The organism is Sphingomonas oligophenolica (assembly GCF_039522915.1).
GTDB classification, from domain to species: domain Bacteria; phylum Pseudomonadota; class Alphaproteobacteria; order Sphingomonadales; family Sphingomonadaceae; genus Sphingomonas; species Sphingomonas oligophenolica.
Genome location: NZ_BAAAEH010000008.1, coordinates 1 through 115,343, shown reverse-complemented (window position 1 = coordinate 115,343; position 115,343 = coordinate 1). Strand labels below are relative to the sequence as shown.

Annotated in this window: 92 protein-coding genes (1 of these 92 running past the window's edge); 35 read left to right on the top strand and 57 right to left on the bottom strand. The window is 64.6% G+C overall.

Features of this window, described 5'->3' with window-relative positions:
- On the top strand, nt 1-549 hold the final stretch of the coding sequence (locus tag ABD050_RS06135; RefSeq protein ID WP_343888350.1) for an ABC-F family ATP-binding cassette domain-containing protein. Its footprint begins 1,047 nt before the window's first position; the window shows 549 of its 1,596 coding nt (coding positions 1,048-1,596); the start codon falls outside the window, past its left edge; it ends in the stop codon at nt 547-549.
- On the opposite strand, the gene galE is transcribed toward ABD050_RS06135, so the two are convergent.
- Together galE and ABD050_RS06125 are read right to left on the bottom strand one after the other, a co-directional pair.
- A complete protein-coding gene (gene galE / locus ABD050_RS06130) occupies nt 546-1,541 on the bottom strand; it encodes a UDP-glucose 4-epimerase GalE (protein ID WP_343888387.1) in 996 nt (331 codons plus the stop codon). The two genes, ABD050_RS06135 and galE, sit on opposite strands and share 4 nt — an antisense overlap.
- A gap of 128 nt (nt 1,542-1,669) precedes the next feature.
- Complete coding sequence (locus ABD050_RS06125) at nt 1,670-2,047, bottom strand: hypothetical protein (protein WP_343888349.1); 378 nt, start codon at nt 2,045-2,047, stop codon at nt 1,670-1,672.
- Between the two features lie 234 nt (nt 2,048-2,281).
- Between ABD050_RS06125 and ABD050_RS06120 the strand changes: the two genes are divergently transcribed.
- A complete protein-coding gene (locus ABD050_RS06120; RefSeq protein ID WP_343888348.1) occupies nt 2,282-3,598 on the top strand; it encodes an NAD(P)/FAD-dependent oxidoreductase in 1,317 nt (438 codons plus the stop codon).
- A 16-nt stretch (nt 3,599-3,614) separates the two neighbouring features.
- On the opposite strand, the gene ABD050_RS06115 is transcribed toward ABD050_RS06120, so the two are convergent.
- The 4 genes from ABD050_RS06115 to ABD050_RS06100 form a co-directional block, all read right to left on the bottom strand.
- The gene (locus ABD050_RS06115) at nt 3,615-4,829 is read right to left on the bottom strand and encodes an acetyl-CoA C-acetyltransferase (RefSeq protein WP_343888347.1); all 1,215 of its coding nucleotides are present in this window, start codon (nt 4,827-4,829) and stop codon (nt 3,615-3,617) included.
- The gene (locus ABD050_RS06110) at nt 4,814-5,665 is read right to left on the bottom strand and encodes an HTD2 family dehydratase (RefSeq protein ID WP_343888346.1); all 852 of its coding nucleotides are present in this window, start codon (nt 5,663-5,665) and stop codon (nt 4,814-4,816) included. Before ABD050_RS06110 ends, ABD050_RS06115 begins: the two co-directional genes overlap by 16 nt.
- A 101-nt stretch (nt 5,666-5,766) precedes the next feature.
- Nucleotides 5,767-6,588 carry an alpha/beta fold hydrolase gene (locus ABD050_RS06105; protein WP_343888344.1) on the bottom strand — a complete coding sequence of 274 codons (822 nt, stop codon included), beginning with the start codon at nt 6,586-6,588 and terminating at the stop codon, nt 5,767-5,769.
- 251 nt (nt 6,589-6,839) lie between these two features.
- The gene (locus ABD050_RS06100) at nt 6,840-8,003 is read right to left on the bottom strand and encodes an acyl-CoA dehydrogenase family protein (RefSeq protein ID WP_343888386.1); all 1,164 of its coding nucleotides are present in this window, start codon (nt 8,001-8,003) and stop codon (nt 6,840-6,842) included.
- A 157-nt stretch (nt 8,004-8,160) separates the two neighbouring features.
- Here ABD050_RS06100 and ABD050_RS06095 point away from each other — a divergent pair, with 157 nt between their 5' ends.
- The 9 genes from ABD050_RS06095 to ABD050_RS06055 all read left to right on the top strand — a co-directional run bounded on the left by ABD050_RS06095 (nt 8,161) and on the right by ABD050_RS06055 (nt 20,688).
- Nucleotides 8,161-8,739, top strand: a complete 579-nt coding sequence (locus ABD050_RS06095; protein WP_343888343.1) for an ANTAR domain-containing response regulator — start codon at nt 8,161-8,163, stop codon at nt 8,737-8,739.
- On the top strand, nt 8,736-9,953 hold the full coding sequence (locus tag ABD050_RS06090) for an ABC transporter substrate-binding protein (RefSeq protein WP_343888342.1): 1,218 nt from the start codon (nt 8,736-8,738) through the stop codon (nt 9,951-9,953). The genes ABD050_RS06095 and ABD050_RS06090 overlap by 4 nt, the downstream gene beginning before the upstream one ends.
- 230 nt (nt 9,954-10,183) lie before the next feature.
- On the top strand, nt 10,184-11,419 hold the full coding sequence (locus tag ABD050_RS06085; protein WP_343888385.1) for an MFS transporter: 1,236 nt from the start codon (nt 10,184-10,186) through the stop codon (nt 11,417-11,419).
- Nucleotides 11,419-12,633, top strand: a complete 1,215-nt coding sequence (locus ABD050_RS06080; RefSeq protein WP_343888341.1) for an alginate export family protein — start codon at nt 11,419-11,421, stop codon at nt 12,631-12,633. The genes ABD050_RS06085 and ABD050_RS06080 overlap by 1 nt, the downstream gene beginning before the upstream one ends.
- A 2-nt stretch (nt 12,634-12,635) precedes the next feature.
- A complete protein-coding gene (gene nirB, locus ABD050_RS06075) occupies nt 12,636-15,119 on the top strand; it encodes a nitrite reductase large subunit NirB (RefSeq protein WP_343888340.1) in 2,484 nt (827 codons plus the stop codon).
- Entirely contained in the window at nt 15,119-15,457 is a 339-nt protein-coding gene (gene nirD / locus ABD050_RS06070) for a nitrite reductase small subunit NirD (protein ID WP_343888339.1), read from the top strand. Before nirB ends, nirD begins: the two co-directional genes overlap by 1 nt.
- Before the next feature lie 146 nt (nt 15,458-15,603).
- The gene (locus tag ABD050_RS06065) at nt 15,604-18,138 is read left to right on the top strand and encodes a molybdopterin-dependent oxidoreductase (RefSeq protein WP_343888384.1); all 2,535 of its coding nucleotides are present in this window, start codon (nt 15,604-15,606) and stop codon (nt 18,136-18,138) included.
- Entirely contained in the window at nt 18,131-18,931 is an 801-nt protein-coding gene (gene cobA / locus ABD050_RS06060; RefSeq protein WP_343888338.1) for a uroporphyrinogen-III C-methyltransferase, read from the top strand. The genes ABD050_RS06065 and cobA overlap by 8 nt, the downstream gene beginning before the upstream one ends.
- A gap of 47 nt (nt 18,932-18,978) precedes the next feature.
- Nucleotides 18,979-20,688, top strand: coding sequence for a tetratricopeptide repeat-containing sulfotransferase family protein (locus tag ABD050_RS06055; protein WP_343888337.1), 1,710 nt, complete (start codon nt 18,979-18,981; stop codon nt 20,686-20,688).
- Here the strand turns inward: ABD050_RS06055 and nagE are convergent.
- From nagE to ABD050_RS06035, 4 genes are read right to left on the bottom strand one after another with little or no spacing between them, the layout of a single operon-like run.
- The gene (gene nagE, locus ABD050_RS06050; RefSeq protein ID WP_343888336.1) at nt 20,676-22,394 is read right to left on the bottom strand and encodes an N-acetylglucosamine-specific PTS transporter subunit IIBC; all 1,719 of its coding nucleotides are present in this window, start codon (nt 22,392-22,394) and stop codon (nt 20,676-20,678) included. The two genes, ABD050_RS06055 and nagE, sit on opposite strands and share 13 nt — an antisense overlap.
- Nucleotides 22,391-24,853: a phosphoenolpyruvate--protein phosphotransferase gene (gene ptsP / locus ABD050_RS06045; RefSeq protein WP_343888335.1), complete on the bottom strand. Its 2,463-nt coding sequence runs from the start codon at nt 24,851-24,853 to the stop codon at nt 22,391-22,393. The genes nagE and ptsP overlap by 4 nt, the downstream gene beginning before the upstream one ends.
- 7 nt (nt 24,854-24,860) lie before the next feature.
- Entirely contained in the window at nt 24,861-27,116 is a 2,256-nt protein-coding gene (locus ABD050_RS06040) for a family 20 glycosylhydrolase (protein WP_343888334.1), read from the bottom strand.
- A gap of 38 nt (nt 27,117-27,154) precedes the next feature.
- Nucleotides 27,155-29,839 (bottom strand): TonB-dependent receptor, encoded by a 2,685-nt coding sequence (locus tag ABD050_RS06035; protein WP_343888333.1) that lies wholly within the window; start codon nt 29,837-29,839, stop codon nt 27,155-27,157.
- A gap of 235 nt (nt 29,840-30,074) precedes the next feature.
- Between ABD050_RS06035 and ABD050_RS06030 the strand changes: the two genes are divergently transcribed.
- Genes ABD050_RS06030 through nagA form a run of 3 tightly spaced genes read left to right on the top strand, consistent with a single transcriptional unit; the run spans nt 30,075 to nt 32,999 of the window.
- On the top strand, nt 30,075-30,809 hold the full coding sequence (locus tag ABD050_RS06030) for a GntR family transcriptional regulator (RefSeq protein ID WP_343888332.1): 735 nt from the start codon (nt 30,075-30,077) through the stop codon (nt 30,807-30,809).
- A 46-nt stretch (nt 30,810-30,855) separates the two neighbouring features.
- Nucleotides 30,856-31,863, top strand: coding sequence for an SIS domain-containing protein (locus ABD050_RS06025; protein ID WP_343888383.1), 1,008 nt, complete (start codon nt 30,856-30,858; stop codon nt 31,861-31,863).
- The gene (gene nagA / locus ABD050_RS06020; RefSeq protein ID WP_343888330.1) at nt 31,860-32,999 is read left to right on the top strand and encodes an N-acetylglucosamine-6-phosphate deacetylase; all 1,140 of its coding nucleotides are present in this window, start codon (nt 31,860-31,862) and stop codon (nt 32,997-32,999) included. Before ABD050_RS06025 ends, nagA begins: the two co-directional genes overlap by 4 nt.
- A gap of 7 nt (nt 33,000-33,006) precedes the next feature.
- On the opposite strand, the gene ABD050_RS06015 is transcribed toward nagA, so the two are convergent.
- The 4 genes from ABD050_RS06015 to ABD050_RS06000 all read right to left on the bottom strand — a co-directional run bounded on the left by ABD050_RS06015 (nt 33,007) and on the right by ABD050_RS06000 (nt 36,239).
- Complete coding sequence (locus tag ABD050_RS06015) at nt 33,007-33,975, bottom strand: cupin-like domain-containing protein (protein ID WP_343888329.1); 969 nt, start codon at nt 33,973-33,975, stop codon at nt 33,007-33,009.
- Complete coding sequence (locus ABD050_RS06010) at nt 33,965-34,306, bottom strand: hypothetical protein (RefSeq protein ID WP_343888328.1); 342 nt, start codon at nt 34,304-34,306, stop codon at nt 33,965-33,967. Before ABD050_RS06010 ends, ABD050_RS06015 begins: the two co-directional genes overlap by 11 nt.
- A gap of 98 nt (nt 34,307-34,404) precedes the next feature.
- The gene (locus tag ABD050_RS06005) at nt 34,405-35,160 is read right to left on the bottom strand and encodes an SDR family NAD(P)-dependent oxidoreductase (RefSeq protein WP_343888327.1); all 756 of its coding nucleotides are present in this window, start codon (nt 35,158-35,160) and stop codon (nt 34,405-34,407) included.
- A gap of 44 nt (nt 35,161-35,204) precedes the next feature.
- Nucleotides 35,205-36,239: an aldo/keto reductase gene (locus ABD050_RS06000; protein ID WP_343888326.1), complete on the bottom strand. Its 1,035-nt coding sequence runs from the start codon at nt 36,237-36,239 to the stop codon at nt 35,205-35,207.
- A gap of 119 nt (nt 36,240-36,358) precedes the next feature.
- Between ABD050_RS06000 and ABD050_RS05995 the strand changes: the two genes are divergently transcribed.
- The 5 genes from ABD050_RS05995 (at nt 36,359) to arsA (ending at nt 43,663) form a co-directional block, all read left to right on the top strand.
- Entirely contained in the window at nt 36,359-36,979 is a 621-nt protein-coding gene (locus ABD050_RS05995) for a TetR/AcrR family transcriptional regulator (protein WP_343888325.1), read from the top strand.
- 274 nt (nt 36,980-37,253) lie between these two features.
- Nucleotides 37,254-39,146, top strand: coding sequence for a gluzincin family metallopeptidase (locus ABD050_RS05990; protein WP_343888324.1), 1,893 nt, complete (start codon nt 37,254-37,256; stop codon nt 39,144-39,146).
- Entirely contained in the window at nt 39,139-40,593 is a 1,455-nt protein-coding gene (locus ABD050_RS05985) for an MBL fold metallo-hydrolase (protein WP_343888323.1), read from the top strand. The genes ABD050_RS05990 and ABD050_RS05985 overlap by 8 nt, the downstream gene beginning before the upstream one ends.
- Nucleotides 40,594-40,605: 12 nt before the next feature.
- Nucleotides 40,606-41,544 (top strand): hypothetical protein, encoded by a 939-nt coding sequence (locus tag ABD050_RS05980; RefSeq protein ID WP_343888322.1) that lies wholly within the window; start codon nt 40,606-40,608, stop codon nt 41,542-41,544.
- A 289-nt stretch (nt 41,545-41,833) separates the two neighbouring features.
- Nucleotides 41,834-43,663, top strand: a complete 1,830-nt coding sequence (gene arsA, locus ABD050_RS05975; protein WP_343888321.1) for an arsenical pump-driving ATPase — start codon at nt 41,834-41,836, stop codon at nt 43,661-43,663.
- Between the two features lie 136 nt (nt 43,664-43,799).
- Here the strand turns inward: arsA and ABD050_RS05970 are convergent, their stop codons facing one another.
- The 7 genes from ABD050_RS05970 to ABD050_RS05940 all read right to left on the bottom strand — a co-directional run bounded on the left by ABD050_RS05970 (nt 43,800) and on the right by ABD050_RS05940 (nt 55,590).
- A complete protein-coding gene (locus tag ABD050_RS05970; RefSeq protein WP_425542413.1) occupies nt 43,800-45,470 on the bottom strand; it encodes a sulfatase family protein in 1,671 nt (556 codons plus the stop codon).
- On the bottom strand, nt 45,467-46,396 hold the full coding sequence (locus tag ABD050_RS05965; RefSeq protein WP_343888381.1) for a formylglycine-generating enzyme family protein: 930 nt from the start codon (nt 46,394-46,396) through the stop codon (nt 45,467-45,469). The genes ABD050_RS05970 and ABD050_RS05965 overlap by 4 nt, the downstream gene beginning before the upstream one ends.
- A 17-nt stretch (nt 46,397-46,413) precedes the next feature.
- On the bottom strand, nt 46,414-48,132 hold the full coding sequence (locus ABD050_RS05960) for a glycoside hydrolase family 3 protein (protein WP_343888320.1): 1,719 nt from the start codon (nt 48,130-48,132) through the stop codon (nt 46,414-46,416).
- The gene (locus ABD050_RS05955) at nt 48,129-49,457 is read right to left on the bottom strand and encodes a spinster family MFS transporter (protein ID WP_343888319.1); all 1,329 of its coding nucleotides are present in this window, start codon (nt 49,455-49,457) and stop codon (nt 48,129-48,131) included. The genes ABD050_RS05960 and ABD050_RS05955 overlap by 4 nt, the downstream gene beginning before the upstream one ends.
- A complete protein-coding gene (locus tag ABD050_RS05950; RefSeq protein ID WP_343888318.1) occupies nt 49,454-51,184 on the bottom strand; it encodes an arylsulfatase in 1,731 nt (576 codons plus the stop codon). Before ABD050_RS05950 ends, ABD050_RS05955 begins: the two co-directional genes overlap by 4 nt.
- Nucleotides 51,185-51,380: 196 nt before the next feature.
- Nucleotides 51,381-52,916, bottom strand: a complete 1,536-nt coding sequence (locus ABD050_RS05945) for a sulfatase family protein (RefSeq protein WP_343888317.1) — start codon at nt 52,914-52,916, stop codon at nt 51,381-51,383.
- 238 nt (nt 52,917-53,154) lie between these two features.
- Entirely contained in the window at nt 53,155-55,590 is a 2,436-nt protein-coding gene (locus ABD050_RS05940; protein ID WP_343888316.1) for a TonB-dependent receptor, read from the bottom strand.
- Between the two features lie 231 nt (nt 55,591-55,821).
- Here ABD050_RS05940 and ABD050_RS05935 point away from each other — a divergent pair, with 231 nt between their 5' ends.
- Nucleotides 55,822-56,829, top strand: a complete 1,008-nt coding sequence (locus ABD050_RS05935) for a LacI family DNA-binding transcriptional regulator (RefSeq protein ID WP_343888380.1) — start codon at nt 55,822-55,824, stop codon at nt 56,827-56,829.
- Nucleotides 56,830-56,989: 160 nt separating this feature from the next.
- Here the strand turns inward: ABD050_RS05935 and ABD050_RS05930 are convergent, their stop codons facing one another.
- The gene (locus ABD050_RS05930; RefSeq protein ID WP_425542412.1) at nt 56,990-59,029 is read right to left on the bottom strand and encodes a tetratricopeptide repeat-containing sulfotransferase family protein; all 2,040 of its coding nucleotides are present in this window, start codon (nt 59,027-59,029) and stop codon (nt 56,990-56,992) included.
- A gap of 432 nt (nt 59,030-59,461) precedes the next feature.
- Between ABD050_RS05930 and ABD050_RS05925 the strand changes: the two genes are divergently transcribed.
- A complete protein-coding gene (locus tag ABD050_RS05925; RefSeq protein ID WP_343888315.1) occupies nt 59,462-62,173 on the top strand; it encodes a TonB-dependent receptor in 2,712 nt (903 codons plus the stop codon).
- Between the two features lie 408 nt (nt 62,174-62,581).
- Here ABD050_RS05925 and qhpE read toward each other — a convergent pair whose 3' ends face one another.
- From qhpE to ABD050_RS05875, 10 genes are all read right to left on the bottom strand, one after another.
- Nucleotides 62,582-63,301 (bottom strand): subtilisin-like serine protease QhpE, encoded by a 720-nt coding sequence (gene qhpE / locus ABD050_RS05920; RefSeq protein ID WP_343888314.1) that lies wholly within the window; start codon nt 63,299-63,301, stop codon nt 62,582-62,584.
- The gene (locus tag ABD050_RS05915; RefSeq protein WP_343888313.1) at nt 63,294-65,009 is read right to left on the bottom strand and encodes an ABC transporter ATP-binding protein; all 1,716 of its coding nucleotides are present in this window, start codon (nt 65,007-65,009) and stop codon (nt 63,294-63,296) included. Before ABD050_RS05915 ends, qhpE begins: the two co-directional genes overlap by 8 nt.
- Entirely contained in the window at nt 65,006-66,028 is a 1,023-nt protein-coding gene (locus tag ABD050_RS05910; RefSeq protein WP_343888312.1) for a hypothetical protein, read from the bottom strand. Before ABD050_RS05910 ends, ABD050_RS05915 begins: the two co-directional genes overlap by 4 nt.
- Nucleotides 66,025-67,149, bottom strand: a complete 1,125-nt coding sequence (locus tag ABD050_RS05905) for a YncE family protein (protein ID WP_343888311.1) — start codon at nt 67,147-67,149, stop codon at nt 66,025-66,027. Before ABD050_RS05905 ends, ABD050_RS05910 begins: the two co-directional genes overlap by 4 nt.
- Before the next feature lie 59 nt (nt 67,150-67,208).
- A complete protein-coding gene (gene qhpC / locus ABD050_RS05900) occupies nt 67,209-67,550 on the bottom strand; it encodes a quinohemoprotein amine dehydrogenase subunit gamma (RefSeq protein WP_343888310.1) in 342 nt (113 codons plus the stop codon).
- Nucleotides 67,547-68,998 (bottom strand): quinohemoprotein amine dehydrogenase maturation protein, encoded by a 1,452-nt coding sequence (peaB, locus tag ABD050_RS05895; protein ID WP_343888309.1) that lies wholly within the window; start codon nt 68,996-68,998, stop codon nt 67,547-67,549. Before peaB ends, qhpC begins: the two co-directional genes overlap by 4 nt.
- Nucleotides 68,995-70,797, bottom strand: coding sequence for a quinohemoprotein amine dehydrogenase subunit alpha (peaA, locus tag ABD050_RS05890; RefSeq protein ID WP_343888308.1), 1,803 nt, complete (start codon nt 70,795-70,797; stop codon nt 68,995-68,997). Before peaA ends, peaB begins: the two co-directional genes overlap by 4 nt.
- A 293-nt stretch (nt 70,798-71,090) precedes the next feature.
- Nucleotides 71,091-73,280, bottom strand: coding sequence for a xanthine dehydrogenase family protein molybdopterin-binding subunit (locus ABD050_RS05885; protein WP_343888307.1), 2,190 nt, complete (start codon nt 73,278-73,280; stop codon nt 71,091-71,093).
- The gene (locus ABD050_RS05880) at nt 73,277-73,753 is read right to left on the bottom strand and encodes a (2Fe-2S)-binding protein (protein WP_343888305.1); all 477 of its coding nucleotides are present in this window, start codon (nt 73,751-73,753) and stop codon (nt 73,277-73,279) included. Before ABD050_RS05880 ends, ABD050_RS05885 begins: the two co-directional genes overlap by 4 nt.
- A gap of 30 nt (nt 73,754-73,783) precedes the next feature.
- The gene (locus tag ABD050_RS05875; RefSeq protein WP_343888304.1) at nt 73,784-74,227 is read right to left on the bottom strand and encodes a c-type cytochrome; all 444 of its coding nucleotides are present in this window, start codon (nt 74,225-74,227) and stop codon (nt 73,784-73,786) included.
- Nucleotides 74,228-74,475: 248 nt separating this feature from the next.
- On the opposite strand from ABD050_RS05875, the gene ABD050_RS05870 reads away from it, so the two are divergent.
- The 12 genes from ABD050_RS05870 to ABD050_RS05815 all read left to right on the top strand — a co-directional run bounded on the left by ABD050_RS05870 (nt 74,476) and on the right by ABD050_RS05815 (nt 85,824).
- Nucleotides 74,476-75,114 carry a TetR/AcrR family transcriptional regulator gene (locus ABD050_RS05870; RefSeq protein WP_343888303.1) on the top strand — a complete coding sequence of 213 codons (639 nt, stop codon included), beginning with the start codon at nt 74,476-74,478 and terminating at the stop codon, nt 75,112-75,114.
- Between the two features lie 87 nt (nt 75,115-75,201).
- Nucleotides 75,202-76,398: an MFS transporter gene (locus ABD050_RS05865; RefSeq protein ID WP_343888302.1), complete on the top strand. Its 1,197-nt coding sequence runs from the start codon at nt 75,202-75,204 to the stop codon at nt 76,396-76,398.
- A gap of 67 nt (nt 76,399-76,465) precedes the next feature.
- The gene (locus ABD050_RS05860; protein WP_343888301.1) at nt 76,466-77,638 is read left to right on the top strand and encodes an amine dehydrogenase large subunit; all 1,173 of its coding nucleotides are present in this window, start codon (nt 76,466-76,468) and stop codon (nt 77,636-77,638) included.
- A complete protein-coding gene (locus tag ABD050_RS05855) occupies nt 77,635-78,195 on the top strand; it encodes a MauE/DoxX family redox-associated membrane protein (protein ID WP_343888300.1) in 561 nt (186 codons plus the stop codon). The genes ABD050_RS05860 and ABD050_RS05855 overlap by 4 nt, the downstream gene beginning before the upstream one ends.
- A gap of 6 nt (nt 78,196-78,201) precedes the next feature.
- Entirely contained in the window at nt 78,202-78,801 is a 600-nt protein-coding gene (locus tag ABD050_RS05850; RefSeq protein ID WP_343888299.1) for a thioredoxin domain-containing protein, read from the top strand.
- Between the two features lie 34 nt (nt 78,802-78,835).
- A complete protein-coding gene (locus ABD050_RS05845) occupies nt 78,836-79,378 on the top strand; it encodes a methylamine dehydrogenase light chain (protein WP_343888298.1) in 543 nt (180 codons plus the stop codon).
- A 43-nt stretch (nt 79,379-79,421) separates the two neighbouring features.
- Entirely contained in the window at nt 79,422-79,937 is a 516-nt protein-coding gene (locus ABD050_RS05840; protein ID WP_343888297.1) for a c-type cytochrome, read from the top strand.
- Between the two features lie 566 nt (nt 79,938-80,503).
- Nucleotides 80,504-80,773, top strand: coding sequence for a flagellar biosynthetic protein FliQ (locus tag ABD050_RS05835; RefSeq protein WP_343888296.1), 270 nt, complete (start codon nt 80,504-80,506; stop codon nt 80,771-80,773).
- A gap of 8 nt (nt 80,774-80,781) precedes the next feature.
- A complete protein-coding gene (locus ABD050_RS05830; protein ID WP_343888295.1) occupies nt 80,782-81,537 on the top strand; it encodes a flagellar biosynthetic protein FliR in 756 nt (251 codons plus the stop codon).
- A gap of 1 nt (nt 81,538) precedes the next feature.
- Complete coding sequence (locus ABD050_RS05825; protein WP_343888294.1) at nt 81,539-82,624, top strand: EscU/YscU/HrcU family type III secretion system export apparatus switch protein; 1,086 nt, start codon at nt 81,539-81,541, stop codon at nt 82,622-82,624.
- Complete coding sequence (locus ABD050_RS05820; protein WP_343888293.1) at nt 82,621-84,648, top strand: flagellar biosynthesis protein FlhA; 2,028 nt, start codon at nt 82,621-82,623, stop codon at nt 84,646-84,648. The genes ABD050_RS05825 and ABD050_RS05820 overlap by 4 nt, the downstream gene beginning before the upstream one ends.
- A gap of 36 nt (nt 84,649-84,684) precedes the next feature.
- Nucleotides 84,685-85,824 (top strand): tetratricopeptide repeat protein, encoded by a 1,140-nt coding sequence (locus ABD050_RS05815; RefSeq protein WP_343888292.1) that lies wholly within the window; start codon nt 84,685-84,687, stop codon nt 85,822-85,824.
- Between the two features lie 30 nt (nt 85,825-85,854).
- Here the strand turns inward: ABD050_RS05815 and ABD050_RS05810 are convergent, their stop codons facing one another.
- From ABD050_RS05810 to ABD050_RS05700, 23 genes are read right to left on the bottom strand one after another with little or no spacing between them, the layout of a single operon-like run.
- The gene (locus ABD050_RS05810) at nt 85,855-86,202 is read right to left on the bottom strand and encodes a hypothetical protein (RefSeq protein WP_343888291.1); all 348 of its coding nucleotides are present in this window, start codon (nt 86,200-86,202) and stop codon (nt 85,855-85,857) included.
- Between the two features lie 5 nt (nt 86,203-86,207).
- The gene (locus ABD050_RS05805) at nt 86,208-86,777 is read right to left on the bottom strand and encodes a hypothetical protein (protein WP_343888290.1); all 570 of its coding nucleotides are present in this window, start codon (nt 86,775-86,777) and stop codon (nt 86,208-86,210) included.
- 2 nt (nt 86,778-86,779) lie between these two features.
- Complete coding sequence (locus ABD050_RS05800; protein WP_343888289.1) at nt 86,780-87,517, bottom strand: sigma-70 family RNA polymerase sigma factor; 738 nt, start codon at nt 87,515-87,517, stop codon at nt 86,780-86,782.
- Nucleotides 87,514-88,233 (bottom strand): flagellar type III secretion system pore protein FliP, encoded by a 720-nt coding sequence (gene fliP, locus ABD050_RS05795; protein WP_343888288.1) that lies wholly within the window; start codon nt 88,231-88,233, stop codon nt 87,514-87,516. The genes ABD050_RS05800 and fliP overlap by 4 nt, the downstream gene beginning before the upstream one ends.
- Entirely contained in the window at nt 88,224-88,601 is a 378-nt protein-coding gene (locus ABD050_RS05790; RefSeq protein ID WP_343888286.1) for a hypothetical protein, read from the bottom strand. Before ABD050_RS05790 ends, fliP begins: the two co-directional genes overlap by 10 nt.
- A gap of 35 nt (nt 88,602-88,636) precedes the next feature.
- Nucleotides 88,637-88,978: a FliM/FliN family flagellar motor switch protein gene (locus tag ABD050_RS05785; protein ID WP_343888285.1), complete on the bottom strand. Its 342-nt coding sequence runs from the start codon at nt 88,976-88,978 to the stop codon at nt 88,637-88,639.
- A gap of 5 nt (nt 88,979-88,983) precedes the next feature.
- Nucleotides 88,984-89,772: a FliM/FliN family flagellar motor C-terminal domain-containing protein gene (locus ABD050_RS05780; RefSeq protein ID WP_343888284.1), complete on the bottom strand. Its 789-nt coding sequence runs from the start codon at nt 89,770-89,772 to the stop codon at nt 88,984-88,986.
- Between the two features lie 23 nt (nt 89,773-89,795).
- Nucleotides 89,796-90,980: a flagellar hook protein FlgE gene (locus tag ABD050_RS05775; protein ID WP_343888283.1), complete on the bottom strand. Its 1,185-nt coding sequence runs from the start codon at nt 90,978-90,980 to the stop codon at nt 89,796-89,798.
- A 3-nt stretch (nt 90,981-90,983) separates the two neighbouring features.
- Nucleotides 90,984-91,421: a flagellar hook assembly protein FlgD gene (locus ABD050_RS05770; RefSeq protein WP_343888282.1), complete on the bottom strand. Its 438-nt coding sequence runs from the start codon at nt 91,419-91,421 to the stop codon at nt 90,984-90,986.
- 1 nt (nt 91,422) lies between these two features.
- Entirely contained in the window at nt 91,423-92,334 is a 912-nt protein-coding gene (locus ABD050_RS05765) for a hypothetical protein (protein WP_343888281.1), read from the bottom strand.
- On the bottom strand, nt 92,331-92,780 hold the full coding sequence (locus ABD050_RS05760) for a hypothetical protein (protein WP_343888280.1): 450 nt from the start codon (nt 92,778-92,780) through the stop codon (nt 92,331-92,333). The genes ABD050_RS05765 and ABD050_RS05760 overlap by 4 nt, the downstream gene beginning before the upstream one ends.
- Nucleotides 92,780-94,093, bottom strand: coding sequence for a FliI/YscN family ATPase (locus ABD050_RS05755; RefSeq protein ID WP_343888279.1), 1,314 nt, complete (start codon nt 94,091-94,093; stop codon nt 92,780-92,782). Before ABD050_RS05755 ends, ABD050_RS05760 begins: the two co-directional genes overlap by 1 nt.
- Complete coding sequence (locus ABD050_RS05750) at nt 94,090-94,761, bottom strand: FliH/SctL family protein (protein ID WP_343888378.1); 672 nt, start codon at nt 94,759-94,761, stop codon at nt 94,090-94,092. Before ABD050_RS05750 ends, ABD050_RS05755 begins: the two co-directional genes overlap by 4 nt.
- Nucleotides 94,762-94,766: 5 nt before the next feature.
- On the bottom strand, nt 94,767-95,156 hold the full coding sequence (locus ABD050_RS05745) for a hypothetical protein (RefSeq protein WP_343888278.1): 390 nt from the start codon (nt 95,154-95,156) through the stop codon (nt 94,767-94,769).
- The gene (gene fliF / locus ABD050_RS05740) at nt 95,143-96,411 is read right to left on the bottom strand and encodes a flagellar basal-body MS-ring/collar protein FliF (RefSeq protein WP_343888277.1); all 1,269 of its coding nucleotides are present in this window, start codon (nt 96,409-96,411) and stop codon (nt 95,143-95,145) included. Before fliF ends, ABD050_RS05745 begins: the two co-directional genes overlap by 14 nt.
- Nucleotides 96,412-96,417: 6 nt before the next feature.
- Nucleotides 96,418-96,726, bottom strand: coding sequence for a flagellar hook-basal body complex protein FliE (gene fliE, locus ABD050_RS05735; protein WP_343888276.1), 309 nt, complete (start codon nt 96,724-96,726; stop codon nt 96,418-96,420).
- Nucleotides 96,723-97,151 carry a flagellar basal body rod protein FlgC gene (flgC, locus tag ABD050_RS05730; RefSeq protein ID WP_343888274.1) on the bottom strand — a complete coding sequence of 143 codons (429 nt, stop codon included), beginning with the start codon at nt 97,149-97,151 and terminating at the stop codon, nt 96,723-96,725. Before flgC ends, fliE begins: the two co-directional genes overlap by 4 nt.
- Before the next feature lie 2 nt (nt 97,152-97,153).
- The gene (locus ABD050_RS05725) at nt 97,154-97,498 is read right to left on the bottom strand and encodes a flagellar basal body rod protein FlgB (protein WP_343888273.1); all 345 of its coding nucleotides are present in this window, start codon (nt 97,496-97,498) and stop codon (nt 97,154-97,156) included.
- A gap of 11 nt (nt 97,499-97,509) precedes the next feature.
- A complete protein-coding gene (gene flgI / locus ABD050_RS05720; RefSeq protein ID WP_343888272.1) occupies nt 97,510-98,604 on the bottom strand; it encodes a flagellar basal body P-ring protein FlgI in 1,095 nt (364 codons plus the stop codon).
- Nucleotides 98,605-98,633: 29 nt separating this feature from the next.
- Nucleotides 98,634-99,185, bottom strand: a complete 552-nt coding sequence (locus tag ABD050_RS05715; protein WP_343888271.1) for a flagellar basal body L-ring protein FlgH — start codon at nt 99,183-99,185, stop codon at nt 98,634-98,636.
- 35 nt (nt 99,186-99,220) lie between these two features.
- Nucleotides 99,221-99,661, bottom strand: a complete 441-nt coding sequence (locus ABD050_RS05710) for a hypothetical protein (protein WP_343888270.1) — start codon at nt 99,659-99,661, stop codon at nt 99,221-99,223.
- A 5-nt stretch (nt 99,662-99,666) separates the two neighbouring features.
- The gene (locus ABD050_RS05705; protein ID WP_343888269.1) at nt 99,667-100,440 is read right to left on the bottom strand and encodes a flagellar hook-basal body protein; all 774 of its coding nucleotides are present in this window, start codon (nt 100,438-100,440) and stop codon (nt 99,667-99,669) included.
- The gene (locus ABD050_RS05700; RefSeq protein ID WP_343888268.1) at nt 100,437-101,147 is read right to left on the bottom strand and encodes a flagellar hook-basal body protein; all 711 of its coding nucleotides are present in this window, start codon (nt 101,145-101,147) and stop codon (nt 100,437-100,439) included. Before ABD050_RS05700 ends, ABD050_RS05705 begins: the two co-directional genes overlap by 4 nt.
- Before the next feature lie 553 nt (nt 101,148-101,700).
- Here ABD050_RS05700 and ABD050_RS05695 point away from each other — a divergent pair.
- Nucleotides 101,701-103,359 (top strand): tetratricopeptide repeat-containing sulfotransferase family protein, encoded by a 1,659-nt coding sequence (locus tag ABD050_RS05695; protein WP_343888267.1) that lies wholly within the window; start codon nt 101,701-101,703, stop codon nt 103,357-103,359.
- 124 nt (nt 103,360-103,483) lie between these two features.
- On the opposite strand, the gene ABD050_RS05690 is transcribed toward ABD050_RS05695, so the two are convergent.
- Together ABD050_RS05690 and ABD050_RS05685 are read right to left on the bottom strand one after the other, a co-directional pair.
- On the bottom strand, nt 103,484-104,293 hold the full coding sequence (locus ABD050_RS05690) for a hypothetical protein (protein ID WP_343888266.1): 810 nt from the start codon (nt 104,291-104,293) through the stop codon (nt 103,484-103,486).
- A gap of 1 nt (nt 104,294) precedes the next feature.
- Nucleotides 104,295-114,803: a LysM peptidoglycan-binding domain-containing protein gene (locus ABD050_RS05685; protein ID WP_343888265.1), complete on the bottom strand. Its 10,509-nt coding sequence runs from the start codon at nt 114,801-114,803 to the stop codon at nt 104,295-104,297.
- Between the two features lie 339 nt (nt 114,804-115,142).
- On the opposite strand from ABD050_RS05685, the gene ABD050_RS05680 reads away from it, so the two are divergent.
- Nucleotides 115,143-115,301, top strand: a complete 159-nt coding sequence (locus ABD050_RS05680) for a hypothetical protein (protein WP_425542415.1) — start codon at nt 115,143-115,145, stop codon at nt 115,299-115,301.
- Nucleotides 115,302-115,343 lie beyond the last annotated feature (42 nt).

Genomic DNA, 115,343 nt, shown 5'->3' with positions numbered 1-115,343 from the left:
CCCATCCTGAGCGACCTGTCGCTGGCGATCAGCGGACCCGAGCGGGTGGCCGTCACCGGGCCGAACGGCTCGGGCAAGACGACATTGCTTGCGCTCGTCACGGGGCAGCTAAAGCCCTGGACCGGAGCCGTCCGGGTTGCCGCCGATATTGCGATGCTCGATCAGCGGGTGAGCCTGCTCGATCCAACGGCCTCGATCCGCGACAATTTCGTGCGGCTCAACGGCGAGCGGGACGAGAATGCATGCCGGGCGGCGCTCGCCCGCTTCATGTTCAGGGCAGATGCAGCGCTCCAGATCGTTTCCACGCTGAGCGGCGGGCAGATACTGCGCGCGGGGCTCGCCTGCGTGCTTGGCGGGCGAAAGCCGCCTTCCCTGCTGATCCTCGACGAACCCACCAATCATCTCGATATCGACTCGATCGAGGCAGTCGAGGCGGGGTTGCGCGCCTATGACGGTGCGCTGCTCGTGGTGAGCCATGACGAGGCGTTCCTGGAGGCGATCGGGATCGCGCGGCGCGTGAGGCTCACCCTGCCTGGCCCGCACTCCTAACTGCGCTGTTGCAGCGCCCTTTCCCAGGCGAGCGCGTCCCTGACGATCATGTCGAGATCGTCGCGCGCGGGCTTCCAGTCGAGCGTGGCCAGGATCGCGCGATTGTCGGCGACCAGCGCGCCAGCGTCGCCCGGGCGGCGACCCTGGACGACCCGCTCGAGCTTCATGTTGGTGACCCGGTCGACCGCATCGAGCACTTCGAGCACCGAGAAGCCGCGGCCATAGCCGGCGTTGAGGACATGGCTGCGCGCCGGCTGGGCGACCAGCAGGTCGAGCGCCGCGACATGTGCCGCCGCCAGATCGCTGACATGGATATAGTCGCGCACCCCGGTGCCGTCGGGCGTGTCATAGTCAGTGCCGAACACCCCGACCGTCTCGCGCTTGCCGGTGGCCGCCTCGACCGCGATCTTGATGAGATGGGTCGCCCCTGCGGTCGACTGGCCGGTGCGACCCTCAGGATCAGCGCCGGCGACATTGAAATAGCGCAGCGCGCAATAGTTGATCGGGTGGGCGGCAGCCACGTCGCGCAGCATTATCTCGGTCATCAGCTTCGAGGTGCCATAGGGGTTGATCGGCACGGTCGGGTCCCCCTCGGAGACCGGTACTTTTTCGGGCGTGCCATAAGTCGCCGCAGTCGAGGAGAAGATGAAGTGCCGCACGCCGCACACCACTGCGCTTTCGAGCAGGGCACGGCTCGCAACGGTATTGTTGCGGTAGTATTTGAGCGGATCGGTGACTGATTCCGGCACGATGATCGAGCCGGCGAAATGCATGATCGCGCGGACGTCGTGATCGCGAAGCGCCGCCCGAACCAGGCCGTCATCCTCGATATTGCCCTGGATCAGCGTCGCACGGCGGTCGACCGCCCAGGCGAAGCCGGTGGTGAGGTTGTCGATCACCACGACCCGATGGCCGGCATCGAGCAGCGCCAGCACCGCGTGGCTGCCGATATAGCCAGCCCCGCCCGTCACCAGCACCGCACCGTCAAGCATCGTCATTCCCCGTCAGGCACCACCGGCCGGTGCCCCCCGGCCTTAGCTGCGCGATCGGTCGGCTGTCGATGCCGCGATAACGCCGATGCGAGGAAAAAGGTCGATGCCGGTCGGCGGGGGCCGTCGTTTCAGCAGCGCGCCAGGAACTCCTCGAGCGCATCCAGCGCTGAATCGGTCAGATGGAGATAGGACCGGCGGCCATCATGCGGATCGGCCTCGCGGATGATCAGGCCGTGCTCGATGAGCAGCTTCACCCAGCGCAGCCCGGTCGACATCGGCTTGCCGGATCCGATCGCAGCGCTCGTCACCGAGACGCGCTTGCCGCTCGCCTGGGCAATGTAGAGATCGAGCATGAGATCCCAGCCGGGATCGCCGAACAATTCCGCGCCGAGGATCTCGTCTCGCAGGCGACGCTGCGCCTGGATGTGGCGCGCCTTTTCCAGCGGAGCGTTATCGAGCAACAGCTCGACACGATTCCGTGGAATCGCAAAATCATGTGCCAGCATTTCCGTCCCCCGAGCCTTAGCGACTGAGAGGCGAACCATAACCAGCGCGGTGGTGATTCACGTGATCCCAAAAGCGGAACACCGTGTTCCACCCCTCTTTGTGCCGTGATCCCGGCCCTGTTCCACCCGAAACTCGGCCTGTTTGGCTGTTTTCCGGGCGATTTCGCTCGCCAAGCCGTGCCCGATCGCTAACAGTGGAACACGATAGCGAAGCGTGGAACACCCGGGGGCAAGGTGACGGAGCGCAAAATCCAGATCGTGATCGTTGGCGGCGGTGCAGGCGGGCTCGAACTCGCCCGGCGGCTCGGCGCGAAATATGGGCGCAAGCGCCACGATATCATCCTGGTCGAACGCAACCGGACGCATATCTGGAAGCCCCTGCTCCATGAGGTCGCCGCCGGTTCGCTCGACGCCAATCTCGACGAAGTCGGCTATCGCAGCCATTGCCACCGCTGGGGCTATCGCTTCTTCCTTGGAACACTCGAAGGGATCGATCGGGAACAGCGCGAGATCGTCATCGCCCCCTTGCTCGACGAGGACGGCAGCGAACTGATCGAACGGCACCGGATCCGCTATGACTGGCTGGTCATCGCGGTCGGCTCAATAACCAATGATTTCGGCACGCCCGGCGCCCGCGAGCACTGCATGGTGCTCGATGACCGGGCGCAGGCCGACCGGTTCCGCAACCGGCTGCTCAACCATTGCCTGCGCGTGTCTCATACGATGAGTGTCGACCCGACGTCCGACGAGCATGTCCGAATCGCGGTGGTCGGCGGCGGCGCGACGGGGGTCGAGCTCACCGCCGAATTGTTCAACTCGGCGGCGGCATTGCGCTATTACGGGCTCGAGACCTTCGACGAGAGCCGCCTGCAGGTGACGCTGATCGAGGCCGGGCCCCGCATCCTGCCCGCGCTGCCGGAAAAGCTCGCCCAGGCGGCGCAGGATGAGCTCGAGGCGCTCGGCGTGCGGGTGCTGACCGGCACCCGCGTCACCGAGGTGACTGCCGACGCCATCATCACCGGTGGGGGCGAGCGGATCGCGAGCGAACTGCGCGTCTGGGCGGCGGGCGTGCGGGGCGCCCCGATCCTCGATCATATCGGCGGGCTCGAAACCAACGCCAATTGCCAGCTTCTCGTCAGGCCGACGCTGCAGACGACTTTGGACGACCGCATCTTCGCGTTGGGCGATTGCTGTTCCTGCATCGACCCGAACACGGAACGCCCTGTTCCACCGCGGGCTCAGGCGGCGCACCAGATGGCAAGCGCGGTGTTCCACAACCTGATCCACGTGATGCACGGGCGGCCGCTGGCGCCCTTCGTGTATCACGACCATGGATCTTTGGTGTCGATCAGCCGCTTCTCGACCGTGGGCAGCCTGATGGGCAATCTGGTCGGCGGACGGATGGCGATCGAGGGGCGGCTGGCGCGCTTCGTCTATGTCTCGCTCTACCGGATGCACCTGATCGCGATCCATGGCTGGCTGCGCGGACTCGGGCTGATCGTGATCGGGCGGGTGAACACGATCATCAGGCCGCGGCTGAAGCTGCACTGAGCCGGAAGGCCGATCGTCAGCCGCTCCGGCGCTCGAACACTGCCGCCAGCCCCTGGCCGCCGCCGATGCACATCGTCTCGATGCCGTAGCGCGCGCCGCGCCGGTCCATCTCGCGCAGCAAGGTGGCCAGGATCCGCCCGCCGGTCGCCCCGACCGGATGGCCGAGCGAGATGCCCGAGCCATGGACGTTCATCCGTTCGAAATCGGCCGCAGCGAACTTCCATTCGCGCGTGCAGGCAAGCACCTGCGCGGCAAAGGCTTCGTTGAGCTCGATCAGGTCGATATCGGCGAGGGTCAGCCCAGCCCGGTCGAGCGCCTTCGCGACCGAGGGTACCGGGCCGATCCCCATCGTTTTCGGCGGAACGCCGGCGACCGCCCAGGACACCAGCCGCGCAAAGGGCCTGAGCCCGAGCGCCGCCGCCCTTTCGGCCGTCGTCACGATCGCGACCGATGCGCCGTCATTCTGGCCGCTGGCATTGCCCGCGGTCACCGTCGCCTCGCTGTCCTTCGCGCCGAGCAGGGGCTTGAGCGACGCAAGCGATTCAGCGGTGACGCCGCGGCGGGGGTGCTCGTCGCTGGAGACAAGGACTTCCTCCTTGCGCATCCTGACGGTGACCGGCACGATTTCCTCGGCGAACACGCCGCTATCCTGCGCCGCGACAGCGCGACGATGCGATTCGGCGGCATAGGCATCCTGCTCGGCACGCGGCACGGCATAGTCGCGGCGCAGATTCTCCGCGGTTTCGATCATGCCCCCGGGCACCGGATACTTCAGGCCACCGGCCGAAATCCGGCCCTTCACCAGCGAATCGTCGAACTTCATCCCGTCGGCGCTCACGCCCCAGCGCAGGCCGGTCGAATAGAAGGGCGCATTGCTCATCGATTCGGCGCCACCGGCGAGCACCAGCTCCGACCCGCCGGTCGCAACCTGCATCACCGCATAGATCACCGCCTGCAGGCCAGAGCCGCAGCGCCGGTCGATCTGGACACCGCCCGTCTCGATCGGCAGCCCGGCGTCGAGCGCCACGACACGCCCCAGGGCAGGTGCGTCCATCGTCGGGTAGCATTGCGCGAACAACACATCTTCGACCGCCTCGGGCGGCAGGCCGGTGCGATCGAGCAGCCCGCGCACCACGATCGCGCCGAGTTGCTGAGCGCTCATCGGCTTGAATACCCCGCCGAAACGCCCGACCGGCGTTCTGAGCGGCTCGCAGATCACGACATCGCGCACGCTTGTTCTCCCTTGAAATCGATCGTGCCGGTCATCGCCAGCCGGCCGGCCGCGTCAGTGGTCCAGACCTCGGCGGCGGCCCCCGCCCGCCTGAGATTGAGCGAGAAGGGTGCTGTGTCAAACAATGGCTGGCGGGCGCGGAAGGAAAAGCGTTTCACGATTGCGCCCGGTGTCTCGCGCAGGAAATGATCGACCAGCAGGGTCGCGGCGTAGGGGCCGTGGACGACGAGGCCGGGATAGCCCTCGGCGTTTCGCGCGTAATCTCGGTCGTAATGGATTCGGTGCCCGTTGAAGGTCAGCGCCGAGTAGCGGAACAGCGCCACGGGATCAGGCGTAACGATGCGGGTGGCATCGGCGACCGGCACCTCGACTGCGCGCGCAGGCGCGTCACCCGGACCGCGATAGACCAGGTCCTGCCGCTCCTCGATGGCAAGCGCGCCGTCGCAGAAGATGTCGTGGCGCAGCGTGACGAACACGAGTGGGCCGCTCGACCCGGTCCTGGCGGTGACGTCGGCAATCCTGGATCGCCGTTCGATCGCTGCGCCGATCGGAACATGCGTGTGGAACACGACTTCCCCCGACGCCCACATGCGCCGCGGCAGCGGCACCGGCGGCAGGAAATCGCCGCGCTTCGGATGGCCGTCGACATCGATCGCGGACTGGCGCGCATGCGGCAGAAAATAAAGCCAATGGCCGAGCGGCGGCACCTCGCCCTCGATCCAGGGGGGCGTTTCATGGTCGAGCAGGGCAGCAAGCCCGGCGAGCGGCACCGGCGAGGCGCAGTCGCCCGCGCGCTCCTCGCGCCCGATCCATTGCTTCAGGTGCTCGATATCCACACACGTCTTATGCAGGGTCGCGTCGCGCCTGTCCTGGTCGCGGTGAAAATTTCCCGTTGCCAAGGGCGCGCGCCAACGGCACGCGCCCTTGGCGGACGGTATCAGGCTTTGAAGAAAGCCAGCAGTTCGGCGTTGACGATATCGGCATGGGTCGACGGCATGCCGTGCGGGAAGTCCTTGTAGACCTTGAGCGTACCGTTCTTCAGCAGCTTGGCGGCCAGCGGGCCTGAATCGGCGAAGGGCACGATCTGGTCGTCCTCGCTGTGCATCACAAGCACCGGCACATCGATTGCCTTGAGGTCCTCGGTAAGATCAGTCTCGGAAAAGACCTTGATGCACTCATAATGCGCCAGCGTGCCGCCCATCATTCCCTGGCGCCACCAATTGTCGATCAGTCCCGGATAGACCTTCGCGCCCGGCCGGTTGAAGCCGTAGAAGGGCCCTTCGGGAACATCGCGGTAGAATTGCGCGCGGTTCGCCATGGCGGCGCGGAAGCCGTCGAACACCTCGATCGGCGTGCCGCCCGGGTTGCTCTCCGACTTGACCATCACCGGCGGGATCGCGCTGATCAGCGCTGCCTTGGCGACCCGGCCATTGCCGTGCTGCGCGACATAGCGGGCCACCTCGCCGCCGCCGGTCGAATGGCCGACATGGATCGCGTCGGTCAGGCCGAGATGCGTGACAAGCTCGGCTGCGTCGGCGGCATAGGTATCCATGTCGTTGCCCTGCCAGGTCTGGGTCGAGCGGCCGTGGCCGCGCCGGTCATGCGCAATCACGCGGTAGCCCTGGGCAAGGAAGAACAGCATCTGGCTGTCCCAGTCGTCGGCGCTCAGCGGCCAGCCATGGTGGAACATGATCGGCTGGCCTTTGCCCCAGTCCTTGTAGAAGATCTCGGTTCCGTCACTGGTCGTGATGAAAGCCATCGCTGTACTCCCTTGGCTGAAATGCGGTTGAGGACCGGTTCAAGCATCCAAATCAGCGGCAGGAGGCCATGACGGCTTCACTGCGGCCGCATCCTGTCGACCTGCCCGCCGAATCTCTCGATGCGCCGGCCACACTATCCGACGTGCATCCACGCGGCCAAGGATGGAAACGACAAATTTCTCGCCCTAGCGGCGAGCGGGTCTTCATACCCGATAGAAATCGTCTTCGCCGTCGACGAGATACAGGGCCGTCAAAACGACTTGGGCAGGCCCAGGACATGGGTGGCGACATGGCTCAGGATCAGATTGGTCGAGATCGGCGCCACCTGGTAGAGCCGTGTCTCGCGAAACTTGCGCTCGATGTCATATTCCTCGGCGAAGCCGAAGCCGCCATGCGTCTGGACGCACATGTCGGCGGCATACCAGCTCGCTTCGGAGGCAAGCAGCTTGGCCATATTGGCTTCGGTGCCGCAGGGCTGGTCGGCATCGAACAGGGCGGCCGCCTTGTCGACCATCAGCGCGGCGGCCGAGAGCTGCGCATAGGCGCGGGCGATGGGGAACTGGACGCCCTGATTCTCCCCGATCGCGCGCCCGAAAACGCTACGCTCCTTCGCATAGGCCGACGCGCGATCGATGAAGAAACGCCCGTCACCGATGCACTCCGACGCGATCAGGATGCGTTCGGCGTTCATCCCCGACAGGATGTAGCGGAACCCCTGCCCTTCCTCGCCGATCAGATTTGCCGCGGGCACCACGAGATCGTCGAAGAACAATTCGGTCGTCGCGTGATTGATCATGGTGCGGATCGGGCGAATAGTCAGCCCGTTGCCGATCGCGGCGCGCATATCGACCAGCAGCACGCTCATCCCGTCCGAGGGCTTGGCGCACTCCTCGCGCGGCGTGGTGCGGCAGAGCAGGACCATCAGGTCGGAATGCTCGGCGCGGCTGATCCAGATCTTCTGGCCGTTGACGACATAGCTGTCGCCCTCGCGGCGCGCGACGGTGCTGATCCGGGTGGTGTCGGTGCCGGCGGTCGGTTCAGTCACGCCGAACGCCTGAAGCCGCAGATCGCCCCGCGCGATCGCGGGCAGATAAGCCAGTTTCTGCTCGGCCGAGCCGTGCTTGAGGATCGTCCCCATCGTGTACATCTGGGCATGGCAGGCGCCGCCATTGCAGCCCGAGCGGTGGATTTCCTCAAGGATGGCCGTCGCGGCGCCGAGCCCGAGGCCCGAGCCCCCATAGTCCTCCGGGATCAGCACCGACAGGAAGCCTTCGCGAGTCAGCGCCGCCACGAAGTCGCTCGGATAGGCGCGCGCGCGGTCGAGCCCCTGCCAATATTCCCCGGGAAAATCAGCGCACAACCGGCGCACTGCTTCCCGAATCTCCGGATGGCTGAGCTGGGCGTCGGTGACCATGATGTTCACTGTCCGATTGGGATTGCTCAGCCGATTAGGGCGCGAACGAGCCATGCGTCAAAGGCCAATGCCGTCAAAGACTGCCCCGTCCGAGAAGCCGGATTGAACGTGGTGCCCGGTTGCGGCTATGCTGCGATGCAGCAAGGGGCTTTGGGTTTTGCGGATCGCGATCGTTGATGAAAGTCCCGCCCGCGCGGCGGTGATCGAGGAAGGCCTGCGGGACGCGGGCCTGCTCGACGTGCTGTTGTTCGTCGATCGCAAGGGAATCGCGGCGCGGCTCGAGGCCTTTTCGCCCGATGTCGTCCTGATCAATCTCGCCAATCCCCATCGCGACGAACTCGAGGAGCTGTTCACCCTCTCGCGGGCGATGGCGCGGCCGGTGGCGATGTTCGTCGATCAGAGCGACAGCGCGGGAATCGAGGCGGCGATCGATGCCGGCGTCTCGGCCTATGTGGTCGACGGACTCAAGAAGGAACGGATCAAGCCGATCCTCGAGCTCGCGATCAGGCGCTTCAATGCCTTTTCCCGGCTCCGCACCGAACTCGACGAAGCGCGGGGCGCACTCGCGGAGCGCAAGACCATCGACCAGGCGAAGATGCTGTTGATGAAGCGTCGCGGCATCGACGAACCTGCCGCCTATGCGGCGCTGCGCAAGGCGGCGATGGATAGCGGCCGCCGGATCGGCGATGTCGCCGACGCGATCGTGACGGCGGACCGACTGATGGGGGAGCTATGAGCAACACGCCGTTCCGGATCGGGTTCCTGCCGCTGGTCGACGCAGCGCTGCCGATCCTCGCGCGCGAGTTTGGTTTCGCCGAGGCCGAGGGGATCGACCTCACGCTGGTCCGCGACATGAGCTGGGCAACCGTCAATGATCGCCTGCTCTACGGCCATAGCGATGCGGCGCATTTGCTGGCACCGCTGGCGATCGCGACCACGCTCGGGCTGGGCCGCCCGGCAATGTCGCTGTCGGTGCCGTTCGTGCTTGGGCTGAACGGCAATGCCATCACGCTCCGCCCCGATCTGGCGGCGGAGGTGACCGTGCTCGGCGGCCCCGGCGACGTGACGGTGATCGGCGCCCGGCTGGCTGAGGCCGCCGAGCGCGCGCGTGCCGCCGGAAAGTCGCTGCGATTCGGCGTGGTCCATCGCTATTCGAGCCATGATTATATGCTGCGCTACTGGCTGATGGGCAGCGGCATCGACCCGGACCACGATGTCGAGATCGTGACGGTCGCGCCGCCCTTCGCCGCCGATGCGCTGGCCGAAGGCGAGGTCGACGGCATCTGTGTCGGCGAGCCGTGGAACAGCGTCGCGGTCGATCGCGGCGTCGGCGCGATCGTCGCCGTCACGTCGCAGATCTGGCTGCGCGGCGTCGAGAAGGTACTCGCGATGCGGACCGAACGGATGGAGGATGATCGCGACACCACCCATGGCCTGATCCGCGCCCTCTACAATGCCGGCAAGGCGTTCGTCGATCCGGGGCGGATCGACGAGATCGCCACGATCCTGGCGCGGCCTGAGTATCTCGACGGATCGGCCGAGCTGATCCGCCACGCCATCTCCGACCGGATCGTGTTCGCGCGCGGGGCGGAACCGGTCCACGTCCCCGATTTCATGTTCCAGCACCGCGAGGCGGCGAACTTCCCCTGGGTCAGCCAGGCGGCATGGCTCTACGCGCAGATGTGCCTGGCGGGCCATGTCCGCCGCGACGAGGCAAGCTACCAGGCGGCGCAAAGGGTGTTCAGGCCGGACGTCTATCGCGCCGCGCTGCGGCCGCTCGGCGTGCCGTTGCCGGGTGCCAGCTCAAAGCTGGAAGGCGGTATCAGCGACGGGCTCGGCGTCGGCACGACGCAGGGCCGGCTGATCCTGGGCGCTGACCGTTTTTTCGATGCCCGCAGCTTCGATCCCGATGCGCTCGACGCCTATCTGGCGGGGTTCGCGCGGGACTGATTTTTTCGCTGCACTGCAAAAAAGAACTTGCGCGGCCGGCGAATCGCAGGCATTTTCACTGCACCGCTGATTGGCTGCAACGACGTAGCCACCGGTACCACCGAAATTTGGCAAAGTCGCCGCCGCGCTCCGCTTCATAGCGGGCGTCGCGGCGGCTTTTTTGCGTTTGCTCGAAGGGGATCGAGACGATGACGCAGGTTCAAATGACGCTCGATGCGACGGCGCCGGGAATGCGCCCCGCCACCACCAGAATCGCTTCAGACACATCCGGCTTCTGGCAGGCCGGCCACCGCCCGACGCTGATCGCCGCCTTTCTCTATTTCGACCTGGCCTTCATGGTCTGGGTCCTGCTTGGCCCACTCGCACCGATCATCTCCAAGGATCTGGCGCTGACCCCAGCCGAAAAGGGCTTCATGGTCGCCGTTCCGACACTCGCCGGCGCGATCCTGCGGATCGTCAACGGGCTACTGGTCGACCGGATCGGGCCCAAGACGACCGGGGCGATCAGTCAGCTGATCGTCGTCGCCGGACTCGCCGCAGCATGGTTCTTCGGCGTGCACAGCTATCAGGGCACGCTGGCGGTCGGCGTCGTGCTCGGCTTTGCCGGGGCGAGCTTCGCGGTCGCGCTGCCGCTTGCCTCGCGCTGGTATCCGCCCGAGCATCAGGGCAAGGCAATGGGGATTGCCGGCATGGGCAATTCGGGCACCGTGCTCGCCGCCCTGTTCGCGCCGTTGCTCGCCAAGGCGTTCGGCTGGAACGCAGTGCTCGGCCTTGCCGTGATCCCGCTCACCATCGTCTTCGTCCTCTATATGGCGATGGCGAAGGACTCGCCCAACCGGCCGGCGCCGAAATCCTTCGCTGCCTATCTGTCGGTCCTGAAGCACCAAGATGCCTGGTGGTTCATGCTCTTCTATGGCGTCACCTTCGGCGGCTTCGTCGGCCTGTCGTCGAGCCTGTCGATCTATTTTACCGACAGCTTCGGCCTGACCCCGGTGATCGCCGGCTATTGCACCGCCGCCTGCGTTTTCGCCGGATCGCTCGTCCGCCCGGTCGGCGGCGCGGTCGCCGACAGGATCGGCGGGATCAAGGCGCTGACCGTCGTCTATCTCCTCGCTGCCGCGACCCTCGTGGCGATCAGCGTCGGGCCCAGGTCGCTCGCGATCGCGCTGCCGCTCTTCGTGCTGGTGATGGGGACGTTGGGCTTCGGCAACGGGGCGGTGTTCCAGCTGGTGCCGCAGCGGTTTCACGCGGAGATCGGGATCATGACCGGGCTGGTCGGCTTCGGCGGCGGTGTAGGCGGCTTCTATCTCGCCTCGTCGCTGGGGCTGGCCAAGCAGCTCACGGGCACGCCCCAGGCCGGTTTCCTGATCTTCGCAGCGCTGGCGATCATCGCCCTCGCAGGCCTGACCATCGTGAAGAACCGCTGGCGCGCCACCTGGGGCGCGGCCAACGGGGCGCGGATCTGATGCGCGCGCTCCCGTTCCTCGCTCTGGCGGGGCTGGTCTCGACGCCAGCCCTTGCCGACCCCATCGCCCTGAAGCCGATCGTCGATGTCCGCCTGCGCTACGAACATGTCGAGCAGGCACCACTGACCAGGGACGCCGATGCATTGACTGCCCGGATCCGCAGCGGCTTCGAGGCGAAAACCGGGGATTTCGCCTTCCTCGCCGAGTCCGAGGCGACGCTGGCGATGTCGCCGGCCTATAATAGCGGGCTCAACGGCAAGGTGGATCGCCCGCTCGTCTCGGATCCGCAGAACATCGAGCTCAACCGGCTTCAGCTCCAGTATCACGGGCCCGACAAGACGATCGTCACGGTCGGTCGGCAGCGTATCAACCTCGATGACCAGCGCTTCGTCGGTGCTGTCGGGTGGCGCGACAACGAGCAGACATTCGACGCGGTCCGCTTCGAATGGTCGGGGGTCAGGAATCTCAAGGCCGACCTGACCTATGCCAATAATGTCCGCACGATCTGGGGGATCGACGGGGGCAACAGCTTCGGAGCTGCGCGTCTGTCGGAGATTGGCGGCGACAATGTGTTCGCGAACCTTGGCTTTACGACCAGGATCGGCACGCTGACCGGCTTCGCCTATCTGGTCGATCAGGACCAGAAACAGGTCTTCGTGAACAGCAGCCAGACCTATGGCGGCCGTTTCGCCGGCGCCTGGCCGCTCAGCACGCTGGTGAAGCTGACGTACGCCGCAAGCTTCGCGTCGCAGAGCAATTATCATCGCAACCCGAACGTCTATCATGCCAATTACTATCTCGGCGAAGCAGGCGTCGCGGTGAAGGCCCTGACGCTGACCGGCGGTTACGAAGTGCTCGGCGCCGACAAGGGTGTCGCGGTGACGAGTTTCCAGACCCCGCTCGCCACGCTGCACAAGTTCAACGGCTGGGCCGACAAGTTCCTGGTGACGCCGCCCAACGGCCTGCGCGATCTCTATGGCACGATCGGCTATGGGTGGAAGAAGAAGGCCGGGCTCGACGCGATCGGCCTGACGGCGAGCTATCATCGCTTCGACAGCGATCGGCTCGGCCTTCACTACGGCAACGAAATCGACGCGCAGGCGAGCTTCAAGAAGGGCAAATATACCGCGCTCGTGAAGTACGCCGATTACGACGCTGACACGTTCGCGACCGACACCAGGAAATTCTGGGTCTCACTCGAATGGGCGATCTGACAATGTCCGATATCAAACCGCATCTCGTCGTGATCGGGAACGGCATGGCCGGATGCCGTGCCGTCGAGGAAATCCTCGCCCGCGACGCCACCCGCTATCGCATCACGATCTTCGGTGCCGAGCCGCGGGTGAACTATAACCGCATCATGCTCTCGCCACTGCTGGCGGGCGACAAGTCGTTCGACGACATCGTGATCAACGACCTCGCCTGGTATGCCGATAACGGGATCGATCTTGTCGCCGGCGATCCCGTCGTCGCGATCGACCGCCAGATCCAGACGGTCACCGCGCGGTCGGGGCGGGTCGAGAGCTACGACAAGCTCCTGCTCGCGACCGGATCCGATCCGTTCATCATCCCGGTGCCGGGCCACGACCTGCAGGGCGTGGTGACGTTCCGCGACATGGACGATGTCGGCACCATGCTGCGCGCCGCCGATCAGGGCGGCGACGCGATCGTGATCGGCGGCGGGCTGCTTGGTCTCGAGGCCGCGCATGGCCTGTCGCTCAGGGGCATGAAGGTCACGGTGCTGCACATCATGCCGACCCTGATGGAGCGTCAGCTCGACGAGGCGGCGGCCTGGCTGCTCAAGGAAGCGCTCGAAGGGCGCGGCCAGACGATCCTGACCGGTGCCGACACCGCGGAGATCTACGGCCAGGGCAAGGTCGAGGGCGTCCGGCTCAAGGACGGGCGCGACATCCCTGCCTCGCTGGTGGTGATGGCGGTCGGCATCCGCCCCAATGTGAAGCTGGCGCGTGCCGCCGGCCTCGCGATCGGACGAGGCATTCATGTCGACGATCACCTCGTGACCTCCGATGCGAATATCCTCGCGGTCGGCGAATGCGTCGAGCATGAGGGTCAGGTTTACGGCCTCGTCGCGCCGCTCTGGGAGATGTGCCGCAGCCTTGCCGACGGGCTGGTCGCGACACCTTCGGGCTATCGCGGTTCGGTCACCTCGACCAAGTTGAAGGTCTCCGGCATCGACGTCTTCTCGGCGGGCGATTTCTCGGGCGGCGAAGGCTGCGAGGACATCGTGATGCGCGATGCAGCGCGCGGCGTGTACAAGCGCGTCGTCGTGAAGGACGGGCTGGTGGTCGGCGCGGTGCTGTACGGCGATACCCAGGACGGCAACTGGTATTTCGACCTGCTGAAGAACCAGCAGGATGTCGCCGATATCCGCGATGCGCTGATCTTCGGCCAGGCCTTCGCATCGGGAGGAGGAGCCGACGCAAACCCTAACGCCGCCGTTGCTGCGCTCTCCGCCGAGGCGGAAATCTGCGGCTGCAACGGCGTCTCCAAGGGCAAGATCGTCTCGGCGATCGAGGGCGGCGCCTGCACGCTCGACGCGGTGCGGGCCTGCACCAAGGCATCGGCGTCGTGCGGCTCGTGCACCGGGCTGGTCGAGGGGTTGCTCGCGATCACGCTCGGCGATGCGTTCGAGGGCGAGCGCACCGCGCCGACCGTCTGCAAATGCACCAGCTTCACGCATGAGGATGTGCGCCGGCTGATCCTCGAGAAACAGCTCAAGGCGATCCCGCAGGTGATGCAGGAACTGCACTGGACGACTCCTGATGGCTGCTCATCCTGCCGCCCGGCGCTCAATTACTATCTGCTCTGCGCCTGGCCGGGCGAGTTCGTCGACGACAACCAGTCGCGCTTCGTCAACGAGCGGATGCACGCCAACATCCAGAAGGACGGCACCTATTCAGTCGTGCCGCGGATGTGGGGCGGGGTCACCAGCCCGAAAGAGCTGCGCGCGATCGCCGATGTCGCGGAGAAATACGCAGCGCGGATGGTGAAGGTGACGGGCGGCCAGCGGCTCGACATCTTCGGGATCAAGAAGGAGGACCTGCCCGCGGTCTGGGCCGATCTCAACGCAGCCGGCATGGTCAGCGGCCATGCCTATGCCAAGGCGCTGCGCACGGTGAAGACCTGTGTCGGCTCCGAATGGTGCCGCTTCGGCACGCAGGATTCCACCGGGCTCGGCATCAGGATCGAGCAGATGACCTGGGGCAGCTTCATGCCGCACAAGTTCAAGATCGCCGTCTCGGGATGCCCGCGAAACTGCGCGGAAGCGACGATCAAGGATATCGGCGTGATCTGCGTCGACAGCGGCTATGAACTGTCCGTCGGCGGCAATGGCGGCATCAAGCTGCGCGGCACCGATTTCCTGTGCAAGGTCGCGACCGAACAGGAAGCGCTCGATTACTCGGCCGCCTTCATCCAGCTCTACCGCGAGGAAGCGCGCTATCTCGATCGCACCGCCCCCTGGGTCGAGCGGGTCGGGATGGACTATATCCGGCAGCGCATCGTCGAGGACGCGGTCGGACGCGAGGCGCTGCGCGCGCGCTTTCTCTATTCGCAGAGCTTCATGCAGGACGATCCCTGGGCGAAGCGCGCCGCCGGCGAAGACTGGAAGCTGCATCAGCATCTCGCTGAAATCCGCCCGGCGCCAGTGCCCGCCGCGCGCAAGCTGGAGGTCGTGTGATGGAACCCGAATGGCTCGATATCGGCACCGTCGATCAGCTCCCGGCGCTCGGCGCACGCACCCTGCCGGTCAAAGGCGGCCGCGAGATCGCGATCTTCCACACGGCGAACGGCGACGTCTATGCGCTGGCCAACCAGTGCCCGCACAAACAGGGGCCACTCAGCCAGGGAATCGTCCACGACACGACCGTGACCTGCCCGCTGCATAACTGGCGCATCTCGCTCGTCACCGGCGAGGCGCTTGGCGAGGACAAGGGCTGCGTGCCGGTGATCCCGGTGAAGATCGACGGCGGGCGGATTCTGATCGGGCGCGCCGCTGCCTTGGCGGGGGTCGCGTGAAACTCCCCTCCCCTTCAGGGGAGGGGTTGGGGGTGGGGGAGTCTCACAGAGATTCCCTTGCTGCACTCCCCCACCCCAACCCCTCCCCTGAAGGGGAGGGGCTTAAGGTAAGAACCACCTGCGCTTATTGCGGGGTCGGCTGCGGCATCGTCGCCACGCCGACGGGCGACCGCACCGCCACCATAGCCGGCGATCCCGACCACCCGGCGAACCGCGGCAAGCTCTGCTCCAAAGGCACTCATCTCGGCGAGACGATAGGCCTCGAGGGCCGTCTGCTTCACCCGATGATCGGTTCCAAACCAACCGACTGGGACACGGCGCTCGACCTCGTCGCCACCCGCTTCGCCGCGACGATCGCCGAATATGGGCCGGACAGCGTCGCCTTCTACGCCTCGGGGCAAATGCTGACCGAGGATTATTACGTCGCCAACAAGCTGATGAAGGGTTTCATCGGCACCGCCAATATCGACACCAACTCACGGCTCTGCATGGCGAGCGCAGTGGCGGCGCATGTCCGCGCGTTCGGCGAGGATATCGTGCCGTGCAGCTATGACGATCTCGATGCTGCCGACCTGATCATCCTGGTCGGATCCAATACCGCCTGGTGCCATCCGGTGATCTGGCAGCGGATCGAGGCAGCGCGGGCGGCGCGCGGGACGAAGCTGGTGGTGATCGACCCGCGCCGCACCGAGACAGCCGATTGCGCCGATCTCCACCTCGCCATCGCGCCCGACAGCGACGTCGCGCTGTTCAACGGCCTGCTCGCCGAGATGCAGGCGACATGGCGACTCGATGGCCTTTACATGGCCAATCACGTCGCGACGCCCGACGATTTCTGGAAGGGGCTGCAAAAGCTCGACGTCGCGCGCCTTTGCGGGATTTCGGCTGAGGATCTGCAGTCCTTCTACGATCTGTTCGCCGACAATCCGCGCACCATCACCCTGTTCAGCCAGGGCGTGAACCAGTCGACCAGCGGCACCGACAAGGCGAACGCGATCATCAACCTCCATCTCGCGACCGGCCGGATCGGCAAGCCCGGCGCCGGGCCGTTCAGCATCACCGGCCAGCCCAATGCGATGGGCGGGCGCGAGGTCGGCGGGCTCGCCTCGATGCTGGCGGCGCATATGGGCTTCAGCGATACCGAGCGCGACCGAGCGCAGCGCTTCTGGCGTTCGCCGACGATCTGCCCCGGGCCCGGCCTCAAGGCAGTCGACATGTTCGAGGCAATGGCAAAGGGCCGGATCAAGGCGGTCTGGATCATGGCCACCAATCCCGCCGTGTCGATGCCCGATGCGCGGATGGCGCGCGTCGCGCTGGCCAATTGCCCGTTCGTCGTCGTGTCCGACTGTATCGGCTCGACCGACACCGGCCTTTACGCCCAGGTGAAGCTGCCTGCGCTCGCCTGGGGCGAGAAGGACGGGACGGTGACCAATTCCGAGCGCCGCGTCTCACGCCAGCGCGCGTTCCTGGCGCCGCCCGCAGAAGCACGTGCCGATTGGTGGGCGATCGCGCAAGTAGCGCGGCGAATGGGTTTCGAGGGGTTCGATTTTGCCGGCCCCGCCGCCATCTTCCGCGAGTTCGCCGCGCAGACCGGCTTCGAGAATGACGGCGCGCGGTTGCTCGACATTTCCGCCCAGGCGGCGATCAGCGATGCCGATTACGCGACGATGATGCCGTTCCAGTGGGGCGGCTCGTCGCCCTTTGCCCGGCGCGGCTTTTCGACGCCCGACGGCAAGGCGCGGCTGGTCGCCGTCCGCCATGCGGCGCGGGAAGACGGCACGCGCGCCTACCCGCTGCGGCTCAATACCGGTCGCTATCGCGACCAGTGGCACACCATGACCCGCACCGGCCTTTCGCCCACCCTGTCGCAGCATCGGCGTGAGCCGCTGGTCGAGGTGCATCCGGACACCGCGCAATCCTATGGTCTCGCCGAGGGTGGCCTCGCACGGGTGATGACCGCGCATGGCAGCAGCATCTTTCGCGTCGCGGTCACCCCCGCACAGCGCCGCCGCGAGCTGTTCGTGCCGATCCACTGGACCGACCAGACCAGCGGCGGCGGCCGCGCCGGGACGCTGCCGGGCGATGACCGCGATCCCGTCTCCGGCCAGCCCGGCTTCAAGAACAGTGCGGCGGGCATCGCCCCTTACAAGCCGGAATGGACCGGTTTCATGATCACGCGCGACCGGCCGGCGGCGCCCGACTGCGCTTACTGGACGGCGATCCGCACCGCTCGCGGCTGGCTGACCGAGGTCGCGGGGCGGGGCGACGCGGCCGGGCTCATTGCCCTGCTCCCGGCCGGCGCACGCGCCGAGATGATCGACACGAGGCGCGGCGTCATCCGGCTGGCAGTGATGCGGGACGGCAGGCTCGAGGCAGCGTTGTTCGTCTCGCGTGGGCCAGGCCTGCCGCCGCGCGACTGGCTGGCCGCGCAATTGGGGGCGAGCGACGCGCCGGTGACTGAAGTGCTGGCCGGCCGGCCGGCAAATCCCGCGCCCGATCGCGGGCCGATCATCTGCGTCTGCTTCGATATCGGTCTCAACACGATCCTCGCCGCGATTGCCGACCGGGCGCTGGTCAGCGTCGAGGCAGTCGGCGCAGCGATCAACGCCGGCACCAATTGCGGATCGTGCCGCCCGGCAATCGCGAAACTGCTTCCCGCCAAGGAGATCGTCCATGTCTGAACTCATCGCCCCCGGCGAGGTGTGGCTGGTCGGCGCCGGCCCCGGCGACCCCGATCTGCTGACGCGCAAGGCCGAGCGCCTGATCCGCGCGGCGAGCGTGATCTTCCACGACGCACTGATCGGCCCCGGCATTCTCGACCTCGTGCCGCGTTCGGCCCGGCTGGTGCCGGTCGGCAAGCGGGCGGGGCGCCATTCGAGCACCCAGGACGAAATCAACGCGCTGCTGGTGGAGGCGGCGCTGGCGGGCGAACGCGTCGTGCGCCTGAAGGGGGGCGACCCGTCAGTCTTCGGCCGCTCGATGGAAGAGATCGACGCGCTCGCGCTGGCCGGCGTGCGGGCGCAGATCTGCCCGGGCATCACCGCCGCCAGCGCGGCCGCGGCGAGCGCCGGCATCTCGCTCACCTTGCGCGGATCGGCGCGCGAGCTTCGCTTCGTCACCGCGCAGACCCGCTCGGGCCGTACCGACGACCTCGACTGGGCAGCGCTGTCCGGCGCCCGGTCGACTCTGGCCTTTTACATGGGCCGGACCGCAGCGTCCGAGATACGGCGGCAGCTGATCGCGCACGGCATGGCGGGCGATACGCCGGTGCTGGTCGCGAGCAATGTCAGCCTCGCCGGCGAAAAACTGGTGCACACCCGCCTGGACCTGCTGCCGGTTGCGATCGACGCTGCCGGTAGCGAAGCGGCCCTGATCCTCATCGGCGAGGCAGCGCGTCCGCGAACCGGGCGGGAGCCCTCCCTTAGCGCCAGCGCGCCAGGGAGCGTGAAAATCCACTGCGAGCGCACGCTCTGACCATATAGGCTCTTGCGTCGAGAATGGATGCCGGTTGAAGCATCCGCATGGGCGGGACAGCGAACAGCGACTCAGCAGCGATCGGCCGGGCGCGGGCTGCCTTCGCTGAAGGCCGGCGCAGGCTCGCGGCGCAGCTCGCCGGCGAGGTCCTTGACCGGGACCCGATGTCGCTCGACGCACTCGAAGTCATGGCATTGGTCCGCCGTGCGTCCGGCGACGTCGCGGAAGCTGAAAGACTGTTGCGGACCGCCATCGCGGCGGCGCCGACGCGGCACTGGCCCCGGGACGATCTTGCGCGCCTGATGCTTGAGTCAGGCCGCCCGCATGTGGCCGAGCAGGTGTGCCGCGACGCGATCAAGGCCGATCCGGCAAATGCCAATGCGCAGGCGATGCTCGGCAGTTTGCTGTCCGGGCGCGAGGAGCTGGTCGGCGGCGCAGCGCATTTGCGCGCAGCCATCGCGCTTGTCGGCCCACATCCGCAATTGCAGGCGAATCTCGGCCGCAACCTCGCGCGCCAGGGCAGGCTCGCCGAGGGCGAGCGCCTGTTGCGGGAGGCGGTCGCCGGCGCGCCCGAGTCCCTGCAGGCGCTGGCCTGGCTGGCGGAAACACTTGAGCAGGACCGACGCTTCGACGAGGCCTCGACTGTGCTCGATGCAGCGGAGAAGCTCGCCGCGCGGCAGAATACCGACGTGACCTTGCAGCGCGCGACATTGTTGTCGCGGACCCCGGACTGGCGCCGCGGGCTCGCATTGCTGGATAGCGCGCCAATGCTGTCGGGGGCTGCGCTGCTGCAGCGTGGGCGCCTGCGGGATCGCGCGGCGCGATACGACGAGGCATGGCAGGATTTCATCTCCGGCAAAGCCGCGCTGGCGCGCGCATCCGGCCGGCACTATCCGCGGGGCGCGGTCGACCGGCTGATCGCCGACCTGCGCGCCTTCTTCGCGCCCGATCCTTTCCGGGCAATGGCGGCTGCGCCGGTGAAGCAAGGCACGCCGCAGCCGATCTTCATCCTCGGCTTTCCGCGCTCGGGAACGACCCTGGTCGAGCAGGTGCTCGCCAGCCATTCCCGAATCCGCGCCGGTGGCGAGCTGCCCTTCGCCGCCGAGCTGTCGGCGATCGCGGCCGAGCTGAGCGGCGGCGCCTATCCGACGTGCTTCGAGGCCCTCCCGGCGGACCTGCGCGCCAGCCTCGCAACCGCCCTTCGCGACCATTATCTCGCAAGGGCCGAGGCCTATGGCCTGCTTCTCCCGGACGCTGATTTCTTCACTGACAAGATGCCGCTCAACGCCCTCTACCTCCCCTTGCTGCGCCTCGCCTTTCCTGCCGCGCCGCTGGTCGCCGTGAAGCGCCACCCGCTTGACGTCATGGTGTCAGCGATGAGCCACGATTTCACCCATGGCTTCGATTGCGGCTATGCGCTCGAAGACGCCGCCCATCATTACGCTGCGACCAGCGCCTTGACCGACTATTGGCGCGACGGGCTTGGCTTCCCCATGCACGAGCTTCGCTATGAGGATCTCGTCGCGGCGCAGCGGGCGGAGACGGCCGCCCTGATGGGGCATCTCGGCCTCGCGACGGAGCCGGCGCAGCTCGCCTTCCACACCTCACCACGCTTCGCGCCGACGCCGAGCTACGCGCAGGTGCAGGAGCCGCTCAACGACCGCTCGATCGGCCGCTGGCGGCATCATGCGCCGCCCCTCGAACCGGCGCGTATCGTGCTGAGCGAGGCGATCGCGCGCGGCAGCTATGCCGGCTGAAGCCCGGCGGCGATCGCGGCTGCTTCCTTGCCGACGATCAGCTGCAGCGAGCCGGGCGAAGGCCGGGCGATCATCCGCACGCCGAGCCTCGTCAGGGCCGCCTCGTCGACGCGCGCCGGATCCACCATGTCGAGCCACAAGCGGCTCGCGGCGGCGCCCGCGGCGGTGACATTGGCGCTGCCCCCGAGCGCCGCCAGCCAGGGGCCGGAATCAACCGCTGCAACCGCGGCGGGCACGGCCATGAGCGGCGCGACGGGTGCGGCCGGCGCATGCGCCGCCGCCGCGCGCATCTCGGTCGCGACCATGTCGGCGATCGGTCCGAGCACGACCTGCAGCCCTTGCGGGGTCGGCCGGATGAAGCCCTTCGCGCCAAGCGCCCTGAGCCGCGCCTCGCTGACCAGGCCCTGGTCGGCCACTACCAGCCTCAGCCGGGTCGTGCAGGCATCGATGCTGACGAGGTTGCCCGCTCCCCCGAGCGCGGTGACGAAGGCGGCGCCGCGCTCCGCGCTCGCGTCGTCGACCTCCTCGCCGGCCGCTTCGAGCTCGCGCCCCGGCGTCTTGATATCGAAGCGGACGATCGCCCAGCGAAACACGCCGTAATAGATCCCGAAATAGGCAAGCCCGACCGGCAGCAGCAACCAGGGCCGCGTCGCCTTGGAGAAGTTCAGCACATAATCGAGGAACCCGGCCGAGAAGCCGAATCCGAGCTTGACCCCGAGCATCGCCATCAGCGCCATGGCGACGCCGGTCAGGATCGTGTGGAAGAAATAGAGGAGCGGCGCGAGGAACATGAAGGTGAACTCGATCGGCTCGGTCACCCCGGTCAGGAACGCAGTCAGCGCCATCGAGAAGAGCATGCCGCCGACCGCCTTCTTTCGCTCGGGCAGCGCCGATCGGTACATCGCGAGGCAGGCGGCGGGCAGGCCGAACATCATCACCGGGAAGAATCCCGACATGAAGCCGCCGGCGCTGGGGTCGCCCGCGAAGAAGCGGTTCAGATCGCCGGTCGCGCCGTGATAATCGCCGATGATGAACCAGGCGACATTGTTGATGACGTGGTGGAGCCCCGTCACGATCAGCAGCCGGTTGAGCACCCCGTAGAAGAACAGCCCGACCACGCCGGCATGGACGACGCCGTTGCTCAGCCCGTCCATGCCGGCCGTGATCGGCGCGAAGCCGAAGCCGACGATCGCGGCGACGACGAGGCCGGCCAGCCCGGAGACGATCGGCACGAAGCGCCGCCCCCCGAAAAAGGCGAGATAGTCCGGCAGCTTGAGATTGCCGTAGCGATTATAGCAGGCCCCCGCGATCAGCCCGGAGGCAATGCCGATCGGCACCGAAAGCTTCGCGATCGCCTTTGCGCGCCACGCTCCATCGGCGAGCGCGGCCATGTCCTTGGAGAGGTTGGCGATCATTTCGGGGGGCAGGTGAAACAGAGTCATCGCACCGCGCGTGGCGACCAGGAAGCAGACGATCCCGGCAAGCCCGGCCGCGCCTCCATTGTCCTTCGCGATGCCGACTCCGATGCCGAGCGCGAACAACAGGCCGAGATTGTCGAAGATCGCCCCGCCGGCGGCGGCGACGAAGGGAATGTCGAAAAGGTCAGGCTGGCCAAGCCTGAGCAACAACCCGGCGATCGGCAGAACGGCGATCGGCAGCATCAGCGCGCGGCCGAGCGGCTGGAGCGCTTGCAGGGAGAGCTTCATGCGGCTTGCTCCAGCAGGGGTTCGACAAGGGCGCGGACGGCGGCTGCGTCGGGCGCGTCGAGCGCGGCCGCCGCCAGGGTGCGGCAGGCGGCGAGGCCGAGGGTGCGGACCAAGGCCTTTGTCTCGGCGATCGCCGCCGCGGGCACCGAGAGCTCGGTCACGCCAAGCCCGATCAGGATCGGGATCGCTGCCGGCTCGGCGGCGAGCCCGCCGCACACGCCGGTCCAGCGGCCATGCGCGCCGCCCCCCTGCACCGTCTCGGCGATCAGGCGAAGGATCGCTGGATGGAGGCCGTCGAGCCCGGCGGCGACGGCGGCGTTGGTACGGTCCCGGGCAAGCGTATATTGGGCAAGGTCGTTGCTGCCGATCGAGAAGAAGGAGGCATCGGCGGCGAGCAGTCGGGCCGACAGGGCAGCGGCCGGCGTCTCGATCATGATCCCGAGCTCGGGCGCCGCGACGCCCATCGCCGCGGCGAGCCGGTCGAGCGCTGCCTTCGCGGCGAGCAACTCGCTGCGATCGGCGACCATCGGCAGCATGATCCTGAGCGGCGCCTGGGCACGAACCCCGAGCAACGCCCGCAACTGGGTGTCGAGCAGCCCGGGCGTCGCCAGCTGCAGCCGGACCCCGCGCAGGCCGAGCGCCGGATTCTCCTCGGTGGCCATCGGCAGATAGGGCGCCGGCTTGTCGGCGCCGATATCGAGCGTGCGAACGATCAGCGGGCGCTTGCCCAGGGCATCGGCGACCGCCTGATAGGCGATGCGCTGCTCCTCCTCGTCGGGCGCATCGGCGCGGTCGAGAAAGACGAACTCAGTCCGCAACAGGCCGCAGCCCTCAGCGCCTTCGGCAACGGCAGTCGTCGCATCGGCAGCCGAGCCGAGATTGGCGAAGACCTCGATCCGGGTTCCGTCGACGGTGACCGCGGTCTCCCGCGCGCGCGCCACCGCCGCCTTGCGGCGCGCGGCGCTGACGGCGGCGGCGGCGCGGAGACGCTCGATGCTCGCGGCGTCAGGCGCGATGAGCAGGCGCCCCTCGGCGATCACCAGCATGGTCCCGTCGGTGATCGACTCAAGATCGGCCCCGAGCGAGACCAGAGTCGGCAAGCCGAGCCCGGCGGCGATGATCGCGACATGCGAGGTCGGCCCGCCCTTGCCGGTGGCGATGCCGGCAAGCCCCGCGCCGGAGAGCGCCATCAGCTGCGACGGCAGCAGCTCGTCGGCAATCAGGATGGCGCCGGCCGGCGGCTGCGGCAGCTCCGGCGCGCCGTAGAGCGCGGCGAGGACGCTGCGTTCGAGATCGATCAGGTCATCGGCGCGCTCGGCAAAACGGCGATCGCCCGAGCCACGCAGGATTTCGGCATGGCCGGCAATCGCCTGCCGCCAGGCTGCGCCCGCGCTCGCGCCCGCCGCGATCGCCGCGCGGCTGACCGCCTCGAGTTCCGGATCGTCGAGGAAAGCGAGATGCGCGCCGGCGATGCCGGCCTGCGGCCCCTCGCCCGCCGTCTCGGCGCGCAGGGCAGCGCGGACCCGATCCTTGGCGGCAGTCAGCGCTGCGCGTTCCTTTTCGGCACCGGCGCCATGCTCAGGCACGACCAGTTCGGCCATGCTCACCCGAAAAGCCGACCCGATCGCAATCCCTGGTACCGCGACGATGCCGGCGAGGGAGGATGGCATCGCCCGCGCGACTCCAGCCTCGGGCGCTGCGGCGATCGGCCGGAATTCGCCCATCCCGCCGGCGAGCAGATCGGCAATGGCATCGACGCCGGCGGCATCGCTTCCCCGCACGGTGATCGCAGCGCCGTGCGGCAGGGCAAGCGCCAGCATCGCCACCGCGCTCCGCGCCGGGGCGACGCGGCCGTCCGGCGCGACGATCTCGAACGTCCCCGGACGCGCGCCCGCAAGGGCAGCGACGCGCGCGGCCGGGCGAGCGTGGAGCCCCTGCGCCAGCGGCAGCAGCAAGGCCCGCGATGCGGTCACCGCCTGCACCGCGGTTGCCGGCGCCACGCCCGTCGCCTGCACCTCGAACAGCGTGGCGCCGATCGCGACGGGCCGGCCGCCGACCGGCGGCATCACGGCGAAGGCCTCGCCATTGGTGAGCACCACCGGGGTGACCAGGCTCTTCGCGGTGCGGGCCAGCCGGTCGAGATCGAATTCCATCAGCAGCTCGCCGGCGGCAATCCGCTGGCCATCGGCAACATGAGGCGTGAACCCGACGCCGCCAAGCCCGACCGTGTCGAGCCCGATGTGCAGCAGCAGCACCGGCCCGGCATCGAGCTGGACGGTGACGGCATGGCCGGCCGGGTGGACCGACATCACCACCCCATCGCCCGGCGCGACCAGCCTGCCTTCGACCGGGTCGATGGCAATGCCGTCGCCGAGCATCTTCTCAGCGAACACCGCATCGGGCACCTCGCCGAGCGGCGTCGCCCAGCCGGCAAGCGGGCTGAGGATCGTGATGCTCATTGCGGGCTCATGGGGCAGGATCCAGCGTGAGGCGATCGAGCATCCATAGCGGATCCGGCCCGGCCTGGCTGAAGGTCATGCACAGATCATGACGACCGGTTTGCGGCGCGATCGAGCCGGTGATGCGGGACACGCCGCTATTGCCCGCCGCGCCACCGAGCGGGATGCTGCCGATCAGCGCACCGGTGCAGGAATCGAGGCGGATCTGAAGCTCACCCGCCGGAGTCCGCGGCTTGTCGAACACGACATAGGAAAGAGCGGCCCCGAGCGCGAAGTTGAACGGCACTTGCCCCACCTCGGCCGAGATGGTGGCGACGCCGTCGAGCGGCGCTGCGGTCCAGACCCAGCACGGATGCATGATGTCGCCCCAATGGACTCGCCGGGCGCCCGCGGTCGCGCCGTCGTCCTCGAGCCGCAACGCGACGCCCGACCGGCACAGGGTCATTTCCTCTGCGGTACGCGTCCTGAGCAATGCCGGCTCGACCAGCCAGCTTCTGGCGCTGCCGAGCGGTCCGGCACCGGCAAAAGCCTGTGCGCTGAGCCGGGTGCCGGCCTCGAGGGCCAGCGGACCCGAATAGACCGGCGCCCGGGCGGAGGGCGCGGTGCCATCGAGCGTGTAGCGCATGACGCCGATATCGGCAGGCTGGCGGAGCATGACGCTGATCTGCCCGCCGGCCGAATCGAAGCGTGCGAGCGGCTCGAGCGGCGTCGTGTCATAGCTGAGCCCGAGCGCCCGGTAGCGCGCGAATTCGGCCGGCAGCCGGGCCGCGAAGCCTGCCCAGTCGCGCCGCGCCGCTGGCGTCCAGCCGAGCTCGGCGAGCGCCGCGGCGCGCGGCCAGAACATGCGGTCGGCATAGGCAGTGGTGCGGACATGCTCGGTCCAGAGATTGACCTGCACGCCGAGCAGATGCCGCCGTTCGTCGGGCGTCAGCGCGGCCGGCGCCGGGTCAAAGCTGTAGATATGCTTCCAGTCCATCACCCCGCCGCGCCCCGGCGGCTCGTCATGCGAGTCGCTCTGGATGTGATCGAGATAGAAATCGGGCGAGGGTGCGAGAATCGCATCATGCCCGCTCTTCGCGGCGGTGATCGCGCCGTTCACGCCGTGCCACGACATCACCGTCGCCGACGCAGGCACCTTGCCCTCGAGGATCTCGTCCCAGCCGACCAGCCGGCGCCCGCGCTGCTTCAGATGATCGGCGATCCGTGCGACGAACCAGCCCTGGAGGTCGGCCTCGGTCGCGATGCCGAGCGCCTTCATCCGCGCCTGGGTCGCGGGGTCGGCCTTCCACTGCCCCTTCACCGCCTCGTCGCCGCCGACATGGATATAGGGCGACGGGAACAGGTCGATCACTTCGTCGAGCACATCGTCGAGGAAGCTGAAGGTCGAATCGTCGCTGTTGAAGAGATTGTCGATCACCCCCCAGCTCGACAGCGGCGCGGGCGGCTGATGGCCGGGAACGCCGAGCCGGGGATAGGCAGCGATCGCTGCGCTGGCATGGCCCGGCATCTCGATCTCGGGCACGACCATGATGTGGCGCGCGGCGGCATAGGCGACGATCTCGCGCACCTCGGCCTTGGTATAGAAGCCGCCATAGCGGGCCGGCTTGCCGGTCTTCGGATCGACCCCCGCCGCGCCCGCCGGCTGCCGCCAGGCGCCGACCGAGGTCAGCCGCGGATATTTGTCGATCTGCAGCCGCCAGCCCTGATCGTCGGTCAGGTGCCAGTGGAGGACATTGAGCTTCTCCATCGCCATGCGATCGATCAGCTGCTTCACATAGCTTGCGGGCTGAAAATGCCGGGCCGAATCGAGCATCACGCCGCGCCAGGTGAAGGCTGGCGCGTCGTCGATCGTGAGCGCGGGAATGCGGCCGTTCCGCGCAGCCGCGATCAGTTGCCAGAGCGTGGTCGCGCCGTAGAAAAGCCCGGCATCGGTCGCCGCGGAAACGGTCGCGCCGCCCGGGGTGATGCGCAGGCGATAGGCCTCCGCGCCGGCGATCGACTCATCGTGCCGGAAGCGGATCGTGCCGCCCTTGGCCAGCCGCAGGGCCGGCCCGCCGCTTCGGGCAACGAGATCGGCCAGCCGCCGCGCCGCGGCGATGCTCCCGGCATCGTCGGCTGCGATCTTCGCATGCCCAAACAAAAAGCTGCCCGCCTGCGGCGTCACCGCCGCAGGCAAGGGCAGCAGGGAGAGCTCGGGAGGAGCTGCCCATGCCGCCGCCGGCATGCAGGACAACATGACGGCGGCGAGAAGGAAACGGCGCATCGGATGATCCTAAACGTTACGGCCGATGCGCGACAGGCTTAGAAATGCACCTTGCCGCCGATCCAGAAAGTGCGGCCATTGTCGTAATAGGCGCGCGGGATCGAGGGATCGCCGACGAAATAATAGAGCTTCCGGTTGAGCAGGTTCTGCGCGTCCGCGGTCAGCGCGAAATTCCTGGTGATGTTCAGCGTGAACGAGCCGTCGAGCGTACCGAAATCGTCCTGCCACATCGGCGTCGACCGATCGATTCCGGACCGGAATTTGGACCGGAAGGTATAAGCGAGACGAGTCGAGATCAGCTTGTTCTCGTAATAACCGGTCACGTTGAACGTGTGCTTCGAATTGCCGTCGATCACGCCGCCATCGGCCGCCTTGGCATCGGCATAGGTATAGTTGGCGAGCATGCCGAAGCCGGCATAGATCGGCTGCTGCCAGTTGATCTCGACACCCTTGTTGGTACCGCCGCGGCCGTTGACCGGGCCGGTGATCAGGAAGTTGGCGCCTTGCGGGTGCTGTTGCGTGATCAGGAACCGGGTGACGGTGTCGGAGGTGATGTACGAGCTGATGTCGAGGTAGAAGAGATTGACCGACAGCAGCGACTGCTTCCCGTAATACCATTCAGCCGCAACGTTGAACTGCCAGGCGCGGATCGGATCGAGATAGGGGTTGCCGCCGGCATTCCCGGTCAGCGCGAGATCGCTCACCGTGAACGCCCCCGCCAGCTGCGCATAGCCTGGGCGGGTCATCGTCCGCGCAACGGCAGCGCGCAGCAGCAGATTGGGGCGAGCGTTGAAGGTCAGGTTGGCGCTGGGCAGGAAGTCCCAATATTTGCGATTGACGGTCACCGTGCCGCAGGTTCCGCAGAATGGCGAGGTCGCGTTGGCGACGGTGGCATTGGGCGAATATTGCAGCGTATCGAGATCGGTATGCACGGCGCGGAGGCCGATATTGCCGCGCCAGTCGCTGTCATTGCCGAGCTTGGCCATCGCGTAGAGCGCCTCGGTCTTCTCCTTCACCGAGAAGCTTGCCTGCGGGTAGAAAGCGAACTGGCGGCCGCCATTGGTAGCCAGTTCGGCCAGCGTCTTGCCTTCGTCGGCAACTGAATAGGGCGGCAGTCCCCCGCCGATGCCGCTCGCATAATTGTCCGGAGTCAGCTCGCCATTGAAGACAGTGCCGAGGCCGACCGTATTGGTTCCCGAATAGGCGCCGTTCCCGGCCCAGGAATAGGCGGTATAGTCGAGCGAGCGGCTATGGTCCGTGTAGCGCCCGCCGACCTTGATCGACTTCAGGAAGCCGTTGTCGATGCCATATTCGGCATCGGCATGGACATAGGTTTCCTCGTCGGGCGAGATGATTCGGCCACCCCACGACCAGCTGTAATAATTGTTGAGATAGGCAGCCGATTTCGGATCGGTCGGCAGGCCGGGATAGTTGACCGTCGCTCCCTTGCCGGTGAGCGCATAGTTCACGCCGGTATTCCAATAGGTTTCCCAGGCGAACGTATCGGTCGTGGCGCCTTCGCCCTTGGTGTAGCCGACCTCGCCCGACAGGGTCAGATGTTCGCTCGGCTTCCACCGGGTTTCGAGGTTGATCACCCAGGTCGATGAATAGGCCTGGCGAAAAATGTCGTCCTGCACGCGGCCCTGCACCGGCGACCCGTCAGCCGCGGTCGCGTTCCACGATGCCTGGGTGAGATAGCCGTTGGTCACCGTGTAGTTGGCGAGCGCATAGGCGTTGGTGCCCGGCGTTGAATTATTGCCGATCATGCGGCTGATCCAGGCCATGCTGTTACGATTGACGTTATTGGCGTCCATCCGGGTGTAGATGCCGTTGAGCGTCACCTCGAAATTGTCGTCGGGCTTGTATTGCGCCGCCAGCGTACCGCCCTTGCGGACGCGCTGCTGGGTGAAATAGGCGGCGCCGATCAGGTTGGGCGCAGCGACCGTCTGGCCCGAATTGGCGAAGTTGGTGTAGCTTGTATAGCCGAGGAACTCCTGCCCATCGCGGCGGAAGTCGCGCTTCTGGTAGAAGCCGGCGGCGAGAATACCGAAGGTGTCGTCCTGGTTCTTCCAGCTGTACAGGCCCGAGACCTGCGGATTCCATTTGCCGGCGAGATCATTGTAATTCGCCTGCGCCGTCAGGCTGAAGCTGTTGGCCTTGAGATCAAGCGGCTTGCGGCTGTGCAGGTTGATCGTGCCGCCGGTACCGCCTTCGACAAGGTCGGCCTCCGAGGATTTGAACACTTCCAGCTGGCCGACGATTTCCGACGGCAGCAGGCTGAAGTCGAAGCTGCGGCCGCCCGAAGTCTGGTCGAGCACGAACCAGTCGCCGGTCGCGACCGAGTGCCCGTCGAGCAGGGTGAGGTTGAGTGTCGGATCGGTGCCGCGGATCGATACCGACTGATTCTCGCCGAAGCCGCCGGCATTGGCTGAGCCGGTCACGACATTGACGCCGGTCAGGCGGCCCAGCGAATCGGCGACGTTCTTGTCCGGAAACTTGCCGATATCCTCGGCGCTGATGACTTCGGAGATCATGTCGTTGCTGCGCTTCGCCTGCAACGACGCCTGGATCGATGCGCGGATGCCGGTGACCACGATATCGTCGGGCTGCGCCTCGTTGCTCTGGCTGGTCGCGGGAGCGTCCTGCGCGAACCCCGGGCTGGCCATGGCCAGCGCCATGACGCTTGCGGTACAGGTAAACATCGCCTTGTTGATCTTGACCATGATCTTTCCCCTTTGAACCCCGAATTGGACCGAACCAAAATATGACCAACCCACCCGTTGACGCCTGGCGGTTTTTACCGCTTCTCGCCGGATCGGGCTTTCAGGCCGTCATAAAGGCGCAATGGTCATGGTTTTGCAATACCAAAATCAATACCAGTGAAAAATAAATGCCCATTTTGGTATTGAAATGGCATTATCTGTTGGCTTAAGAATGTCGCATCAGGGGTTTTCCACCATGTTCGTCGAACGCGTAGGCACATTGACCAAGGGCGATACGGCGCCGCTGTACCAGCAGCTGCAGCGCGTGCTGCGGAATGCGATCGAACGGCAGGTGCTAGCGCCGGCCGAGGCGCTGCCCGCCGAGCGCGATCTCGCGATCGCCTATAATGTTTCGCGCGTGACCGTCCGCAAGGCGCTCGACGGGCTGGTCGATGCCCGGCTGCTGACCCGCAAGCAGGGCGCCGGGACCTTCGTCGCCGCGCGGGTCGAGAAGAATTTCGCCACCATCTCGTCCTTCACCGAGGACATGCTCTCGCGTGGGCGCGTGCCGCGCAGCGAATGGCTCGCCCGTACCGAGGGCACCGTCGCGCCGGAGGAAGCAATGGCGCTGGGCCTCAGCCCCGGCAGTCAGGTCTATCGCTTCACCCGAATCCGCTATGCCGACAATGTGTCGATGGCGCTCGAATATGCCACCGTCCCGGCAAGCTCTCTGCCGTCGCTCGACGCAGTGACCGAGTCGCTGTACGACGCGCTCGGCACCGACCGGCCGGTTCGCGTGCTGCAGCGGTTCCGCGCGGTGCTGTTCACTGACGAGCAGTCCGAGCTGCTGCGGATCGAACGCAACGCGCCCGGGCTCGAGATCGAGCGGCGCGGCTATACCCAGGATGGCCGCACGGTCGAGTTCACGAAATCATGGTATCGCGGCGATGCCTATGATTTCGTCGCCGAGCTCAACGTCCCCCCCGCCTGAGCTGGAGCCCTGCTTGCCTCTTCCTTTCTCCCCAGAAGACACGCTGATGTTCGCCGAGGCAGCCGAGGCGCCCGCCGTGGTGGCGCGCCAGGCGCTGAGGCAGCAGGCGGCGCGGACGGCGCTGGCGGCAGCCTTGCGCGAGAGGCCGCCGCGCGCGGTGGTGACGCTCGCGCGGGGCAGTTCGGACCATGCCGCCACCGTCGCCCGCTATCTGGTCGAGACTCATCTCAGGCTGATGACGAGCTCGGCCTCGCCCTCGGCCGCCTCGGTCTATGATGCGGCACCCGATTATGACGGCACGTTGATGCTGGCGATCTCGCAATCGGGAAAGAGCCCCGATCTGCTCGCTGCGGCCGGCATGGCGAAAGAAGGCGGCGCGCGGCTGGTCGCGCTGGTCAATGACGAGCACTCGCCGCTGGCGGCGATCGCCGACACCTGCCTGCCGCTCGACGCGGGCCGGGAGCTGAGCGTGGCGGCAACCAAGTCCTTCATTGCCAGCGTCGCGGCGCTGCTTCATCTCGTCGCCGACTGGAGCGAGGATGCGGCGCTGCTCGAGGCGCTCACGGGCTTGCCGGCATTGCTCGACCAGGCATGGGCGCTCGACTGGTCGGCCGCGCTGCCGGTGCTGAGCGGGGCGAACAATCTCTATGTCGTCGGCCGCGGCCCCGGCTTCGGCATCGCACAGGAGATGGCGCTCAAGATCAAGGAAACCTGCGGCTTCCATGCCGAAGCCTTCAGTGCCGCCGAAGTACGCCACGGGCCGATGGCGATCGTCGAGAAGGGCTTCCCGGTGCTGCTGCTTGGCCAGGACGACGAGTCTCTGGAAAGCGTCGCCGGGCTTGCCCCCGAGTTCGCCGAGCGTGGCGCGCTGGTGATCAGCGCCGGCCTTCCGGACGCACCGGGCATCAGCCTCCCCGCCCTGAAGGCGCATCCGGCGCTGCAGCCGCTGCTGCTGGTGCAGAGCTTCTACCGCCTCGCCAACGCGCTGGCGATCGCGCGCGGGCGCGATCCCGATCGCCCGCCGCACCTCGCCAAGGTGACCGAGACGGTATGAGGACCGCCCTCGTCAACGGCCGGGTGCTGCTGCCCTCGGGGCTGCGCGACGATTGCTGCGTGGTGATCGGCGACGGCGAGATTCGCGCATTGTCCTCCGAGCCCCCGGCAGATGCCATGGTGGTCGATCTCGGCGGCAGGCTGTTGCTGCCCGGCTTCATCGACACCCAGGTCAATGGCGGCGGCGGCGCGCTGTTCAACGACGATCCGAGCGTCGAGACGATCAGGACGATCGCCACCACCCATGCGCGCTACGGCACGACCGGCCTGCTGCCGACGCTGATCAGCGACGATCTTGCCGTCGTCGAACGCGGCATCAGGGCAGTCGACGCCGCGATCGAAGCCGGCATCCCGGGGGTGCTCGGCATCCATATCGAGGGGCCGTTCCTCAACGCGCTGCGGCGCGGCATCCACAGCGAGGGCAAGCTGCGTCCGCTCAAGGACGAATATCTCGACCTGCTGACCTCGGCAAGGCACGGCAAGACCCTCATCACGCTGGCGCCGGAATGTGCCACGCCGGCGCAGATCAGGCACCTCGTCGGCAAGGGGGTGATCGTCGCGGCCGGCCATTCCGACGCACCCTATGAGACGGTGCGCGCGGCGATCGAGGGCGGCCTGTCGGGCTTCACGCATTTGTTCAACGCGATGTCGCAGCTCGCCAATCGCGCGCCCGGCATGGTCGGCGCCGCGCTCGAGGATGATTCGACCTTCGCCGGGATCATCGCCGACGGCCATCATCTCCACCCCGCCACGCTTCGGGTCGCGGCGCGGGCCAAGGGCGCGCACCGGCTGATGCTGGTGACTGACGCGATGCCGAGCGTCGGCACCGATTCGCCGAGCTTCATGCTGCAGGGACGCGAGATCTGGCGCGACGGCGACACGCTCCACGGCGCCGACGGGGTGCTTGCCGGATCGACGCTGACCATGGCGGGCGCGCTGAAAGGAATGATCGAGCAGGGCCGCGTATCGTTGCGCGATGCCGCGGCGATGGCGTCAGCGACGCCGGCGGCGTTCCTCGGCCTCGAGGGCAGCACCGGGATCATCGCGCCCGGCATGCGCGCCGATCTCGTGCTGATCGACCGGGCGTTCGTGGTCCACGAGACCTGGATCGGCGGCCGGGCCCGGGACGCGCGCTGACCCGCTTCTACCGCGCCATCATCTGGGCGATCTGGCGGCGAAGCCGCTCCTTGCTCGCCTCGCTCAGATCGCCGCGAATGCCGCGCCGCCCGGCGGGGATATGGTCGACCGGCGGCCCGAACACGACCTCGTCGAACATCGCCCGCCACGCGGCCCGCTGATTCTCGGGGAGCCCCGAAAAGGTCAGCAGGGCGTGGATCATCGCATCGATCGGCGCGAGCCCCGGCTGCGGCGGCGGCGCCTCGTTCCACCAGTAATTGACCAGGATGCTGAGCGGATCCAGCGAGTGGACATGGTGCCACCACATATGCGGAATGAACAAGGCGTCGCCCGGCGCGAGCGTCACGACACGGGCATTGGCCAGCGCCTCGGCCGCGCGCGGGAAGCGATCGAGATCCGGTTCGTCGGGATCGAGCAGGCTGACCGGGGTGCCGGCCGGAGTGAATTCGAACGGGCCGATATAGAGATTGGCGACCTGCTCGGGCGGGAAGAGGGTGAAGCGGCGGCGGCCCGCCATGACGACCGCGATGTTGCTCGACATGTCGTGATGCGTGGCGACCCGCACCCGGTTGCCGATCCAGATCCGCGGCGCAACATCCGCCGGCACGAGACCGAGCCGGTTTTCCGCGCTGAAGCCCGGCAGCGCTTCGTCCACGATCACCGCCTGCGCCGCGATCGCCGGCGGCTGGGGATCGTCGCGAACCGCCCGCAGCCGTTCGAACAGCGATGCGAGCGAGCCGGTTTCGCGGGTAAAGTTCAGCTCTGTCAGACCGGGCGTATAAGCGAGCCGCCCCTTTTCCGCCGGCGGTGCGATCGCAATGCCGATCGCCGAGCCATGATCGAAGCGCGCCAGATAGGTGGCGGGGTCGTCCGCCTGCACCGCAGGCCAGTCGGTAGCGAGTCCACGCAGCACCATCGGCTCGGTGCACACCCGCAGATCGGGGGCGGCATCGGCAGCGATTTCTTCAACTTCCATGCCGCCGATATGCACGCAAACCCGGCAGAGCGGCAACAGCAGCGCGGGCGCGGCGGCCGCCTCGGGGGCCAGTCCGGCCAGCACAAACCGCGATGCGCTGGCTGTTCCTGGCTGTTATTTCGAAACTATTTTTTTGCTGGCTGTTATGATGGATTTCCGGGCGGGAATTTCGGATTAATTTCAAGCGCTTGCAGCCGGGCTGGCTGTTATCGGATAACAGCCAGCTATCAGCCAGCATAACAGCCAGCTTTTGCGCCGGAACAGCCAGCATCAGCCAGGTAACAGCCAGGTAACAGCCAGCTATCAGCCAGCCTGTTTTTCCAAGGGGCATGTTTCGACGTTGAGAAAGAGCGGGACGGAGCCGGCACGGCGCCCGTCCGGCCGCCCCGTTCCACAATCGCCGCTACGGTTGAATCGGCCCAACGCCGATCACCACGGAATCGTTGCGCCTTCCCAGCGGGTGAAGCTGCCGGTCGGGCCGTCCGGGCCGAGCATCGCCACGCGCACCACCTCGCGGGAGCCGTCCTCGATCGAGGCGGTGCCCTCATAACCGTTGAGATTCGTGCGGGTGAAGCCCGGGGAAACGAGGTTGATCTTGATCCCGGTCGATTCGAGCTCGACCATCATCGCGAGCGTCATGGCGTTGAGCGCCGCCTTGGACGCCGGATAGCCCGGGCCGAAATTCGGATGATAGGGATAGGCCGGATCACCGTTCAGGCTCAGCGAGCCGACGGCGCTCGACACGTTGACGATACGGGCGTCGGACGATGCGCGCAGCAGCGGCAGCATCGCCTGGTAGACGGCGAGAACGCCGAACACATTGGTCTCCCATATGGCGCGCACTTCATCGAGGGGCACGTTGCTCGGCCGGGATATCTTGCCATATTCCTCGAGGGACAGGTCGCCCTTGCGGGTGTTCGAAATCGCCGCATTGTTCACGAGCAGGTCGAGGCGGCCGCATTCGGCCTCGATGCGCGCCGCCGCCGCGGCGATCGACGCGGAATCCGTGACGTCGAGCTGGAGCGCGATGGCGCCCGGCCCGATCTCGCCGGCCGCCGCCGCGCCGCGTTCCCGGTTACGCGACCCGACGAAGACGGTGACGCCGTTCGCGACGAGCTCCTTCGCGACCTGGAAGCCGACGCCCTGATTGGCCCCGGTGACGAGGGCGATGCGCATGTCGTTCATGATACGGTCCTTCAATCGTGCATTGGGGTCAGTGTTACGCGCCGTCAGGCCGCCTTGCGCTCGGCTATCGGGCGGCGGCGCAGCGACGGCTGGGTGATCGGCGGTGGCGAATAGGCAGCGCCCTCGAGCGGCGCCACATCAACGCCCGGCGGCACGATTTCGTCGATCCGGTCGAGCAGCTCGTCGCTCAGCGCGACCCCGGCGGCGCCCAGCAGGCCGTCGAGCTGCTCCATGGTGCGCGGGCCGATGATCGCCGCGGTGAGCGCGGGATGCGCCACGACAAAGGCCAGCGCCATGTGGATCAGCGAGATGCCGGCACCCTCCGCCAGCGGGATGAGCCGCTCGACGGCGTCGAGGCTGCCCTCATCCGACATCGCCTTCGGAAAATGTCGCGACCGAATCGTGTCGGGGGTCTTCTCGCCCCTGCGGTATTTGCCGGTGAGCATGCCTTTCGCCAGCGGGCTCCACGCCATCACGCCCATGCCATATCGCTGGCAGGCCGGCAGCACCTCGCGCTCGATCGACCGGTTGAGGATCGAATAAGGCGGCTGCTCGGTGCGGAAGCGGGCAAGCCCGCGGCGCTCGGCGACCCATTGCGCTTCGACGATATCGGCGGCGGGGAAAGTCGACGCGCCGATCGCGCGCACCTTGCCTTCGCGCATGAGGTCAGTGAGCACCGACAAGGTTTCCTCGATATCGGTGTCGGGCGCCGGGCGGTGGACCTGATAGAGATCGATATGATCGGTCTGGAGGCGGCGCAGCGAATCCTCGACCGCGCGGGTGATCCAGCGCCGCGAGTTGCCCTGCATGTTCGGATCGTCGCCCATGGGCCCGTGCACCTTGGTCGCGAGGACGACGCGATCACGCCGTCCTTTGAGCGCCTTGCCGACGATCTCCTCGGATTCGCCGGCGCTGTAGCGATCAGCGGTGTCGATGACGTTGATGCCTGAATCGAGCGCCTTGTGGATGATGCGGACGCACGCGTCATGATCGGGGTTGCCGATCCCGCCGAACATCATCGCGCCGAGGCAATAGGGGCTGACCTTGATGCCGGTTCGGCCGAGCGGGCGATAGTGCATGAGGGTTCTCCTGGCGGGTGCGGCCGGTTGCGGGCGTCGCCGGGATGCGATAGAGCGATCAACCGGAACCTTGTTCCGTCTATATACGGAACAAGGTTCCGTTTAGCAAGTGAGTTTTTGTGGGTGACGTGCCGGAACAGGATGGGGCTCGAGCCGGCGGAGAGCGGCGGTTGCGCGCCGACGCGCAGCGCAGCATCGACGCGTTGCTCCAGGCGGCGATGGCGTTGTTCGCCACCTCCGGGGTGGACGCGCCGGTGCGCGAGATCGCCGACCGGGCCGGCGTCGGCGTCGGCACCCTGTACCGTCGCTTTGCGACGCGCGCCGATCTGATCGCCGCCGTCTTCCGCCGCGAGATGGATGCCTGCGCTGACGCGGCGCCGGTGATTGCGGCCGAATATCCACCGTTCGAAGCGCTTGCGATGTGGCTGCAGCGCTATGCGGCGTTCGTCGGGACCAAGCGCGGACTTGCCAAGGCGCTGCACTCGGGGGATCCGGCGTTCGAGGCCCTGCCCGCCCGCTTCGAGCAGCGGCTTCGGCCTGCCTTTCGGACGCTGTTCGAGGCCGCGACCGCGGCCGGCGAGGTTCGCGCCGATATCGATGCCGACGAGATTCTTGGCGCGGTCGCGAGCTTGTGCATGTCAGCCCATGACGACAGGCCCGATCATGCGCGTCGCATGGTCGCCGTGCTTGTCGATGGGCTGCGCTATGGCGCCAATGAATCAGCGAACGCTCGTTCCTGACTGGAAACGCCTGAAATCGAGTGTCCGACCTACGTCCAAGGACCGACGTGCGATGGTCAATTGAAATAACTCGAAAGCGTGCGCCTGGCGAAGCGCCAACGCCGCAACAGAATTGCGAAGGGGGAATTCGATACCGCCGCCTTGTTATCCCTTTCTGCAAGTATCACCAAAGTGGTGCGATCCGTTTTGATCGCGAAAAGACATGAGCTATGCTGTCACAAGCCTCATCACCTTTTCTTCGGGAAAGCCGACGATAAAGAAGGGGTAGCAGTCAATGCCTCGCATCCCTTGTCCGTCGAGCCGCCGCCTGCGCATTTTCGCGCTCGATCCCAGTCTCGGCAGCTCGCTCCGGACCTATGATTCGAGGATCGCGACGGTCAGCGTGCCGTTCGAAGAGCTCGGCAAGGGACCGGTCGGCGAATATCTCGAGGTCGTTGACGTCGATCCGGCCTCGAACCGCTATTATCTGCCGGTCGACCTGAACCACCCCTATTTGCTGGCCCAGGACGGGCTTGATCCGTCCGAGGGCAATCCAGGCTTCCACCAGCAGATGGTCTATGCGGTGGCGATGCGCACCATCGCGGTGTTCGAGGAGGCGCTCGGCCGCAAGGCGCTCTGGGCACCGACCGTGCCGACAATCCATGACGGCAGGCCGAACGAATTCATCCGGCGCCTCCGCCTCTATCCGCATGCGACGCGCGCGGCCAACGCCTATTACAGCCCCGACCGGCGGGCGATCCTGTTCGGCTACTTCCCGAGCGAGGCTGAAGAGAGTGCCGCGACTCCGGGCGGCACCATGGTCTTTGCCTGCCTGTCGGGCGACATCATCGCGCACGAAATGACCCATGCCCTGCTCGACGGCGCGGCCCGGGGGTTTCGGGAATCGTCCAACCCCGATGTCCTGGCCTTTCACGAGGGGTTTGCCGACATCGTCGCGCTGTTCCAGCATTTCGGCTATCGCGACCTGGTCCTGCGCGAGATCGCGGCCGCGCGGGGCACGACGGGCGCGGCGGGCCTGCTGTCCGGGCTGGCGCGGCAATTCGGCGAAGGCGCCAGCCGCGGCGGGCCGCTTCGGGACTATGTCAATTTCCCGCCCGACCTAAGCTATGCGACGACGTTCGACGTCCATGACCGCGGCGCGCTGCTGGTCAAGGCAGTCTATGACGCCTTTCTGCTGATCGTCGAGCGCCGCACCGGCGACCTGATCAGGCTGGCGACGGGCGGATCGGGGATATTGCGACCCGGCGCGCTTCATCCCGACCTTGTCGAGCGGCTGACTGACGAGACCTGTCGCGCCGCGCGGCATGTCCTGCGCATGTGCATCCGCGCGATCGATTATTGCCCCTCGGTCGACATCACCTTCGGCAGCTATCTGCGCGCGCTGATCACCTCCGATCTGGAACAGGTCGATGAGGACCGGTTCGCGTATCGAATGGCGTTTCTCGAAAGCTTCCGGCACCTGGGATTGCTGCCGCGCAACCTGCGCACGGTTTCGATCGAGACGCTGCGCTGGCGCTCGCCGCGCGGATCCAAGCTGCGCGCCTCGGCGCAGTGGGTGCAGGATGTCGTCGACGCGCTGCACATCGACTGGCGGACAAGCTTCACCCGGAAAGAGATATTCGAGAAGGGCGAGGAGCGGCGCGATGTCGTCCAGAAGCTGCTCAAGGACCGCATCTCGCGCGAGCCCGATATCGCCGCCGAGCTCGGCCTGAAGCTCAAGCTGCCGAAATATAATGACGACTTCTCGCCCGACGAATCCTGGGTGGAGCGCAACAAGGATTATCCGAACGCAACCAATTTCGAAGTGAGCAGCGTGCGCGCGGCGCAAAGGCTGCGCCCGAACAGCCAGTCGCGCGAGGAGATCGTGATCGTGCTCAACCAGCGCCGGCCGATGCCGATCGACCCCGGCCGGCCGAAAGCCCAACGCTTCTGGTTCCGGGGCGGGGTGACGCTGATCATCAATCCGCGCGGGGCCGGCAACAAGGCCGAGATTCTCTACGCCATCACCCGCAGCATGCTCGACAAGGAGCGCCTCAGGCGGGAGCGCGCGTTCCGCTCCAACCCGGCCGGTAGCGGCCTTTCCGCTCTCTATCTCGCTGACCCGCAGCTTTCGAAAATGGAGCCGTTCGCAATGCTCCATCGGCGCGAGGAAATGGCCCATGACTGACGAACGCCACGCAGCGGAGGCGGGGGCGGAGGCGGCGGCGGACGGGGGCGTCCTGCTCAACCTGTTCTGCCATGGGCTCGGCGACTGCCATCTTCTCGGCCTTCCCGCGACGGCGGGCGGGCGAGTCTGGATGCTGATCGATTGCGGCCTGCACGGCTCGACAAAGGGTGGCAGCGACCGGATGCGGATCGTGAAGGAGGCGCTCCGCAGGGAACTCGGCGACAAGGAGATCGCGGTCGTTGCCCTCACGCACGAGCATTGGGACCATAATTCGGGTTTTCATCCGACGCGCGGCGTGATCGCCGCCGGCGCGCCGCCGGTCGGGGAGGTCTGGCTCGCCTGGACCGAGGACGCCGCCTGCCCGCTCGGCGGCCAGCTCGACAAATATAAGGGCCAGGCCTTTGCCGCCCTCGATGCGAGCGAGAAGCGGATCGCCGCGGTCGACTCGCTTCGCCCCCTGAGCAGGGCGTGGGACGCGCTGCTCGGCTTCTACCGGCAGCCCGTTGACGACAATGGGCCGACGAGCGGCGACTTCGCGCTCAAGGGAGAGGTTACCCGCACGGCGCGCGACGCGGCGGCGTCCCTGGCGGCCCCCAAACCGCCGCGCTATCTCCATCCCGGCGATGTCCTGACGATTCCGGGAGTCGACGCGGTCCGCTGCTATGTCCTGGCGCCGCCGCGCGACACCAAATTGCTCGGGTTGCTGGACAGCGTCGCCGATACGTTCAGTGCAGCGTCGGGGCAATCGCCGGTGCTCGGCGCGCTGGCGAACGCCCTGGCGGTCAACGCGGGAAGCCTCACGATCGACGAGGACGAGGCAAGCCCGTTCGACGGGTCGGAAGGGATGTCCTTGTCCAAGGCGAAGGACGAAGTCGCCTTCCTGCGCGAGCATTACAGCAATGAACCGGACAGGATGATCGAGCATGACTGGCTGGTCGGCGCGACCGATCTAGCGCTTCAACTCGATGCCAAGACCAACAACACCAGCCTCGTGCTCGCCCTGGAGATCGTCGCAACCGGCCATGTCCTCCTGTTCGCCGCGGATGCGCAGGTCGGCAATTGGCAGAGCTGGGCCAAGGTCGAATTCAAGGCAGTACCGGGAAGACCGGGAACCACCGGCGCCGATCTGCTCGCCCGCACCGTCTTCTACAAGGTCGGGCACCATGGCAGCCGCAACGCGACCTTGAAGGAAGGGCTCGAGCGGATGAACGCGCTCGAGATCGCGTTCAACCCGACCGATCAGGCAATGGCCAAGAAGGTCGGATGGGGCGATATTCCGGCGAGCAAGCTCAATGCCGAACTCGAGCGCCGCACCAAGGGGCGGCTGATCCAGTCCGATGCCGCCTGGATCCGCGACAGGAACAAGCCGATTCCGATCGCCCCGGGCGGGGTCCTCGCGAGCATCGAACGGAGTGACGGGCCGTCCCTGAAGCTGATCATCACGTGAAGGGGGATTTTCATGGCACTGCCTGACTTGCTTGCCAGCCTGCGCGGAAGACGGGCGCGCGGATCGACGTTCGAGCCGATCGCGCTCGACTGGAAGACCCTGGCCGAAGCCGACTTCGCGACGTTCGTGCCGTCGCTGACCGACGCCCTGCTGGCGTTTCGCGACCAGCGTCTGGCCTATTACAACTTCCAGCGCTACGCCCGCGGCAAGGTCACCGGCGTCCGCAGCACGCTGATTTATCTCGGCATTATCGCCTTGATGGCGACAGCGCTGAGCTCAAGCATCCGCTTGTCCGGCATCAAACTGCCATGGTGGCCGAACGCGGGCGACCATCTGCTTAGCGTATCCCTTGTCTGCTATGTGTTGATGAGCGCGATGAGCTTCTGGGAAACCGCGACCGCGGGGACCCAGGCCTATTTCAGGCAGCTTCAGGTGATCATGGCCATTCGCGACCTGTGGACCCAGTTCGAATTCGACATGATCAAGGCGCTTCGCGACAAGCTGACGGGCGCCACGAGCGAGGAAGCGGCGAAGACCGCTATCATGACGCTAGCCCAAACCCTGGTCGCCGCGATCGATACGCTCGCGCAGGGCGAGCTGGAGCAATTTCGGCAAGAATTCCAGAAGTCAATAGCGTCATTGCAGGCGACCGGTGCGACGGGCATGGACAGCCTCAAGCAAGCGATCAAGGACGAGGTCGACAAAAACCTGAACGACGCCAAGAAAGCCTATGCCACCATCACCGTGACGGGTGCGGTGGCGCCGGTGCAGGTGATACTCGACGATGCGCAGCCCTTTTCGAGCCAGTCGCTGAGCTTCACGCTACCGCCGGTCGCGCCGGGCACTCACCGCCTCCAGCTGAGCGCGAAGGATGCTGCCGGCAAAGTCCTGGAGGGCAGCAAATATCTCGATCTGCCCAGCGGCGCATCGACTCAGCCAATGGCGTTGTAGGGGCTTCTCGTCACAGCCCCGGGTTCCCGCATTCAGTCGCGGGGCATCGCGGACACCGACGACTCTTTGCCGTCGCCGCCGTCCGTGATGTGCGCGGCGCCCGGCCGCGATGCGCCGCCGCGCCTTCTCAGGGCACCGTGAGACTACGTATCCCGGGCGTGGCGGCGCGGTTGTAGGCGATCGAATAGCGAATGGCTCGGCGCTTTTCGGGCCATTCCGCCGCTCCGCAATCACATTGCAGTGGGCGGGGAATCGCCATTCTTGACGCGACGGAAGATTGGGCCAGACGATGAACGATACCCTCCCGGTCGATCCACCACGATTCATGGCCCGGCCCACCCGCTTCCTGTTCTTCACGGGCAAGGGAGGGGTGGGGAAGACGTCAGTCGCGTGCGCGGCGGCCCTATCGCTTGCCGACCGCGGCAAGTCGGTCCTGCTGGTCAGCACCGACCCGGCCTCCAATCTCGACGAGATACTGGATGTGCCGCTGACGAATCACCCGGTCGCGGTGCCACAGGCTGCCCGTCTGGACGTCCTGAATATCGATCCGACGGCGGCAGCCGAAGCCTATCGCGCGCGGGTACTGGAGCAGATGGGCGCCGAGGCAAGCGCGCAGGAACTCGACACTGTTCGCGAACAGCTTTCCGGGGCGTGTACCACCGAGATCGCCGCGTTCGATGAATTCGTCGGACGGCTCGCCGATGAAGACGGCGCCTATGATCACATCGTCTTCGATACGGCGCCGACGGGGCATACGCTGCGGCTGCTCAGCCTGCCCAAAGCCTGGAGCGGCTTCCTGGCGGACAATGACCAGGGTGCCTCATGCCTGGGGCCGCATTCAGGGCTCAAGACGCAGGAAGAGCGGTTCAGAACGGCAATGCGGGCGCTACGCGATCCGTCGACCACCACCGTCATCCTCGTGACCCGGCCGGAACGTGGGGCGATCGCCGAAGCGGGCCGGACCTCGGACGAATTGCGCGCGCTTGGACTCGGCAATCAGCACCTGGTCGTGAACGGCGTGTTCCATGCCAGCGACCCGTCAGATGCGACAGCCGAGTCACTGGAGACCCAGGGGCAGCAAGCGCTGGCCGAGATGCCGGCCGTGCCTCGAGCGCTTCCGCGCGACGACATCCCGCTACGGCCCTTCGAGATGATGGGGCTGGATGCGCTGCGTGCGCTGCTGCGACCTGGCCCCTTCGCGGCGCCCCATGCCGGATCCGCTATCGCTGCGCCATGGGTCGGCGACCTGCCCGGCCTCGATCGACTGGTCGACCTGCTCGCGGCGGACGGCAAGGGGCTGATCATGGTCATGGGGAAAGGCGGGGTGGGCAAGACCACCATCGCCACCGCGATCGCGCTCGGGCTGGTCGAGCGCGGCCATGGCGTCCATCTCAGCACCACCGATCCCGCCGCTCACCTGGAGATGACGCTGGCCGGGAATGTCCCGGGCCTCCTTGTAGACCGCATCGACCCCAAAGTGGAAACCGAGCGCTACATCGCCAAGGTCATGGAGCAGCGCGGCAGCTCGCTCGATGCTCAAGGGCAAGCCCTGCTGCGCGAGGACCTGGCCTCGCCCTGCACGGAGGAAGTCGCCGTCTTCCACGCCTTTTCGCACATTGTCGCCGAAGCGCGCAGCGCCTTCGTCGTGCTGGACACGGCACCCACCGGACACAGTCTGCTGCTCATGGACGCCACCGGCGCCTATCACCGGCAGATGACGCGCCAATCGGCTTTGCACGCGCCCGGCCGCATCACCACACCGCTGATGCGGCTCCAGGATCCCGACTATACGCGGATCCTCCTGGTCACCCTCGCCGAAACCACGCCGGTATCGCAGGCAAGTGCGCTGCAGGACGATCTGCGGCGCGCACAGATCGAGCCCTATGCCTGGATCATCAACAAGAGCCTGCTGGCGGCCGGGTCGGGCGACGCGCTGCTGCGCCAGCGGCTCGCGGGCGAGCGGAAACAGATCGATCGCGTCCGCGGCGCGATGGCGAAGAGGCTCTTCTTCGTGCCGTGGCAGGCGACTCCCCCGGTCGGCGTCGCCGCGCTCGAACGGCTCGCGCGTGACCGCGCCACTTGCAACGACCAGCCGCCGCCGCTCTCCAAGGCGATTTAGTCTTGCGCATCATCCGCCAAGCCTGATCAACAGCCTGATTTTACCGGTTTTCCCGGGCCAGAAAAGCAAGGCGGAAAAACGAAGATATCACGACGGGAGCTGACGCCCGTTGTCGGTCCAGCATTCGGTTTCCTTCCTACCGCTTGGCCCCGCGATTGGGGATATAGGCCTGTCCTGACTTGTCCGCTTCGGCCTTGGCCGGCGTATCGGGAAACAGGTCGTTCATCTTGCCCGGCAAATTCGGCTGGACATACCATTGCGGGGGAAAATCGGCCGCGTGCGTGCCGTTCACGTCGCGATGAACCAGGCCGCTGCTGGTCTTTTCCGTATAGGGCACGACATGCTGGCCTTTGCTGTTGGCGAGCTGCTCGAACAGGGCGTGGCGCAGCACCAGCTTGCGGTCGAAATAGGCCGGATCATCAATCAGATTGTGCATCTCATCCGGGTCTTTGGTGAGATCGTAGAGTTCCTCGGTATCCCACACGCCATGATATTGGATGTACTTTACCCGATCACGCTCGATCGCGAAGGTCGTCGGTGTCTGCGGGAAGGTCCATTCCCAATAATATTCATAGACGAAGTCGCCCGGCTTCCAGTCGGCCGGCTTCAGCCTGCCCTCGGCGAGGCCAAGCCAGCTCTTGCCCTCCATCTGCTTCGGCTCGGGCACATGCGCGACATCGAGAAAGGTCGGCGCCAAATCGAGATTGCGCACCACGGCGGGGTTGGTCACGCCCCTTGGCAGCAGCCCTGGCGCATAGGCGATCATCGGCACGCGGATCGAAGGCTCATAGGCGTTGCGCTTGTCGATCAGGCCGTGATCACCGATCAGGAAACCATTGTCCGAATAGAACACGATCATCGTGTTCTTCTCCAGCCCCGCCTTTTTCAGATAGGCCAGGATCCGACCCAGGCTCTCATCGACGGGCGACAATGTGCGATAGATGTCGCGCACCTGCTCGGTCAGCTTGCGATCGGTATGATAGGGGAAGTCAGCGCCGTGCCAGCTGTTGCGCTGGTTCTGCACCCACATAGGCTTGCCCTGATTGTTCTCCGGCGTGTTCGCCATGCTGGCCGGCAGCCTGATCGCGAGATCGGCATATTGGGTCTTGTAGCGGTCCGGCGGCAGCGGATCGGAATGGACTGCCTTGTGGCTCAGATAGAGGAAGAATGGCTTTTTGGGATCACGACCCTTTTCCAGCCAGTCCATCGCATAGTCGGTAAGCTCGTCAGTGATATAGCCGGTGCGCTTGACGACCTTGCCGTCGACATTCAGCGTCTGGCGCTCGCCCGCCGCGACCTGGCTTGGCGATAGCTGGTCGGTCGGGAAATAGGTGCCCTGCCCCTTGAAGCTCACCCATTTGTCGAACCCGGCGCGCGGCGCATCGGTGTCGCTGCCCATATGCCATTTGCCGAAGAAGCCGGTCTGATAGCCGGCCTGCTGCAGATAGGCGGGGAAGAAGATCAGCCCCGCCTCGGATGAATTATTGTTGTCGATCACGCCGTGGTTGCGCGCGGTCTGTCCGGTCAGGATCGTCGCGCGGCTCGGCGAGCATAGCGACGAGGTGACGAGCGCATTGGGGAAATAGACGCCGTTCTTCGCGAGATAGTCGATATTCGGCGTCCGGAGCCCCGGAGTGAGGAAGCCCATCGCGTCGTAGCGCAGGTCATCGACCAGCACGAAGACGATATTCTCCGGGCGCGCAGGGGCGGCCGGCGTTGCCGGGCCTTTGGCCCAGACGGGGGCGGAAATCAGCGCACAGGCGGCAAGCGCTGCGGTGCGCAGGCGAGAGAGGCGGCCGAGGGTCACTGTCTATCCTTTTCGCGAAGCACGCAGCGAAAGCCGATATGGCTGGTGGAGGAATCGATCGGCTGGGCATGCCGCGCCGCAGGGCGATAGCGCTGGCAATAATTGGGTGCGCACAGATGCGACCCGCCCTTGAGCACCTTGCGGCCGATCGGCACGTGCGGCGTACATGGATCGAGGCTGTCGCGCTCCCTGCCGCCGCGCGGGTTGGCCGGCACGCAACAGGCGCCCTTGAACTTCTTCTTCTCGACCGTCGGAAACGACCACCAATCGGCGGTCCATTCCCAGACATTGCCGATCATGTCGAACAGCCCATAGCCGTTGGGCGGGTAGGTGCCGATCGGAGAGGTGCGCTCCCACCCGTCGAGCAGCTGGTTGGCGAACGGAAAGGCCCCCTGCCAGTAATTGGCGAGCATCCGCCCCTCGGGCGCGAGTTCGTCACCCCAGGCGAATTCCACGCCCTCCAGCCCGCCGCGCGCGGCATATTCCCATTCCGCCTCGGTCGGCAGGCTCTTGCCCACCCAGGCGGCATAGGCCTCGGCGTCGCCATAAGCGATGTGGACGACCGGATGATCCGGCAGATCGTCGATCGTGCTGCCCGATCCCAGCGGATGGCGCCAGTCCGCACCGAATTTAAAGTGCCACCACCGGGTGAAATCCTCCAGGTCGACCGGGCCTGCAGTCCGCTCGAACACCAAAGATCCCGGCTGCGCCATCTCGATCGGCATGCCCGGATAGTCCGCAGGATCGGGGGCGATCTCTGCCAGCGTGCGATGACCGGTCGCCGCCACGAACCGTGCAAACTCGCGGTTGGTCACCGGCGCCTCGTCGATCCAGAAGGAATCGACGCGTACCGGGCGTACCGGCGCCTCTTCCGGGTAGAAACGCTCTGACCCCATCGCGAAGGTGCCACCGGCAATCTGGCGCATGCCAGCGATCGACGTGGTCACCATCGCAGCTGTTCCTCACCGCAAAAGGCATCCACCGGGCTCCGTCCGGTGAAATCAGCCTCGCCCACCAGCCGCCGAACCAGCTCGCGCTGATTATCGGCGAGAGAGCAATACGCGTTGATATAGGTCGAGAAATTGGGCGCGTCGTAGAGATAATAAGGCTGGCCGAACGACACCAGCAGCGTCGGCACCTCGCGGTTGAACTGCGCCATCGCCTTGCGCGGCCCACCGTGCAGCCTGGCCATGTCGAGATAGATATGGCCGAGGCTGGGCGTCGCTTCCTGCCCGACCAGATACACCAGCAAATCGGTATCGGCCGGCGTTGGGAAATGGTCGCGATCATAGGCACGCAGCTCGAAGCCGCGCTGCCGCATTTCCTCATGAAACGGCGCGAAACTCCGCGCGGGCGCGCCTGAGAAAAAGCTCCAGCCCTCCTCGCCGATCACCGTGACGCGCCGATGGCGGACGGGATCGAGCGGCAACAGCGCCTGCGTATCCTTGACCAGGGTCAGCCCCTGGCCCGCCGCGCGCGCCGCCGTGGCCAGATCCGCCGGTCGCCGCAGCTGGGCGCGCACCGCGTCGCGCGGCGCGAGCCGTTCCTCCACGGTTGCGCGGTGCAGGCCGAGCTTCGCCTTCAGCGTCAGCATCCGCGTGACGGCCTCGTCGAGCCGGGCCTCGCTCAGCCGCCCCTCGCGCAGCCCCTTGAGCATCAGCGCCATGTCCGATCGCGGCTCGCGGCTGAACAGGAAGACGTCGCAGCCATTCTCGATCAGCGCCGGAACCGCCTCTTCACGATCCATCCAGCTGGTGAGCCCGCCCATCGGCGTCGCGTCCGACACGACGAGGCCGCGAAACCCCAGCCGGTCGCGGAGGAGAACCTCGTTGAGAAGATGGGACACCGAGGCCGGGCAAAAGGCCTCGCGTCCCGCATCCGGTATCAGTGACCGCAAAAAGGCGGGCAGCGCGATATGCGCCGACATCACGGTCATCACGCCGTCGCCGATCAGCGCGCGATAGATTCGGCCGAAACTGTCGTCCCATGCAGCCAGATCGAGCGAATTGACGGTTGTCGCCAGATGCTGGTCGCGATCATCGATGCCGTCGCCCGGCCAGTGCTTTGCGGTCGCGGCGATGCCATGGGCCTGCAACACGCGGACATAAGCGCGTGCCTGGGCCATCACCGTCTCGGTGTCCGCACCATAGGAGCGCGTGCCGACGATCGCGTTGCGAAACGCGCGGTTGATGTCGACCACCGGCGTGAAGGACCAGTTATAGCCGAGTGCCCGACTCTCACGCGCGACGATCGCTGCGATCTCCTCGGAAAGCGCCAGATCGTCGCATGCCGCGATCCCCATCTGGTTGGGAATGTGCGTCGCGAAGGGATAGCTGGTCGTGCCCCCCTCAATATCGCCCGAGAGGATCAGCGGCACCTCGGCGCCATCAAGCGCGTCGCGTGTCGCGCGCCAGGCAGCAGCGAGATCGCCGCTCGGAAAGCGATGGATACCGCCCGGGGCGAGCGCTGACAGGCCGGCAGTCTCCTCGGCGGTATCGTCGCGGCTCGACAGCACGAAAAGCTGAGCGATCCGGGCCTCGGTACCGAGGCTGTCGCGGGTACGCTCCACCCATAGGCGATCCGCCGGAGACAGCGCCAGCGGATCAGATATCGGGCGCGCATCCTCGAACGCGGGCAGCTCGGTTGGCGAGCCGGGCGTCATGCGATGCCCTCGGCCAATTGTGCTGCCTTGAGCCCCTTCATCCCGATCAGCAGAAAGACCAGCGCCAGCGGCGAAAAGATGGCGCAGGTGATCGCGATGGCCTCCGGCAGGCGTTGCGGATCCGCGAAGCCGTAATCGGTGATCAGCGCGACGACCGTCGGGCCCAATGTGCCGCCGACCAGGTTCGCCAGCAGCATGTACCCGGCCGAGACCAGCGCCCGCATGCGGTTGGGGGTGAGATCCTGGAGCGCGGCGAGGCCGCCGCCGAGATTGAAGCCGGCGAAGAAGTTCATTGCCCCGATCATCGCCAGCGCCATTTCCGGTAGCGGCACCAGCGGAAAGCCGATCGTGAGCGGCACCAGCGCGACGAACCCGATAAGCGCCACCAGCAGATTGCCGCGCGGGAAACCGAGGCGATGCAGCCAGCTGGCGCAGAAGCCGCCGGCCAGGGCGCCGGTCGTCCCGCAGAAGAACACGACCAGCCCGTAGCGCGCGCCGATCTCAGCGATCGTCCAGCCGAATTTTCGCCCGAAAAAGGCGGGAATCCACGCACCCGTGCCGTTGCCGACAAGGATCATCATCGCGAAACCCAGTCCGATCCCGAAATAGGCCGCCTTGCGCGAAAGGACATGAGCGAAGAACGCCTTGAGCGGCACCGAGCCGGTATCCGATACCAGCCCGCGGCGCGCTGGCTCGCGGATCGCCAGCACCAGCAGCGACAGCAGCAAGCCCGGTATGCCGAGCGCCAGGAAGATCACGTGCCACCCCTTGACCGTCCCGATCACCGGCAGGGCGATCGAGCTTTCGGGCGGGAGCACGCTGGCGACCAGGCCGCCGATGAGCAGCGCCAGCGCGCCGCCCAGATACACGCCCATCTGGTAGACGCCCATCGCCGAGGCGAGACGTTCGCGCGGAAAATAGTCGGCCAGCAGCGAGTAGGCCGAAGGGCTGAACCCAGCCTCGCCCGCACCGACGCCCACCCGCGCCACGAACAAGGCACCGAAGGATCGCACGAGCCCGCAGGCCGCGGTTGCCAGGCTCCACACGAAAACCGAGGCAGCGATGATGTTGCGCCGATTGGACCGATCGGCCAGCCGCGCCACCGGAATACCGACGCCGACATAGAAGAGCGTGAAGCTCAAGCCGTACAACAGGCTCATCGCCGTATCGGACGCGTGCAGATCCTGTTTGATCGGTTGCACCAGAAGCGCGAGCGCCTGCCGGTCGACGAATGCCAGCGTGTTCGCCAGCATCAGCACGATCGCGACGAACCATGCGGTGCGCGCGGGGGGCCAGGCCGGCGCATCGTCAGGGGCAGGGATCAATTCTTTTCCTTCGGGAATGCATCCTGGAGAGGCGCGCGCTGCTGGAAGCGCGCCGCGGCCTCGCCAAGCGGCGGATTGCTGTATTTGCGCGCCTCGCGCCACCAGAGCGCCTGCATCTCGGCGAGTTTCTTCGGCATCTCTCGCGAAAGATCACGTGCCTCGGCGGGGTCTTTCGACAGGTCGAAGAGTTCCCATTGGTCGGTCGTGAAATCACTGCCGATGCGGTGCATCGCGACGGCCCGCCAATTGCCCGAGGTGATCGCGCGATTGCCGCGCAGCTCGAAGAACTGGACGGTCCGCGTCTCGCGCGCGGCGCCGGACGCCAGGCTCGCCCGGAAGCTGTGGCCGGCGACCGGAATCTGCCGGACTCCGTCGATTCTGGCGGCGAAACGCGTGCCGGCCACATCGAGCAGCATCGGCGCGATATCGACCGTATCGACATATTGATGGCGGATCGCGCCGCCGTCATGGATGACCCTGGGCCAGGACACGATGAGCGGCGTCCGCACCCCGCCGAGATAGGGCCATACCTTGTAGCGCCTGAAGGGGCTCACCCCGGCCATTGCCCAGGGTCGCTGATATTCGGCCTCGGTCTTGTCTGTACCCAGCTCGGACAGTCGCGCCTTCATCTCCGCGATGCTTGGCTGGTTGTGCCGGTACATGCCTTCGAAGGATCCGGTCTGCCCGGCTTCGCTGGCAGCGCCATTGTCCGAAAGCAGCACGATCAGCGTGTTGTCATATTGGCCGCGTTGCTTGAGCGCGGCCACGAGACGGCCGATCTGCACATCTGCATGTTCGATGAAGCCGGCATAGACCGCCATGAAGCGGGCGAACACAAGCTTCTCGTCGTCGGTCAGGCTCGCCCAGGCACGGTCGCCGGGATTGGCCGGCGGCAGCACCGTGTTCGCCGGAATCAGGCCGTTGGCCTTCAACCGCTCGAAGCGTTCCCGCCGGATGGCATCCCACCCCTTTTCGTACACGCCGGCATAATGGTCGCTATAGGCGGTCGGCACCTGGATCGGCGCGTGGGCAGCACCAAGCGCGAGATAGACGAAGTTCGGTCGCGTGGTGTCGCTGAGCGACCCAATCGCATGGTCGATCAGGTCTTCCGAAAGATGATAGCCGGGCGTGTCCGGCTTGGGGAGCGGCTGATTGCCCCGAATAAGCGCCGGATGATATTGGTCGGTCCATCCCGAGATGAATCCGTAATAGTCGTCAAAGCCGCGCTGGAGCGGCCATGAGGCGTTCTTGCCCGGCGTGCCGTCCTCGAACTCCGGCGCCAGATGCCATTTGCCGATAGCGTGGGTGGCATAGCCCGCGGCGTGCAGTGCCTGTGCGAGGGTCTGCGCGTTCCCGGGCAGCTCGTCCCGGTCCTTGGTCATGTTCGTCGGGTCGGGCCGCTCGGCGGGCAGATCGGCCATGCGCACCGTCTGGTTGTTGCGCCCGGTGAGCAGCGCCGCCCGCGTGGCCGTGCAGACCGCCTTGCTGTCGAAGCGGTTGTAGCGGAGCCCGTCACGCGCCAGCGCATCGATGTTGGGCGTACGGATCTCGGAGCCGAACGCCCCGAGATCCGAAAAGCCGACATCGTCCAGGACAATGAGGATGATATTGGGGCGTTGCGCCGGTGCGGGACGCGATGCGCCGCCCGCACCGGCCAGCGCCGGCATCGCCCCGATCGGGGTTAGCAACATCGTTCCCACTGCCAGGGCCGCCAGACTGCGCTTCATCAACTCCGCCTTCCGAATATGCCGATGTAAGGGACGATGCTGGAACCAGATGCCGATCGTTGACCTGATGCCGAGCGCGACGAACCACCGGCCCGCCGCGGTAACCAAGCGGCTCCATCATCGGGAGCGAGGGTCAAAAAGGTTCCTTCCGGATGACGTCCTGAAGCACCGTTCGACGCTTGAGACGCGGCGCTCCTCACATTCCGTCCAGCAATTGCGTCGAACGGGTCAAAGCATCGGGAAAGATCGGATTTGGGATAAACTCCGGAGTCCCGCGTTCGTCGCGATGCTCGTCGGGAACGCCGCTGGTATTGATATACCAGTTCAACAGACGCCGCTGCATGTCAGCCCGCACGGAAGCCATGCCGCTTTCGTCGATCAGGTTGCGCGCCTCGCCCGGATCATTACGTCGATCATAGAGCTCGTCCTGGCCAGCCGGTCGCGAGATGTAGGTGTAATGCCTGGTTTTGATCGATGCATCCCGCGAGATCATGGCGGGGTCGTTATTTTGCAGCGCCCCCTTGCCGGCATAGACACCGCCGCGGGGTGGCTCGAACGCCTGGGGCTCGTAGATGTTGTAGCCGCCTTCGCTGAAGGCTGCCCGCCTGGCATCGCCTGCGGCCCCCTGCAATTGAGCCGTGAGATTTCGCGCAAAATGGGTATGTGTGGCGCGCGTTCCGGCAAGATCCAGGAAGGTCGGCATTATATCGAAGAGTTCGGTCATCTCTTCGACCACATGACCAGACGCTCCGCCAGGAACCTGTGCGATCAAGGGCACATGGGTCAGGCAGCTCTCCAATCCGCTCGGCCATTTCTCTACCAGGCCATAATCACCGGCATAGTCCCCGTGATCGGAACTGACGAACAGCGCGGTGTCCTGTGCATGGCCAGTACGCTCCAGCGCTTCGAGCATCTCGCCGAGCAGCCAGTCCGTATAGGCAACCTGATCATAATAGGTCGCGCGGACCTGGCGCATGGTCGCGTCATCGACCGCATCGAGGCCATATTCCTTCCTGATCCCCCGGTGAAAATTCGGCTTCTTCGGCAAATTGGGGGGGACCAGCGCCGGGATCGCATTCGCCTTGTAGGTCCCCGCAAATCCGTCGGGCGCGCGATAAGGCGGATGGGGCTGGAACAAGGGCAAGAAGATGCAAAATGGCCGATCCTGCTCCTTGCGCTCCAGAATATGGATCGCGTTCTGGAGCGTAAGATAGTCGCTGTTGGCCCGCCGGTCGCCGCCCCCGGGCATCAGCATGGTCAAAGGCCCGGCAGGGCGCGCACCCATCAGAACCGACGGACCGGTACGCGGCGCGTCAGCCCATTCGGTGACGCTGTCGGCGAAGCTTTCCGGCGCGAGAGCATCGTTCTTCCCGAACCAGAATATGTCGTAACCGGCATTCTTCAGATAGCGGAACATATTCGGTTCCGACTGTCGAAGGAGATAGAACAGGCTGCGGTGCCCACGCACGCTGGTTGGCCAACCCGTCAGCATGCTGCATCGCGATTGTGCGCATACCGGATTCTGCACGTGGCATTCGGCAAAGCGGGTGCCCCGTTTCGCCAAAGCATCGAAATTAGGCGTACGCACTACCGGGTTGCCGTAACAAGCCAAAGCATCGGCACGCAGTTCGTCGGGAAAGTACAGAATCAGGTTAGGCCGCCGGCTGAGCGGCGGCGGCCCCGAGCCGAGCAGCGCCCCGGCAAGGGGATAAGGCCCCGAAAGCGCACCCATTGCCAGGGTCGCGGCCGTCGCCGACAACATTCGGCGCCTGCTCAGCATGGGGTCACTGTTCACAACCTCTCCTGACTACATTGCTCGGGCAAATCCGGGCGGCTCGCGTTGTGACAGAGATCAGGTGATCGATCCCGGTAAATGCAGATGCCTCATCACGATCAATGCGGACCATGGCCGTTGCGGCGACAAAAGCCATGGCCCGAAAGTCTCGATCAGGAGCTCACTACCCACCTGTTCAGAATCGGACTCCCAAAGTTGCCCCAAAGTAGCGATCGGCATCCTTGTTATAGGTCGCCGTCAGGTCGTAGGGCTTCGCCGCCGTTGCCAGCAACGAGTTGTGGCTCACGCTGGTATAATAGTTCACGTCGAACATGTTCTTCACGAACACCGACAGGCTGTAGCGCTTGTCGATCGTGTGGATCCCGATCGAGGCATCCACCAGCGTATATGCTTCCTGGACCAGCAGCGGATCCTGCTCGATCGCGAATTGCTGCTTGCTCTGGAAATTGACGCCCACCTGCACGACGCCGGCCAGCGTGTTGCTGATATCGTGTTCCCAGCGCGGGGTGAGGCTGACCCGGACCTTGGGCGAAGCCGGCAGCGTTGCATTGCGCAGGTTCTGCTGTGGCGTGGCGCCAGCGGCGGTGCGATAGCAGATATTCACCGGTGTGCCGGTCATGACCGGCGCAGCGGCCTGGAACTGCAGCGGGCAGTTCAACCCATCGATGTTCACCGTCGAATCGGTGTAGGTGAAGGATGCATCGACCGTAAAGTTTCGGCTTGGACGCAGTGTCGCCTCCACCTCCACACCCTGCGACCGCGACGTACCCGCATTGGTCGCGACGAACGAGGTGACGCCGGTCCCCGGATCGCTGCGATTGGCCTGCACCTGCAGGTTCGTATAGTCCGCGCGGAACACGGCGAACGCCATGCTCAGCGTGCCGTCCGACGTACGCCCCTTCACGCCGACCTCATAGGCGTTGACATATTCCGGCTTGAGCGTGGCCTGTTTGGTGAAGTCGGTCGCTGCCTCCATGTTATAGCCCACGCCCTTATAGCCGCGGGTATAGGTGGCGTAGGACTGCAGCGTGCGGCTGAACTCATATTGCAGCCCGACCTTGCCGGTAAGCGATGTATCATGAGCGGTCTTGGTGCCGGCCCCGGTTTTGGGCACCCCCGTCAGCAAGGTGTCGCCTGCGACCAGCGTGCCGAGCTGGGTACCATAGTTGCTGCCGTTCTCATATTGTAGGCGCAGCCCGCCGAGTGCCTTCAACCCGCCGACGATGCGATATTCCAACTGGCCGAATGCAGCGACGCTGTTGGTCGTCAGCTCGGCGAAGCTCGAGGACGACTGATAGGTCGGGGCAGCGCAGGGCTGACCGATCACGCCCGTCGCGCAGACGGCCCGGCGACGGGAAAAGGGACGCTTGATATCCCCATGGCTGTAATACACCCCGCCGACATAGGTCAGGTCATGGCTCCCGTTCGAACCGAGGCGAAGCTCTTGCGAGAATTGCGAGAGATCGAGGATGCCCTGGTTGAGATTCCAGGAGGCGTAGGTAGCGCCGCTGCCGACGAAGAGGACTGGATCGGAATCGGTCCGGTCGATCGGCTGGTTCACCTTCAGATAATAGTCCTGATAGGCCGTGATCGAGGTCAGCGTGGCCGGCCCCAGATCCCAGTCGGCCTGCAGCGAGAAGGTCTTCTGGTTGCTTTTCGACGTGGTGAGCGTGTCCTCGGAAACCTGGCGGTTCGTCGGCGATGCGACGACCGGCGCCTCGAGCTGCGCCACCACCGGATTGTCCACCCGGATCGATGAGGAAATGCAGCAATCCGTATCGGCCTTGCGATATTCGGCGCTCAGCAGGAATTTGAGATTGTCGGTCGCGTCCCATTCGAGCTTGCCGCGCACGCCCCAGCTTTTCTGCCCGTTCACCTGGCGCTTGAGCGTGGTGTTGTAGGTGATGCCGGGCACGTCGTTGTAGAAGCCGGTGAGGCGGGCGCTCACCGTATCGGACAGCGGGCCGGAAATCGTTCCTTTCGCGCGATATTCCCCATGTTCTGCAATCGTGCCTTCAACCCGCCCTTCGAAGTCGCGGGTGGGCCGCGCGGTCACGATGCTGATCACGCCGGCGCTCGCATTCTTGCCGAACAGCGTCCCTTGCGGACCGCGCAGCACTTCAACCCGCTCGATGTCAGCCAGATCGGCAAATCCCTGCGCCTGGCGCGCCTGCACGACGCCGTCGACCACGACCGACACCGAGGATTCCACACCCTGCCCAAACAGAGCGGTGCCGACGCCGCGAATCCTGAGCGTGGTATTCGTCGCATTGGGGCCCTGCTGAAAGGTGAGCGAGGGGATGGCCTGAGTCAGCGTGCTCGTATCGTTCACCTGTCGATTGGCCAGTGAGTCGCCGGTGATGGCGGTGACGGCAAGCGGCACGTCCTGCAGGCGCTCGCTCCGCTTCTGGGCGGTGACGATGATATCGCCGATCTGGGCAGCTTCCGGGGCGTCAGGCGCGGCGCTGACCGCCACGGCCTCGCCCGACGGGGCGGTTGCGTCCGCAACCGGCGGCACCTGCTGCGCGAGCGCCGGCGCCGCGAGGGTGAACGCGACCGCCATAGCGCTGGCGGCACTGGACAGGCGAATGAAAGGACGAAGATCGGTCATTGTTTTTCCGTTTCCCTACTTGCCGCCCGTACGGCAGCCACATTCGGGAAAGGCGTGCAGCCTGACACGCTGATCCTCCCCCATCCCTCCGATCTGCGCCGGTTGTAGCGCTACATGCTCGGCGATCCCGACCCTGTCAATCGGTTTTTTGTAGCGCTACACGATCAATGCGCTTAGGAGGCAATCATGAGCAGCCGCCCGATATCTCGACGATCCAGCAGCGCTGTGACCATGCATGCGGTGGCCAAACACGCCGGCGTCTCGCCGATGTCGGTGTCCAATGTGATCAACGGCCGCCGCGTTTTGCCGCACACCCGGGAGGCAGTGCTCCGGGCGATTGCCGATCTCGACTACAAACCCAACGCGGCCGCCCGGGCTCTGGCGAGCGCGTCGCCGGTGCGGATCGGGCTGTTGTACAACAGCCCGGAAAGTGCGTTCGTCAGCGCACTGCTGGTGGGGGCGCTCGATGCGGCAACGCGTTTCGGGGCGCAATTGCTGATCCGCAGGTTCGAGGAGCACCGGACGCTTTCCGACATCCTGTTCGACATGGTCGAGGGCGGCGCCAACGCGCTGATCCTGCCAGCCCCCTATTGCGAGGCTGCGAGTGGAACCGGTCTGATCGAGCGACTGAACGTGCCGCTGATCGCACTCTGCTCCGGCAGCGAATTGCCTGACATGTCGTCGGTTCGCGTCGACGACGCCGCCGCCGCCCGCGACATGACCAACTATCTGATCGGCCTCGGTCATCGGCGCATCGGCTTCGTACGCGGGGCGCAAAATCATATCATCAGCAGGACACGTTTCGAGGGCTATCGCCTGGCCTTGCTTGAGCATGACCTGGAGCTGGATCCGGACCTTGTCGTCGACGGCGATCTCACCTTCGATTCGGGTCTGGGGGCGACGGAGCAGCTTCTCTCGCTGCGCCAACCGCCGACCGCGATTTTCGCGAGCAACGACGACATGGCCGCCGCCATAGTTTCAGTCGCCCATCGTCGGGATATCCGCGTGCCCGACCAGCTTTCCGTCGCGGGATTCGACGACAGCCCGATCTCCCGGAAAATCTGGCCCGCCCTCACCACCGTCCGGCAACCGATCGTCGATATGACCGAGATCGCGGTTGAGTCGCTGATCGAGATCCTTGGAAATCCCGCGACGAAGGAGCCGCTGGCGACCTTCACGACCTATGCCGATTATTCTCTGGTGATCCGCGGCTCCACCAGCGCGCCTGGGCTTTGCTGAGCACGCGGGAACGGCGGCGACGCTGCGAGCGGCCCGCGATCGTCGGTCGGCTTTACCGTCATACGGGATCATCGATTGCCTTTTCGAGCGCCGCCCACAGGGCCTCGGTCGCGACGCAAATCGTGACATCATGTGCTCGACGGTCACCGCTCCAGATGTGTCACGCCATATCCGGATAGTGTGGCACGAGATCGCCGAGGGTAGCTTCAAGCTGGCCCAGCCACGGGGCGAACATCCGCCAGTGTTCGACCGCATCGGTGAAGATCGGCTGGCGCACCTGTTCGGAACTGGCCGTGCGCACCGCTCGGCGCGTGCGCCAGAATTCGAGACAGGCGTCCTCGAACGGCACGCCGACATGATCGAGCAGGCGACGCACCTCGCCCGGCGTGTCCGCGACCATCTGCTCATAGATCACGCGGTGGACAGCACCCGGCGCAGCGCGGTCGAACGCCGCCATATGCGTGACATAGTCGCGATAGTAGCGGCCGATATCGACCAGGTCGTAGGAAAAGGCCTGCCCGCGCGCGAAATGCTGTTTCCATCCCGAGAAACAGCAGGCCATCGGGTGGCGCCGGGCGTCGATGATTTTCGCGTTGGGCAGGATAAGCCGGATGAGGCCGACATGCTGCCAGTTGTTCGGCATCTTGTCGATGAAGAGCGGCTTGTCTGTGTGGCGGTGGACGCGGGTGCGCTCGATATATTCCTCGCCCAGCCGAAGTCGGTCAGCCGGCGTCAGGGCGTTCGCCATCGCGCCGAAATCGGGGAATTCGCCTTCATCCACCCGCGATTGCAGTCGACTGGCGATGATCATCATCTCCGCCAGTTCCATCGTCCCTTCCACCTGGCTGTGGCTGGCAAGGATCTGCTCGACCAGAGTCGAGCCGGAGCGCGGCAGGCCGACGATGAAGATCGGGTCCGGCGCCCGGCAGCCGCCCTCGCCCATCCCAGCAAGGAAAGCGCTGGTGAAGACGTTCGTTGCAGCGGCGACTTCAGCGGAGAAGCCCTCTGCGTCATGCAGCACCATCGGCCGGCGCAGGCGGTTGCCCAGCTCATAATGCCGGAAGGAGGCAGGATAGTCCTTCGCGTCCTCCAGGGCCTTGCCCAGGGAGAAATGGAGGTGGAAGACATCTTCCTGGCTGGTCGCCTCACCCTGCTCAAGGGACTCGAGCGCCGCTTGCATCGCGGCGATGTCGTCTGCGCCCAGCTTCACCGTCTTGAGGTTGGCGAGGCTCCACCATGCTTCGCCCATGGTCGGCTGGTGAGTCACTGCCTGGCGATAGGCGTGGATGGCATCGGCCTGCCTGCCCAGCGTCTTCAGGACATGGCCCAGATTCTGCCAGATCTGCGGCTGCTCCGGTTGCTGCGCCAATAGTCTTTCGTAGATCTCCCGCGCCCGATCCTGATCGCCCAGACGTACCAGCACTGACGCCATGAGTCCGTCATGGCCGGGATTGTTGAGCGGCGAGCCGGTCAGTATCTCGGCATGCTCGAGCGCCTCGGACAGGCGATTGCTCTGGAGCAGCAGGCGGATCAGGAAGTCACGCGCCAGATCGTAGCCGGGGGCGAGATCGACTGCGCGTTCGACCAGCGCCAGCGCCTCGGTCATGTCGCCCCGCCGCCAGATGATCTCGCCCAACAGGCGGCAGGTGGCCGGATCGTCGGGCAGCCGCCCGAGCCGGGCCTTCAGGATCGCCTCGCTGTCGTCGAGCCGGTTTTCGTTCATCGCGACCGCGGCCGCGAGCAGTTCGGGGTCGCGGGACGAGGCGTGCACGCCGGAAAGATCGGCACGCCAGGCGTCCTGGACGCGGCCTGCCTTTCGCAGCTCCCGCGCCAACAGGAACCAGCCCGTCGCCACATTCGGCTGCTGCCGGGTCAGGCTTTCCAGCGCGGCGATTGCCTGCCCGGCATCGCCTGCCTCGCTTGCGGCTTGCGCCAGTTCCCAGATCACTGCCAGCGCACGCGGCTGGCTGCGGGCCAGGGCGGCAAGACGCGGCAACGCGGCCTTCGGCTTGTCCAGGCGTCGCAAGGCCTGGCACGCGAGAAACTCTGCCGGCGGGAAACCCCGCACCTGAGTCAGGATCGCTTCGGCCTGCGACAGCGCCCCCGCCGGTTGCGTGTCCAGCAGTTGCACGGCGCGCTCGAACGCCTGAGCCGGCGAGAGCTTGGTGATCATGCGAGCAGTGTTCGTGCCGGCGTCCATCGGGGCCCCCTTATTCTCTTCGCAGCTGCAGAATGAAACCGATTTGGTTGTTGCGCAACCGGTGAATCCGGATGCCCGGCACGGTGCCGATATAAGGGTGTTGACTCTTTGGTACGTTGCAGCATTATGAAACTTGGACGACCGTCATATTTGCTCAAAAAAGGGCGGAAGTCCAAGGGGAAGTTAGATCAGAATATTATGCTGCGCCCTCGCGCGGCAGGCCGGAGAACACAGGCTGTTCCCGGTCGCGGAGGCTCTTTGCCTTGGCGAGGGCGAGCCCAAAACACGTGCCCGCAGTCATGGTGCGGCGCAATAAATGCGCGCGCCTGAATGTCGAGATTGGAGAGGGAGGTTTCATCAAGGGGAGTCTTGAATATGAAAATGCAATCTCGTCGCCGGTCGCAATGGATGAGGGTCCTGGGGGCCACCACGATGTTGGCCGGCTTGGCCTTGCCCGGCATGGCGCTCGCGGCCGAAGATCCGCCCGCTGTCCCGGCTGCGGCCGTCCCGGCCGCGTCCGATCCCGTCGCGGACACGCAAGCAGGTCTTGGCGAAATCCTCGTGACCGCGACGCGCCAGTCCCAGAGCATCCAGAAGGTGCCGATCTCGATGCAAGCGCTGGACTCGGCGAAATTGGAACAGCGGCAGATCAAGGGGCTGTCCGACTTCTCCGCCCTGCTTCCGTCAGTGTCCTTCGCCGGCCTCGGACCGGGGCGCCAGACCATCTATTTCCGCGGCATCGTGCCGGCCGGCGGCAACTATGCCTCGGTCGGCTATTATCTCGACGATATCCCGATCACCGGCACCGGCTCGCCCGATGTCCATATCTATGACGTGGAGCGCATCGAGGCCTTGTCCGGTCCGCAGGGGACGCTGTACGGCGCCGGCTCGCTGGCGGGCACGATCCGCCTGATCACCAACAAGCCCAAGCTTGGCGCGTTCGAGTTCGGTTTCAACAGTGAGGCCAACAAATACGGCAAGGGCGCTTTTGGCGGCCAGTTCGAATCCTATGTCAACGTTCCGGTGACCGATACGATCGCGATCCGCGCCATGGGCTTTTACCGGCATGATGGCGGCTATGTCGACAACACGCCCAACAACGGCAAGTTCAATGACGGCTCGTCCTCGACACTGTCGCTCGGCGACAACAATCCGCTCACCAACTACACGCTCAACAACGCGTCGATCGCGAAGAAGGACTATAATCCGACCTATGAATATGGCGGCCGAATCTCGGCGCTTTGGGATATCGCGCCAGGCTGGGAGATCACGCCGCAGATCACCGCGCAACGGCAGATCGCCTATGGCTATTTCGGCTATGATCCGCGCGTGGGCGACCTTCAGGTCCACGACTATGACCTGACTCGCCAGGACGACAAATGGTTTCAGGCCCAGCTTAGCATCCACGGCCATATCGGCGACTTCGATCTGGTTTCAGCAACGGGATATTTCAAGCGCAATACGAAGCTGCGTAACGACTATACCTATTACACCGTCACCTATGACCAGTTCGGCGGCGGATACGAGAATTATCTCCAGTTCTTTGACAAGAGCGGTTGCACGGGGTCAGGCGCGACATTGAAGTGTTCGACGCTGATTAACCCGACTCAATTCTATCACCAGGACAACAACCGCAAAAAGTTCACGCAAGAACTGCGCCTGTCTACGCCGAAAACTTGGCCGTTCGATGTGACGGTCGGCGGATTCTACCAATATCAGAAGAACGAGAACAACAACTACTATGCGATCCACGGACTTGATCAGATCGCGGGCTATACGAAGGCTGGTTCATATAGCACCGGCGGCGATACGACAGACCTGGCCGGTTTCGGCATACCGACCACGGCGGGCGGTACGATGGTCGTCAGTCCGGCGGCGGCGGTGAAAGGGGATGGTTTCTACATCACCGAGAATGATCAAGTCTATCACGACGAGGCGATCTTCGGCGAGGGCCATTACAATATCACGCCTACGGTGAAGCTGACCGGCGGCATCCGATACTTCTGGACCGATTACTCGATCAAAGGCTTTTCCGGCGTTACCGCCTCGGCCCTCAGTGTCGGCTGCTCGGTCCCCTTGTCGGCGACGCGTCTCGCCTGTTCCAACCAGAACCCGCTCGCGGCGGACGGCGTCGGTCGGTACAAGGAACAGGGCGAGACCCATAAGGCCGCGATAAACTGGCAGTTCACGCCGTCCAAAATGGTCTATTTCAACTACTCGACCGGCTTCCGCCCCGGCGGTTACAATCGGCCGCTTCGCATTCGTGCGGCAGGTGGCTTGCCGCAGGTCACGGTGGCGGCACCATCATTCAAGTCGGAAACGCTCACCAATTACGAACTGGGCATCAAGACGACGTGGCAGAATATCTTCCGCTTCAACGCCGCTATCTACATGGAAGACTGGAACAACATCCAGTACGGCGTGGTCGTCGCGGGCGCGCAGGGCGCGGGCTATACCGGCAACGCCGGCACGGCCCGGGTCAAGGGCGTGGAATATGACGCCGACCTGAAACTCGGCAAGGTCACGTTCTCGACGTCGGGCGCTTATAACGACGGCAAACTCACCGGGAACTTCTGCAACTTCGTGGCAGACCGCGCGGCGCTGTCGATCGTGCAGCTCCCCAGTTGCCCGACCGGCTCGACGGTGACTGGGCTCGGCGTGCTGATTGCACCCGGTGCGACGCCGCCACCCGGTAGCGGTACGGTGACTTCGGCGGTAGCTGCCGCCAGCGGCACACGCCTGCCGCGCCAGCCCCAGTTCAAGGGCACAACCTCGATCCGCTACGATACCGATCTCGGCGATTACAAAATCTATTTGCAGGGCGCTGCGCTGTACCAGACTTCGGCAACGCAGGACTTGAACGTTTCCCAGAACAATCTGCTCACCTGCGCGACTCTGGCCATCGCCGCAACGCAAACTGCAGCAGGCAAATCCTGCACGACTCCAGGCTTCCTCTCCTTCGATTTCTCCGCCGGCGTGAAGATGCGCAATTGGAGCGTCGATCTGTTCATCCAGAATGCCTTCGACAAGCGTGGGATTTTAACGACGAATACCTTCTGCTCGATCACCTTCTGCGCGGGTTCGTCGCGCAACTTCACGATCAAGCCGCAATTCTTCGGGATCAAGTTCAGCGGGAAATACTGAGCCGAAACATCTTCGATCCAGGGACTCTCCGTGGCCCGGCGCCACGGAGGGTTTTCCTTTGCGGACCAGATTTTGACGCGCGCCCATCTCGATTCAATCGCAACGCCGGATCGGTCATGGGTGGCGAACGGGACATTGCAGAAACCCGGCTTGCTCATTCTCATGGTCGGTCTTTTGCATATCCTTCAGCCGCGTACGGCAGGAGGCTCGGCGCCGCATTTCCCTGATAAATTCCCTGATAATTCCCTGTTCCCGCCCGGTTGGGCGAATGCGATTCCTAACAAGTATTTATAAATCATAGATAATATTTGAAATCCAACGAGCAAAGGCGGCGAGAAAAAATATAATTTCCCTGATATCGGCAGCGGAACAGGGAATGGATCGGCGCACGGTGCACGACCGGGCTGGTCAAACGGCCGCTATGGCATCCAGCTGCAGCAATGCAGCGAGCAGTGTCTCGTCTGCCCCCGTCGACCGCAGCCGCTCGCAGGCGCAGGCGGCGAAACCGCTTGCCTGCGCCGTCGCAAAGCTGATGCCGTAGAGATTATGCTGTAGCGGCACGCCGGGGATCGGGCGCGGGTAGCCCGACGCGTACAGGACGCCATTCTCGACCCGCCAGGTTTCGCGTGGCACATCCCAGTCGAGACCGACGCCCAGGACGCCCTCGAGCGCGCCTGGCAAGCAGGGCGCTCCATTCGCTTCGCGTGCGGCGACGATCAGCGCACCCTGTTCCGCCGCGCGCGTTGCCAATCCGGCGAAGAGCGCGCCATGCGCCGGATTGACGGTGCCGAGGCTGAGATTGATCACATCGGCCCCCAGATCGAGGCTCAGCCCGATCGCCGCCGCGAGCGCGCGGGCGCTTGTCTTCAGCGTATCATGGAAGACCCGCATGGGCAGGATCTCGGCATCGGGCGCCTTTTCCTGGATCGCGGCGGTGACGGCGGTGCCATGGCCAAGCCGATCGAGCGCCGCATCGTCGCCGGCCAGCATCGTCCCGTCCGGCGCTATCGCCCTGCCCGGCAGGACATGGTCGGCGCGAATATGGGGGTGGTCGGGATGGACGCCGCTGTCGATCACCGCGATCCGCACGCCCCTGCCCGTAAAGGTCCGGCCGAGGGCTTCAGGCAAGCGCATGTTCGATCACGGCCCCGGCGCCGACCTCGGCCCGCCCCTGCTCGATCGTCACGACCATGTCGGCATGGCGCGCGAGCGCGGGCTTGTGCGTGATGACGATGATCGTCGCCGCCGGCAGCGCCTCGCGCAGCCCCTCGGCGATCCGCTGCTCGGTCATCGCGTCGAGCGCGGCGGTCGGTTCGTCGAGGATCAGCACGCTCGGACGGCGCAGCAGCGCGCGGGCAAGGGCGATGCGCTGGCGCTCGCCCGCGGACAATGCCATGCCGCGCTCTCCGACCGGGGTATCGAGCCCCCGGGGCAGCCGGGCGAGCAACGGCTCCAGCCCCGCCGCCGCCATCGCCGCCACAATCTGCGGCCGGGTCGTTTCGCCAACCGCGAAGGCGACATTCGCGCCGATCGTATCATTGAACAGATAGGGCGCCTGATCGACCAGCAGGATCTCGCGGCGAAGATCGGCGAGGCGCAGCGTGCGCAGGTCATGTCCGTCGACCAGGATGCGGCCTTCTCCCGGATCGAGGAAGCGCACCATCAGATCGGCCAAGGTCGACTTGCCCGCGCCGCTCTCGCCGAGGATCGCGCAGAAGCTGCCGGCCGGAATGACGAGGTCGACCCCCGCCAGCACTGCATCGCGATCGTGCCGGAACGCAACATTCTCGAACCGGATGCCCTGGCGAACCGGGCCGACCGGCAGCGGCGTCGCGGCTTCAGTCACCTCGGCGGCGGTGTCGAACAGCTCGAAGATCCGGGCGAGCGACACCCGAGTCGAGGCGAGCCCCGACGAGAGCCCGAGCAGCGCCTGCACCGGCGAGAACACCCGCATATGATAGGCCGAGAAGGCCACCAGCGCGCCGATCGTCATCTGCCCGTGCATGATCTGCCAGCCGCCATAGAGCGTCACCGCCGATGTCGACGCGGCGAGCAGCGTACCGGGCAGGGCGCCGGCCATGAACGACGCGACCTGCATGCGCAGCATCACGCGGACGAACGCGCTGTTGCGGGCCCGGAAGCGCGCGGCCTCATGCTCCTCGGCGCCGAGCGCGGCGACGACGCGCATCCCCATCACCGTATCGACCAGCAGGCTGCCGAGATCGGCGCCGCGCTCGCGCATTTCCCGCGTGAGCATGGTGACCTTGCGCTGGAGCTGGAGGAAGACCCCGACCGCCACCGGCACCAGCACGGTGCCGACCAGGAACAGCCGCCAGTTGAGCCAGAGCATCAGCCCGACACAGCCGATCAGGAACAGCATGTTGCTCAGCGCTGAGAGGACCGTATCGCCGGCGACCCGCTGGACGTCGCTGACATCGCTGTTGATGCGCGACATCAGGTCGCCGAGCCTGAACCCGCCATAGAAACGCGGGCTCAGCGTCTGGAGATGGCGCAGCAGCGCCACCCTTATATCGTACAGCATCGCCGCCGAGAGCGCGACGTGCCGATAGCTGGCAAGGATGTTGAGCGCGAAGCCGCCGAGCGTCACTGCGATCATCGCACCAGAGACGGCAACCAGCGCGGCCATGTCGTTCTTGAGCAACGCGTTGTCGATCATCAGCTTGGACAGATAGGGCTGGGCAAGGCCCGATGCGGTCGCGAGCAGGCTGATGAGCAGAACCCCCGCGAGCCTCCCGACATAGGGCCTGACATAGGGCGCCAGCCGCCGATAGGTGCGCCATTCGGCAACCCGAGGCGTGGCAGGCAGTGCGTTCACGCCGCCAGCTCGCGCGGAACCAGGCGCGCGCCGCGCAGCATGAAGCGCGGCTCAGGCATCGTCGCCAGCCGTGCAGTGCACCAGGCATGGCCGTCGGCCACCGCCGCCGCCTGCTCGCGCCACCAGGGCGACGTGCCGCCGCTGCGATAGAAGGGCAGGCTGATCTGCAGGTGGCGGCGCATCGCGGCGAGCAACATCGCCTGATAATGGCCGAGCAGCGCCGACCTCTCCTCACCGCCGCCGCTGCGCTTGATGCCGGCGATCACCGCGGCCGCGAGAACCGCTTCGCGCGCCGCTTGCGCGGTGCCGTCGCCGCAGATCGGATCGAAGGCGATGGCGGTCGTGCCGCAGGCAAGCCAGTCATGCCCCACCAGATTTTCGAGCATGCGTGGCGCGGTCTCGAAGCGCGCGGCAACAGGGCCGATAGTACCGATTTGCGCCGAGACCAGCCGGCTCTGCCCCAACAGCACATCGAGCGCGTCGCCGACCCCGAGCAGCCAGGCCTTGCCCGCCCCGCACGGGATCAGAAACAGCCAGCCGGACTCTATTGCCTCGATATGGCAGGCTTGCCGGTCAGCCTGTGCCACGAGATCGACCGCCACCGCCATCGCCCCGCGGCGGCCGAAATGGCGCACCCCCCCGTCCGGAAAAGGCGGCGTGCCACGCAGCGTGAAGCAAACATCGCCATCGGGCGCGGGCAGCGGCGGCAATGGCAGTTCAGCGGTGAGTTCGGCACCGGTGACCACGATTGCCTTGTGCGGCAGGATGGCCGGCTCTCCCCCGCCCCAGGCGACGATCCGCCGCGCGATCGGCGCGCCGCCGCCAAACAGGTCCGGCCGCCCGAAAATGTCCCGCAGCAGCGCCAGCGCCGCCTCGCTCAGCATTACGACCGGCGCGGGAGAGCGGACTGTCTCCCCCGCGCCGGCCAACTCGAGACCGTCGCAACGCAGCAACCGCACAGCTGTCGCGACGGATACGCCGTCCCCGCGTATCAGCACCGTCGCCGCCACGGCGCTCACTTCAGGATGAGCATGCCGGCCATCGTCGCGTCGGCCCCGAGATCCCAGGTGCGGTCCAGCTTCAGCGTCTTTGCGTCATAGACTTCGATGTCGTAGCTCGCACCGTAGATATAGAGTTTCGCGCCGTCGCCCGACATGCCGAAGGTGAAACGCGAGCGGCAATGGAACTCGGATTTGTCGAGCAGCGAGGTCGTCGCCATGTCGAAATGCCAGATTTCGCAACGCTTGTTGCCGAGCGTGCCGTTGGTCACCACGGCATAGCCGTTCTTGCCATCGGGTGTAATTTCGAGACCCGACATCTGGTTCGGGACTGGCCCGATCGGCGTGAAATCGAACTTGCCGTTGACGAGATCGAAGCGGCCGAGGCCGAAGATCTTGTTGTGGATATAGGGATCCGAGGCGTTGAACAGCGACACGAATTCATTGGGGTTCTGCAAGGCCTCGACACCGCCGCCGAAGCTCACATTCTCCATCCCGGTCGTCTCGGGCTTGGCCAGATCGAGCCGATCGGTAACCTTGAGCGTCGCGGTGTCGATCGTCAGCACCTTGTCGCGGAATGCGTAGAGCTTCTTGCCGTCCGGCGAGATCATGAAGGCCGAGCGCATGCCCGCGAGCGTATCGTCTTCAGCCTCGAGTTCGGCCGTCCGCGTGACCTTTTTCTGCTGCAGGTCGATCACCGCGAACATCGGCTTGCTGACCTTGTAGCGATCGGCTTCCTTGTCGAAGCGAAGCAGCTGGGTGTAGAAATAGCGCCCGGTCGGATCGGGGACGCCGCCGTTGAAGCGATAGCGGGTGGTCGGGGTGTTCAGGCTGAACTGGTTGAGCACCTTGCGGGTGGCGGCATCGAGCACGATCACGCCGCTGGTGGTGATCGTGGTGACATAGATCAGCTTCTTGTCGTTCGACATCCGCATCGAAACGGGCAGGCCGGCCGCAAGCTGGATGCGCTCCTTGACCGTCCCGGTCGCCTCGTCGACGGTGAACATCTTGTCGGGATAGGTGCCGAGCAGAAGCGTATCCGCCTGGGCGGGCGTGCCGAAGGCGAACAATGCCGTGCCCAGCATAGTGACGAGGCTCTTCATGCCACCAGGTAACTGGCCGGGAACAGGGAGCTTGGTCATTCTGCTGCTCTTCCTCGAAAGGGCGGCCGCGCCGCCGTTGAAACCCGCGAAACCCTGTCTCAAGGGAAGACGAGATCGAGATTGCGCCAGTCCTTGGTCGCGGCGGCACAATTGCTCGCCCAGTCCGGCGAGTAGTTGACATGATCGGGCACCTGCACCGGCCAGAAGCAGGTGACGTAGCAATCATAGATGTCGCGCTCGACCGGCTGGCACAGGCCCGCCGTGCCGCCCCCGGCGTCGACTTCCCAACCCGGCGAGAAGGAAAGCGTGCAGCCCATCGGCACATGCGGCCGCGGCCCGGCGGGTTGCTGCTGCAGCGCGACGACGTCCTCGTCATCGACCGCATCGACGCTCTGCTCGATCTTCTGCGCCTTGATGTTGATCGGCTTGAGATGCTTCATGACAAGCCCTTCCTCTTCGCGAAATGTTCAAGAAATCCGGGGTTCCTGGCGGCAATGGTGCCGTAGATTTTGAGACACGTGTCCGTCCAGGTGCGGATCCAGTCGCAATAATGGAGGTTGGCGTGCCCGGTATCGCCGTAGCGGACGAACGCCTCATGATGGCACCCGCCGGCGCAGAGCGGCCGTGCCCAGCACGTCTGGCATTCATATTTCGCGCCGACATGGCCGCGCGACAGAAAGTCCTCGCGCTTGCCCTGGTCGAGCCCGGTTTCGAGGTTGCCGAGCGTATGCGTATCGGCGTCAGTGAAGCGATGGCAGGGCGACAGATCGCCCGAGGGGCTCACCCCGAGCAGCCCGAGCCCCGCGCCGCACGGATGCGACTTGTTGGTGCCCGAGATCAGCTCGCCGATCGTCTCGCTGACATTGGTGAAGCCATGCATCTGGCCGCGCAACGCGTATTCGAGCCATTCCTCGGAGAGCGCGTGGAAGCCGTCGAGCACAGTCTCCATGCCGGTGTCGCCCAGCGAATAATCCTGGTTGTCCGAGGCGGTCACCGGGGCGAAGCCGACTTCGTGGAAGCCGATATCGTCCTTGAGATGGCGGTAGATGCGGATCACGTCGGTGACCCCGTCGGTCAGCGTCACGCGCGCGGTGATGGCTCGGGTCTTGTGGCGGGCGATCAGCGCGCGCAGCCTGGGCTCGATCACCGCATAGCTGCCCTTGCCGTTCTTGTAGACGCGGCGCTTGTCCTGCAGCTCGGCGGGGCCGTCCATCGAGACGGTGACGCCGATCGCATTGTCCGACAGGAAATCGATGATCTCGTCGGTCAGCAAGGTGCCGTTGGTGGTCAGGCTGAAGGTGATCTTGCGCCCCTGTCCGCTCGCCTGCAGGTTGGCATAGTCCACCACTTCGCGCAGCAGCTTGAAGTTCATCAGCGTTTCGCCACCGAAGAAGGTGACATGGACGGCTTCGCGATTGCCCGAGCTTTCGAGGAGGAAATCGATCGACGCCTTTGCCGTTTCCAGCGTCATGTATTTCGGCTTGCCCTGCGGCGTGGCGATCTTGTCGGAGCCGAATTCGTAGCAATAAGTGCAGGCCAGATTGCACTGGTTGGTGACGTTGAGCACCAGGGCCTGCAGCGGATAATCCATCGGCGGGCCAGCCGGCGCACGGGCGGGGGTGATCTCCTTGGAGTGGATCACGCCGACCAGCCGCAACTCGCGCACCAGCCCTTCGGCATCCTCCCGCTCATTGCCGGCCGCGACCAGTGCGCCGACCAGATCCGCATGGTCCATCTCGCCATGCTCGAGCAGATCGAGCACCGATTTGGTCACCTCGTCGAGCGCGAAGATGGCGCCGGCCGACACCAGATAGATGAAGCCGTTCTCGGCTGCCTCGAACTCGTGCAGTTCCCCGCGCCGATAGCGCTGGCTCAGCATGACGGTCATTGCGACACCTCCGGCTGATCCCATTGCTTGTACGCCGGGACGGTTACGACGAGATAGGCCTTGGCGGTGAGCGGCTTGCCGAAGCTGTCCTTCTCGGTCTTCGCCGTGGCGACCACCCAGACATCGCCGTAATTGTTGCGCAAATTGCTGCGCTCGGGATTGGGGCCGTCGCTGTTCGGCGCGAAGAAGCCGGTCGGGCTGAGCTTGCCGACGAATTTGGCGTCGTCGTCGAACCAGGTCGACTGGAATTCCTGCACGCTCCAGGTGGCTGGGACGATACCGACATTGACGTCGTCGGCGGTGTAGGGCTTGCCGTCCGGGCCGTTGTCGAAGCCCCAGGCGTCGAACTGGCCATAGCCCTTGGGGTGCTTCTCGCTCCCGAGCCGGGTGATCGCGGTTTCCGGCGTCACCTTGATGTAGGAAATCTTGCGGTATACCGGGAGCGACGCGCTCAGCACCGCACTGCCGACCGAGACGTCGCGCAATCCCGCGATCGCATTCGCCGCGGCATCGACCGAGACGACGATCTCGCCCGGCGTCGCGCTGACAACCTTCGTCACCGCGAGACCGCTGCCCAGATCGATATCCTTCACCGTTGGCGAGGTCGGAAGGCTGTCGCCATAGATGTGCACCTGCACGCCCTTGCTGCCCGCCTTGACGGCATAGGGGGCGATCGCCGCGATGGTGGGTCCGCCATCGGCGCGGGTCAGCTTCACGTCATAGCCGAATTCCTGATAGCTGCCCCAGAACCAGCGGCCCTGCGCTGTCTTGCGATCCGGCGAGAACCACATCGTCTCGCGCGTCGGGTTGTCGAGCGATTCGGGCGAACTGGGCGCAGCGGCGGCGGCGGATCGGCCGCGCCAGCTATAGCCGGCATAGACGATGCCGCTGCCGCTGCGCGTCAGGGTCGAGCCATCCTCGATCGAGCGCAGGGCGATCTGGGTCTTGAACTCGGCGGCCTCGCCGCCGGGCGCAATCACGACCGTGCCGACATAGCGTCCCTTGCCGGCGATCAGCGCATTGACCAGCCATTTGCCGGCCAGCCGCGGCGCCTGCATCCGTGCCGTCCACTGAGTCCATTCGGGCGTGTGGAGCGGTGCGGTCTTGCGCATATAGTCGAGCGCGATCGACCCTTGCGTGATGGGCAACGCACCCGGTTTCTGGACGATCGGCGTCGGCGTGCCGAAGACGGCGCCGGGCTCGTCGACCGCCGGCCGGCGATATTGCGCATCGGCCTGCGAATAGAGCGCGACGTGGAATTCCTGCAGCAGCTTCCATTCCTTGGCGGACCGCCGCCAGGACAGAGGCTGAGCGAAGGCATGGCACGCGGCGCAGGCGCCCCGCAGCGACTCGCTGGGAATATTGGTCTCGTCGATGATGCGATGCTCGGGCAGGTACATCACCGGCTTCGCCTCGTCCGGCGCGAGGCCGTGATCGTCCGACAGATACCGCACGATATGGCGCGATTCCTCGGGGGTGATCTGCAACCCGTTCAGCTTGACCATGCGCTTGATCGCCTGCGCCCAGCCCTCGGGCGTGGTGCGCAGCCAGGAAATGCGCGAAAGGTTGCCCTTGGCGTCCGGCGTATGGCAGCCGCCGCATTTCTGCGTCGTCGTCGCATCGGTGACCGGGATCCCTTCCTCGGTCTCCGCCGGATCGCCTACGCTGTTGACCTGGGCCACCACCGCAGTCGCCGAGCATAGTGCTGCAATTGCGAACAGCGACCGCTTCGAGAGCAGGCCGGCAAGGCTCTTTCGCCGCTCGGCATCAGCCCCGCGCTGCGCCGGAACGAAGATCATGGAATCGATTTTCGGGAAGGCCATGCTCGCGAAATCCCCCATTTAGGCGCGACCGTCACGATTCGATTTCGGTCTGCACGCTAAGTTTGGACATACGTCCAGAATTGGTCAACAGATTTCGCTGCGGTGCGATAAAAATCATGCGATGGGGTCGAAAACGGATGGAAATTCAGGGCGCTTTGAGCCGTTCTCCCGTCGACCTCAGCGAGGGTGGACGGCCTCATATTTGATTGATGGTCGAGCTGCCCCCGACAGCTCAGCAAAAATGCGACAAAAGCGGGCGCTCCCGCGCTTCACGCCAGGACGAACGGCAGGCTTCGAAGACGCGTGCCGGTTGCGGCGCGAATCGCGTTGCCGATTGCCGGGATCACCGGCGGCAGCGTCGGCTCGCCGAGGCCGGTCGGCGGATTGTCTGTCTTCACCCAGGTGATCGCGATGGCGCGCGGCGCCATATCCATCCGCAGCAAGGGGAAGTTGTGGAAATTCTCCTGCGTCACCGCGCCCGCTTCCTGCACGATCGGCTGCCAGACCAGCGCCTGCGCCATGCCGTCGATCGCGGCCCCCTGCATCTGGTGCTCGGCATTGAGCGGATTGATCACCTGGCTGCCGATATCACCGGCGATCCAGATCTTGTCGACGCTCACGGCGCCATCGCTCACCGTGATGTCGACCACCTCGGCAAAATAGCCGCGATGGCTGAAATAGAAGCCGAAACCGCGCCCCTTGCCCGGCACCGTCGATGGCTTGCCGGTCCAGAGCGCAACGCTGCAGACCGCATCGATCACGCCGCGCGCGCGGCCGGTGTCGAAAACCGGGCGACCCTTTTCGGCCGGCAGTGCGCGTGGCGCACCGAGCGTGCGGCGCATCAGCTCCGGCAGGTCGATGCCGGCAGCTTCAGCGACCTCGTCGAGAAAACCCTGGATGACGAAGGCCATTGCGTTCGAGGTCGGCGCACGCAGCCAGCCGGTGTTGAGGTTCGTCGTCAGATAGGACGCGCCATAATGCATGTCGGGCACCACCGGCCCCGGGAATTCGGTCGCCGACATGCCCGCTGCGCGGAGCGGCTTGCCGTTCGCGCCGAAGCTCACGAAATGATCCTTGAACGCGATGATCGCGCCCTTCGCGTCGAGGCCGGCGGTCAGGCGATGCCAGCCGGCCGGCCGGTAATAATCGTTGCGCAGATCGTCGGTCCGATCGAACAGCAGTTTGACCGGGCGGCCCGGCACCCCCTTCGCCACCTGCGCGGCCATCACCATGTAATCGCTCATCAGCCGCCGTCCGAAGCCGCCGCCGATCCGCGTCATGTGGATGATCATCGCATCGGGCGCGATGCCGAGCATGTCGGCGATTTCCGAGCGCCCAGTCGCCGGGTCCTGCGCCGGCGCCCAGAGTTCGAGCTTGCCGTCGGTGCGCCAGTGCGCAGTGCAATTCTGCGGTTCGAGGGTGGCGTGCGCCAGGAATGGATAGGAATAATCGGCCGAGACCGTCCTGGCCGCACCGGCCAACGCCGCATCGACATTGCCGGCCTTTGCGAGATCGACCTGCGCGGCGCCGCCGAGGAGGAGGGCCGCCTGCTTTGCATAGCTCTCGGTGGAAAAGCCGGCCTGGGCAGCGGTGCTCCATTTGGGGTCGAGCAGGTCGCGGGCCTTGTGCGCCGTCCACCAGCTCTTTGCGACGATCGCCACGGCGTCGTTACTGCCCTTCGGCACGCTGCCGCTGTTGATGGGCACCACTGCCATCACGCCCTTCACCCCGAGCACGGCGGCGGAGTCGACGCTCACCAGAATGCCCTGGCTGATCGGGCATTTCAGCAGTGCCGCGTACACCATGCCGGGCGGCCTGGCGTCTATCCCGAACAGCGGCACGCCCTTGACGATGCCGGGTGTGTCGACCCCGCGCCTGGGCGTGCCGATAATCGTGAACGCGTCGGGCGATTTGAGCGGTACCTTGGCGAGATCCGGCACCGGCAACGCGGCCGCTTCGCTGGCCAGGGCGGCATAGGCGATGCTGCGGCCGCTCGGCTTGTGGAGAACGGTGCCGGTCGAGGTCGTCAAGGTGCCTGTCTCGACGCCCCAGAGCTTCGCGGCAGCGGTCAGCAGCATCTGCCGCGCAGCGGCGCCGGCCTGCCGCATCGGCAGCCAGTTGGTCGGCGTAGCGGTGCTGCCGCCGGCATATTGCGCGCCATAGAGCCTTTCGTCGGCATCTGTCTGCTCGATCCGGACCTGGCTCCAGGCAACATCGAGTTCGTCGGCGATGAGCATCGGCAGCATCGTCTTGATGCCCTGCCCGATCTCCGGATTCTTGGCGCCGATCGTCACGCTGTTGTCAGCCGCGATCCGGATGAAGGCAGTGATCACCACGGGCTCGACCACCCCCGCCACCGTCTGCGCAAGCGCGAGCTTCGCCTCGAAGGTCAGCGCTGCTCCGCCCGCCAGCGAAACGGCGAGGAAGGAGCGGCGGCTGACCATGCCGATGTCGCTCATGCTCCGTCCGCCACGGCAGCAAGGCCGGCTGCTTTGCGGATCGCCTTCTGGATTCGCAGATAGGTTGCACAACGACAGATATTGCCGCTCATGCCGGCGACGATATCGTCATGCCCGGGTTTCGGCGTGCGGGTCAGCAAGGCAGTGGCCGACATGATCTGACCGGCCTGGCAATAACCGCATTGCGGCACGTCGAGATCGACCCAGGCATCGACCACGCGCTTGCCCGCCGGCAGGGTCGTGACTGCCTCGATCGTGATGATCTGCTTGCCGACTGCTTCGCTGATCGGGGTCTGGCAGGATCGCACCGCCACGCCATCGAGGATCACCGTGCAGGCGCCGCACAGCCCGGCCCCGCACCCGAATTTGGTACCGCGCAGATCGAGATCCTCGCGCAATGCCCAGAGCAGCGGCTTGTCCGGCTCGGCGTCCACCGTCCGCTTGCCATGATTGACGATCAGCGCAATGGCCATCCTCGTCCTTCCAGTGTGTTGCGGCTGACCTTATGGGATCAGCTTGAGTCCCGCCAGTCGCGCACGTTCGGCGGCGACGTCGGTACCGGTCTTGCCGGCGCCACGCACCGCGGCGATTTCGGCGGCGGTGAACGGCGCGATCTTGCGCGCCGCCTTCTCGAGCGCCATCGCGTGGTTGAGCACATCGGCGATCGCCTGATCGCTGAGCGACGCCATCGAAGGCATCAGCCCGCTGATACGCTTGCCGTCGACCGTGATCGGGCCGTAGAGCCCGTACAGCAGCACCATCGCCAGATAGCGGCGGCCTCCGGTCGAGCCGGCGATGACCGGAACGCGACCGGCCAGTCGCGGAAAGCTGCCCGGCAGGCCGGCGCCGTTGGGCTGGTGACACATCGAGCATTGCGCGGCAAAGGTCTGCTGCCCGGTCGCCAGCGCCGGGACGGGCATCGCCGCGGCGAGCATTGCGATGGCCATCATTCCCCAACCAACTCTCATGACGCGCGCACCCTTTTTCTCGCCACCGACACCGCCCGAAAGCCCCGATAGGGTCGGGTGAATTCAATCTTCAATGAAGTTTCAGAAACTTGAGCCCCGCAATAAATATTGGACAAACTTCAAGTATTCGTCAAGCGCATTTTGCGGAGCGGGAGCGCGCGGCCCTCGCGGGGTGGTGATGGCCAGAGAGACATGGTAGGCACGAGCCAATGACCGGAGAGAGCATCATGTTGTGGGGCCCGCGCCCCGGTACCTATGTGCGCGGCACGGAAACGGTCGATGCGATTCTCAAGGCCGCGCGCACCGTCCTGATCGACGAAGGCGCTGGCGCGTTCACCATCCGCCGAATCGCTGCCGAATGCGGCTTGAAGGTCGGGAATGTCAGCTACCATTTCCCCCGCAAGGAAATGCTGATCCAGATCCTGCTCGACGAATTGCTGGAAGGCTATGACAAGCTGCTGGAGAGCCGGGTGCGGCAGCCCGATCTCAGCGTCGAGCAGAAGCTCCGGTTGATCATCGTCATCTGCCTCGAGGATATCGCCGGCAAACGCACAACCCGGTTGTTCACTGAGCTCTGGGCGCTGGCCAACCACAATGAATTCGTCGCCGATCGCGTCCGCGCCTTCTACCAGAAGGTGCATGATTTCATCGGCGAATATGTCGCGGCCCTCAATCCGGCTCTGTCGGCCGACGAAGTGCAAACCGTTGCCCTGTACATCAGCGCCTCGATGGAAGGCTCAACGCCGTTCCTTGGCTATGAGAAGCCGTGGAGCGCGAAAATGCCCGAATTCATCAACATTGCGACCTTGTCGCTCGTGGCGCTTGCCAAGACGATCACATCGGACCAGATTGACGGCCTGCGATAGAAAGCGGCCCTGACGGACCGCACCACGCTCGGAGGGGCTGCACCGATCGGCTGAAGGGCGCAAACGCGCCGCGGCGGGGGGCGCAGCGTGAAACGGATCGGGCTACCTCATTTTCCAGCAAGTGCGGCGGCGCCGCTCGCCGCGGCGATGGGCTGTCTCCAGCCGGGGATCGACCCGGTTTTTCTCACCTTGCTCTCGCAGGCGTCACACGTGCCGATCGCCGCCCATGGCCTCATCGTCGGCGGGACTCAGACCGGTGCGGCGCTCGGCTCGCTTGCGGTCTGGCGGCTTGGCCCGCTGTTGTCGCACCGGGCAGTGATCGCCGCCGCATTGGTCGCCCTGACGTGCAGCCTTGCCACGGCGGGCATCGACGACATCACGGCGATTCTGCCGATCCGCTGCTGCTACGGGCTCGCGATGGGCACGGTCTATGCGTACGCCATGGCAGCCTATGCGACGCGCAAGCCAAACCGGGCCTTCGGCGCCGTGTTCCTGATCCAGCTGGTCCTGTCGACATTGGTGTCGCTCGCGCTGCCTGAAGTGGGACACGCAGCCGGCGCCGATGTCGCGCTCGGCCTTCTGGTGCTCGCCCCGGCGAGCGCGCTCGTCGCGCTGCTCCTGATGGAGGAGCGCGATATGTCGCGCGGCGGCGGCGCCTCGCCGGCGCCGTCAGCCGTGCCCGCGGCCGGCTGGGCGCTGGCAGCCGCAACCTTCTGGTTCATCTGTGCGACGATGTTGATCTGGAGCTTCTCGGCCGGGCTGGCGACGGCGGCCGGCATCGCTGATCGCACGATTGGCCACGCAGTGGCGATCGGATCGATCAGCGGCGCCCTTACTGCCCTGGCCGTGATGCGCGAAAAACTCCTGGTGCCGCTGCCCGTTACCGGCCTGCTGGCGGGAGCGGCACTGGTCTCGCCGATGGTGCTGACCGCGCCGGGCGCCGACGCCGCGTTCGTCGTGTCGATCATCCTGCTCAATATCGGCTCGACCGCGATCATCATCCGCTGTTCCGGTCTTGCCGCTGCGTCGAGCACTGATTCGCGTTTCCGCACCTTCGTCGCCTGCACGCACAGCCTCGGACTGATCGCCGGCCCGACCCTTGGCACGCTGATGATGGCCCTGTTCGGCCCGGACGGTCTGCTCGCCGGTTTGCTGGCCGCTCTTGTAGCGGGTCTCGGGTCGGTGGTCTGGGCCGCTCTTGCGGCTGCGGACACCGGTACCCGCAGCCCCTCCCGCGCCATGGTCCCCGATGCCGCCAACACGGCACAAATAGCGCTTGACTGAAACTTGACGTCCGTCCAGTTTGCGATCTCGACGCTTCGGCGAAGCGTAAGCAAAGGGGCCAGGCAAGATGAAGTTCGCCGCGATCGAAAAGCTCTCCGCGGCGTCGGCCGTGATGCTCGCGCTGTCCTCCGTCGCGGGGATCGGCCGGGCCGAAACGCGGGCGAGCGTTGCGCCCGAGCAGTCCGAGGTCGCCACGCTTTCGGCGCCAAAGCCGAGCTGGATTTTCGTGAACCGGGGCTTCGTCTTCCCTGGCGCCGCGATCTACGACACCGCCACCGGCAAGATGCTCGGCATGGTCGAGACCTCGCTGCTGGCGGACATGGCGATCGATCCCGCCGGCAAATATTATTACGTATCCGAGACGATGTGGACGAAGGGTTGGCGCGGCACCCGCCAGGACATGGTCACCATCTACGATTCGGCCGGCCTCAAGCTGCAGACCGAGATTGCGATGCCGGGACGCATCCTGATTGGCGGGCGCAGAAACAATTTCGTGGTCAGCGACGATGGCAAGACCGCCTTTGTCTACAATCTGAGCCCGGCCTCGTCAGTGAACGTGATTGATCTGGTAAAGCGCAAATTCGTCCGCACTGTCGAACTCCCCGGCTGCGCGAGCCTGATCCCCAATCCCGGCGTCGGATTTTCGGCGCTCTGCTCGGACGGCACGATCGCGACGGTGGCGATCGGCGGCGCCAAGCCGGTGACGACGCGATCGGCGTCCTTCTTCTCGGCGACCGATGATCCGATCTTCGACAATTTCGCTTATGACAAGGGCACGCGGGAAGCAGTGTTCCTGAGCTATACCGGCCAGGTCTATACAGCGAAGATGGGTGCGACGCCGACAGTCTCCGCGCCCTTTTCGCTGCAGGCGGCGGCAGGCGTGCGGCCCGGCGACACCAGGCCGCTCGACACCAACTGGTATCCCGGCGGCGGACAGCAACTGGCGCTGCACCGCGCCACCGGCCATCTTTATGTGCTGATGCACATGGGTGAATATTGGTCGCACAAGGCGCCGGGAACCGAGATCTGGGAACTGGATGTCGCGGCGAAGAAGGTGGTCAAGCGCGTCGCCCTCGAAGAGCCGGCTTCGACGATCGAGGTCACGCAGGAAGCTGCGCCGAAAGTGATCGTCTCGGGCGAAAGCGGCACGGTCCACATCCTCGATGCGAAGAGCTGGGAGGAAAAGTTCAAGCTCGAAAAAGCGGGCAGCGGCATCATCTTGGCGGCGGACCCCTCGTGAATGCAGCGCTCGCGACGGTGACGGCGATGCCGGGGCTGGGCGTGATCGGCCTCGCCGGAGCCCTCGGCGTCGGCATGATCTTCACGCACGCCGGCATATCGAAGCTGCAGCACAAGGAGCTATTGGCCGGCATCGTCGCCAATTACCGCCTCCTGCCCGAACCGCTGGTGGCGCCGGTCGCGCGCGTGCTGCCCCTGGTCGAACTCGCGCTCGGGCTGGCGCTGCTCGCCGACGGGCAGCGTGCCGCCGTGCTGCCCGCGGCACTCCTGCTGCTCGCGTTCGCGGGGGCGATGGCGATCAATATACGCCGTGGTCGCACCCATATCGATTGCGGTTGCGGCCGCTCGCAGCTGCGCCAGACAGTGAGCTGGCCGCTGGTGTGGCGCAATCTCGCGCTGGTGGCTCTTGTCCTGCCGCGACTGTTGCCCGCGCCGGGGACGAGCGGCCTGGATCTCGCGACCGCGATCGCCGGTGGCGCCGGCCTGTTTCTGACCACCCTGTTGTTCAACGCCATCGGGTCGCTCTCCGCGTCGCCGCTGACGGCCAAGCGGAGCTGACGGTCGATGCTGACGACACTTCTGATATCCCAGCTGTTTTCGTGGATCGTGGTCCTGCTGCTCGTCATCGCCGTGCTGGCGCTGGCGCGGCAGGTCGGCGTTCTGCATATGCGCGTCGCACCGGCCGGCGCGCTCACCACCGCTGGCGGACCCGCGGTCGGCAACGCAGCGCCGGCCATCCCGGCGTTCACGCTCGATGGCCGGAAACAGATGGTCGGCGGCGCTGCGCCGGGCGTGAAGCTGCGGCTGCTGATGTTCGTGTCCGCCTCCTGCCCGCTCTGCAAGGCGCTGATCCCGATGGCGAAATCCTTTGCGCGAGACGAACGCACCCAGCTGATTTTCGTCGGCGACGACGAGCCGCAGGCGCAGCGTGAGATGATCGCGCGCCACGGCCTCGAAGACTATGTGTTCATCAACGGGCCTGATGTCGGCCAGGCCTTTGCCGTCGGCAAGCTGCCCTATGCCGTGCTGCTCGATGCCGAGGGCGTGATCCTCTCCAAGGGTCTCGTCAATAGCCGCGAACATCTCGAAAGCCTGGTGATCGCGCACGAGATGGGCGTCCGATCGGTGCAGGATTACATCGCCACGCTCACCAGGGTGGCCTGATGCCGTCGGCCTGCGCCTTACAGGGGATAGTTGCATGAAGAAGTTCGATCCTGACGCCCTTGGGGAAAATATGCTGCGGCGCTTCGCCGGCGGCACCTCGCGCCGCGGCATGCTGGCCAGGCTCGGGCTGGCGCTCGTCGCCGCGCCGGTGTTTCCGCTGCTGCCGGTGAGCCGCGCCGGGGCGAGCAAGCCCGATCGCTCGCCCGAGGCCAAGACTGCCTTTGCCCGCGGCGCGCAGACCACTGACGACACCAAGTGCACTTATTGGCGCTATTGCGCGATCGACGGTTCGCTATGCACCTGCTGCGGCGGCGGCGTTCACACCTGCCCGCCCGGGGCCGAGCCCTCGCCCGTGTCATGGGTCGGGACCTGCATCAATCCCGAAGACGGCAAGGCCTATCTGATCGCGTATCGCGATTGCTGCGGGAAAGCCTATTGCGCGAAATGCGATTGCGACAATACCGATCGCGAGACCCAGCTGTATATGCCGCAGCTCAACAACGACGTGATCTGGTGCTTCGGCACGGCCAGCATGGAATATCATTGCTCCACCGCCGTGCTGGTCGGGACGGCCTGAGCGGCGGCGGGCTACGACCAGAGACGGGAAAGGCGATTCGCCCATGCACAGACGCGCCGGAATGGCCTTCTGCTTCGCCCTCATCGCGCTGGCGGGATTTGGCGTGGCGCGCGGCGAGATCGCGCCGGCATCCCTGCCGCTGATGGAAGATCCAGCACTCGCCCGCTCGGACTATCTCGAGCAATGCGCCGGTTGTCACGGGGTGAATGGCAGCACCGCGCCGGCCGAGCTTCCCGAACTGCGCGGCCGGGTCGGGTGGTTCATGTGCACCCCGGAGGCACGTGCCTATCTGCTCCGCCTGCCCAATGTCGCGCAGAGCCGGATCAAGGACGATGGCGAATTGGCGGACATGATGAACTTCGTCGTGTTCGTGCTCGGTGAAGGCAGTGCGCCCGCCGGGACGAAGCCCTTCACCGCCGAGGAGGTCGCGCGCGAGCGCCGGCTCGCGCTGACCACGACAGCGCTCACTGTCGAGCGTGCGCGCCAGGCCGACGCGGTGATCCGCAAATGCCACGCGCCTGCCTCGCTGCGGCTGCTCTATCCGGCGCAGATGCGCTGAACCCGACAGCATAAGCGGGACGCCGTTGTCGGAAGGTCTCGCAGGAGCTGGTACCGGTGGAAGGGGTGGTGGCTTACAGGACTCGAAGGCATTGTGTAATATCTTGATATTGCATATTTAATCTCTCACCAAGCCGCATGTGGTCCCAGCGTGGCCCCTGACAGAACCAGGACACGAACCCGCGCCGATGCGGAAAAACCGGCCACTAACGCGGCACTCCAAAAAGCGGCCGATTGCGGCCGTGGGGAACGGCATTGGTGAAGCGCGTAGGTCGTGGCCCAAAAATCACCGCATAGTGCTGCCAAGAATATTTCCTTCGCGAGCGAGAGCCACAGCGTAATCACAAGTCTTGTCGACGCCGGTTGCCCATCGGGCCGATCGACTGATGCGCCGCGGCATTTGCTGGACGGCGGATTCCGATACAGTCATTTTGGTTGATTCAACGGACACCCGATCAATCTAAATTCCGTTGCGTCGGAGCGAGATGTGTCTAGATTTGGGACGGTACAGCGACAGTCGTGAGTCGTGCCAGGGGGCCGGCACAGAAGTTGTGCCGGGGGGTTGGAATGGGTGCCGACCGCGCACTGGGTTTTCTGAACGAGATGCTCTGGGCCAGCCTCCTTGTGGCTGGCCCCGTCCTCATAGCTACCTTGCTGGTCGGAATCCTAATCAGCGTATTTCAGGTGACAACGCAGCTCCAGGAAATCACCCTGAGCTACGTCCCCAAAATCCTTGTCGCGGCCTTTCTGCTGATCGCCATTGGTCCCTGGATGATGGGCCGGGTCACTCAGTTCGCGAGTTCACTCTATCTTCTTATCCCGACGCTCGCGGGCTGATCCTGACCATGGAAGACTTGGCGCAGAAAGCGATCGCTATCCTGCTGGTGAGCCTGCGAATTGCGCCAACCCTTGCCTTTGCATCGCCGTTCACGCTGATGCGGGTTCCAACCGCTGTACGTGTCCTGCTCGCAATCGCGCTCGCCGCGTGGCTGGTTTCCAGCCATCCGCTGCAGAGCTGGCAGGGCGACTTCCAGTCTAGGGGTGTCTTCCTGACCGCGATCGGGGAGTTGTTTCTGGGCATCGCCCTGTCGCTTTCGCTCCAGCTCGCCTTCGCCGCCCTTTTGACGGCCGGGCGCACGATTGACGTGCAGGCAGGATTCGGCATGGCGATGCTTATCGATCCGGCAACGCGTACCCAGTTGCCGATCGTAGGCACCCTATTCGCGTATGGCGCGGGCGCCGTATTCTTCGCAACGAACGGCCCCGCCGACCTTCTTGCCATCTGGTCGGAATCGCTCGAGCGCGTGCCACTCGGCAGCACCGCGATCGGCGGCGATATCACGATCCTGAGCGGCTATATCTCGGCTGTCTTCGTGATGGCATTCGGGCTTGGCGGACTGATCATTCTCGCCCTGTTTCTCGCAGACCTGGCCATCGCGTTCATGTCGCGCACGCTGCCGCAGATGAACGTGATGTTGCTTGGCTTCCAGGTGAAGGCCATGGCCACCCTTGCAGTACTGCCGGTCGCGATATCGCTGTCGGGCGCCTTGTTCCTGCACATGTTGCGCTATGCGCTTGAAACCGCGCCGCGACTGATCTGACATGGCCGAGGCAAGCCAGGAACAGAACAAGAGCGAGGAGGCGACCCCCTTCAAGCTCAGCCGCGCCCGCGAAAAGGGATCGGTCGCGCGGGGCATCGATCTGAGCTTTTTCGCCGGCCTCCTCGCACTGGCCGGCTTTGTCACCATCGCCGGCGAGGCCACGATCGGCCACCTGGCCCAGATGATGCGCCGCGCACTCGCCGCAGGCATTTCCAACGCAAATGATCCGCACCAGGCGATCAGCACAGTCGCCGCCGCATATTGGCCCGCACTTCAGCCGGTCATCCTGTTCGGCGGGACGATCGCGGCGATCGTGATCCTGCTCGAGATTATCCAGCTGCGCGGCTTTGTGTTCAGCGGGCAGCCGCTCAAACCCGATTTCAGCCGCATCAATCCTGCCAAGGGGATCAAGCGTCTGTTTTCGATGCGTATCCTCAAGGAAGCGCTGAAGAGCGTCCTGAAAATGTCGGTCTATACAACGGTCAGCTATCTACTGATCCGCTGGGCGATCTCGGGCGCCGGCATGGCTGTGACCGATGCCGGTAGCCTGGTGGGAACGATGCGCTCGACCACCATGCGGATGTTGTGGACGTTCGTCGTACTCGCCTTCATGTTCGCGATCCTCGACCAGATCCTTTCCCGTGGTGAATTCCGCAAGCAGATGCGGATGAGCCGGCGTGAGGTCTCGCGCGAAAGCAAGGAACGCGAAGGCGATCCCCGGATCAAACGCAAGCGCAAGCAGCTCCATGCCGAATTCGTGAAACGCTCGAAGGGACTCGGCGCCTTGCCCGGCTCCGACATGCTGATCGTCAATCCGGAGCATGTCGCGGTCGCGCTCGCCTATGATCGCACCAGACCGGGCGCGCCGGTCGTGAGAGCAAAGGCGCGCGACCTTCACGCGCGGATGATGAAGCGTCTGGCGGCACGGCTGCACATCCCCATCGTCGAAAGCCCAGCACTCGCGCGCGCGCTTTATGCCGATTGCGAGGCTGGCCGCGAAATCGGCGAGAACCATTATCACGCGGTCGCCGAGCTTTATTTCAAGCTCGGTGTCGTGCCGACCGACGCCCCCAAGGACCAGAGATGATCAACCGGATACTTCGCAACAACAAGGATCTCGCGCTGGTGACGGCGATGATCCTGATCCTCGTCATCCTGTTTTCGCCGATCCCGCCGGCGATGCTCGACCTCGCGATCATCAGCAATTTCGGGCTCGGCCTGACGATCCTGCTGCTCACCTTTTACGTCGGAAAACCCGTCGAGTTCTCGACCTTTCCGTCACTGCTTCTCGTCGCTACGCTCTACCGGCTCTCGCTCAATGTCGCGGCGACCCGACTGATCCTGACCGGCGGCAGCGCCGGTGACGTGATCGCGTCGATCGGCACCTTCGCGGTGCAGGGCAATTTCGTGATCGGACTGGTTGTCTTCCTGATCCTCGTCGTCGTCCAATATGTCGTGGTGACCTCAGGCGCCCAGCGCGTCTCCGAAGTCGCTGCACGCTTCACGCTGGATTCGATGCCCGGCGCGCAGATGAGCGTCGACGCCGACCTCAACATGGGCCTGATCGACCAGAAGGAGGCGATCCGCAGGCGCGAGGAGCTCGAGAAGGAAGCGAGTTTCTATGGCGCGATGGACGGCGCCAGCAAGTTCGTGAAGGGCGACGCGGTCGCCGGGATCATCATCCTGCTCATCAACATCATCGCCGGCTGGATCGTCGGTGTCGTGCAGATGGGGATGGACTGGGGCGAGGCGCTCCAGCATTTCTCGCTGCTGACGATCGGCGACGGGATCGCGACGCAGCTCCCTGCGCTCATCATCTCGATCGCGACAGGCATCATCGTCACCCGGTCGGCGGCGGACAAGCAGCTCAGCACCGAGGTCTTCCGGCAGCTCGCGTCGGTGCCAAGGATTCCGCTCATCGTCGCGGGCGTTCTGCTTGTACTGCTGCTCCTGCCCGGCATGCCGAAATGGCCGATCGTCGTGATCATCGCCGTATCGCTGTTCGGCTGGTACCGGGCAAGGCGCGCCTCGGCCGACGCCGCGACTGAGCTCGCGCTTGTCGAGGATGCGGGCGAAATGGTTTCCACCGGCTCCGCACCGCCGCTCGAGATTTGTCTTGGCAGCGATCTCGGCGAGGCATGGAAGAGCGAAGAGCCGCTCATCATGGACAGGATCGCCAGCCTGCGCCGCCTGCACGAACAGGATTATGGCATCGGCTTTCCGGCGGTTCGGGTGGCCGACGGTCCCGGCCTGGCCGCATTGGAATATGAAATCCGGCTGTTCGGATCGCGCTTCGCGCTCGCCGAAGTTCAACCAGGACTCATGCTTGCCGTCGGCGAAGAGGAGAAGCGACCCGTTATCGCCGGGATTGAGGCTCGCGACCCTGCTTTTGGGTTGCCTGCGTCGTGGATCGACCCGTCACTGGTTGGCGAAGCACGCTCGCTGGGCTTGCGCGTCGTCGATCCCGTGACAGTATTGATGACCCATTTCGCCGAAGTCGTGCGCGGCGAGATCCCGACCCTGGTGACCCGTCCAGTCATCATGAAGATGCTCGAGGAGGTGCGCGTGCGGCAGCCGGGACTGGTCGAGGAATTGATCCCGAACGGCCTTGCGGTTTCCGATATCCAGCGCGTTGTGCAGAATCTGCTAGCGGAGGGGGTATCGGTCGCCAATTTCGACCTCATCCTTGAGCATCTGCTCGATCTCGCCCGTACCCAGAAGGATTCGGCCGAGCTAACCGAACTGGTGCGCCAGCGGCTGAGCTACGCGATCTGCCACCAGCTGCGCGGCAAACACAATGATCTCGCCGTGCTGAGCCTCGATCCAAGGATCGAAAATCAGATCTCGGCCGCGATGGCGCAGGGAAGTTCATCGGGCGCCATGCTGGTCGAACCCCGTCTTGCCGAGCAGCTGATCCGCAAGCTCTCATCTCTGGTCGAGGCCATGCATCGCGACGGCCGCGCGCCGGTACTGCTGTGCGGTCCGGAATTGCGCCGTCATCTGAAGGCTTTTACCAGGCGCAGTATCCCGAAATTGTCGGTATTGTCGGTCAACGAGATACCGATGCGGATCAACCTCAGATCCTTCGATGTCGTTCGCGTCGAGGCCTGATGTCGCTCGCATCCTCCCGGTCGTGAAAGGATCAAGATGAACGAAATCGCGCGAGCCGGTGGGCCGGCGTCGGGTCGCCTTGCGCGGCTCCTTGGATATCTCGAGAGTGATCCGGGCAATCTGACGCTCCTCTCGGACGCGGCGGAAGCGGCACTTGACGAGCGCAAGCCCGATATCGCGGTCGATCTCCTCGGACGCTACGCCGCGATCGCCCCGCTGGCTCCCCGTGAGACAAATCTTTCGGGAATCGCCGCACTTCAGGCGCGGCAGTTCGACAAGGCCGCCGAAGCGTTCGGCGCATTGTTCGAGGCCGGTACCGACGACAGCGCCATCCGGTTCAACCTCGCCTGGGCGCGTGCCAATTTGAAGGATTTCGCGGCTGCACTCGAAATTCTCGATGACGAGACCGCGCGGCATTTGCCGCAAGCCGCCGAACTCAGGGTGCAGTTGATGCACCAGTTCGGTGATTTCGACGGTGCTGGCGACGCTGCCCGTGCCTATGTCGAGCTTTATCCCGATCACCGGGGCCTGATGGCAGCGGTTTCGGTCCTGGCGCTCGACATCAACGATGAGGCCCTCGCCGCGCGGAGCGCGGCCATTGCCGGCGACCATCCCGACGCGCTCACGACGCTCGGGACGCTCGCGCTCGGGGACGACCATGCCACCGACGCGCTCGACCTGTTCGGGCGCGCGCTTTCCGCCAACAGAAACGCGCCCAGGGCCTGGATCGGGTTGGGGCTCGCCAAGATGATGACTGGCCAGGCCGACAGTGCTCCAGCAGATCTCGACAAGGGCGCCGAAATGTTCGGCGATCATCTCGGGAGCTGGATCGCGGCGGGCTGGGCTTATTTCGTAAACAACGACATAGCGAGTGCGCGCGCGCGCTTCGAGACGGCGCTTGGGATCGACGATACGTTCGCGGAAACGCACGGATCGCTAGCGGTGCTCGACATCCTCGGCGGCAATCTCGACGAGGCACGCAGGAAAAGCGATGTCGCGCTTCGGCTCGATCGGCATTGCTATTCGGCGGCGCTTGCGAAATCCCTGCTCGCCTCGAGCGGTGGCGACCAGCAGACCGCACGGCGCATTTTCGAGATTGCCGCGAACACGCCGATCGCCGGCAGTAACCGGACCATTGGGCAGGCGCTTGCGAAAATGGGAATGGGGCTGAACTGAACGCAGCTCCCCGCGCTCAGCGCGGTGCGTTCAGGGCTGTCGACCGAGTTGCAACATCGCCTTGTCGAGCAGATCGCGGCCTGCCTCCGACTCGCCGATGATCCGCATGACATCGCTCGCTATCGCCTCGAACGCCGGGTCGGTTCCGATCGCCTCCCCCAATTGCTGGACAAGCACGCTCCGCACTAGCGCCCGCTTCATATCGTCCTCGGATATCCCTTCGCGTGCCGCCAACGCCCGCAACCGGGTAACCGGCTCCGGCGTACCCTTGCGAGCCGTCTGAACCGGCTCGCGCCGCGTCGACCGTTCCTTGCCAAGCCGGCTCAGCTGTTCCTGCAGGAGCAGGAGGACATGATCGGCGTTGCTGACGCGCGTCATTGCGGTCAGTTCGGCCGGCGGGCGGAAAGCTGGTCGAGCAGGAAGCTCGTCGCCGAGGTGTTGCCGCCTTCCTGCCCTGCGGCCTCCTTGGCGTTGGCACGTTTGATCTCACCGACCTGATCGATGATCAACTGCATGTCGCGGTTGAGCGCCGGATTCTCGTCATTGGTAGCGATACCCTCATTGAGCCGCGTCACGCAATCGTCGAACTCGTCGCGAATGAGATGGGTCAGACCACCCACAAAGAAGCGCAGATAATGGCCTTCCGGAAGTAGCGCGATCGGCCCCCAGGTCGAGAGCGCGTCGGCGGCCTCGCCCGATGTCAGCTGGAAAAAGCCGAGCTGAAACCGCGCGATCGCAAAGTCGGGCGCAAGCGCAACCGCCCTTTTCAGCGACGATAGCGCCTCAATCGGGCGGCCGATCGAGGCGAGGATCGAGCCGCGCAAGAAATGCAGCCGCGGATCCTCGGGAAAGGCGCTGATCAATCGGTCTGCACGCGCAATTTCATCATGCTCGTTCGACTGCATCGCCTCCATCAGCGCCTGCAGGTCGGCATCGCCACACAAGGTCGTCATCATCATCCCCCTTTCGTCCGGAGCCGTTTACGCAGGCGCTCAAGCGCTGCGCGGTGCAATTGCGAAACCCGTCCCCGGCTCAAATTCATAAGTTGCGCGACGCTCGCGAAGGACAGGCCGTGATCATAATGCTGCCGCACCACGATAGCTTCATTCTCAGGCAATCTGCCAATCTCGGCCACCAGCAGCGCCTGAGTCTCGCGCCAGACAAGACTGTCATAGGCGCTTGGCCGCCTGTCCGGTGCATCCCCGGGCTCGACGAGGCCGGTTCCTTCGAGCATCAGCCCGAGCGCCAGGCCCACGGCAAGTTCCGATAAGGCGGCGAGCGGGTCGTCGCCGGTCTTCGCGATCGATCGAAGCCGTTCCTGCTCCACACGGTGACGATGGCTGAGCTGGGCATCGATTTCGCTCATCGTCGATATGCCGTCGGCGATGTTTCCGGTGATCCGCCGCCGCGCATAGGCGCTGAACGGCACACCGCGCAGCGGATCGTAGCGATCAAGTGCCTGCAGCAGTCCCTCACAGGCGAACTGGTCGAAATCGGCGCGTTCGAGGCGCTGCCCCGCACGCGCGCGGAACAGGCCGCCCGCAACAGACCGCGCGAGCTTGAAATAGCGGTTGAACAGGGTTTCCCGACAACGGAGGTCATCCTCGAACCGGAAGCGACGCCAGAGCGACGCCTCGGCGCGCACCGGATCCACCACCAGCTCCAGTCCGGAAGGGTCGCGGGTGGCCATCATCTGAAGCTTCCGAGCACCCCTTGCAGAACAAGGCTCCAGCCGTCGATCAACACGAACATCAAGAGCTTGATCGGGAGCGAAATGGTCGCCGGCGGCACCATCATCATACCAAGGGACAGGAGGATCGCGGAGACGACCAGATCGATCAGCAGAAAGGGAAGCAGGATCACGAACCCGATCGTGAACGAAACGCGCAGCTCGTTGAGCATGAAGGCGGGCGCGAGCTTGAGGATATCGACCTGATCGGGACGATCGGGCGGCGTTGCGTGCGCGATCGCGTAGATCGCCTCGATATCGGCGTCGCGGGTCTGGGCGAGCATGAAATCGCGCAAGGGCACGGTCCCTTTCGCCATCGCCTCCTCGACGCTGATCCGGTTCGCGAGCAGCGGCTGGACCGCGTTGTTGTTGAGCGCGGTGAGCGTCGGCGACATGATGAAGGCGGTCATGAAAAGGGCGAGACTGACCAGCACCGGATTGGGCGGCGTCTCGGGCATGCCAAAGGCGTGTCGGACCATCGAGAGCACGACGATGATGCGCACGAAGCTCGTCATGCAGATGAGGATTGACGGGATGACCGCGAGCAGGGTCAGGATCAGGGCGGTCCGGACGACATCGGACGACATGCCCAGTCCATGCGGGGCGGCGTGAGCGGGCACAGCACCCAGCAGGCCCGATGCCGCGAATGCCATGGTCAAAAGCCGGCGCGTCAGGCGCATGGCGGGTCCTGGACACTGGCGGCAGCTACGGGTTCATCGCGCAGAACCTGCGTGCTGCCCTGTTGCAGGATCAGCAGATATTCGCGCCCGCCCTGGCGGACGAGGCTGATATCGGCGTGCGGGCTGAGGCGCCGTGTCTCGACCACCTTGATCTCACGCGCGCGTGGCTCGATCCTGGCAAAGAGGGAGGCAAGGTCGATCTTGCCGCTGCGCTGGCGGATCAGCAGAATCGCGAGGCCCGCAATGATGACGCAGATCACAAACGAGATGATGATCCGGCCGAGGGAGACATCCACTTCGCCACCGCCGCCCAGGTGACTCGGGCGCGTCTGCGCGGCGGCCGCTATCGGCCAGAGCCACAAAGCCATCGCTGTTGTGGCGTGGGCAATGGATCGGCAACGCGTCACGACGAGATTTCTGTCAGCCTGACCGCAAAATTCTCGCCAACCGCAACCAGTTCGCCTCGTGCGACCGCAACGCCGTTGAGCCTCAGTTCGACCGGCGCGTTAAGGGCCGCATCGAGCTCGACCACCGCGCCCTGTTTCATCGCGGTGAGCTCGCCGATCGTCATATGGGCGCTGCCCAGAAAGGCATCGAGCACTACCTCGACCGAGTCGATGAGCTTGCTATTGATCCTGTCCGGCGACGGGGATTGAACGGAGGGAGATTGAGCGGGGGCAGATTGAACGATGGGCGTCTCGGGGCGAGCAGACGCGGCGCCGGTCCTGATCTTTTGTTCGGTCACAAATATTACCTGACGGGTTCGAGAAGTTTGAGATGAAGATCGCCATTTGTCTCCACGACCGCGCAACGGCCGCGCGATGCAGGCTTTCCGTTGACCGCGATGGCAAGCGGCGAGTCCGCTTCTGAATCGAAGACCAGGACGTCGCCTTTACTCAGGCCCGCCATGTCGGCGAGCGTGATCGCGGCACGGCCAAGCGAGGCGGAAACGGCCACTTTCTGCCCTGACAGCGCCGCAGAAAAGGGCCGCAAGGCGCTTCGTGCCGAATGGGCGGGAAGTGCGGCTCGGGTAAGCGCCACAATCTGTTCGGTGCTCACGACAACCCTGATCAAGGGCGTCCGCGTGTCGAGACCGACGCTGCAGCCGCGCGGCTCCTCAATCACCGGCATGATACTCGTCGCGCATGTTGCCCAGCGCGAGGCCGCGGGAAGAGCAAGCGCCTCCGCCACGCGACGACCAAAATCGTCAAGGCAGGCGCTGGACAGGGTATCGATCAATTGCCGATCGGACTCCGTCAGAAGCTCCGGCGGATTCGGCGTGTCGAGCATCACGCCGACGAGCGCCAGGCGCGAGCCCGCGGATATGCCCAGCGCAAGATGTCGATCGAGCACGAGCCATGTTCCGTCTTCTCCGAGGTCGGCATGGGTCGGCAGTTGCGTGACTACCGCCAGCGGGCGCGCATTGGCACGGGCGAACCAGGTGACGGACCATGACCGCGCGACCTCCTCCAACAGGCTGTCGATCCGACCCGTTCGCAGCGCTGCCTCGGGCAGCCAGGATCGATATTTCTTCTGCACGGCCTTGCCTCCGATGATCTGGATCAGCCCTGGCCGCGAATGCCGAAGAGCTGCTGGATCATGTCGTTGCTCACGCTGATGATCTGCGATGAGGCCTGGAAGCCGCGCTGGATCAGGATCAGGTCTCCGAATTCGGCCGAGAGGTCGACATTGGAGGCCTCGAGCCGCTTGGAGACGACATTGCCCGCGCGCGGATCCTCGGTCGTCAAAAGCTGGCGCCCGGCGCTCCCTGAATCGGTGAACAGCCCGCCGCTGCGCTGCTTGAGCGCCGACGGATCCCGGAAATCGGCGACCGCGACGGCACCCAGCTGCACCTTCTGCTCGTTCGAATATCCAAGCTCGAGCTCGCCCTTGTCGTTGACCGTCACCGATGTAAGCGATCCGAGCGCATAACCGTCGACCGCGCTGGCGCTCAGCGTCGACGCGGTGCCGGCGGTGAAGGACTTGATGCCGGAAAAGTCCAAGTTGACCGACAGGGCGACATCGCCTTCTGTAAGGCTCAGCGTCGAGTTTGCGGGATCCGCCAGCCCGTTCACGATTTTCAGGGTCTGCGAAGCGGGCGTGAGCGTGTTGCCCTTGTCATCGATCCCGGAAACGGTCCATTGACCGGGCGTGCTCGTGTCCCTGGTGAGGGTGATCTTCCAGGTGTGCGCCCCGCCATTCTTGTCATAGACCTTGATGTCGCTGAGGAGAATTGGTGCGGACGCGTCCGCGGACAGGTTGTTGGCAAACTTGATCGCTGTCGTTGCCTGGGGGGAGCTCGTGCGCGAATTGTCGATCGACAGGCTGACCGGGTGACCCGAAGAGTCCAGCGTCGCCAGCCTGTAATCAGTACCGGACAGCGTAATGAAGCCGTCCTTGTCGACTTCGAAGCTGCCGGTGCGCGTATAGGCGACTTCCTCGCCACGCATCAGCATCAGGAAGCCGCTGCCATCGACTGCGAGATCGAGATCGCGATTGGTTTGCCGGAGCTCGCCCTGGGCCATGTCATAGTTCGAGCCGCCGACCTCGACGCCGTGCCCGGCCGAACCTTCGCCCGATGAAAAGGAAAGGCCGCCATTGCCCTGGGCTCCGAACAGATCGCGAAAATTGACTGTCGATGATTTGAAGCCCTGGCTGTTCAGGTTCGTCACATTGTTGCTGACCATCTGAAGGCCGCGCGAATAGGCATTGAGGCCGCTGAGTCCGATATAGATCGCCCCGAACATGATCTAGTTCCCTTCGCGTATCTGAGTGATGTTGGAGATGGAGATATTGCTGATGGTGCTTCCGTCCGCGGTCTTGATCGTGAGGCTGGAGTTGCCATTGTCGAAGGCAAGCGCAGTGACCGTGCCGGTGATCAGTGACGTGCCAGCACCGATATCGACCTTGCGCCCCAGCAGGCCGGTCGCCTGGAGGTTGCTCTGTGCCGTGACCAGGCTTGCGAGCTTGTCGTTGGTCGTCTGGCCGATCTGGATCTGCGAGAATTGCGCGAGCTGCGAGACGAATTGAAAATTATCCATCGGTTTCAGCGGATCCTGATAGGTCAGTTGGGTCAGGATGATCTTGAGCAGCGAGTCGAAACTCAACCCGAAGGCCGAGGTGGCCGCCTGACTCGTGCTCGATGTCGTGGCCGCGGAGTCTGTTGCGGAAATCGGGCTTACCTGCATCTCAATGATTTCCCTCGGTCGAAGCCATGTCTTTATCTCCGTTCAGCATGATCTCGCGGCCGACCAAGCCGTGGCGGGACAGCGTCGCGGCGATGCGGTGGCGCAAGCGGACACGCTCCTCCCGCCCAAGATCGTCGAGCTTGGCGACCACCTGGAGACCGTGTTCAACCGCCTGGACCGAAACCCGCGTGTTAAGCGCCGCGCCGTCCTGCGCGAACAGTCGCGGCAGCAAAGCTTCGAAGCGTGCGCGGGAGGAGGTGGTCCGGATCGCGGAGGCCGACTCGTTGCCGCGGTCTGGGCCGTTTCTCGCTATGACCTCAGTTGCGGCTGAGACAATGTTCCGTGTGGTCCCGATGTGGATCGGGGCAATCTCGCCCGACAATTTCTGGTTCGCGCCTCGCATATCAGGCAGCGCGCTTTGCACATCCCCAGCCCCGAGCGAAGCCGTGGTCCAGGCGCTCGCCAGAACCTCCAAGGAAATGACCGGAACATCCGCCGGTGAGCTGGGCGCCGGCGCACCTGACTTAACAGCTGACTGAAGCCCATAGTCCGGAGTCTCGGATCCTTCCGGCGGGACAATATCGCCGAGCGGCGTCTGCCCGCCCGGAGCCGATGCTTCGGAGGCAATCTGCCGATCGGCTTGCGACTGCTCGCCGGCCGGGACGGCGCCCATGAAGAAACCGTCCTGATTGAAAATATCCGCGGCCAGCGCCGGCGAAGACGCGTTCGGTTTGTCACCGGGGGCCGCGCCCTCGAGGAAGCCCGGCGCTCCAGCACAGGGATAGATGAGGCCCCGCAGGAGATATCCAAAGTCCAGTGCCCCGCCAGGCTCGCTGTCCAAGGGGGGGGCGACGGGCGTCGCGGCTGGCGGCGGTGCGGGCAAGCCCGGATAGGAACTGAGAACGACGGTCATGATCGCAGCCAGTCAAAGGTGATCCGGTCGGACAGCGCCCCGAGCCGCTTTTCCTCATGCGCCCTGGCGGTCGCACGCCTGGCCCGGGTGAGGCTTGCATCGGCAAGCTTCACCAGTGCCTCAGAAAGTCGCCAACCGTCCTGGCGCTGCGCGTGCGCGCGCTCCGCAAGGGTCAGGCGTGCGCCAGCATCTCCGGCGGCAGCCTCGCGCGCAATCAGGCGCGCGGCGAGGCCACGCGCATATTCCGGCGCAAAGCCCGGCCTTGAAAGAAAGTCGGACCAGTCATCGGCCGCAGCCATGGCGGCTGCCTGCGCAGCATCGCGCGCTTCGCGAGCCGACACCTCCGCGTCCCGCCCCTCGACGAGCGCCGCGTCAGCGGCGGCATGGCGCGCGTGCTGGACCTGGACGAGCTTGGCGATTTGTCTGGGATCGGCCCGCTTCGGCATCAGGCCATGCCCGGAACAAGATGGCGCAGCCGGCTGACCGTGTCGTCAAATCCGATATCTTCCCTGCGCGGCTGGCGCAGGAATGCGCCGAGCCCGGCGCGCGTGGCAATCGCACGATCGACCGAGGCGCTGGTCCCGCTCTTGTAGACGCCGCTCTCGATCATCACGCGCGCTTCCTCATAGGCGGAAAGCATCGCGGTTGCCTCGCGCATCGCCTTTGCCTGCTCAGGCGAAACCAGCCGCTCGGACTCCCGGCTGACGCTGCGGGGTATGTCGATCGCGGGGAAATGGCCCTGCTCGGCCAGGCTCCGCGAAAGGATGATATGGCCGTCGAGGAGAGATTTCATCAGTTCGACGATCGGGTCGTCGACATCGTCGGTCTCGCTGAGGACGGTCATGATCGCGGTGATCGCGCCGCCGCCCCGGATCGCGCCGCACCGCTCGACGATCCGCGGGAGAACGGCGAAGACGTTTGGCGTGTAGGCGCGAACGGTCGGCGGCGCGCCCGCGGCCAGGCCCATCTCGCGCAACGCCATTGCCATGCGGGTGACCGAGTCGACCATGAGCACGACATGCTGGCCCCGCCCGCGCCAATGGTCGGCAAGACACAGCGCATAGTGCACCGAACGCACCCGCAGGGACGCGCTTTCGTCGGACGTGGCTGCTACAAGGGTGAAGCGCGCAGCATCCTTCCGCCGCGACAAAACACGCCACATCGCCTCGACCTCGCGGCCTCGCTCACCGACCAGGCAAATAACGCAGCGGTCGCTTCGGGTCTGGGTCGCCAGCTGCTCCATCAGGCTGGTCTTGCCGACCCCGCTCGCCGCGAACACGCCGACGCGCTGGCCGACGCCGAGCGTCAACAGGCCGTCGATTGCCCGAAGCCCGGTCTGGAGCACCGTGGCCGGGTCAACCCGCTCCATCGGTCTCGGCACCACACCGCCCAGCGCGACGCTCCTGTCGGCGACGATCGCTGGACCGCCATCGATCGGCTGGCCCAGGGCGTCGACCGCGCGGCCCGCAAATCCATCTCCAACCGATACCTGGCGATGCCTTGAGCGCACAACAACCCGCGCATCGGGCCTGATCGTCCCGTTCTGCTCGAGCGGCACAAGCACAACCCGGCGCTCGTCGATCGCCACGATCTCCGCCGGAATCCGGCCGCCGATCTCGCTTTCGATATCGCAGAGATCGCCCGGCGCCGCAGCCGGCCCCGTCGCCTCGACAATACCGGCCGCGACCTTCCTGACATGGCCATAGGCCGGTGCGAACTCTTCCTCTTCGATCCGCCGGAGGAACGCGTGAGGCTTCATGCGGCGACCTCGCCGGCAATCAGCAGATCGAAAAAGCGGTCGAGTTCGCGCCATTGCGACGCGATGCCCACATCGATCGACCCCAGCTTGAGGTCGAGCCGGCATTCGCCGGCGGTGAGGGCGGGATCAACGACAATGTCAGACGAACCGGCGGCGACCGCTGACCGAAGCGCATCCCGGGCGGCGTCATCGGCGAAGTCGGCGCCGCTGACCCGGATGGAAACCACGCTTTCACGACCGAGCGCCTGGGTGCGCAGGCGGATCGCGCGGGTCACGAGATCGCCGAGATCAGGTGCCTCGCCGAAGAGTTTTCGCAACGATGCCTGGGCCAGCATCGCCGCCAGCGCGTCAAGCTCCGCCAACCGATCCTCCCATGCTGCGCGCGCCTGATCGACGCCGGTGCACACAGCGGCAACCAGCCGATCGGCCTGATCCTCGGCCTCTTCCAGACCCTGGTGGCGGCCGGCCTCGCGCGCGGCGCGTTCCGCTTCGGGCGCACGGGCCCGCAGATCGGCAACCACCCCCTGCAGCCGCTCTATTTCCCGGGTCGCTTCCGCGAGCGCCAGCTCCGCTTCCGATGGTCCGCGCGCGGCAACGTCTTGCTGGACCGTCCGCGGGTCCCGACCCAGCGCGCGGACCACGGTTTCCGCGGAACGCGCCTTGATCACGCCGGTCAACGCCGTGCTCCGCCTGGCGAGAGGAAGCCGCCAAAGGCCTCGAACAGGGAGCGCCCCGAAGCCGGGGACGGTCGCGGTCCGCGAGGCCGCTCGCTGCCGATCATGTCGTCAACACCGCGCAGCAGCGCGTCGCGCGTTGCAGCCGTCATGCGGTCAAGCGGATTCAGGGCGTCGCGATGCTGCGCCTGGCGGATGCGGGTCGAGAGCCAGGGCGAGAATCGGTTAGTGCCGACCGCATCATCGACTGGAGTTGATCCCGGTCCGGCACAGTCTGCGAGCGCCGCGCGCTCAGCGTCGGTGAGCGCGCGAAGGATCGCCCGGCGCGCGCGGGGCGGCATCGCCTGCAAATCCCTGACCAGGTTTTCCAGGCTGTCAGACGCGGACATCGCCATTCCCTTCAGCCTGGATCTGCTGCCGCAGCCGGGCCACAAAGGCGTCGCGATCCAGCGGCGTCAGGTCGCCCGGGCGCCGTCGAAGCAGGACGATGATCGCAAGCACCGCGACAATGCCGGCCAGTGCCCAGATCCACCAGCCCAAGCCTGTCTCGAAAGCGACGGGAACTGGAGCTGCGGCCGGCTCGACGGCGCCCGCCACCGGCTTGGCGGCAAGCGGCGGTGCCGGGGAAGGGGTTGTGGTGGGCCCCACCTCGAACGACAGGGAGTCGCCATGCTGCTCGTCAAGGCCGACCGCCGCGGCAACCGCGTTCCGGGCGACGCCCTGATCCTCCGCGTTGAGCGGCGTCTCAGTCAGGATGGTCATGCGAAGCTGGAAATCCCGGCCACCGCCGGCCGGCGCACCGACCGCGCGGGCTATCGTTGTGCCACCGGAGCTCGCCGGTTCATCCGGCCTGGCACCACTTCCTGACATGATCAGCGTTTGAACACCGATTTGCACACCGGGCATCAAGGTCGCGATGGCTGCTTTCGCCCGCGCGCTATAATAATTCCGGGCAGCCGTCTGCTCGTCGATCTCAGGCGTCTGCAGCGCTTCGCTTGGCGGCGCCTGGCTGACGATCCGGCCATCGCCATCAAGAATGGCGACGTCTCCGAGCGCAAGGTCGGGAACGGCGGACGCGACCAGCTGCTGGATGCCGGCGACGCGGTCTGGCGTCAGCGATCGGCCGGGTTTCGCGATCACCTCGACAGCGGCCTTCGGCACCGCGCGGTTGCCGCGAAACAGCGAGCGCTCAGGAAGCGCCAGATGGATCCGCGCGCTCTCGATCCCGTCCATCATCATGATCGTGCGGGCGAGCTCTCCCTGCAGCGCGCGCTGATAATTGATCTTCTGCGCGAAATCAGTGAGCCCCATGTCGGACTTGTTGAAGAGTTCGAACCCGACCGCGCCCTTCATGGGGATATCCGACCCCGCAACCGCCAGTCGGACAGTGTCGGCCTGGTCGGTCGGCACGAGGATCGTGGTGCCATTGTCGCGCAGCCGGTGCGAAACACCTTTCGCGTCGAGCTGGGCGACGATCGCGGACGCGTCCGCCGGCTTCAGGTCAGTGTAGAGAACAGCATAATCGGCCCGCAGGAACAGATAATAGCCGGCCGCCAGGATCAGGCAGACCACGGCGAATATGCCGAGGAACAGCTGGCGCTGCCTCGTGAACATCGGGGACTCGGTAACGCTATCAGCGGCCATGAGACGTCAGAGCTGCATGTTCATGAGTTCGCGATAGCCCTCGACCAACCGCGTCCGGACCTGCATCGCCAGCTCGACCGACATGCGCGCCTGCTCGAGCGCATAGGTGACCTGATGGATCGGCACTGAATCATCGAGCGCGAACCGCTGGACGAGAGTGTCCGCGGTCGACAGTTTCGATTCGACCTGTTTCATGCCCGCCGTCAGGATGTCGCCAAACCCGGCGCCCTGGCTCTGCGGGACCGGCTGCGGCATGCCGAGCCTCATGACGAGCGGATCTCCGCCAAGCGCCGTGACGGGCGCGATCGCACTCATGATTGCCGACCCAATTGCAGGGCCTGGCTCTCCATCTGGCCGGCGATGTTCAAGGCGGTCAGATTGGCCTCATAGGCGCGCGACGTCTTGATCAGCAATGTCATCTCCCCGGCATGATCGATCGCTGGATAAGTGACGAAACCGGTCTTGTCGGCTTGGGGATTTTCCGGCTCGTAGACGCGCCTGACACCGCCACCGACCGGCTCGACGCCGACTACCTCGACCCCGGACGGCGCCTGGACCGAGCCCTTCTTCGCGACCAGATCGGCAAAGCCGGTCCTGGCGGCAGAAACCAGCCGCATCGCGCGGACCGGCTGGCCCGACAGGGTCCGGCTCGTGTCCACACTCGCCAAATTCTGCGCGATGACCTGAAGCCGCTGCCACTCGACATCGAGCCCGGTCCGGCTGATCTGCGTGGGCGTCATCGCTATTGTCCCCCTTGTACGGCAAGCCGCTCGATCTGCATCTCGCGGCCGAGCAGGTTGAGGAGAGCAGCATAGCGTCCCGCTGTGTCGGAGGCGGTTTCCAGTTCGAGGTCGAGCCGCGGCTCGTCTCCGAATCCGGACTGTGTCGCGCGCGTGATCGTCAGGGGCAGGTCGCGCACGGCCTCGGGGCCCCTGGCTGCAGCCGCCTTGAGGCTCTCCTCGAACTTGACCTGGAGCGGCTGGTAGCGCGGCGAGCTCGCGCCCGCGATATTCTGCGCGGTGGCGAGCGCCCGCATCGACAGGCCGTCGAGCGCCTTGTTGATGATGATCGAAGATATTGCGTCCAATTGCCCTACTCCTATTGAACGATGATGTCGGCGTGCAGCGCGCCGGCGGCCTTCACGGCCTGCAGAATGCTGATGGTCCGTCTCGTGTTGACGTGCGCGTGCGAAAGCCCCTGGACGAGATCGGCGACGGTTGTGTTCGGAAACCTGACCACCGTATCGCCGACTGAATCATCGACATCGAGCTTGGTGTTGGTGACGACGAGGCTGCGCACGTCGCTGGCGAAGCCCGACACGAAGCCGGGTTGCGATGCGACATTTTCGGCCTTGATCGTGATCTTGATGTCGCCCTGCGAGATCACGACGCTCGAGATCTGCACCTCGCCCCCGGCGACGATCGTGCCCGTGCGCTCGTTGACGACGACGCGCGGCGTGCTGTCCGGCTTGACCTGGATTGCCTCGATCCGCGCGAGGAAGGCGGTCAGCTGGGCCGGGTCACCGGCATAGCGCACCTTCACTTCATCGGCGCTTTGCGCGACCGCCGATCCGAAGCCGATCCGGCCGTTGATGGCATCGGCGATATGCTGCGCGGTGCCGAAGCTCGGATCGCTGAGCAGGAAGGAGATTTCCCCGTTCGCCTTCAGGATATGGGCATCGACCGCCGTCTCTACCGTCGCGCCGCCCTGCAGAAGCGCGGTGGTGGGATAGTTGCGCTGCTGCTGGTTGAGGTCGCTCTCGAAGCTGTAGCCGCCCGCGACCAGCGCGCCCTGCGCCAGCGCATAAGGATGCTGGTCGGGTCCGAGCATCGGCGTCATCAGCAGAGTCCCGCCGGCGAGGCTGCGCGCATCGCCGATCGAGGAAACGGTCGCGTCGATCCGGTCGCCGACATTGGCGGAGGCGGGAAGCGTCGCGATGACCATCACGACCGCGACGTTGCGGCTGCTGATCTGATCGTCCGTGACCGTCGTGCCGAGCCTGTTCAGCACGTTGCGCAGCGCCTGGCGCGTGACGCCACTCCGGCGCGTATCGCCCGATCCGGCGAGGCCAGTGACCAGCCCGTAGCCAATCAGCGCGTTCTCGCGCCAGCCCTCGAAGCGCCCGAGTCCGCTGAGCGGCACGTCCTGCGCCGCCGCGGGAGCCGGCTGGGAGGTCGAAAAGAGGATAAGCATGGCCAATGTTCCGGCCACCGACAGGCGCATCATCCGAGCCCGAGAAAGCGGAAGACGCGGTTGATGACGCCTGGCTTCGCGCTGCGCGAGACGAAGCCACGGCCGTCATAATCGATCTGGGCATCGGCCACCCGGCTCGAGAGCACTTCATTGTCGCTGGTGATGTCGGCCGGACGCACCCGTCCGCGGACGCCGATATTGCTGTGCTCGCCGTTGACATGCATCTGCTGGCGGCCGGACACGTGCAGGTCGCCGTTCGGCAGGACCTCGTCGACCACCACCGTGATCTGCGTCACGAAGCGCTCGCTGCGCTGCACCTGCCCGCCGCCGCTATAGCCGCCGCCGACATGAAGGTTGCCGGATTCATTGATCGAGCCGGCGCTAATGCCGCCGCTCAGATTGGTGTTCTTGGTTGAATCGCTCTTGGCGCTATTGGTCGATTCGGCCGACTGGTACACGACCACCGTCAGCGCGTCGCCGACCTGCATCGCCTTGCGATCCGCGCTCATCGCCGACCAGCTGCTCGGCTTGTAGAGATTCTCGGCGTTCGCCGCCGCTGCCAGCATTGACGAAACCACCATAGCGCAGCCCGCAATCCATATTCCCCGCGTGGCGATCATCGTGGTGCCTTCTTGCCATCGACGGGCGCGGCATAAATCTGACCGTCCCCATCGCGAACGAAGACCCGGCCGCTGCGGCTTGGCTGGAGCGCGGTTACCGGCCGTTCGATCCGGACCGCGCCCTGGGTCGAGACGAGCATGAGCGTCGCCCCCTTGGCGACATCGGGCAGGTCCCGGATGATCGTGCGGCCGAGATAGGCGCCGGCATCTAGGTCGCGCGCGGCAACGACCAGGCCCGAAGCACGATCGAACGCGAGCGGTGCCGGCACCTGATCACGACACGCGACCGGCCCGACCGACTCCCGCGTGATCGTCGCGCCACGCGCCACGGACCTGGTCAGGGCGAGGCAACCGGCGCGTTCACGGTCAGGCAACGGCGCGACCCGCGCCTCGGGCGTGCCAAGCATCAAGGCAACCAGGATGACCGCCCCCACCATATCGATTATCGACGCAGGCCGTTGGCGATTGCCATCATCTGGTCGGCCGCCTGGAGGATCTGTGCGTTCGCGCCATAAGCGCGCTGGACGAGCATCAGCTGGACCATCTCGCTCGTCATCTCCACGTTGGAGCGCTCGATGCCGCCCTGAACGAGCATTCCGGTGCCATCCTCACCGGCCTGTGCGTCGAGAACTTTCGCGTCCTGGTCGGCACGATAGAGCCCGCCATCCAGCCGGGTCAGCGTCGAAGGATCGTCGACCCTGACGAGCCCGATCTGGCCGAGCTCGACCGGCGTGGTCGAATCCGCGGTCTGCGCGCGGACCATGCCGTCCGAGCCGATCGTGACCGCGGAGGCATCCGCGGGGATGCTGATCGCAGCCTTCAATGCCATGCCGTTCGATGCGGCGAGCAATCCGTCTTCGCCGACCTTCATCGTGCCGCCACGCCACAGCAAGGTCTGGCCCGAGGGGCCCATCAGCTCGACAAACCCCTGGCCGTCGATCGCCATGTCCATCGGGTGGCCGGTGGTTTCAATCGCCCCGGCCTCATTGACCATCGCGGTCGAATCGACCGTCACCCCGGCGCTCGAAAGCGCGGCATCGAGGGGATCAGCATGCCGCGCATCGGCTGCGGCGCGGGTCGCCATCACGTCGGAAAAACGGACATCGGCGCGCTTGAACCCGGCCGTGTTGATGTTGGCGATATTGTTCGCGATGATGTCGAGCGCGCGCTGCTGCGCCTGCAGGCCGATCGACCCGACATAAAAGGCGCCGTTCATCGTCCGCCCGCCCCGAACGTGGTGATCGCCCGGCCAAGCAGATCGTCATAGGTCTGCATCAGCCGCGAGCCGCTCTCCGCCTGGCGAAGCGACGCCATCATCGTCACCATCTCATCGCCGACCGAGACGTTCGACGTCTCCGTCATCCCCTGGCGAAGCTGCGGATCGGAGACTTCGTTCGCGGCGCCATCGGTAAAGCGGAACATCGAGCCGTCGAGCGGTTGCACCGCCGCAGCGCTGGATGGCGCGAACAGCCCGACACGGCCGACCGGCCGCGTGCCGTCGAGGATCGTGCCGTCAGCGAGGATCTTCACATTGGCCCGGTCAAGCGCGAGATCGCCGCCACCCGCCTGCTGAAGCGCAAAGCCTTGCTGGTTCACGACCGTGCCGTCTGCGGCGAGCTTGAACTGGCCCTGGCGCGAATAGACGGCGTCGGTGCCGTCCCGCAGCTGGAAGAAGCCGTCACCGCTGATCGCGAGATCGAGCGGGTTGCCGGTCGCGTTCAATTTGCCTTGAGCGAGGTCGGCCCGGGTGCGGGTCAGCACCGCGCCGACACCGTCGGCCCCGCCATTGGCGACGAGGTCGGCAAAGCTGATCTGCCGCTTGTATCCGGCGGTGGAAACATTTGATATATTGGATGAAACGACCTCCAGGCGCTTTTCAGACGCGCTCAGGATCGCAACCGCCGATTCGACGAGTCCCGACATGTGCCCCCCATTGACCGTCCCATTATGGGACATAGTCGCGCGGACCCGTCAAGAGGGCCGCCGCCGCGCAACATCGGTTTTCGAAGCCGACTCGCGAAAATCAGGGCGCTGTGATCGCTGAAAAAATTTGCATCCGATTTGGTGACATCGGTCAGCCTGCACCGAATCGGCCGCCGGGAGCGCGAATCAGGCAGGGGAAGCTGGCCGGGGAGCGCTCCCGTCCTGGAATCATTCTCATCATTTTCGGCTAAACAATCTGCCATTTCCGGCGATCATGATCTGTGCCGGGATCGATCACCTAATTACTGCCTGTGCTTGTTTGCAGGTGGCTGTCGGCGAAAGATATGCGCAATATCACAACGGAGACCGCGTGCATCGGGTGTTGCTTAAGCAGGGAATTTCTCGATGCGGTTCTCGGAAAGGATGCGCCGATGCGGTAGCCGATCGATGAGGGTCGGCACGCGGTGTTGTAGGTCCGTGGCATGCGTCCCTAGGGGCAATTCGAGTTCATTTCCAGCCAACAGAGCGGCTAAATATTGCCCGAGCGCAGCAGATGCCGAATGTAGAAAACATCTTTCATCCGTCGAGCACTTCAACAGCCATGTCACTATCGACCCTCGCCGAGACTAATGCGCGCGTCGCCGAAAAAGCGATTGTGACGCTTGCCGATCCGCGCTTGATCGCGGGGCGCCAAGCGTTGGAGGCCGCCGACCCGGCGAATGCGCAGCGGCTGCTTGATGAGCTGCTCGCTGAAGATCCGGACAACCCTGTCGTGCTCAATCTGCGGGCTGAAGTCGACCTCCGTCAGCTCAGATATGGTGACGCAAGCGTTTGGTTCGAACGCTGCCTCTCCGCGACGCCGGGCCACCTTTCCGCCCTGCACGGCCTTGCTTATTGTCAGTTTCACCGCGCCCGGCTTGCGGAAGCACGAACCTTGGTCGATCGCATGCTCACATTTGATCCGGTCAATATTCCGGCGCGCTTGCTCAAAGCGGCCACTGCCGCACTTGCGGGCGATAACGCCGATGCAGCGCTGATCTACACGGGCATCCTTGCGGAACGGCCGGGCCATTATCCTTCGCTGCTTGGCCTGGGCCACAGCCTTCGCATCATAGGTCGCGCCGACGAGGCGATCGGCGCCTACAAGGAGGCCCGGCGCGTCAGCCCGGGAAGTTGCGAGCCCTGGTCGTGCCTTGCAAGCCTGAAGACCTATCGTTTCAGCGACGAAGAACTCAACATCATGCTGCGCCTCGACGGTCGGCGCGATCTTCCAGAAGCGGAGCGCATTCATCTCAGCTTCGCGCTCGGCCGGGCATTCTGGGAACGCGGCCTGGATGAGGCGTCCTTCAGCCACTATGCCCGGGGCAACGCACTCTGTCGTGAACAAGCCGGGGAGGATCCCGAAGAGTTCGCTCTGCGCGTCGATCGCTGGATCGACGATTCAATCTCGGCTTTTGCCGCACCGGCAGAGTCACACGCTCATCCGCAAGGTGCGCCCGTCCCGATCTTCGTTGTTGGTCTTCCTCGTTCGGGGACAACCCTTGTCGAACAAATTCTCGGTGCCCACTCAGCGGTCGAGGCGGCAGGTGAATTGCCGCATCTCGCGACCATCGCCCGTCGCCTGATGGACGAAACCACGAACCTAGCCGCAGTTGATCGTGCCGCGCTGGGCGCCGCATATCTCGAGTCGATCGCCGCGCATCGCAAGACGAACAAGACTTTCATCATCGACAAGCTGCCGACGAATTTTCGTAACGTCGCTCTTATCCGGGCAATCCTGCCGCAAGCGCGCATAGTCGACGTGCGTCGCCACCCACTGGCGAGTTGCGTGGCGATGCTACGACAGAATTTTCTCAATCTTCCCGAATATGCGGGGACGATGGCGGATCTCGCCAGGTCAAGAAAACGCTATGTCGAGGCGATGGACCGGTTTGACACCGCCCTGCCCGGTGCGGTCACGCGAATTCGATATGAGGATCTGGTCCGGGATACCGAAACGCAGATTCGGCACCTGATCGCAGCGCTCGACCTGCCGTTCGAAGATGCGTGCCTCGCGTGGCACAGGAGCGGTCAGCCGGTGCGTACGCCGAGCTCAGAGCAGGTACGTCAACCGATCTACCGCGACGCGCTAGAAGAATGGCGGCGGTTGGACCTTTGGTTGGAAGACGCCAAGGTCTTGCTCGCGGCGGAGGTTCAGGAATGGAAGGACTAGTTGCTATAAAAGCGGCAATTTTGTTGGAGAGCGCCGTAAAATATTCGATTACCTACCATTACATATTTTCTATTCAAAGTATTACGGCGCCATTTAAGTTTAATTCACATTAAATTCGCGAAACTCACTCATGGTCATTGCTTAATAGGAGCCGAGGCGCGAATTCTGGCCATTTCTGTAGCACGCCGCCAAGAAATTTATGATCCTCTCTCGGGATTTCACTTTGCCAACGTTGAAGAAGAGACCCACTCTTTGGTGCCGCCATGTCTGGTTTGCCATCCTTGAGTGGCGGATCGGCCTCAGGTGTTGTTGCACCAGACTTAATCCAGCGACACCAGACGAGCGTGTCCAAATTGCGATAGCATGGCGCTCCTCGGGAGAATCCGCCTTCCCTCTCCGCTTGTCGCGTGACATCTAAGAAATCGACGATATCCTCGGGCCGCGTAATGCGTGCAGGTTTTGAAAGATGGAAAGTTGTCTTAATTTCTGCTGAATCTGGGTTAAAAGCTTCGATCATAGCGGTCATGATCGCAGTCAGTACTTGTTCTGAGGCCAATTCATCAGGTATGTCAAAAATATTACAGTAATCTAAATTGCCTAATCCCGAATAGGTCAATTGACTGTATAACCGGCTGTGATCGTCCTTACGGCGATTCCAAAATGAAATAATTTCGTGACCCTCTTTTTCGCTTTCATCGAATAACCTACGCCACTGCAAATCATTCATATCGCTCACCTGCGGCTGCTCTAGCATTTTTTCCCACCGATATTCTTCTCCATGCGGTGAAAATCTTGATAGAATAGAGTCAATAGAACGAATATGAGAGAAAAACTTAGAAATTTGCGCGCGCTTAATATCGTCTGATAGTTCGCGATGACGCCATACTGATCTTACCGCAACGCTTGGCGGCGGATTCTCTTGACTTATGTTCACCCTATTTCCCAACACGCGGCATTGGCAGATTGACAACCGGAATTCCTACCCCACTATCAGTGAACGCGCCAGCAATAATCCCGGTGTCTCTCATCGTTTGCGCAAACCACGCGCCACGGGTACCCGGCAGGCTCATAATTACCGCCTCCTGAGCTGCTCCTTGCGCGATAATTTTAGCTAGAGGTCCAGAAAATAATTCTAACGGCTTGCCTTGATCAGCCTTCGCTTCTTGTAGCAGCGGCCCACTAGGCGTATCCAAGCAGCCATCGAAACTCACTATTCCGCTACTTCGAAATGAGGCTGCAACCGCAAAGTCTTGACCTGGATGGCCCGTCACGAATCCTTGATAAACATAAGGATTTGATCCGACAGCCGAAGAATTATCAGGTACCCAGGTACCAATATTCGAGCACGTCAATCTTTCGCTTTGGGCGATAGCGGCCGTTAGGGTAAGTGCTTCGGGAAGTGCCTTACCATACTCCTTCTGAAGCGCCTTGGGGTCATACACAACCTCGCCCCCTACGAGGGAGACCGGTACATTCAACGATCGAGAAAATGTCCAGCTTGCCCAACCGCCCAATATCGGCTCCGTGGTCAACTTGCGAAATTGCGCCGTGGTTCCTGGGTCTCCGATGCTTCCGCCAGTTTTAGAATATGGATCGGGACCAGTGATTTGAAGTTCGAGATCACTTCCATAAGGCACGGTCACCGTTTGAGGGCGGGGAGTATCGCCGCTCAACAGGGTAAGGGTTCCAAAAACCGAGAAGCGAGCAAAGATAGCCGCATATGGACCAATGCCCTCAATTCCACCCAGAATTGATGATATTCGCAACCCCGACAGCCCAGTTGGGAGGGCGGCTGCGCTCGCATCTTGCAGTAACGCTCCAGCGATTGGGTTACCGAATTGATCGACTGGCTGACCACCGATGGTTCGGAACACGCCGTCATTCATAGGCGGTCCGACTGTGAAGCTGGCACTTCCCGATGCACCGAACGACTGTTGTCGGAAGTCCATCAAGCTGGTCGATGCCAGCCTGTCGTCGGTATATAGATATGGATGCAGTCTCGCCGTCACCACGATATCAGTCACGCTGTTGCCAATTGTCGGCGCAATTCCGGCTGTGGGATTGGCGTTGACCTGATCAGTGGGTGTTGGGGTAGTTACCTGCCCAGGCCCGGCGGTACCTCCGGAAGTTCCCCCACTAGAACCTGTGATTGCCTTACCAACCGCACGGCCAAGCACGCTCCCGATCGCGTCGGGCAGTGCGGCGAGAATATTATCCCCGAAATCCGACCCATCGATCGCGCTGCGGGTGGCGGCATCCGCAATGTCGGTAGCGGCGGTGGTGACGAAGTCGCTGCCGATACCGTGCGAGAAAAAGCCGCTCTTGATCGAGCCGCCAATGGCATTCCCGATTCCCGAGCCGATGCCGGCGGCCGCAACGCCTGCCCAATTGAACTTGTCCTGCAGGCCAGTCGCGACACCGATGCCCTGTGTGATCGTGCTTGCCAGTGCCCCGCGCACCACATCGGTGGCGAACGTCTGCGCCTTGGTCAGAGTGTCGCCCGCAAACATGCTGAACTTGCTCAGTGACGCACCGACTCCGGCGCCAATCCCGGCCATAGCCACCGCCCCCCAGTTAAACTTGTCCTGGAGACCTGTTGCGAGACCGAAGCCCTGACTGACCACACTGCCGGCGACGCCGGCGAGAGCGGCTCCTCCGATCGCCGCGGCCGACCCCGCTGCGGCTGCTGTGGTGCCGCCGTTGAGCAACTGGCCGATAGGCGCCTTGAGAACGAGTGTGACCGCGATGGCTATGGCCATGAGCAAAATCTGGCCGAGAATGCCGCAACCGCTCTTTTTCGGCGGCTGGGGTGTGGTCGGCGACACATTGCCGATCTCGGAGCTGGAATCGTAGGGAGTGAGCGTGCTTGCGTTGTTATGATTGCGCGCGACACCGGCGGGTAGCGTCAGGTGCTGGCCTTCGACCAGCTGCGTGTCGCCGGTTATCCCGTTGGCGTCGGCGATCTTGTACCACAGCGACGAATCGCCCCAGACCTGCTGGGCGATCGAGCGCAGCGTTTCACCGCTGCGCTGCACCACGTAAGACCCGCCCGCGGCTCCCTGGTTATAGGAGTTGATCGGGCCGCCGGAGCTCTCCGCGAAGTCGCTGTAGCTCGAAGCGTAAGAGCCTCCGTTGCGGAACGCGCCGTTCGCCTGATAGGCCTGCCGGTCGTAGATCGACGCGCTTTCGGTCAACTTGCTGGTGCTGTTGTTGCCGACATAGCCGAGCTCCTTGCCGCCGAACCGGTACCAGAGCTCGTGCGGATCACCGCCGGTCTGGTTGGTCGCGTTCCAGTAATTCTGGTCCGCCTCGTCGCGGCGGATGATCTGGTCATCGCCATTGGTAACGTAGCTAACCGTGCGTGAGCGCCCGTCATAGATTGACACCGAGGCGAGTGTGCCGCGCCCATCATAGCTGAAATAGGTATTGTTCGTGGTCGACTGGCTGGTGTTGGGCTTATAGGCAATCGCACTCTGCTGCGCGCTGCCCCACCACACATAGCTGTTCGTGGTCGATGAGCTGTTCTGGTAGCTGCCGTTTTTGTAGTTGGTCGTACTAACCGAGCCGACAGCGCCCATCAGATACTCGCCGGTCGACGATGTCTGGGAGTAGCTATTATACGACATGTAAGAGTTTGTCGTGTAATTCTGCTCGTACTTAAGGGTCGTCGTCGTGTCCGACTGCAGGAAGCCGTTATAGGCATAGCTGGCCGTGCGCGAATAGGTCACCGTGCTGCCGGAATAGTCCGACTGCGCTACCTGGCGGCCCAGCAGATCATAGGTGAAGACGGAGCTGACGGGCGTTGAACTGGTCGCCGCCGGCGCCGACGGGATCGACGAGGGGGCTGTGTACAGCCCAGTCGTCGGATTATAGACTTCGTAGGCCGCCGCCCCCTGGGTGATCTTGATGTCAGCGAGCCGGCCCGCGCCGTCATATTCGTCGTTCTCGCGGGTTTCCGAATAAGAGCCCGGATAATAGCCATAATAAGAGGTGTAGGAACCGGGCGTGTAGTCGGTGCGGATCGCGGCGACGCGCTCGCCCGCTGCGTCATAGAGATAGTCCTGACCTCCCGCGACTGAGCCCGAGCTCATACCGCGCACGATTGTCGTGCCGGTGGCGCCTGCTGTGCCGGATAGCATGCCCTTGTCGGTAACCAGCTCGTTCCTGCTATCGTAGCGGAACCAGTAATTGTCGGTCGCGGTGGAACTGACCGCGCCGTTGCCATCGAGCACCGCGTGGGTCGAGACTGTGTTGCGGATATTGCCCACGGCATCGTATTTCTCGGTCAGCGACGCAGTGGGCAAATAGCTCGTCGCGGCCGCGTTCATCACGGTGAGGCGGCCGAGCGCATCATAGGTCGCGGTCTCGTTGACCAATGTGTAGCTGTACGAACTGGGCGAGCTGTACGTATAATAATTAGAGCCATATTGGATCATCTGGCTCCCGTCGTTATTGGTCACCTCGCTCGTGCGGTTGCCGGCGGCATCATAGCCATAGGTCGTAAGCTTCCGATCGTAGACGTCGCCGCCGACGGTCCCGGTGATCGATGCGGCGGTCGCTATGGTTCCGCTATTGTACCAGGAATAGACGTTGCTGCCGCGGGTCACCATCCGGCCCGCCGCGTCGAATGTCTCACTTACCTGATGGCCACCCAGATCCTGATTGAAAACTTCGCGGTTATACAGATCCCGCTTTGAGATCGTCGTGCGGCTGTTGGCGTAGGTCGTGGTCTCTGTCCATCCGCCGAAATTGGTGGCGGTGCCATTGATGGACGTGCTTAGCGTGCCGTCCCAGGCGTAAGCGGTCGTGGTGACGTAGCCGGAGAGGTCGGTCTGGCCAATCACGCGCCCGAGCGCGTCATAGTTCGACTTCTCAAGCTGCAACACGGTGTACGGAGCGCCGTAATAAGAGCTATAGCCAGTGTAGTTATATTCGTTGTTGCCATGCTGGATGCGTTGGCCAAACTGGTCGTAAACATATGTATCGATGAGCCGCGTTGTATCATCGGATGCGCTGGAAACATTCGTCGCGCGATTATGCTTGTCCTGGACCAACTGACCCAGTCGGTTGTAGCTGTTCTCCTCGACATGCATGTAAGGTGACGCCGAGTTGTAGAGTTCGTCGCGAATGACTCGCGCATCGCCCATGATATCGTAGAGGACCTGTTTCTTGCTGCCATCGGCGTGGAACTCGGCCGCAACGAGCGCCTGACTCTTGTCGTAACCACTGCCGGCAAGCAGCGCGTAAGAGATGAGATTGCCGGTATTAGCCGCTTTGCTATAGGCCGTTGCTTGGGTATTCGCGGACGTGCCGTAAGTGCCATTGGCGTCCCGCGTGCCAATCTGCCGGCCGGCAAGGTCGTAATAGTCGTCTTCGGAGGGCTTCGCCCAAATGTCGAGCCCGTTCTCGAGCGTGATCGACACCGCCGGGCTTTCCGAACGGATCTTCCGGCCCATGGTGTTATAGGTATAAGTCATGGTCGAGCCGCGCGCATCAGTCTCCGTCGCGACGTCGCCGAACGCATTATAGGTGCTGTAGGTGTTGAGAGTCTGATTGGTGACCGTGCCCGACAGGTCGCGCCCTTCCTGGATCATCTGTATCGCGAGATTGCGCTTGTCATAGACGGTGTAGGTGCCATCGACATTCGCTTGACTGACCAGGGCGAGCGCGCCGGCAAAACCGGTCGAGCTGGTGAAGCTCGCGCCGGCGGACGTGATTGCCGCTGTCTGGTTGCCCGCACCGTCATAGGCGTAGAATTTCCAGACTCCGTCACCCGAGGTTGTACCGACGAGGCGACCGGCGGCGTCGAACTGGTTGAAAACTTGGTAGAGCGCGGAGCCGGCATTCATGCCAGAGGCCGAGTTACTGCCCGTACCCTGGGCCGTCACCTCGCCAAAATTATTATATTGATAGCTGAAATAGCCGACCCGCTGCAACGTACCGCCGATCGTCGAGTAGATCGACTGGCCGAGCGTCCGCCCGCCAAGATCATAGGTAGTGGTCTGGGCTTCGGCCACCGTCGTGGTAGAGGTGGTCGAGGCCGAGGAGTCGGAATTGATCAGTCGGTTATAGGCGTCCTTCTTGGTCCGCCCCATGACATCATAGAAATATTGATGGACATTGCCTTCGGCATCGGTCGTCGACAACAGCCGCCCGCCTTCACCGTAGCGATGGGTCGTGACCCGCTGCAGCGCCTGATAGGTGCCCGACGATGTGCCCGCCTGGGTTGAGGTAATGAGATCGCCGACCGCGTCATAGGCATAGGAAGTGACAGGCGTCACCGTCGTGCCGTTGGCGTCGCTGAACGAGGCACGCTGCTCACTGGTGAGGCGACCGTCGCTGTCATAGATATAGGTCGCGATCGCGCCGGTCTCGCTGGGTTCGGTCTTGGTAAGCACCTGGCCCAGCGCGTTATAGGTGTAATTGATGATCGAGTCGGTGCCGGCCGCGGTGAGCGCACCGGTCGATGCGTTGATCGTCCAGGCGACGACGCCTGTGCGCTTTTCCTGCGTGCGGTTGCCGTTGAGGTCGTACGAGAAAATCGTCGTGCGATCATCGCCACTGGTGGCGACGCTCGGCGCGGCGGCGAGCGTCGGGGTGCCGGTAAATTTGGTAGCGAAACGCGTCTCGTTCGTGACGTTCCCCTCGGCATTATAGGCCCAGGTCGTGAGATAGCCCTCGGCGTCGAGTTGCGCGGACTTGTGGCCCTGCGCATTGTACCAGCTCCAGGTCACCGCCCCGTTGGGAGCAGTCAGCTTCACGACATTGCCGTCGGCGTCATATTGATAGGTCGTGGTCAGGCTGGCCGTCGATGTCACATAGCTGGTGCCGTTCCAGCTTCCGGTGGTGAAGGTGTTGCCTGTCACGCTGACCACCACGCTCGTCTGCATACGGTTCAGCGCATCGAAGGTAGCGTCGGTCTCGCGATAGGTGCCTGAGGGCGCCGCTGGTACGGCGCCCCCGGTTGCCGGGGTGGTGGCGGAGCCATTCGCGTCGTAGACCTTGGTCGAGGTCAGGTTGCCGTTGGCGTCATATCCATAAGCGGTATAAACCCATTGCGACGCTGCAAGCTGGCGAATCTCGGCCACCTTGCGGTCGAGATCGTCATAATAGGAATAGGTGGCGGCACCCCCGGCATCGACCGCGAGAATGACATTGCCGCGCTTGTCATAGGTAAATTGCTCGGTCGGCGTCGTGCTCGATACAGTCACCATATCGTCGGCGATGACCGTGACCGCATCATGGCTGATCGAAGTCTGCCGGTTGTTGGCGTCATAGTTATAGTTCGTGGTGCGCAGAGCGGTCACCGAACCGCCAACGCTGGTCGCATAGCCTTCGATCTGCTGCTTCACATTGCCATAGCCATCATAGCTGTAGGTTATGACATTCTCGGCGCCGGCCGTGGTCGTTCCCGTCACCAGGGTGCCGCCGCTATAGTTGCCGCTTGCCTGATAGTTGGTGGTCGTCGCCGCATAGCCCTGACGGATCAGGCGGCTCAGCCGGTCGTAGACATAGTTGGTAACCCCGCCCAGCTTGTTGGTGATCGAGGTTCGGTCGAACAGATTGTAGGTGTAGCTCTCGACATTGTTCAGCGCGTCCGTGCTGGTCAGCACCCGGCCGGTCTTGTCATAGGTGAAACTGGTCGTCGCGGCCGTTCCGGTACCCGTCGGCACCGTCCCCATCGCCGGGGTTCCGGTCAGCGCGGTCATATAGCGCGTGACCGAGGCAATATCGTTGAAGATCGAGTAGCTGGTGGTTGTGAGATACCCCAGCGCATCCCGGGTCGCGATCGCCCGGCCCAGTTTGTCGTACCAGCTATAGCTGAAGTTGCCATTGGGATCTTGCGTGCGCCAGACCTGCCCGAACGCATTATAGTCGTAGGTGGTGACCCCGCTCAGCGCGTTGGTGACGGTCTTCACCCGGCCGTCGAGATCATAGGTATAGGTGGTGGCATTGGTACGCGCGTCGGTCGTCGACGCTGTGAGCCCGCGTCCGTCATAAGAGATGCTCGAGCTGGCCTGTTCGGTCGTACCGACCGCGTCGATCGTCTGTATCGCCCTGCCTGCGGCATCATAGGTCGTGGTTGCGACCGACTGCTCCTGGGCGTTGCCATTGGCCGCTCGCGTCACGGTGTTCACCAGCGAGCTGGCGCCGTGATAGCTGTAGCTTGTGTAATTGCCGAGGCCATCGGTTACACGCGTCGTTCGCCCAAGCGAGTCATATTGCCAGGAACGGGTCTCGGTCGCGCCGCTGAGCGCGGCCGCGACCTGAGCATAGGTTGTCGTGTCATTAGTGGTGATCGCCGTGGTCCAGCGTGTCGTGCCGACGAGCTGGCCCTTCGCGTCAAAGTCGCTGCGGGTGACATAGCCTTCGGCATCGGCGCGATAAGCCGCCTCCCCACGCGCCGTATACCAGGTGCGTGTGACGCGGTTGCCCGTGTCAGCGCCATGTGTTGAATTGAAGAAACCGAGCTCGCCGGGGGTGGGAGTCCACGTCCCAGTCCAGGCACTTGCGAACTGAACCTCGCGAATGACATTGCCGAAATTATCGTAGGTGTAGCTCGTCACCTGGTTTGTCGGACTCATCGTATAGGCGAGCCGTCCGACACTGTCATACTCATTGTAGGTGATCCGATTGCCCGTGCTCGACTCGAGCGTGGCGGCAAGGGACTGGATATTGGCGAGCTTGTAGTTGGTGGTCGCCGCCATGTAACCGTCATAGACGATCTGGCGCGACACCTTGTTGATGTCGTCGGCATAGGTATAGCCAGTCACGCGGCCCTTGGCGACGCCGGCCACGGTGACTTCGTCGACCTGATATCGCAAGAGGTCGCGGGCATCATATACGAAATGGCTGATCCGATCGTCTGATGACGTGCCCACATAGCCCTGAAGCGCGGTGAAGCTGCTGGTCGCCCGGTTGCCGGCCGCCACCTGCGTCGCGGACGCGATCGTCGTGATCAGCCGGCCCGCCTTGTCATAGATGTTTTGGGTCAGATAACCCTCGCCATCGAGCTTGCCGATGAGCAGACCGTCCTTGTCGTAAAAGGAGCGCGCGACGAGGTCTCGGGTGGCGTCGGCCGTGGGTGTCACCACCGCGCTCGGCGCCGAGCCGTTGATGTATCCCGCGACGGTCGTGCCCGAGACTTTGTTATAATAGGCAATGGTCTGCTGCAGCCGACCCGAGGCGTCGTAGGTTGATATCGTGGCGGACCCGTCACCCGCGATCGTCTCCAGGACCCGGCCCTCGGCATCGTAGACCACCCAGCTCGCCGTATCCTGCGTGCTGGCGGTGGGGCGGATCGCGTTGACGTCGATGATCGTGTCGGGATTGGCGAGGGCGGTCAGGTTCGTTGAACTGATCGTGTTGTGGTACTGGATCGTGCCGACCAGGCGGTTGTCGGCATCGTAGCGATATTCGGTAAGGTGACCCTCGTTGTCGACATCGCCGGTATGTCGGCCAGCCCGGTCATAGATCGTGTAGGTCTTCAGGCCAGTCGCATCCGTCGCGACCCGCACCCGACCAAGCTTGTCATAGGCATAGGAAGTCGTGCCGCCAGTGGTGTTCGAACCGCTGTCGACCGAACTGATCAGATCGCCCGCCTTGTTGTACGTGCGCACCGTCGTGTAACCCGAGGCCGTCGTCACCGTTGTGGTGGTTGACGGATCGTTGAATGCATAGGTCGTCGTGCCGCCATTGATGTCGGTGGCGGTCAGCATTCTGCCCATGCCGTCATAGGTGTAGGAGGTGGCGCCCGTCCCACCCGTGCCGCCATAGTTTCTCGTTGAGAGGAGCTGGCCGGCCTGATCGTAAGTGATATATTTGATCTCGCTGCCGTCGCTCCCCGTCGCAGGAGGACCACTCGAATTCGAGGTGGTCGCCCCGAACCGAACTGTCGCCGCAAGCGCGCGCCGGCTGTCGTAGCTATAATAGTCGGCCGACACCCGTGCAGTATCCGATATGCCGTTCCGCCAGGTCGTCATGTCGGTCTCGGTGGGCGTGCCCGCGGTCGTATAGAGATCGTCGGTATATTCGTAATGGGATAGGACCACGTCCTGGACGGGGCCACTCCCGAACTTGTGAAGCCATTCCTGGACGCGCCCTTCCGGGCTGATCTGGAAGCGCAGATTGCCGTTGGCATCATAGACGTAGCGCGTCGTCTCGGAGACGCTCGAACCAGTCTGGTCGATGCCGGTCCGTGTCTCGCTCAACACCTCATTCAGATTGTTGAAGGTGCGTGTGGTGGTGCTGAGAACCGTACTGGCGAATGTGTCGACGATGCTTGTCGCCATGCCGTTGGCGGTAAAGGCTGAGTATGTCGTGACCCTGCCGAGTGCATCGGTGACCGACGTCACGTCACCATTGCCGTTATAGGCGAACTGGACGGTCTGCTGCGACGCCCCCGCATAGGCAGGCGGCGCCGTGATTTTGGTCAGGTTGAAATTCGCGTCATAATCGAGCCGGGTGACCTGACCTGTGGGGTCCGTCACGGTCGTGTACCCGGTATTGTAGGTCAGGCTGGTAACTCGGGTGACGCCAGTCGACGCTGTCTGCGTCAGGGTGGTGACCCGGCCCGAGCCGTCGTAGACGATTGCCATCGCCGAACCATCGGTCTCGACGATGGTCGCGACCCGCTTCGAGGTACCATCATAGGTGTAGGTCGTGACGTAGGTCTTGCCGTCACTGATGCTGTTGTCTCCCGGCGACAGGTCAACGGTGACGGTGGTGAGGCGGTTCGACCCATCATAGCCGTAGCGCGTGCGCGTCAGCGTCTTGGCGGTGCTGGTCGCGAGATCGGTATAGCCGGTGGTGATCTGGGTGATGTTGTTGCCCGACCAGCTATATTGCTCATACTCGCCGTTCGCAGTGGTGACCTTGTCGAGCAGCGCGCCCGAGTAGCTGAAGGTCAGCGCGTTGCCCTCGGTATTGGCGACATGAGTGATGCGCCAGTTGTCGGTGCCGTACGCCTCGTAGGTCTCGGTAAACTGGCTGCCGCCATCGGTCCATGTCCACACCCCGCTCGACGACGTCAGCTTGTCGTACGCGCCCGCACCATCCGTCGCCACATAAGCCGAGGCCGTGCTGTTCCAGGTGTACACTATGTCCGAGCCATCACCCGAGGTGCGGCTGATCGTGCTGCCGGCGGTGTTGAGCGTGCCGGTCAGGCCGTGCACACGCCGATCGGTCGACTGGCGCCAGTTATCGCCATTCTCGTCGGAGAAATTGCCGAGACTGTTATAGGTCCGCGCGATCGCCGAGTCCGGCCCCACGCCGACAAGAAACTCATCACGCTGGCTGATCAGGAAATTGCCGTTCGCAGCATTGACCGACAACTGCTCGCCTGAACGCCCAAGCGCGCCCGATCCAAGCAAACCCGCTGAGCCCAGCTGAGCCAGCGACCCGCGCTCGAACCCCGAACCCAACCCCGTGAAGATCGATACCATCGCCGCAATCCCCGACCATCTGAAATCGGGAGCGCGCACCACTGCCACTACCGATCATCAGCTAATCGGGAGATCGGAGGGTCAGTTTAGTCTTTTATTTCCGATGCCCTGACTATTTCTTATAAGATATTGAAGTACAAATAAAAATATCGATCGGCGTCGCCACCACCGTGACCCACGCTAGATGCCTTTCACAATCCCTGGATCGCTCTGCCAGCCCGCCCGGTTGTGAATCGGCCTGCAATATTGACCCCGTTCGGGGCTGATCGGCTTCCAAAATTGACCCCCTGAACGGATGCGGTTCACGCCTCGTCGCTTTGCGGCGGAGGCGCGTGGGAGATGCTGGTCGTGGAGACAGTGGCGCGCATCCGGCGCGAGTTTTTCGTGAAGGGCAAGTCGATCAAGGAGATCGTGCGGGATCTGGGCGTGTCGCGGAACACGGTCAGGAAGGTGCTGCGCTCTGGGGAGACGGCGTTTGCAGCGCGACATTCAGGATGAGAGTCGCGCGACAATCAAGATGAGAATCGGTAGTGGGGTGTG

Coding starts and splice junctions, on each gene's coding strand:
- ABD050_RS05930 (WP_425542412.1), bottom strand. CDS start 59,029: ATGGACGCCGGCACGAACACTGCTCGCATGATCACCAAGCTCTCGCCG.
- ABD050_RS06100 (WP_343888386.1), bottom strand. CDS start 8,003: ATGGTCACCGACGCCCAGCTCAGCCATCCGGAGATTCGGGAAGCAGTG.
- ABD050_RS05860 (WP_343888301.1), top strand. CDS start 76,466: ATGAAGTTCGCCGCGATCGAAAAGCTCTCCGCGGCGTCGGCCGTGATG.
- ABD050_RS05945 (WP_343888317.1), bottom strand. CDS start 52,916: ATGGGTGCGCTTTCGGGGCCTTATCCCCTTGCCGGGGCGCTGCTCGGC.
- ABD050_RS05755 (WP_343888279.1), bottom strand. CDS start 94,093: ATGAAGCCTCACGCGTTCCTCCGGCGGATCGAAGAGGAAGAGTTCGCA.
- ABD050_RS06080 (WP_343888341.1), top strand. CDS start 11,419: ATGCGCGCGCTCCCGTTCCTCGCTCTGGCGGGGCTGGTCTCGACGCCA.
- ABD050_RS05685 (WP_343888265.1), bottom strand. CDS start 114,803: ATGGTATCGATCTTCACGGGGTTGGGTTCGGGGTTCGAGCGCGGGTCG.
- ABD050_RS05770 (WP_343888282.1), bottom strand. CDS start 91,421: ATGCAGGTAAGCCCGATTTCCGCAACAGACTCCGCGGCCACGACATCG.
- ABD050_RS05775 (WP_343888283.1), bottom strand. CDS start 90,980: ATGTTCGGGGCGATCTATATCGGACTCAGCGGCCTCAATGCCTATTCG.
- ABD050_RS05835 (WP_343888296.1), top strand. CDS start 80,504: ATGGGTGCCGACCGCGCACTGGGTTTTCTGAACGAGATGCTCTGGGCC.
- ABD050_RS05885 (WP_343888307.1), bottom strand. CDS start 73,280: ATGAGCGACATCGGCATGGTCAGCCGCCGCTCCTTCCTCGCCGTTTCG.
- ABD050_RS06000 (WP_343888326.1), bottom strand. CDS start 36,239: ATGCACTATCGCCCGCTCGGCCGAACCGGCATCAAGGTCAGCCCCTAT.
- ABD050_RS06040 (WP_343888334.1), bottom strand. CDS start 27,116: ATGCGCCGTTTCCTTCTCGCCGCCGTCATGTTGTCCTGCATGCCGGCG.
- ABD050_RS05705 (WP_343888269.1), bottom strand. CDS start 100,440: ATGAACGGCGCCTTTTATGTCGGGTCGATCGGCCTGCAGGCGCAGCAG.
- fliP (WP_343888288.1), bottom strand. CDS start 88,233: ATGCGCCTGACGCGCCGGCTTTTGACCATGGCATTCGCGGCATCGGGC.
- ABD050_RS06105 (WP_343888344.1), bottom strand. CDS start 6,588: ATGGCTTTCATCACGACCAGTGACGGAACCGAGATCTTCTACAAGGAC.
- nirD (WP_343888339.1), top strand. CDS start 15,119: ATGGAACCCGAATGGCTCGATATCGGCACCGTCGATCAGCTCCCGGCG.
- ABD050_RS06015 (WP_343888329.1), bottom strand. CDS start 33,975: ATGGAAGTTGAAGAAATCGCTGCCGATGCCGCCCCCGATCTGCGGGTG.
- ABD050_RS05875 (WP_343888304.1), bottom strand. CDS start 74,227: ATGGCCATCGCAATGCTCGCCGCGGCGATGCCCGTCCCGGCGCTGGCG.
- ABD050_RS05965 (WP_343888381.1), bottom strand. CDS start 46,396: ATGCGCCAGATTGCCGGTGGCACCTTCGCGATGGGGTCAGAGCGTTTC.
- arsA (WP_343888321.1), top strand. CDS start 41,834: ATGAACGATACCCTCCCGGTCGATCCACCACGATTCATGGCCCGGCCC.
- ABD050_RS05695 (WP_343888267.1), top strand. CDS start 101,701: ATGCCGAATGTAGAAAACATCTTTCATCCGTCGAGCACTTCAACAGCC.
- ABD050_RS05765 (WP_343888281.1), bottom strand. CDS start 92,334: ATGACCGTCGTTCTCAGTTCCTATCCGGGCTTGCCCGCACCGCCGCCA.
- ABD050_RS05680 (WP_425542415.1), top strand. CDS start 115,143: ATGCTGGTCGTGGAGACAGTGGCGCGCATCCGGCGCGAGTTTTTCGTG.
- ABD050_RS05745 (WP_343888278.1), bottom strand. CDS start 95,156: ATGTCCGCGTCTGACAGCCTGGAAAACCTGGTCAGGGATTTGCAGGCG.
- ABD050_RS05760 (WP_343888280.1), bottom strand. CDS start 92,780: ATGCCGAAGCGGGCCGATCCCAGACAAATCGCCAAGCTCGTCCAGGTC.
- ABD050_RS05990 (WP_343888324.1), top strand. CDS start 37,254: ATGCCTCGCATCCCTTGTCCGTCGAGCCGCCGCCTGCGCATTTTCGCG.
- ABD050_RS06005 (WP_343888327.1), bottom strand. CDS start 35,160: ATGAACGACATGCGCATCGCCCTCGTCACCGGGGCCAATCAGGGCGTC.
- ABD050_RS05935 (WP_343888380.1), top strand. CDS start 55,822: ATGCATGCGGTGGCCAAACACGCCGGCGTCTCGCCGATGTCGGTGTCC.
- ptsP (WP_343888335.1), bottom strand. CDS start 24,853: ATGAGCATCACGATCCTCAGCCCGCTTGCCGGCTGGGCGACGCCGCTC.
- ABD050_RS05825 (WP_343888294.1), top strand. CDS start 81,539: ATGGCCGAGGCAAGCCAGGAACAGAACAAGAGCGAGGAGGCGACCCCC.
- ABD050_RS05925 (WP_343888315.1), top strand. CDS start 59,462: ATGTTGGCCGGCTTGGCCTTGCCCGGCATGGCGCTCGCGGCCGAAGAT.
- ABD050_RS05845 (WP_343888298.1), top strand. CDS start 78,836: ATGAAGAAGTTCGATCCTGACGCCCTTGGGGAAAATATGCTGCGGCGC.
- ABD050_RS06125 (WP_343888349.1), bottom strand. CDS start 2,047: ATGCTGGCACATGATTTTGCGATTCCACGGAATCGTGTCGAGCTGTTG.
- flgC (WP_343888274.1), bottom strand. CDS start 97,151: ATGACGCCCACGCAGATCAGCCGGACCGGGCTCGATGTCGAGTGGCAG.
- ABD050_RS05700 (WP_343888268.1), bottom strand. CDS start 101,147: ATGTCGGGACTCGTCGAATCGGCGGTTGCGATCCTGAGCGCGTCTGAA.
- ABD050_RS05850 (WP_343888299.1), top strand. CDS start 78,202: ATGCTGACGACACTTCTGATATCCCAGCTGTTTTCGTGGATCGTGGTC.
- ABD050_RS05810 (WP_343888291.1), bottom strand. CDS start 86,202: ATGACGCGCGTCAGCAACGCCGATCATGTCCTCCTGCTCCTGCAGGAA.
- ABD050_RS05715 (WP_343888271.1), bottom strand. CDS start 99,185: ATGGTGGTTTCGTCAATGCTGGCAGCGGCGGCGAACGCCGAGAATCTC.
- ABD050_RS05820 (WP_343888293.1), top strand. CDS start 82,621: ATGATCAACCGGATACTTCGCAACAACAAGGATCTCGCGCTGGTGACG.
- ABD050_RS05840 (WP_343888297.1), top strand. CDS start 79,422: ATGCACAGACGCGCCGGAATGGCCTTCTGCTTCGCCCTCATCGCGCTG.
- qhpC (WP_343888310.1), bottom strand. CDS start 67,550: ATGAAGCATCTCAAGCCGATCAACATCAAGGCGCAGAAGATCGAGCAG.
- ABD050_RS06090 (WP_343888342.1), top strand. CDS start 8,736: ATGAGCAACACGCCGTTCCGGATCGGGTTCCTGCCGCTGGTCGACGCA.
- ABD050_RS06085 (WP_343888385.1), top strand. CDS start 10,184: ATGCGCCCCGCCACCACCAGAATCGCTTCAGACACATCCGGCTTCTGG.
- ABD050_RS05815 (WP_343888292.1), top strand. CDS start 84,685: ATGAACGAAATCGCGCGAGCCGGTGGGCCGGCGTCGGGTCGCCTTGCG.
- fliF (WP_343888277.1), bottom strand. CDS start 96,411: ATGGCCGCTGATAGCGTTACCGAGTCCCCGATGTTCACGAGGCAGCGC.
- peaA (WP_343888308.1), bottom strand. CDS start 70,797: ATGATCTTCGTTCCGGCGCAGCGCGGGGCTGATGCCGAGCGGCGAAAG.
- cobA (WP_343888338.1), top strand. CDS start 18,131: ATGTCTGAACTCATCGCCCCCGGCGAGGTGTGGCTGGTCGGCGCCGGC.
- ABD050_RS06025 (WP_343888383.1), top strand. CDS start 30,856: ATGTTCGCCGAGGCAGCCGAGGCGCCCGCCGTGGTGGCGCGCCAGGCG.
- ABD050_RS06010 (WP_343888328.1), bottom strand. CDS start 34,306: ATGCCCCTTGGAAAAACAGGCTGGCTGATAGCTGGCTGTTACCTGGCT.
- peaB (WP_343888309.1), bottom strand. CDS start 68,998: ATGACCGTCATGCTGAGCCAGCGCTATCGGCGCGGGGAACTGCACGAG.
- ABD050_RS05830 (WP_343888295.1), top strand. CDS start 80,782: ATGGAAGACTTGGCGCAGAAAGCGATCGCTATCCTGCTGGTGAGCCTG.
- galE (WP_343888387.1), bottom strand. CDS start 1,541: ATGCTTGACGGTGCGGTGCTGGTGACGGGCGGGGCTGGCTATATCGGC.
- ABD050_RS05870 (WP_343888303.1), top strand. CDS start 74,476: ATGTTGTGGGGCCCGCGCCCCGGTACCTATGTGCGCGGCACGGAAACG.
- ABD050_RS05800 (WP_343888289.1), bottom strand. CDS start 87,517: ATGATGGCCACCCGCGACCCTTCCGGACTGGAGCTGGTGGTGGATCCG.
- ABD050_RS06055 (WP_343888337.1), top strand. CDS start 18,979: ATGGGCGGGACAGCGAACAGCGACTCAGCAGCGATCGGCCGGGCGCGG.
- ABD050_RS05950 (WP_343888318.1), bottom strand. CDS start 51,184: ATGAAGCGCAGTCTGGCGGCCCTGGCAGTGGGAACGATGTTGCTAACC.
- ABD050_RS06030 (WP_343888332.1), top strand. CDS start 30,075: ATGTTCGTCGAACGCGTAGGCACATTGACCAAGGGCGATACGGCGCCG.
- ABD050_RS05940 (WP_343888316.1), bottom strand. CDS start 55,590: ATGACCGATCTTCGTCCTTTCATTCGCCTGTCCAGTGCCGCCAGCGCT.
- ABD050_RS06035 (WP_343888333.1), bottom strand. CDS start 29,839: ATGGTCAAGATCAACAAGGCGATGTTTACCTGTACCGCAAGCGTCATG.
- ABD050_RS05880 (WP_343888305.1), bottom strand. CDS start 73,753: ATGGCCATTGCGCTGATCGTCAATCATGGCAAGCGGACGGTGGACGCC.
- ABD050_RS05805 (WP_343888290.1), bottom strand. CDS start 86,777: ATGACGACCTTGTGTGGCGATGCCGACCTGCAGGCGCTGATGGAGGCG.
- nirB (WP_343888340.1), top strand. CDS start 12,636: ATGTCCGATATCAAACCGCATCTCGTCGTGATCGGGAACGGCATGGCC.
- ABD050_RS05960 (WP_343888320.1), bottom strand. CDS start 48,132: ATGACGCCCGGCTCGCCAACCGAGCTGCCCGCGTTCGAGGATGCGCGC.
- ABD050_RS05980 (WP_343888322.1), top strand. CDS start 40,606: ATGGCACTGCCTGACTTGCTTGCCAGCCTGCGCGGAAGACGGGCGCGC.
- flgI (WP_343888272.1), bottom strand. CDS start 98,604: ATGCTTATCCTCTTTTCGACCTCCCAGCCGGCTCCCGCGGCGGCGCAG.
- fliE (WP_343888276.1), bottom strand. CDS start 96,726: ATGAGTGCGATCGCGCCCGTCACGGCGCTTGGCGGAGATCCGCTCGTC.
- ABD050_RS05710 (WP_343888270.1), bottom strand. CDS start 99,661: ATGGTGGGGGCGGTCATCCTGGTTGCCTTGATGCTTGGCACGCCCGAG.
- ABD050_RS05985 (WP_343888323.1), top strand. CDS start 39,139: ATGACTGACGAACGCCACGCAGCGGAGGCGGGGGCGGAGGCGGCGGCG.
- ABD050_RS05790 (WP_343888286.1), bottom strand. CDS start 88,601: ATGGCTTTGTGGCTCTGGCCGATAGCGGCCGCCGCGCAGACGCGCCCG.
- nagE (WP_343888336.1), bottom strand. CDS start 22,394: ATGAAGCTCTCCCTGCAAGCGCTCCAGCCGCTCGGCCGCGCGCTGATG.
- ABD050_RS05905 (WP_343888311.1), bottom strand. CDS start 67,149: ATGACCAAGCTCCCTGTTCCCGGCCAGTTACCTGGTGGCATGAAGAGC.
- nagA (WP_343888330.1), top strand. CDS start 31,860: ATGAGGACCGCCCTCGTCAACGGCCGGGTGCTGCTGCCCTCGGGGCTG.